Source organism: Stenotrophomonas sp. SORGH_AS_0321 (genome assembly GCF_031453215.1).
Classification (GTDB): domain Bacteria; phylum Pseudomonadota; class Gammaproteobacteria; order Xanthomonadales; family Xanthomonadaceae; genus Stenotrophomonas; species Stenotrophomonas chelatiphaga.
Genome location: NZ_JAVIZG010000001.1, coordinates 97672 through 213014, shown reverse-complemented (window position 1 = coordinate 213014; position 115343 = coordinate 97672). Strand labels below are relative to the sequence as shown.

Genomic DNA, 115343 nt, shown 5'->3' with positions numbered 1-115343 from the left:
CTGCGCAATGCCGAACTGGATGCGGCCATTACCCACTGGACCAGCGGGCTGCACATCGATGCGGTACTGGCCGCGCTGGATGCCGCCGACGTGCCCGCCGGGCGCATCTACTCGGCCGCCGACATCGTCGCCGATCCGCACTACCGGGCACGCGGCATGCTGCTGGAAACCACCCTGCCCGACGGCCAGCCGATCACCCTGCCGGGCATCGTGCCGAAGCTGTCGGCCACGCCGGGCCAGATGCACTGGACCGGTCCGGCCCTGGGCGAACACACCGACCAGGTGCTGGCCACGCTGGGCATGACCGCAGCGGCCATCGCCACCGCCAGCGGTCGCACCGGAGACGCCGCATGAACACCGTCCGTCCCTTGATCGTGCAGGAGGTCTGCCTGCGTGATGGCCTGCAGATCGAACCCGTCTTCGTTGCCACCGCCGACAAGATACGCCTGGCCGATGCGTTCAGCGCACTCGGCTTTGCGCGGATCGAAGTCAGCAGCTTCGTCTCACCCAAGGCAGTGCCGGCGCTGGCCGATGCCGCCGAGGTGTTCGCCGGCATGCAGCGCGCGCCGGGCACGGTGTACGTAGCGCTGGTGCCGAACCTGAAAGGCGCCGAGCGTGCGCTGGCCGCCGGTGCGGGGGAACTGAATCTGGTGATGTCGGCCGGGCAGACCCACAACCTGGCCAACATGCGCATGACCACCGACGAAAGCTTCGAGGGCTTTGCGCGGATCGCCGCGCTGCCGCGTGGCAACGTGCTGCTCAACGGCAGCGTGGCGACCGCGTTTGGATGCCCCTTCGAGGGGGCGCAGCCGGTCGCGAAGGTGCTCGACCTGGTCCGCCGTTACCTGGACCTGGGCTGCACCGGGATCACCCTGGCCGACACCACCGGCATGGCCAATCCGCGCCAGGTCGCCGCGCTGGTGGAGCAGGCGTTGCCGCTGGTCGGCGCCGATGCGCTGACCCTGCATTTCCACAACACGCGCGGGCTGGGCCTGGCCAACGTGGTGGCTGCCTATGATGCCGGGGCGCAGCGTTTCGATGCCGCGCTGGGCGGCCTCGGCGGGTGCCCGTTCGCTCCCGGTGCCTCCGGCAACATCTGCACCGAAGACCTGGTGGCGATGTGCGAAGAGATGGGCATCCCGACCGGGTTGGACCTGCCTGCGCTGATCGCCCTGTCGCGCGGACTGCCGGCGCTGGTCGGCCATGAGACCGCCGGCCAGGTCGCCAAGGCCGGCCGGGTCGCCGACCTGCATCCCGCACCGCCCAGGCTGCGCGCCGCGTAAGCCTTTCGTCCTTCATCGCGCAGGGCATCGCCCTGCGAAATCAACAACGCTTCATTCCTGGGAGGGAATCATGCACGAGTGGTTTGTGCTGGCGAACGCTCTGTTCGCCATTCTGTTGATCGTCCTGTTGATCATCTATTTCAAGGTCAACCCGATGATCGCGCTGATCGCCGGCCCGCTGTACCTGGGGCTGTCGTCCGGGCTCGGCTTCGGCCCCACCATCGAGGCCATCACCGATGGCTTCGGCGACCTGATGGGGAAGATCGGCCTGCTGATCGGCTTCGGCGTGATGATCGGTGCGTTCCTGCACCGCATGGGCGCCTTCCAGCAGGTGGTGCGCCTGCTGGTGCGCACGTTCAAGCCGACGCAGATGCCGTATGCGTTCGCCACCATCCTGACCTCGATCTTCCCGCCCATCTATACCGATGTGCTGCTGCTGATGTCCGCGCCGCTGGCCCGTGCCACGGCCAAGCGCATCGGTGGCGACGCACTCCCGAAGATGGCCGGTGCGGTGGGCGTGGGCATCTACCTGGCACTGACCATGGTGGTGCCGGGCGTGGCGGCGCTGGCGCTGTCGGCGGTGCTGGACGTGGAGCTGGGCACGATGCTGCTGGTCGGCCTGGCGATCGCGATCCCGACCGTGTTCCTGACCCTGTGGGGCTTCCATTTCCTGCTGCGTCGCGGCTTCTGGAATCCGGAAACCGACGAACTGCCTGATGACCAGGCACCGGCGGTGGTTGCCGCCGAGATCAAGGACGAGGACAACGCGGTGCCGCTGAAGCTGTCGCTGCTGCCGATCATCGTGCCGCTGCTCATGATCGCCACCGGCGCGCTGGATCGCGCACTGGGGCTGGACATCCCGGCGCTGGCCGCGGTGGGCAACTCGACCTTCGCGCTGTTCTGCGGCCTGGTGCTGGCCTTCGTGATCGCCCGCTTCACCGTGCCCGCGCACGACCGCAGTGGCGCGGTGACCGATGCGTTCAAGGAAAGCGGACAGATCCTGCTGCTGACCGGCGTGGCCGGTTCGCTGTCGGCGGTGGTCGCCACCACCGGGCTGGGCGACATCCTGTCCGGTTACTTCAGCGCCAACTCTGCTGCGCCGCTGCTGCTTGTGTGGGTCGTGGCCGCCATCCTGCACATCGCCATCGGCTCGGTGTCGGCCTCGGCGATCACCGCCGCCAGCATGCTGGCCCCGGCGCTGCATTCGCTGGATGTGCCGCCGGTGCTGGTGGCGTTGGCCGCAGGCTCCGGCTCGCTGTTCCTGGTGCATGTCACCAGCAACACGTTCTGGCTGATGCAGACCACCTTCGGCATGACCCTGCGCGGCACGCTGAAGACGCTGAGCCTGCCGGTGTCGCTGGCCTCGGTGGTGTCGCTGCTGCTGATCCTGGCAGCCAGCGCGATCTTCTGACCGATCCTTTGTCCTACTTGTGTACGGCGGAGGGGCCGGACTCATGAACATCACACGCAATGCGATCCTGATCGCCTTCGGACTGGCCAGTGCCCCTGCACTGGCCGCCGATGGCGAAGGTTTCCTGGCCGGTGCCAGCGCGGACCTGACCGCGACCAACTTCTACTACAACCGCGATTTCCGCAGCGGCAGCGGCCAGGGCAAGCGCGAAGAATGGGCGCAGGGCTTCGTGCTGGATGCGCGCAGCGGCTATACGCCGGGCGTGGTCGGCTTCGGCATCGATGTACTGGGATTGGCCGACTTCAAGCTGGATGGCCTGCAATCGGAAGTGGGCACCGGCATCCTGCCTTATGACGAGGACGGTGCGCGCTCGGCTTTCGGCCGTATCGCGCTGACCGGCAAGGCCAAGGCGGGTCCGGCTGAACTGCGCGTAGGCAGCCACATCGCCTCGGACCTGGTACTGAAATCCAATACCAGCCGGCTGCTGCCGCAGACCTTCGAAGGCGCGTCGCTGGGCGCGGCATGGGATAACGGCGTGGAGCTCGGCTATGCGCGCTACGACCGTTCCTGGTATCGCGACGGCACCGAGCGGGTGGACCTGACCATCACCAACAAGGACCGCCGCTTCAGTGGCACGCCCGATGCCGATGGCTTCGAGCTGGTCACCGCGTCATGGGCGCCGGATGACCGTTTCACGTTGCATTACGAGCACGGCGAACTGCGTGACCTGTATCGCCAGCAGGTGGCGTCGGTGGCGTTCAAGCAGCCGCTGGAACGCGGCAAGCTGAGTACGGAAGTGCGCTATTACGTGTCCGATGACGTGGGTCCCGCGCTGGCCGGGGTGGTCGACAACCGGGCGTTGAACGCCCTGGTGGCCTGGCAGGTCGGCGGGCAGGAATTCGCGGTGATGTGGCAGGACATGAACGGTGACACCGCGATGCCGTTCGTCGGTGGCACGGACGGGAATGTCTTCAACTGGACGTTCATCAACGACTTCATGGAACGCGATGAGCGCAGCTGGCAGCTGCGTTACCAGCTGGACGGCAAGCAGATCAACCTGCCGGGCCTGAAGTTCCTGGTGCGTTACGTGAAGGGTGACAACGCCCGCCCGGCCACGTTCAGCGGCGAGGGCCGGCAGTGGCAGCGGGATGTTGAAGTCGGCTACACGTTCCAGAGCGAAGCGTTGAAGCACTTGTCGGTGCGCTGGCGCAACGGCTTCTTCCGTTCCAACTACCAGCGCGATGCCGAAGAGAACCGCGTGATGGTGGTGTATGACGTACCGCTGTGGGCAGGCCAGGGCTGAAAGCGCGGAGCAACGTCAACGTCAACTTCAACTTCAACGTCAAGAGCGTGCAGGGCGGGTGGTTGGCGGGACGGGGTGGGTTGGCGGGGGACGGCAGGAGCCGCTCCTGCGGGCCTCGTTTCGCGCCCTCCATGGCGCGGGACCACGCCATCGCATTCGCGCTGTCGCTCCCACGCTTTGCTGCGCAAACCGCGGGCCCCCTCTCACCAGCACCCACACCCCGCCGCTTCGCGGCCGCCCCTGACTCAGGGGCTCCCTCCACCCGTCCCCCGGTGCTCTGGTAGCGCCGAAGGCAGCGGCAGGAGCCGCTGCCAACGTCGCTTGCGACGGCCCGCAGGGTGCCGGTCAGGACGACCGGCATACCCATGGTCGGCGGATGGTGGGGGAATGGGGTCCGATGGATTCCCCCGGCCATGGGTCGGCGCTACCGCTTTTTCATTCTTTTTCTACGCGGGGGGCGGCCACCGGAACCTGTCAGGGGCCGTGCGACAAGGCCACGGGGCCCCTTGGTAGCGCCGACCCATGGTCGGCGGATGGTGGGGGAATGGGGTCCGATGGATTCCGCCGACCATGGGTCGGCGCTACCGCCTTCCATTCTTTTTCCACGCGGGGGCGGCCACCGGAACCTGTCAGGGGCCGGGCGACAAGGCCACGGGGCCCCTTGGTAGCGCCGACCCATGGTCGGCGGATGGTGGGGGAATGGGGTCCGATGGATTCCGCCGACCATGGGTCGGCGCTACCGCCTTCCATTCTTTTTCCACGCGGGGGCGGCCACCGGAACCTGTCAGGGGCCGGGCGACAAGGCCACGGGGCCCCTTGGTAGCGCCGACCCATGGTCGGCGGATGGTGGGGCAATGGGGTCTGATGGATTCCGCCGACCATGGGTCGGCGCTACCGCTTTTTCATTCTTTTTCTACGCGGAGCGCAGCGCCGGAACCTTTCAGGGGCCGGGCGGGGAGGCTGTGCGGGGGCGTCGAGCGCCATGGATGGCGCGAAACGAGGCCCGCATGGATGCGGTTTTTGCCGTCCCCCGCACAGCCTCCCCGCCCGGCCCACCCCCAGATACAACAACGCCACCCGCGAGGGGGTCCCACCCGTTCGACCAGCCTACTTGCTGGAAACGTACTTCTCGCGGCGGATCTGCGGATTGCCGAGCCCTGCCAGCTTCAACGCATCCACGCAGGCATCCACCATGTCCGGGTTGCCGCACAGGTAGGCGATGTCCGTGGCGGCATCCGGCGCAAGATCGGCCAGCTGCTGCTGCACGTAACCATGGCGGACGTCCGGCCCGGGATCGGCGGGCAGCTCGCGCGACAGGCACGGGATATAGCGGAAGTTCGGCTGCGACGCGGCAAACGCCTCGAAATCCTCGCTGTACAGCAGCTCGGCCGGGCTCCGGGCGCCCTGCAGCAGGACCACCTGGACGCCGCGTTCGGCCATGGCGGCGGCCAGCAGGGGCAGCATCGAGCGGTACGGGGTAACCCCGGTGCCGGTAGCGATCAGCAGATAGCGGCCATTGTGGTCGCCCGGCTGCAGGCAGAACCGGCCATACGGGCCGCTGGCGCTGAGCTGGCCGCCGATGTCCAGGCCTTCGAACAGCGCCGTGGCGGCACCGCCGGGAACGAAACTGACTGCGATATCCACCGCCTCGCCCGGCCCCAGCGCATGGTCGTGGAGGGTCGCCAGCGAGTAGCTGCGCTTGGTTTCGGTGCCGTCGGCGTACTGGAAATGGACCTGGATGAACTGGCCAGGCTGGAAATCCAGCGGCTGGCCGTCGTCGCGGAGGAACTGGTAATGGCCTACGGTCGGCGCCAGCATGCGGCGGTCGACCAGCTTCATGGGAAATTGGACTGGCACGGCAGTGGGAACAGTGTGTAGCCGGGGCAAGCCCGTGGGGGGATCTATAATAGCCCTCCCTGCACTCCTCCATGCGCCACCCGCAGGCGCAAAGGCTTTCCGCTTGGCTTCCCTGAACAACAGCGCGCCCGCCCTGCGCGTGCGCGACCTGCGCAAGACCTATGACAACGGCACCGTCGCCCTGAAGGGCGTGTCGCTGGAAGTCGCTCCCGGCGATTTCTTCGCCCTGCTGGGCCCCAACGGCGCCGGCAAGTCGACCCTGATCGGCATCGTCAGCTCGCTGGTGAACCTCAGCGACGGCCAGGTGGAGGTGTTCGGCACCGATCTGGTGGGTGAACGCAGCGCCTCCATGCGGCTGATCGGCCTGGTGCCGCAGGAGATCAACTTCAACCTGTTCGAAAAGCCCTTCGACATCCTGGTCAACTACGCCGGTTTCTATGGCGTGGACCGCGCCGAGGCGGAAAAGCGCGCCGAGGAAGAGCTCAAGCGCGCCCACCTGTGGGAGAAGGCGCAGGTGATGAGCCGCACCCTGTCCGGCGGCATGAAGCGCCGGCTGATGATCGCCCGGGCGATGATGACCCGGCCGCGCCTGCTGATCCTGGATGAACCGACCGCCGGCGTGGACATCGAGATCCGCCGCGACATGTGGCGGGTGCTGAAGGAGATCAACACCGCCGGCACCACCATCATCCTCACCACGCATTACCTGGAAGAGGCCGAACACCTGTGCCGCAACCTGGCCATCATCAACCACGGCCAGATCGTCACCCAGGGCCCGATGCGTGAACTGCTGGCCAAGCTGGACGTGGAGGGCTTCCTGTTCGACATCGACGGCACCCTGCCCGCCGAGCTGCCGCAGATCGAGGGCGCCACGCTGATCGCCACCGACGGGCACACGCTGGACGTGGACATGCCGCGCGCGATGGACCTCAACCGTGTATTCGCCGCACTCAACGCCTCGGGTATCCGCGTGCGTTCGATGCGGACCAAGAGCAACCGCCTGGAGGAGCTGTTCGTGCGCCTCACCGGCACCCCGGAGAACGTGGCATGAGCAGCACCCCGACCCCCGTCCTGACCGATGGCCAGCGCAACCGCATCGCCCTGGCGACCGTGGTGCGCCGCGAAGTGGCGCGCATCCTGCGCATCTGGGGCCAGACCCTGGTGCCGCCGGCGATCACCATGACCCTGTACTTCCTGATCTTCGGCGGACTGATCGGTTCGCGCGTCGGTGAGATGGGCGGCTACAGCTACATGCAGTTCATCGTGCCGGGCCTGGTGATGATGAGCGTGATCCAGAACAGCTACGGCAACATCAGCTCCTCGTTCTTCGGCGCCAAGTTCGGGCGCCACGTGGAGGAACTGCTGGTCAGCCCGATGCCGAACTGGGTGATCCTGTGGGGCTACGTGGCCGGCGCGGTGCTGCGTGGCCTGATGGTGGGCGTGATCGTGCTGATCATCGCCATGTTCTTCACCCCGGTGCGCATCCCGCATCCGCTGGTGACGCTGACCACGGTGCTGCTGGGCGCGACGATCTTCTCGCTGGCCGGCTTCATCAACGCGGTCTACGCGAAGAAGTTCGATGACGTGGCGATCGTGCCGACCTTCATCCTGACCCCGCTGACCTACCTGGGCGGTGTGTTCTATTCGGTGAAGCTGCTGCCCGGCTGGGCTGAAGCCGCAACCCACGCCAACCCGATCTTCTACATGGTCAACGCCTTCCGCTACGGCCTGCTGGGCACCAGCGACGTACCGCTGTGGGTGGCCTATGCGCTGATGCTGGGCTTCGTGGTGGCGCTGACCTTCGTGGCACTGTGGCTGCTGCGCCGTGGCGTCGGCCTGCGCAGCTGAGGGAAGACGCCGGGCCTGCGGCCCGGCACCCTGCCTTGCAGGCAACTGCACTGCAACTGCAACGTCAAAGGCAACTGCGGCTGGGATGGTTGCCGGGTGGGGGGTGCGGGGCCTTGAGCGGCAGGAGCCGCGAAGAGCTACATGGACGTACCTGCGCGTGCCCCGCGCCCCCCACCCGCACGACCCAGCCCGATACCCCTACCGACCAGCAAGACCAGCACGACCGGCACGACGGCCCGGACACGCGCGAAACAGGCACAATCCCCACAGCGATTCCTGACAACGTGGTGAGACTGCAATGCGCATCCTGATCCTCGGCGCCGGCGGTACCGGTGGCTACTTCGGCGGACGCCTGGCCCAGGCCGGCGTGGACGTCACCTTCCTGGTACGCCCCGCCCGTGCGGCGCAGCTGCAGCGCGATGGCCTGGTCATCCGCAGCCCGCTCGGCGACGCCGCTTTCCCGGTGCAGCAGGTCACCGCCGATGCACTGCCGGCGCTGGTCGCCGGGCACCCGTTCGACCTGGTCCTGCTGAGCTGCAAGGCCTACGACCTGGACAGTTCCATCGAGGCGATCGCGCCGGCGGTGGGACCGCGTACCAGCGTGCTGCCGATCCTCAACGGACTGCGCCACTATGCCGCGCTGGATGCACGCTTCGGCCGCGACGCGGTGATGGGCGGACTGTGCTTCATCAGCGCGACCAAGGCCGAAGACGGTTCCGTGCAGCACCTGGCCAAGCCAGCCCGGCTGACCTTCGGCGAGCGCGATGACGTCGGCCTCAGCGCCCGTGTGCTGGCCTTCGCCGCTGCCTGCGTGCAGGGCGGCGTGGACCACACCGCCAGCGAAAAGATCGGACAGGAACAGTGGGTGAAGTACACCTTCCTGACCGCGCTTGCGGCCGCCACCTGCCTGCGGCGCGCGGATATCGGCAGCATCGTGGCCACGCCGGGGGGCGAGGATTTCCTGCGCGCGCTGTACGCCGAATGCGTGGCGGTGGCCGAAGCCACCGGTGAACCCATCCCCGAGCCGGCGCAGGAGACCGCGCTGGCCGCGCTGACCCAGCCGGGCTCGGCACTGAAGGCGTCGATGCTGCGCGACCTGGAAGCCGGGCAGCAGGTCGAAGCAGACCACATCGTCGGTGACATGCTGGCGCGTGCGCGCAGCTTCGGCCAGCAGGCTCCCTTGCTGGCACAGGCCTACGACGCCCTGCAGGCCTACCAGGCGCAGCGCGCGGGCTGAGCATCGTGGCAGACCTGCCGAAGCGGATCTTCATCCTGGGGCTTGGCTACAGCGGCCAGGCCATTGCCCGCCGCCTGCTGGCGCTGGGCGTGGCGGTGGACGGCACGGTGCGGGAGCCGGCGGCACACGCCATCGACGGCCTGGCGCGGCACCGACTTGCCAGCGACCAGCCCGTCGATGCCACGCTGCTGGAGGCCCTCGGCCGCGCCGATGCCGTGCTGTGCACGGTGCCGCCCGATGCCGATGGCGATCCGGCCATGCGCCTGGTGCGTGCCGCACTGGCCAGCAGCAGGGCGCTGCGCTGGGTCGGGTATCTGTCGTCCACGGCAGTCTACGCAGGCCGCGACGGTGGCTGGGTCGACGAGGCGTCGCTGGCCGATGGCAGCTCGCCGTCGGCGCTGCAGCGGCTGCATGCCGAACGGCAGTGGCAGGCGCTGGCCAGCGAACGGGGCATCGACTCGGCGGTGTTCCGGCTGCCGGGTCTGTACGGTCGCGGCCGCAACGCGCTGGTGCAGTTGGCTGCCGGACGTGCACGCCACGTGGTACGTCCCGGGCTGGTCTTCAACCGGCTGCATGTGCAGGACCTGGCCGATGTGGTGGTCGCGGCCCTGCAGCACCCCCGGCCTGCCGGACGGTATCTGCCGGCCGACGACGAACCGGCCCCGCCACAGCAGGTGCTGGCCTATGCCGCGCAGCTGGGCGGGTATGCGCTGCCGGCGCAGCAGCAGTGGGACGATCCGGCGGTCAGCCCGTCGCTGCGGCGGTTCTACGAGGGCAACAAACGTATCGACAGCCGCGGCACGCGCGCGATGCTGCAGTGGCAGCCGCGCTTTCCGAGCTACCGCGAGGGACTGCAGGATGCGTGGGAACACGGGGATGGGCAGCGCTTGCCCGCAGGGGCCTGACGACCAACGGTCGTCACTAACCAGAACCAGCGATCGTCACTGAACGGAACCAGCGGTCGTCACCCACCAGAACCGCCGGTGGTCGCCCACCAGCCTGCCGGGATCAGCCCGGCAGTCGGAAGAATGCGCGCGCAGCGGCGGTGGTGGTAGCCGCCGCGACGTCGGTCGCTTCACCGCGGTCGCGGGCCAGCTCTTCCACGATATGTGCCAGGTACATCGGCTCGTTGCGGCGGTCCTTGGGCATCGGCTTCAGCGAGCGCGGCAGCAGGTACGGCGCGTCGGTTTCGATCATCAGGCGGTTCGCCGGGATGTGCTTGACCAGCTCGCGCAGGTGCGCGCCGCGGCGCTCGTCGCACAGCCAGCCGGTGATGCCGATGTACCAGTCCTGGTCCAGGTAATCGAACATTTCCTGGCGTTCACCGGTGAAGCAATGCACCACCGCCGCGCCGATGCGGCCCTCGAAGTTCTTCATCTGCGCCATGAAATCGGCGTGCGCGTCGCGCTGGTGCAGGAACAGCGGCTTGCGCGCACCGTCGGCCGCGGTGACCTCGGACGCCAACTGCAGCTGGCGCTCGAACGCACGGTGCTGCGCAGGACGCGGCGAGAAATCGCGGAAATAATCCAGCCCGCACTCGCCCACCGCGACCACTTCCGGGTGCGCATGCAGCGCGCGCATTTCCGCGTCGCATTCGTCGGTGTAGTCCACCGCATGGTGCGGGTGGACGCCGGCGGTGGCATACAGGAAGCCGGGGTGCTGGCGCGCCAGCTGCAGCGCCAACGGTGAATGTTCGCGGCTGGCGCCGGTGATCACCATCTGCGCCACGCCGGCATCGCGCGCACGCGCCAGCACAGCATCGCGATCGCGGTCGAAGGAGTCGTGGGTGAGGTTGGCGCCGATATCGATCAGTTGCATGGTCATCGCAGTGGGGAACGCCGGCTCATTGTACCTGCCGGCCCCATGGCCCCTTATCCTTGTGCGATGAGCACCCCGCACTTCCCGATTTCCGCGCTGCTGCCGCAGGTCAAGGACAGCCTCGACCAGCACCGGCGACTGGTCCTTGAAGCCCCGCCGGGCGCCGGCAAGACCACCCAGGTACCGCTGGCGCTGCTGCACGCGCCGTGGCTCGCCGGGCAGAAGATCATCCTGCTGGAACCGCGCCGGGTCGCCGCGCGCAGTGCCGCCCAGTTCATGGCACGGCAGCTGGGCGAGGAGGTCGGCGACACCGTGGGCTACCGCATCCGCTTCGAGAACAAGGTCTCTGCGCGCACCCGCGTGGAGGTGGTCACCGAGGGCATCCTGACCCGCATGCTGCAGGACGATCCGATGCTGGAGGGCATCGGTGCGATCGTGTTCGATGAGTTCCACGAGCGCCACCTCAGCGGTGATCTCGGCCTGGCGCTGGCGCTGGACGTGCAGGCGCAGCTGCGCGACGACCTGCGCCTGGTGGTGATGTCGGCGACGCTGGACGGCGAGCGGCTGGCGCGCTTGCTTGATGCCCCGCGCCTGTCCAGCGAGGGCCGCAGTTTCCCGGTGGAGGTCTCGCACTTCCCCGCCCGCCGCGACGAAGCCCTCGACCTGCAGGTGCGCCGCGCGGTGCAGCAGGCGCTGGCCACCCATCCCGGTGACGTGCTGGTGTTCCTGCCCGGGCAACGCGAGATCCAGCGCGTGCTGGCGGGCCTGCAGGACACCGTGGATGCGGCCACCGAGGTGCTGCCGCTGCACGGCGAGCTGCCGGTGGAACAGCAGGGGCGCGTGCTGCAGCCTGCGGCCGATGGCCGCCGCCGCGTGGTGCTGGCCACCAACGTGGCCGAATCATCGGTCACCCTGCCCGGGGTACGCGTGGTGATCGACAGCGGGCTGGCGCGGGAGCCGCAGTACGACCCCAACAGCGGCTTCACCCGGCTGGACGTGGTGGCCGTGGCGCAGGCGTCGGCCGACCAGCGCGCCGGGCGTGCCGGCCGCGTGGCAGCCGGTTGGGCATGGCGCCTGTGGCCGCAATCACAGCGGCTAGAGCCGCAACGCCGGGCGGAAATCGAACAGGTCGAATTGACCGGGCTGGCCCTGGAACTGGCGGCGTGGGGCAGCAGTGACCTGCGCTTCGTGGACGCGCCACCGGCCGGGCCACTGGCCGCCGCGCGCGAGCTGCTGCAGCGCTTGGGCGCGTTGTCGCCCACCCATGCGATCACCGCACAGGGGCGGCGGATGCTGGCGATCGGCACCCATCCGCGGCTGGCGGCAATGCTGCTGGCCGCAACCGCCGGCACCGAGCAGGCATTGGCGGCCGATGTCGCCGCCCTGCTGGAAGCGCGTGATCCGCTGCGCCAGGGCGGCGACGCGCTGGCACCCCGCTGGCGCGCACTGGCGGCGTTCCGGAGTGGCCGCGCGCCACATGAGGCGAACCGCGGCGGATTGGCCGCCATCGATGCAGCAGCGCGACAGTGGCGGCGACGCCTGCGCTGTGACGCCGCGCCGCCGTCGAGCATCGAAGCGCACCAGCTGGGTGACCTGCTGGCGCATGCGTTCCCGGACCGCATCGCCTTCCGCCACCCGAACGATCCGCTGCGCTACCTGCTGGCCAACGGCCGCAGCGCGCGCCTGCACGAGCTGAGCGACCTGCGCGGCGAACCCTGGCTGGTGGCCAGCGAACTGCGTTTCGAGGCGCGCGATGGGCTGCTGCTGCGCGCCTCGCCAGTGGATGAGCAGTACCTGCGCCGCGTGTTCGCGTCGCGCTTCGTCAGCGAAGACATCGTGCGCTGGGACGCCGAGCGCCGGGCGCTGGTGGCGCTGCGCGAAAGCCGCTTCGAACGCATCGTGTTCGACAGCCGATCGGCCGGACGCGTCGATCCGGCGCATGCCGCCGCGGCGCTGACCGAGGCGGTGGCCGAACTCGGCCTGCAGGCCCTGCCGTGGACCGACGGCCTGCGGCAGTGGCAGGCCCGGGTGGAAGGACTGCGCCGCTGGATGCCCGAGCTCGGACTGCCCGATGTCAGCGACGCAGCCCTGCTGGCCAGCCGCGCGGCATGGCTGCAGCCGGCCTTCGCCGGCAGGACGCGCCTGGACGCGCTGGATGAAGCCAGCTTCGGCGAGGCGCTGAAGACGCCGCTGGACTGGTCGCAGCGACAGCTGGTGGACCGCCATGCGCCGACCCGGATCAGTGTGCCGTCCGGCCTGGAACGTGGCATCAGCTACAGCCTGGACAGCGAATCCGGCGAACCGCTGCCCCCGATCCTGGCGGTGAAGCTGCAGGAGTTGTTCGGGCTGGCCGACACGCCCCGCATCGCCGACAACCGTGTCGCGCTCACCCTGCATCTGCTCTCGCCGGGCGGTCGCCCGCTGCAGGTCACCCAGGACCTGCGCAATTTCTGGGCGAACACCTATGCCGAAGTAAAAAAGGAAATGAAGGGGCGCTACCCCCGCCATCCGTGGCCTGACGACCCGTGGACCGCGACGGCCACGCACCGTGCCAAGCCGCGGGGTACCTGACAGGCTGAACGGGGGCTGCGGCCTCACGCCCCATCCGAGCCTGACTGACATGCCGTTTACAGCAACCGCGCGACACTGGAGTTCGACCCGAGGCAAAGGACCCCACATGAGCAGACTGACCGTAATCACCGACCGTGCACTGGAACGCGCGCTGGACCTGGCCCATAGCGCCGGCGATGGCATCAAGCACGCAGGCGGCAACCTGGGCGGTAGCCTGCGCCATTTCGGCCCCACCGCCGCAGACTGGCTGAAGACCGGCGCAGCACTGGGCGCAGTGAAGACCGGCGGCCGGATCGCCACCAAGGCAGTGCGCCGCAACCCGGCGGTGACCATCGCCGCTGCTGCCGTCGGCGTCGGCCTGCTGGGCTACGCGCTGTACCGCAAGCAGCAGAAGAAGAAGCTGGCTGGTGGCCATGTCGTCAACGGACAGGCGCAGCGGGTTGCCGCACGTGACCGCCGCGTCAACACGGTGGTGGACGAACACAGCGATATCGGCAGCGACGCCTGAGCGTTTGCCGCGGGGTGAAGACCCGCCGCTGTGCTGGCCGGTTCGGCAGATACGAAGGGTGGGGCGGATGCCACGCCCTTCGTCGTTTTGGCGGTGGCGATGTCGCTGTTGCCAATTGCGTTGGCCGCTGCAGTGCCTGCATGTTCGGTGGACCATCCACCGTCGTGCGCAGGAGCCGCCCTTGTTTTCCGCCAGCAGCACCGCCGCCGCTGCCCCCCTTGCGCCGGCAAGGCACGCCCCGCCGGCCAGCACCCCGGACCCTGCCGCGCCTGCACTCCGCCCTTGCGCCGTGGGCAACTCACCGGTAGCCGAATTCGATCTGCGCCTGCTTGCCTCACCGTGCCCGCCGGTGCCGTTGCGGCCATTGGGCCCTGCGCTTACCGCTGCCGACATGGCCGTGGCGATGGTAAGAGACCGGCGCTACGCCAGCATGGTGGATGCCATCCACGCCCCGCTGATTGCGCAGATAGGGGCCACTTACGCCTTCGATGCACTGCGCCTGGAAGTGTTCGGCCGCTGGGTACTGGCCAATCGCGCTGCGCTGGCGATCAACATCGGACCGGATGACAACGCACTGCTTGCCGGGTGCCGGGTGCTCGCCTGGCTGCCGGGGGTGGGAGAAAGCGCACGCCAGTGCGCCCAGGCCTACGTTTTCATCCTGTACCACATGGCCGCGCAGCTGGGCGACGAACACATCGGCCTGCACGTGGAACCCATTGCGCAGGCACTCGCCGCCCGCACCCCCGCACCTGCCCTTAGTCCACTTGCCGCCACTGTCCCGGCTGCAGCTCACCCAACTGATACGGCCCCATCGATGCACGGACCAGCCGCAGCGTCGGCAGGCCGACGGCGGCGGTCATCCGTCGCACCTGCCGGTTACGCCCTTCGCGCAGTGTCACGGCCAGCCAGGCATCGGGCACCGTCTTGCGGAAACGCACCGGCGGGTCACGCACCCACAGCGCGGGTGCATCGATCTGCTCGATCCGGGCAGGCAGGGTGGGCCCGTCCTTGAGCAGCACGCCCCGGCGCAGCTGCGCCAGCCGTTCCGGCGTCGGTTCGCCTTCCACCTGCACCCAATAGGTTTTATCCGCTTTATGCCGCGGATCGGTCAGGCGGTGGGCCAGCCCACCGTCATCGGTCAACAGCAGCAGGCCTTCGCTGTCATGGTCCAGGCGGCCTGCGGCGTACACATCCGAGGGCAGGCCGAACCCCGCCAGGGTGGGCCGTGGCGGCACGCTGCGGTCGGTGAACTGGCACAGGACATTGAACGGCTTGTTGAACAGGATCAGGGACATGGGCAGATCAACAGGACGACGGGAAACGCAGCCGCCATTGTCGCCGGTGTCGCAGGCAACCGCGATGCCGCTGCGCCGAGTCGGTGATCACAGGCACAGCGGCATGCCGGTCATGCGCAGGGATGCCGCTGTCTCCGCCGCGGTCAACCGCGCGGTTTGACGAAGCGCAGGGTCATGCGATCGCTCTCGCCGATGGCACGGTACTTCGCCGCGTCGGCTGCATCATGGTTGTTTGACGGCGGCAGCGTCCACACGCCGTTGGGATGATCCTTGGTATCGCGCGGGTTGGCGTTGATCTCGCTGCTGCCATCCAGCTTGAAGCCGGCGGCTTCGGCCATCGCGATCACCTGCTGCTGTCCGACATAGCCGGTGCCGTCGTCGTCGCCGACATCGGCCTTGGCGCGATGTTCGACCACGCCCAGCACGCCGCCCGGCTTCAGCACGTCGTAAAAGCCCTTGAACATGCCCGGTGCCTGGCCGGACTTGCGCCAGTTGTGCACGTTGCGGAAGGTCAGCACCACATCGGCCGAAGCAGGCTTGCCGAACACCGGCGCGGCCGGGTCGTAGGCGACTTCGGTGGCCTTGTCGAACTGTGCGGGCGCGGTGCTGAATTTCTTCTGCAGGCCGTCGCGGCTGCGCTGCTGGTAGTCGCGTCCACGTCCTTCCGGCACCGCTGCCGGATCCACCACCGCGGCAATGTACTGGCCCTGCTGGCGCACCAGCGGCGCCAGGATTTCCGAATACCAGCCATTGCCGGGGGTGATCTCGATGACCGTGCTGGCCGGGGTCAGCTTGAAGAACGACAGCGTCTGCGCCGGATGGCGGAAGCCATCGCGGGTGACATTGGCAGGATCACGCGTGGTGGACTTCACCGCCGCCTCGATCGCCGGGCTGACCTGTCCCTGCGGCGCCGCGCCGGCGGCAGCGGGCGTGCGCGCGTACAGCGGCGATGCGGACAGCGCCACTGCCACGGCGAGGCAACAGGCAGACACGTTGATCAGGTTCTTCATGGCAGGGCTCCCTTGGATGGTGGGCGCAGACTAGCAGCCCGAGCTGCTCCGGTGTTCACAAAGCGTTATCGCCACGCGGCACGCCGGAACACAGTTTTGCGGCAGCTGCCGCAGCAGCGTCATCTCCCTGCCCGTATGCTGCTGTGGTCGCTACCCGAGGAGATTTCGAATGACGGCAACCCGCGAACTGGGCCGCTCCGGCCTGCAGGTGCATCCCATCGCCTTCGGCGGCAATGTATTTGGCTGGAGTGCGGACGAGAAAACGACCTTCGCCCTGCTTGATGCCTTTATCGATGCCGGCTTCAACCTGGTCGATACCGCCGATGCTTATTCGGCATGGGTACCGGGAAACCAGGGCGGTGAATCGGAAACATTGATCGGCAGGTGGTTCGCGCGTAGCGGCAAGCGCGACAAAGTGGTTCTGGCCACCAAGGTGGCGAAGTGGTCCGAACAGCCCGGCCTGTCGGCGGACAACATCACCGCGGCGGTGGAAGGTTCGCTGCGTCGCCTGCAGACCGATGTCATCGATCTCTACCAGGCGCACGAGGATGACGAATCCACGCCGCTGGAGACGACGCTGGGAGCCTTCGCGCGGCTGATCGAACAGGGCAAGGTCCGCGCCATCGGCGCCTCCAATTACAGTGCCGATCGGCTGGCCGATGCACTCAAGGTATCAGCCGACTACCAGCTGCCCCGTTATGAAACGCTGCAGCCGGAATACAACCTCTACGACCGCTCCGGTTATGAAGCCGGCCTGGAAGCGCTGGTGCAGCGTGAGCAGCTCGGCGTGATCAGTTACTACTCGCTGGCCAGCGGTTTCCTGAGCGGTAAGTACCGCCGCACTGAAGACGCGTCCAGGAGCCCTGCGCGCGGCCAGGCCGTGGTGGCGAAGTACCTCAACCCGCGCGGCAACCGCATCCTGGCGGCACTGGACGACATCGCCAGCCGGCACACGGCAACCGCTTCGCAGGTCGCCTTGGCCTGGCTGATCGCGCGTCCGTCCATCACCGCACCGATCGTCAGCGCGACCAGCGTGGAGCAGCTGCACGACGTGCTGGCGGCGGCCACCCTGGCGCTGTCTGCGCGGGATATCGCCGAGCTTGATGAGGCCAGCGCCGCCGGCTGACGATCAGAGTGGGAATCAGGATGCTTCCACGGAAGCGGAAGCATCGTCCTGCGCATCGGGCAGGTCGTCGTCGCGCCGGACCAGGCCCTGCCCCTTCAGCAGCCACAGGATCTCGTCCTCTGCGTAGCGGGCGTGGGGCAGCAGCTGGTTGCGCTGGGCGAAGGCGAGCGCCGCTGCCGTGTTGCCAGCAGCCATCCTGTAATTGCGGCCATGCGTGCCATGGCGTTCGAAACCCAGGCGACCTTCGCGGCCTTCATGATCCACGTACTGCAACACCCCCTGCCGCCACGAGAACCAGGAGCGGCGCGTCACTGCCGGCGCGGTTACCTGTCCCGACGGCTGCAGCCGCGTCAGCCCGCACGGATCAGCAGAGTCTGCAGCAGGCACATGCGGGTCGTCGCCAGGGGAGGTCCGGTCCGGGTCTGGAGGGATCCACGTGATGCCCTGCTGTTCCAGCAGTTCGACCAGGTCGGCGAGGCGGTAGGAAACATCGTCCTGCAGCTTGTGACGTTGCATGAAGCGCACCGCGTGCGCCTGCTGCGTCACAAGCTGCCACTGATCCGGCGCAGTGGGCGAGGCCACCATCCGCAGCCGTCCAAGGCTGCCTCGTTCGTCGAGGAACACCAGCGCGTCGGCGCCCAAGGCGAAGCTGTTGCGACGCAGGATCACGTTCCCGGCCCGGCCGGGCATACGGACCTCCCTGGCGATCAGGAACGGCAGGCGGTCGTTCACCGCCTGCGGGGTGAACGCTTCCTCGCCGCACCAGGTGGATCGTTCGCGGAGGAACAGGTGCCGTGTCTGCTGCGCGTGTACCCGGTCGCCATCGGCCTGCCCAACGTCGTCGCCCGGTTCAAAGCGACAACCCGACATGGCCTGCGTGCCGTTGATCAGGGTGGCCATCGATCGGGCGCCCAGGCTGAACCCCGCCTCCGCATCCTGCAGCGCGTAGCCCCCTTGGGGGGTGCTGGTCACCTCCAGGTAGCCAACGCGCAGCCCGCGGCACGCCTCCGACGACGGCCTGACGAAGTAGGCGACGAATGTCCTGCGCCGCTGGGCCGGATCTTCGTAGCTGATCAACCGGAAGGTATTGGGCGCCAGGATGTGCGATGACCGGATGCGCCGCCGATGCAGCAGGTGATCACTGAGCGGGGACACGCTCAGCACCGAGAACACGTCCTCATCGACCAGCGGGGTGGGATCGCGGGGCGCGGCGCGCTGCATCTGGCCCAGTCCCTCGTACTTGCGCGCGCCTCGTCCGCGCTGGGCTGCGGGGATGTGTTCGTGCACGACCTCGGTCTTTACCCAGGCAGCGCTGCGGTCGCGCAGCGCGCCGGCAAAGCCATCCATGAAATGGTCGTGCGCCCGTTGCGGTACGCAGAAGCTGGCCTGGACCGGGCCGAAGCGCATCTTCCGCACCTGCAGCCGCGCCTCACGCGTATCGTGGAAGCGCAGGCAGGCCAGGGCGGCATGGGCGCCAGCCGCACGTTCGACGCCATCACTGCTGCCATTGGCGTTTGCTCCCGGCGTGCAGTGGCCAGCGCATTCCACTGGCTTGTCGCGGTCACCGGCCACCAGAGGGTGCTGCGGTGCGGCTACCCGTCGGTCATCCTGACCCATGGCCGGATGCAGGCCGTCCTTGGCATGCGCGCTCGACTGCTTGCTGACTGCCGTGCTTTCCTTGCTCTGCTGGGCCATCTGGCCGAGCGCGGTCTGCTTCCTGAGAATGGATGCACTCTCTTTCCGCGGTCCCTGCGCGGCGGGGCCCGGGACACCCGCCGCGCCGTCCACGGACACTGATCGGGCGCCCGTCGGCCGGCGACCCGGAGCGGCGTGTCCGCGCCCTGCGTCCGCTCCTGTGGACGTTCGCGACCCAACGCGTGAAGAAGGCGGCGGCGGCTTCGGTCTGGCCTTGGGTTTGGCCCGGCGCGCGTCGGCTCCGGGCAACGGCCAGGCGCCAGCGCCCTGCGCATCATCGACGGACTGCCCAGCGACGCCGGATGCACAATGCCATGGCAACATGATCGGTCCTTCGGTGCCATTGGCCGGCAGCCCGTCGCGGGCGGTGCAGCGCGATGCCGCCCCTGCTGCCGGCACGCGTGCCACGTTCAGGCTGCCCGCCCCGGCGGCACCACGCAGCGACTGCAGCCCTGCATACGCGTTGGTCGCGACGTGCAGCAGGTGTGCCAGGCGGACCAGATGCTTGCCCGCCGTCGTGGACGGCGAACGGACCGGCCGCTGGTGCTGCAGCGCGTGCACCAGGGCACACGCGGCCAGACCAAGCACCAGCGGGGCAGGATCGGCACCGCCATCGGTAACCTCGGGCAGCCAGCGCAGGCGGTCTGCCACGGCCTGCAGGATCACGATGGGGGCGATGCGGGTGAGTGGGATCGACTGAAGCGCTCGCAGCACATTGCCCCTGCGCGCTTCGGACAGGCCGCAGTACGTTGCATAGGCGGTCCATGGAATGGTTATCCCGGGCAGCAGCTGGTCGGCCTGCTGCACCAGCTGCGAGAACGCCCGCGCCGTACCCCAGCGGACCAGCTCGTGGCCCAGGTTGTCGCCGATCAGATGGAGTTCGCTTCGCCAGGGCGGTGGTGCCGCAGGTTGCCGCGCGCGTTCCGGCAGGACACCGTTGAAGATCGCCGATGGCAGCCTTACCGGCTGCAGCATCCTGCACACCCACGCACCGACGTTGATCGGGGCCTGGGTTCCGCAGTGACCGTGAGAGGGCGCGACAGGGGACATGGCGTGCGGGTACCTAGTCCGGCAGGCCCGGCGCGGCCACCCTGGTCCGCAGCAGGCTGTTGTCGTTGAGCCGCCAGTTGATCTCCATCGGCGTCGGCGGTTGATCTGCCTCGATATCGTCATGCCGTGCAAACGCCAGCGAAGCATCGGACGTGCCGGCGGCAGGCCGCAGGTCGTGCCGGTTGATCGCACCGGTGGTGGCGCAGGGAACATGCGGAATGGAAGGCGTGAACGGCATGGCTTGATGATCCATCACCTGATCACCGGCGGACTTTCGAGTTGCGTGCATTGCCGGCACCTTGCGCCACCCGGATACCGGTCGATTGTTCCAACGGTGACCAATACCGGAAATCACATGGTTATCACGTCGTTGAATGGAACAGGAATCGTGACGTAATTCGCACTTCAGCATCCAAGCCGCCGTCCGATAACCGAATTCCCCTTCCCGGACCTGCGCTCATGCGGAACGTCTCTCCGTCTCCTCCTTCTTCCTCTCGCGGCATCCAGTTCAAGCTGATCGGCGCCAGCGTGCTGGGCGTACTGCTGCTGGTGGTCAGTGCGCTGGCCGGCCTGGCCTCGGCCTGGTTCGACCTGGGCGCGGCGATGCCGGCCTCCTATTCGGTGAGCCGCGACGCCGAGCAGCTGCAGCGGGAGTTCCGCCTGCAGGTGCAGGAGTGGAAGAACGTGCTGCTGCGGGGTGCGGACGATGCGCTGCGCGAAAAGCACGCGGCCGCCTTGGCCGAAGAAGGGCGCAAGGTAGCGGAACTGGCCGCCAAGGTCGGCCGTGCCGACGATGGCCGGACGCGGGAGCTGGTCGCCGCGTTCATGACCGACCAGGCCGCGCTGCAGCGTGACTACCAGGCCGCACTGCAGGCCTATATTGCAGCGGGTTACGACCCGGCCGCCGGTGATGCGCCGGTGCGCGGCCGCGACCGCCCGCTGGCGCAGGCGCTGGATGGCCTGGCCGCGCATACCGCGCAGGTCGCGGATGCGGCCATCGCACGCCGCTCAAGCCACGCACGCGAACTGCTGGTGACCAGTGCCGTGGTGACGGTCATCAGCGCCGTGCTGCTGTTGCTCGCGCTGTCCTGGTGGCTGCGCCGCGCCGTGGTGCGGCCGGTGGTGGCGGTGGAAGCCGCCGCGCGCGCCGTGGCTGCCGGCGACCTGGACTACCGCGTGCAGGTGCAGGGGCGCGATGAGATCGGCCGCTTGGCCACGGCCATGCAGGACGTGCAGGGCACGCTGCGCGGTGTGCTGGCAGCGCAGGCAGAAATGGCCCGCACCCACGAGGCGGGGCAGATCAGCCATCGCATGGACGCCGCCGCGTTCCCCGGCGCTTACGGCCGCATGGTGGCCGACTGCAATGCACTGGTCGCTGCGCACATCCAGGTGAAGATGCGTGCCATCGCCGTCATGGGTCGTTATGCCGTCGGCGATCTGTCCGAAGACATGGACCGCCTGCCGGGCGAGAAGCGCGTGATCACCGATGCACTGGATGCCGCCAAGGCGAACCTCGGCGCGATCAATGCCGAGATCAAGCGACTGGCAGGCGCCGCTGCCGCCGGTGACTTCAGCCAGCGCGGCAACGTGGCCGGCTTCGAGCATGATTTCGCCGACATGGTGGCCGGCCTCAACCAGCTGATGCAGACCACCGACGGCAACCTGGCCCACGTATCGCGCATGCTGCGCGCGATCGCCGATGGCGACCTGCGTGCGCGCATGGAGGGTGAGTTCCATGGCGTGTTCGCGCGGATCGCCGGCGACGCCAATACCACGGCGGCGCAACTGGCGACGATCGTCGCCGATATCCAGCAGGTGGCCGGTGGCGTCCGCGAAGCCGCGATGGAGATCGCAAGCGGCAACAGCGACCTGTCCCAGCGCACCGAACAGCAGGCCGCCAACCTGGAAGAAACCGCCGCCTCGATGGAGGAGCTCACCTCTACCGTGCGCCAGAACGCAGAACATGCGCGCACCGCCAACGACCTGGCCCGCAGCGCGGCGGGCGTGGCCTCGCAGGGTGGCGACGTGGTCGGCCAGGTCGTGGAAACGATGGGCGGTATCGAAACGTCTTCGCGGCGGATTGCCGAGATAATTTCGGTGATCGACGGCATCGCCTTCCAGACCAACATCCTGGCCTTGAACGCGGCCGTGGAAGCCGCGCGGGCGGGCGACCAGGGCCGCGGCTTCGCCGTGGTGGCCAGTGAAGTACGCACGCTCGCACAGCGTTCGGCGGCCGCTGCAAAGGAGATCAAGGGGCTGATCGATGAATCGGTGGAAAAGGTTGCCGATGGCTCCGCGCTGGTGCGCCAGGCCGGCAACACGATGGGCGAGATCGTTGCCTCGGTGCAGCGCGTGACCGACATCATGGCCGACATCTCCGCCGCTTCGCAGGAACAGAGCGCAGGCATCGAACAGGTCAACCAGACCGTGGTGCAGATGGACGGCGCCACCCAGCAGAATGCCGCGCTGGTGGAAGAAGCCTCCGCTGCCGCGCGCAGCATGGAACAGCAGGCGGCGCGCCTGGTCGAATCGGTGGGCGTGTTCACCCTGGCCTGACGCATGGCGCCGTGGGCCCGGCAGTGACGGCCGCTGGCCGTCAGCCGACGCGCTCCCGGTAGTGACGGCCGCTGGCCGTCAGCCGATGCGCTCCCGGTGGGTGACGACCGTTGGTCGTCACGCTTCGGGCTACACCACGAACGGCTCGCGCTGCATGCCATCTGCCAGCACATCCACGAACGACCGCACGCGCGCCGACACCGCGGTGTTGCGGTAGTACACCGCGTGGATGGGCTGGTAGACATCCAGCGTCTGCGCGATCAGCACCGGCACCAGCGCGCCGCTGGCGCGGTCGGCGTGGGTCAGGAAATCAGACAGGCAGGTGATGCCGGCGCCTTCCACCGCCAGCCGGCGCAGGGTCTCACCACTGGAAGCGGCGATGTCCGGGCGTACCCGCAACTGGCCCTCGTCGTCGCCGGGCAGCGGCCAGCGGTTCAGCGATTCGGGTTCGTTGAAGCCCAGCAGCGTATGCGCCGACAACGCGGCCACGCTGTCCGGCGTGCCGTGCTGGCGCAGGTAGCCCGGGCTGGCCACCAGCTGCAGGCGGCAGCGGCCGAGCAGGCGGGCATGCAGGGTGGAATCGGCCAGCGGACCGATGCGGATGGCCAGGTCGGTGCGCCGCTCCAGCAGGTCGATGTAGCGCTCGGAGCTGTTCACTTCCAGCGCCACCTCCGGAAACTGCTGGCGATAGCGGGCCACCAGCGGAGCGATCACATGCAGCACGAACGGCATCGCCGCATCCACGCGCAGGCGACCAGCCGGACGCTGGCGACGCAGCGCCATCTGTTCCTCCGCGGTCTCCACTGCCTCGACGATCTGCCGCGCCTGGCGTACGAAGGCCTCGCCTTCGGCGGTCAGGTGCAGGCGGCGCGTGGTGCGGGTCAGCAGGGTGGTGCCCAGCTTTTCTTCCAGCCGGCCCAGCGCGCGGCTGACCCCGGACGGGGTCTGGCCCAACTGCTCGGCCGCCGCGCTGATGGTGCCGCTGTCGATGACCGCCAACAGGGCCTGCATTTCATCCAGGGTGATCTTCATCGCCGCATTATTGACCATCAGGCAAGAGTGATTGGCGTGAAGACGTGTTTTTCGGCAAAGGTCAACGGCGCAGACTGCGCTCCTTTCTTTCCTGCCGGACCCTGTCATGACCCGTGGCATTCCCCTCGCCCTGCTGGCGCTCACCCTCGGTGCCTTTGCCATCGGCACCACCGAGTTCGTGATCGTCGGGCTGCTTCCCACCATCGCCGCCGACCTGCAAGTCAGCCTGCCCTCGGCCGGCCTGTTGGTGTCCCTGTACGCGCTCGGCGTAGCGATCGGCGCGCCGGTGCTGACCGCGCTGACCGGCCGCGTGCCGCGCAAGACCCTGCTGGTGGCGCTGATGCTGGTGTTCACCGTGGGCAACCTGGTCGCCTACCTGGCGCCGGGCTACAACTCGCTGATCGTCGCGCGCATCCTGACCGGCCTCGCCCATGGCGTGTTCTTCTCCATCGGCTCGATCATCGCCACGTCGGTGGTGCCGAAGGAAAAAGCCGCCAGCGCGATCGCCATCATGTTCACCGGCCTGACCGTCGCCCTGGTGACCGGCGTCCCGCTGGGCACCTTCATCGGGCAGCACCTGGGCTGGCGCGCGACCTTCCTGGCGGTCTCCGGGCTGGGCGTGGTGGCGCTGCTGGGCAGCCTGGCCTTCGTGCCGCGCAACCTGGCGCAGAGCGCGCCGGCGACCTTCCGCCAGCAGCTGGGCGTACTGGCGCAGCCGCGGCTGCTGATGGTGTATGCGATGACCGCGCTCGGCTACGGCGGTACGTTCCTGTCCTTCACCTACCTGGCGCCGATCCTGCAGGAGGTCACCGGTTTTTCCGCCAATGCGATCAGTGGCGTGCTGCTGGTGTACGGCATCTCGGTGGCGTTCGGCAACGTGTGGGGCGGCCGCCTGGCCGACCGGCTCGGCCCGATTCCGGCCCTCAAGCGCATCTTCGCGCTGCTGGCGCTGGTGCTGCTGGTGTTGACCTTCACCGCGTACAACACCTGGCTGGTGCTGCTGACCGTGCTGGCGCTGGGCGCGGTGGCATTCGGCAACGTGCCCGGCCTGCAGGTCTACGTGGTCAAGCAGGCGCAGCGCTATGCGCCGCAGGCAACGGATGTGGCATCGGGGCTGAACATCGCCGCGTTCAATATCGGCATCGCCCTCGGCGCCTCGCTGGGTGGGCTGGTGGTGGAACACATCGGCCTGATGCACACCCCGTGGCTGGGCGCGCTGGTGGTGGTGGGCGCCTACGCCCTGACCGCGCTCAGCGGCCGGCTGGACCGCCGCGATGGCATCGACGACCGCGCCGACGGCATCACCGTGGCGGCGCATTGAACAGCCCGCTGCCGGGTCGCCCGCTGCGGCCGGGCACCACAACGCAGCGTTGCCCGCATGCACACGGCAGCTGCCCTACCCTCTTCCTGTCCCCCGCTGGAGTATCCCCATGACCGTTCCTGCTTTTGGCCTCGGTACGTTCCGCCTGAAAGAACAGGCGGTGATCGATTCGGTGCGCAATGCGCTCGACGTCGGCTACCGCGCCATCGATACCGCACAGATCTACGGCAACGAAGCCGAAGTTGGCCAGGCGATCGCCGAATCCGGCGTGCCACGCGATGACATCTACCTGACCACCAAGATCTGGATCAGCGAATTCAAGCGTGACGCGCTGCTGGCCAGCCTGCACCGCAGTCTGGAGAAGCTGCGTACCGACCGCGTCGACCTGACCCTGATCCACTGGCCATCGCCGGCTGACGCGGTGCCGATGGAGGAATACCTGCCGGCGCTGGCCGAAGCCAAGGCACAGGGCCTGACGCGCGGGATCGGCATCTCCAACTTCACCATCGCCCAGACCCGCCGCGCGATCGGCATCCTGGGGGCAAGCGAGATCGCCACCAACCAGGTGGAGATCCATCCGTACCTGCAGAACCGCCTGCTGGTGCCGTTCCTGCAGGAACAGGGCATCCACGTCACCGCGTACATGAGCCTGGCCTACGGCGAGGTGATCAAGGATCCCGTGATCCAGGCGATCGCCGGCCGCCACCAAGCCACCCCGGCGCAGGTCGCGCTGGCCTGGGCGCTGCAGCAGGGCTTTGCGGTCATTCCGTCTTCGACCCGGCGCGAAAACCTGGCCAGCAACCTGGAAGCTGCCAGCCTGCGCCTGACCGACGAAGACCTCGCCCAGATCGCCGTACTGGACCGCGGCCATCGGCTGGCCAATCCGGACGGCATCGCCCCGGCCTGGGACTGACCTCTCCCCTGGTGGGTGACGACCGTTGCAGGCTGTGTAACAAGTCTGAAAGCGGCGCCGGGCAATCGCTGAGAGGATCCCCGCTACGGTCGTAGCGGGTAGTCCCATGCATCACGTACGTGGCAAAGACAGGAATCAGTCAGCGTTGTTCCCGGTTGCGGTGGCCGATCTGGTGCCCGAGGATCATCCGTGCCGGGTGATCGAGGCCTTCGTGGATACCCTCAAGCTGGCTGAGCTGGGGTTCGCCAATGCCCGGCTGGGGGACACAGGGCGGCCGCCCTACGATCCGGCCGATCTTCTGAAACTGTATCTGTATGGATACCTGAATCTGGTCCGCTCTTCGCGCTCACTGGAGCGCGAATGCCATCGCAACGTCGAAGTGATGTGGCTGTTGGGGCAGCTTGCCCCCGACCATAAAACGATCGCCAATTTCCGCCGATACAACGTCCAGGCACTCAAGGGCGCCTCTGCCGAGCTGGTCCGGTTCCTGCGGTCGGCCGGTCTGGTGAGAGGGGAATGGGTCGCCATCGACGGCTCCAAGTTCCAGGCCGTGGCCAGCCGCAAGTCGGTGGATAGTCCAGCCAGTCTGGAACGACGGATAGAGCGGGCCGAGCAGCGCATGGAGCACTATCTGGCCCAGCTGGATGAGGCCGATCAAAGCGATGATGTCATTGAGCTGGATCGGGAAGGCGTACAGAAGGCAGTTGAGGTTCTGCGGCAGCGTCAGGTCGATGCAAAAGCCAAGCTGGAGGAGCTTTCGCGCGAGAATCTCAGTCACCGGATCGAGTCAGAACCGGAGGCCTGCCTGATGCGTGGCAAGGGCCCCGGCTACAACCTGCAGATTGCCGTTGACGGTGGCAGCGGCCTGATCGTGGCTCATTGCCTGACCAACGAGGCTGCCGACAGCCGGCAGTTACAGCCGATGGCCGAAGCCGCCGCCGCGGCGGTGGGGAGCGAAAAACTGGATGTCCTTGCTGATGCGGGATACTCCAATGGCGCCCAGGCAGCGGCTTTGGAGGAGCAGGGCATCCTGGTGCACGCGCCGGCCCAGCGCGGCCGCAACAGCAGCGGCGAGGGCGAGATGTTTGACCGGAGCGCCTTCACCTACGACCAGGCCAGCGACACATTTACCTGCCCGGCAGGCAAGGAAATGCGGCATTACAAATTTCATCGCAAGGATCTGCTGCACTACTACCGGCCAGCGCTGAAAGACTGTCAACAGTGTCCCCCCGGCGGAGCGTGTCGCGGCACCAGCATGATGATGCGTTGAACCGGATGGACCAGCGGGCGACGCCGGAGGCGATGCGCCGACGGCGCTGCACGGTGGAGCATCCATTTGCGGCATTGAAATACCGGATATTTGGCCATCCGCGGCTGCTGATGCGTGGATTGCTGGGCGCGGCAGCCGAAATGGCCATCGCAACGACGGTTTGGAACCTCAAGCGGGCAATTTCGATGCTGGGAGCCAAGGGGCTAAGGGCCAAACTGGCCTGACTCTGCAAAAAAGCCCAACGGCGCCCAAGGAGCGCCGTTTGGACGAATGGGTCCGGGGCGCTTGTTGCACAGGCTGCGTTGGTCGTCACGCTGCTGCCCTGGTGGGTGACGACCGTTGGTCGTCACGCTCCTGCTTGCCGTTGCGCTCGCCGAGCATGCCCCGGCGCTGACCGGTTGATCTTCTACAATGGCGCGATGACAGAACGCATTCCCCTGCTGCTGCTTCCCGGCCTGCTCAACGACGCCGAACTGTGGCGTGACCAGCTGGCCGACCTGGCCGACATCGCCGAGGCGACCGTCGGTGACCTCACCCGCGGCGAAACGATGCAGGCGGTGGCCGACGCCGTGCTCACACAGGCACCGCCCCGCTTTGCCCTTGCCGGTTTCTCACTGGGTGGGTTCGTGGCCCAGCAGATCCTGCGCAGTGCGCCGCAGCGGGTGCTGCGGCTGGCCCTGATCGACACCTCGATCCATGCCGATTCGCCGCAACGTGCCGCACAGCGTGCCGCACAGATCGCCAGTGTCCGCCTGCCCGGCCGGTTCCATGGGTTCGGCGACACGCTGATGCGCAGCTACATCGATGCTTCGCGGCTGGATGACCAGGTGCTGGTGCAACGCGTCCGCGACATGACCGCGCGACTTGGCGCGGAGGTGTTTCTGCGGCAGAGCGGGCTGGACCGCGAAGACGGCCATGCGCTGCTGGCGTCCTACCGCGACCCGCTGCTGATCGTGTGCGGTGAGAATGATCGCATCACCCCGTTGCAGATCAGCCGGGAGATGCAGGCACTGGCACCGCAGGCCACGCTGGTGGTGGTGCCCGGGTGCGGGCATCTGGCCCCGATGGAGAAGCCGGGCGAGGTCAGTGCGGCCATGCGCGAATGGTTGCTGCGGGATTGAGGTCGCGGGAAAGCATGCGCCGCGCGCAGCGGCAGGCAGAAGGGCTGACGGCCAGCGGCCGTCACTACCGGACGCCGGATCGGTAGCGCCGAGCCATGCTCGGCGAGCGCAGCGGTAAAGCAGGAGCCTGGCGGCCAGCGGCCGTCACTACCGGAAGCGGGATCATTCCAGCAGCTGCGCGGCCACCTGCTGCACCGGCAGGCTCACCATCATCACCGTCGAATCATCCGGATCCAGCCGGGTGCTGAAGCCCAGGCTCTGGCACATCGCGATCATCGTGCTGTTCTCGCGCAGCACCTGGCCTTCCACCAGGTCCAGGCCAAGCCATTTCGCGTACTCGATCATGATCGTCATCAGGCGCCAGCCGATGCCGTGGCCCTTCAGGTCCGAGCGGATCAGGATGCCGTACTCGCCGCGATGGTAATCGGCGTCGGCATGCAGGCGCACGGCACCCAGCATGTCACCGCTGCGCGGATCGATCGCCACCAGCGCGATGGAGCGCGCGTAGTCCAGCTGGGTCAGCCGGGCGATGAACTCGTGGCTGAAATGCTTGACCGACTGGAAGAAGCGCAGGCGCAGGTCTTCATCACTGACGCGCGCGAAGAACGCGCGGAACAGCGCATCGTCTTCGGGTCGCACCGGCCGCACGAAGGCATGGCTGCCATCGGACAGCTGCAGCGTGCGCTCCCATTCCTTCGGATACGGGAACACCGCGAACCGCGGGTGGCCGCGGCCTTTGTGCAGGATGCGCGAAGGCGCGATCGCGACCCGCGCGTCCAGGGCCAGGATGCCTTCGCGATCAGCCAGCAGCGGATTGATGTCCAGCGTGCGCACTTCCGGGATATCCGCTGCCAGCTGCGCCAGCTTGACCAGCACCAGGGCGACGGCACGCTCGTCGGCGGCCGGGAAATCGCTGTACGGCTTGAGGATGCGCGAGACCCGGGTGCGGCCGATCAGTTCATGTGCCAGCCGCAGGTCGAGCGGTGGCAACGCCAGTGCCTTGTCATTGATCACTTCCACCGCCGTGCCGCCACGACCGAACACGATCACCGGGCCGAACGTCGCATCGTCGGCGATGCCGGCGATCAGCTCGCGCGACTTCGGACGCACGATGGTCGGCTGCACCAGCAGGCCGTCGATGCGCGCATCGGGGCGCAGTTCGCGCGCACGCGCCAGGATGCTGGTCGCCGCCGCCTGCACCGCTGCCAGCGTGGACAGGTTGAGGCGCACGCCGTCCACTTCGGATTTGTGCGGGATGTCCGGCGACAGTATCTTCAACGCCACGCTGGCGCCCTGTTCCAGCAGTGGTTGGGCCAGGTCCATGGCCTCATGCGCATCGCGCGCATGCAGCACCGGCGCCGAAGGAATGCCGTATGCCTTCAGCAACGCATGCGTGGCCAGAGGATCCAGCCAGCGCTGTCCAGCGGCCAGCGCCGCGTCGACGATCGCGCGCGCGGCCACTGCATCGACCACGAAATCCTGCGGCAGGCTGGGCGGCGTCTCCATCAGCGCGCTCTGCGCGTCGCGATAGCGCACCAGGTGCTGGAAGCCGCGCACGGCTTCTGCTTCGGTGGGATAGGTCGGCACGCGTGCAGCGTTCAGGGTCGCGGTGGCGCGCTCGTCGTTGCCCAGCCATACCGCGAACACCGGTTTGTCGCGCTGGTGGCGCGGCCGCAGGCCCAGGGTGCGGGTGAGCGCCTGCGCGGCATCGGCGGAGGAGGTGAAGGCGGTCGGCACGTTGACCACCAGCAGCGCATCGTTCTCATTGTCGGCCAGCAGCGCTTCGATGGCGGCGGCATAGCGGTCTCCATCGGCGTCGACCACGATGTCCACCGGATTGGAGCGTGACCAGCCCTGCGGCAGCACCGCATCGAGCTGCTGCACGGTGCTGTCCGACAGCGTGGCGAGGGTGCCGCGCAGCGCCGCCAGCTGGTCCACCGCCAGCCGCCCGACGCCACCGCCGTTGCTGAGGATGGCCAGCCTGCGTCCGGGGAACGAGCCCAGCCGCCCCAGCGTCTCGGCGGCGGTGAACAGTTCGTCCAGCGCGCTCACCCGCAGCAGGCCGGCGCGGTTGAAGGCCGCGCCGTAGACATCATCGGCGCGCGCCAGCGCCTGCACGTGGGTATCGTTGCCCGGCATGATGCGTTCGGCACGGCCGGACTTGACCACCATCACCGGCTTGGAGCGCGCGGCGGCACGCGCGGCCGACATGAACTTGCGCGCGTCCTTGATCTGTTCCACGTACAGCAGGATGGCGCGGGTGCGGTAGTCGGTGGCGAAGTAGTCCAGCAGGTCGCCGAAGTCCACGTCCATCGTATCGCCCAGTGACACCACCGCCGAAAAGCCCACCGAGCGCGCCACGCCCCACTCCACCAGCGCGGCGGCGATCGCGCTGGACTCGGAAATCAGCGCCAGGTCACCGGCCTGCGGAACATGCGCGGCGATGCTGGCATTCAAGCGCGCATGCGGTGCGATGACCCCCAGGCAATGCGGCCCGAGGATGCGCAGGCCTTTGGCGCGGGCGCTGGCTTCCACCTGTGCGGCGAGCGAGCCGGGCCCTTCGCCCAGGTGCGCGGTGAGGATGATCGCCGCGGCCACGCCCAGCGCGGCGGCGTCGGCGATCACCTGCGGCACGATGCTGGCCGGCGCGGTCACCACCACCAGCTCCGGTACCCAATCCAGGTCCTTCAATCGCCTGGTGGTACGGATGCCATCGATCTCCGCATGGCGCGGGTTGACCCAGGCGACCTTGCCGGCGAATCCCGCCCCGCGCAGGTTGCGCATCACCGCCCGGCCGGCCGAACGATCGCGCGGACTGCCCCCGATCACGGCGACCGACTGCGGACGGAACACGGACTGCAGGTTGTAAGTGCTCATGCCGCTAGTAGAGCAAAAAAGGGGACGGAGGGGATTAAGTCTTATTCGGACCTGCCCCACTGGCCGAACGCGACTTAATCCCCTCCGTCCCCTTTTTTACAGCAGCGTACCGTGGAGGATGGTGGCGGCGATGCTGAAGTAGATCACCAGGCCGGTGACATCGACCAGGGTGGCCACGAACGGCGCCGAAGCGCTGGCCGGGTCGAAGCCGAGGCGCTTGAGTGCGAACGGCAGCATCGATCCGGACAGCGAACCGAAGGTAACGATGCCGACCAGCGCGGCGGCCACGGTGAGCGCCAGCAGCAGCCAGTGCTCGCCATAGTCATGCAGGCCGCCCAGCTGCCAGACCACGATGCGGAGCATCGCCAGGCTGCCCAGGATGGTGCCCAGCACGACGCCGGTCGGCACCTCGCGCAGCGCCACCTTCCACCAGTCCCGCAGCCGCAGTTCGCGCAGCGCCAGGCTGCGGATCAGCAGCGAAGTGGCCTGCGAACCGGAGTTGCCACCGGAGCTCATGATCAGCGGAATGAACAGGGTGAGCACCACCGCGCGGGCCAGTTCGTCTTCGTAGTGCTGCATCGCGCTGGCGGTCAGCATCTCCCCGAGGAACAGCACGCTCAGCCAGCCGCCGCGCTTGCGCAGCATTTCCACGAAGCCGATCTGCATGTACGGCTTTTCCAGCGCCTCCATGCCGCCGAACTTGTGCGCGTCCTCGGTGGATTCCTCGATCAACGCATCCAGGATGTCATCCACGGTGACGATGCCCAGCATCTGCATGCCGGCATCCACCACCGGGATCGCCAGCAGGTCGTGGCGGCGGATCAGCTGCGCCACTTCCTCCTGGTCCATCGCCACGTCCACGGTCACCGGCGCGTTGACCTGCGCCACGTCCAGGATCGATTCATCGGGCAGGCCGGTGATCAGCCGGCGCATCGTCACCACCTGGCGCAGCTGGCGGCTGGCCGGGTCGAGCACGTAGATGGCATAGACGGTCTCGCGCGTGCGCTCCACTTCGCGGATGTGCTGCAGGGTCTGGCCCACCGTCCAGTTGGCCGGCACGCTGACGAACTCGGTGGTCATCAGTGCGCCGGCGGTATCCGGCGGGTAGCTGAGCAGGGTCTGGATGACCTGGCGCGCCTCGGCGCCGATCAGCGGCACCAGCCGCGCGCGCTCGTCCTGGTCCAGCTCGTGCACGATATCGGTGGCACGGTCGTCGGCCATCAATCCCAGCAGCGCGGCAGCACGCGCCGGCGGCAGCGCGGCCACCAGCTCGCCTGCGCGATGCAGTTCGGGGGCCTCCAGCAGCTTCACCGCGCGCGGCAGCGGCAGCGCGGCGAGCAGCTCGACCGCGCCTGCGAGCGGCAGGGTGTTGAGATGTTCCACCGCATCGGCGGTGTTGAAGTTGGCCAGGGGGGCGGCCGTGGTGGCGGCGTCGGTGGCAGGACGCAGCATCTGCTTCTGGTTCATCGTGGTTCGCCTTTCGTCGTTGCAGGTGCAACGCCAACGCAGGCGAACCGTCCCTGTCAGGCGGTGGCCGTCGCTGGCGTCGAACGAGGTCGACTTCTACTGTCGCTGGACATGGGGGTTGGACTCAGGAAGGGTGTGGCCAGCGGGCAGACCACTGGCGGGGGGCAGGATGGACCCGCGGGCATGATGGGTCAACCCCGCAGGGGCCGCCGGTTTGGCGCGGCTCAGCTGCACCGCCGTGCGCGCGGCAGCGGGCGGCGCATAATGTCGCGCAAGGGCCGGCTGCCACCCGGCGTGCCCTTCCCCCTGCGGCCATGACCTGGACTTCCCATGCATAGCGGCGTGCTCGAACTTGCCCTGGTCCTGCTGCTTGCGGCAGTCATCGCGGTGCCGGTGTTCCGCCGCCTGGGCTTCGGCGCGGTGCTCGGCTATCTCGCCGCGGGCGTGGTGCTGGGGCCGGACGGACTGGGCTTCGTGCAGGACACCGACCGCATCCTGGGCGCGGCCGAGATCGGCGTGGTGATGCTGCTGTTCGTGATCGGGCTGGAGCTGTCGCCGTCGCGCTTGAAGGTGATGCGGCGCTCGGTATTCGGTGCCGGCGCGCTGCAGGTGGTGACCTGCGCGTTGGTGCTGGGCGGCCTGCTGATGCTGGACCATTTCCACTGGAAGAGTGCGCTGGTGGTCGGCGTGGCGCTGGCGCTGTCCTCCACCGCGGTGGGCCTGCAGTTGTTGTCCGAACACAAAGCGCTCAACAGCGACCATGGCCGGTTGGCGTTTGCCATCCTGCTGTTCCAGGACCTGATCGCCATCCCGCTGCTGGCCGCCATTCCGCTGCTGGGCGGTGCGCGCAACCAGACCCTGCACTGGCAGGACGTGGCGGTGGCCATCGGCGCGCTGGCGGTGGTGATCCTGTGTGGCCGGCCGCTGCTGCGCCGCGTGTTCGGCATGGTCGCGCGCACGCGCAGCCCGGAAATGTTCACCGCCACCGCCCTGCTGGTGGTGCTGGGCACCGCCTGGTTCCTGCAGGAAGCCGGCCTGAGCCCGAGCCTGGGCGCGTTCCTGGCCGGCGTGCTGTTGTCCGATTCCGAGTTCCGGCACGAGCTGGAAGCGCAGATCGAACCGTTCAAGGGGCTGTTCCTGGGCCTGTTCTTCATTGCCGTGGGCATGGGGATCGACCTGGACCGCATCGTCGCCGAACCGGGCATGATCGCCGCAGGCGTCGGCGTGCTGCTGCTGGTGAAGTTCGGGCTGCTGTATGCAATTGGACGGCTTGCCCGGCTGCGCGCGCGCCAGGCACTGATGCTGGGCAGCGTGCTGTGGCTGGGTGGTGAGTTCGCCTTCGTGGTGTTCAACGAAGCCCAGCGCGCGTTGCTGCTGGGCAGCGCCAACCATGACCGGCTGGTGGCCATCGTCGGCCTGTCGATGGGCCTGACCCCGCTGCTGCTGATCGCCCTGCTGCGCCTGATCGGCCGCGAAACCGAGGCCAGGCCAGCGCCACCGCCGGCCGATGAAGTGAACCCGGACCAGCGACCGAAGGTGCTGATCGCCGGGATGGGACGCTTTGGCCAGGTGGTGGCGCGACTGCTGACCGCGCAGAAAGTGCCGTTCGTCGCGCTGGAGGTCAATCCGGATACCGTGGCCGACCTGCGCCGGTTCGGCAACCAGCTGTACTACGGCGATCCGACCCGGCCGGAGATGCTGCGCGCGGCGGGCGGTGCGGAGATCGCGGTGTTCGTGGTGACCATGGATGATCCGGAAACCAACCTGCGCGCGACGCGGATGATCCGGCGCTTGTATCCGGACGCGCGGGTGCTGGCGCGGGCGCGCAACCGGCAGCATGCGTGGCGGCTGATGGACATGGGCGCCGAACCGTTCCGCGAGGTGTTCGGCACCAGCCTGGAACTCAGCGAACAGGTGCTGAAGCTGCTGGGGGTGTCCGAAGAAACGGCGCGGCGGCATGTGCAGCGTTTCCGCGAACATGATGAGAAGCTGCTGCGCGACCAGTACCTGGTGTACGACGACGAGGCGGCGGTGATCCAGACCTCGCGCGATGCACGCAATGACCTGATGCATCTGTTCGAAGCCGATGCGGGAAGCGGGAAGGACGCGCCGCAGGACCGGTAGCGCTCGGCGAGCGCAGCGGAAAGCAGAGGCATGACGACCAGCGGTCGTCACTACCGGCGGTTCATTCGCGCAGGAACCGTGCCATCGAGGACACGCCGGGCACGCGCGGCTGGAACTCGGCGGCCACGTCGATGAAGCCGCGCATCACCGCGATCTCGCGCGGGCTTCGGTTGAGCGTGTCGCGCGCCTCCGGATCCGCGCCGGCGCGCAGCAGGCGCTGCACCAGCAGCGGCAAACCGTGCAGCGCCGCCAGGTGCAGCGGGCCGAAGCCGCGCGGATCGCGCACTTCCAGCGAAACGTCTTCATCCAGCAGGCGTTCCACGCCGGCCAGCACCACCTGTTCGTCGCAGGCGGTTCCCGGCTCGGCACGCGCGCCCAGCAGCAGCAGCAGCGGGGTCACTTCGCCGGCAGCCGCCTTGTCCGGCTCCGCGCCGGCCAGCAGCAACGTGTCCAGCAGGGCCAGCAGGCGCGAGCGGTCGCGGGCGGAGAATCCGTACAACGCAGCGCAATGCAGCGCCGCCAACTGCTGCGCATCGCTGGCATGCACGTCGGCGCTGGCGGTCAACAGCCGCGCCACGATATCCGGCAGGCCCAGCGCAGAGGCCAGCATCAGCACCGTGACGCCGCCGGGCAGGCGGTGTTCGAGTTGCGCGCCGGCATCCAGCAGCGCCGACACGATGTCCATCTGGCGCATGCTGACCGCTGCCGACAGCGGCGTGGCGCCGCTGGCCGACGCATGTTGCGGATCGGCACTGCGTGCCAGCAGCAGGTCCACCACCGGCAGATGGCCGCCACCGGCGGCGCGCAGCAGTGCCGTGCAGCCCTGCGCGTCGACGCTGTCCACGGCGAAGCCGAGGTCGATCAGCCGGCGTACCGCATCCACATCCCCGGCGGTGGCCGCAGCGGCCAGGTCGGATTCGCGCAGCGTGCGCCGCGGCAGCGACCAGACGCGCCAGTCCAGCCAGTCCGCCAGATCGCGACGGCCACTGGACAGCGCGACACCCAGCGGCGTCTGGCCATCGGCGGCGCGTGCTTCCGGCGAGGCGCCATGGCGCACCAGCAGCTTGAGCGCCGCTTCGCGGCCCAGCGCGGTGGCCAGGTGCAGTGCGGTCATGCCGTGGCTGTCGCGTGCTTCGCGATCCACGCCCAGGCCCAGCAGCGACTGCTGCAGGCGCAGCCATCCCAGGCGCACGGCCAGCGCCAGCGGCGGATCGCCGGCCGGCGATGCAGCGAACGGATCGGCGCCACGCTCCAGCAGCTCCAATGCCAGCTGTTCAAGCCCGCGACCGGCCTGGTCGTGCTGCGCGCAGGCCGCCAGGAAGCGTGCCAGCCCGCCACCGCCGGCAGGTGATACGCCCTGCTCCAGCATCACCTGCAGCGCCGGCACCGCATCCACGCCACGCGCCAGCAGCGCGAACATCGGCGTATCGGTGCAGGCATCGAGTACCTCGTGCGAGGCGCCCTGCTTCAGCAGCCAGGCCACGGCGCGCGGATCCAGCGCCAGTTCGGGTTCGTGCAGCAGGCTGCCCAGCTCTTCGGCACGGCACAGCCGCGCCATCGATTCCATTCCGTCCAGGTTGCCGAAGCGCAGTGATTCGCGCAGCAACTCGAGCGGCGGCCGGTCCGGCAACAACGACGTGGCCACTTCGCCGTCTTCGCTGGACGCCAACAAGCCATCACTGACCGCGGCCGGAAGCGCGTAGGACGCATCGAGCATCGCCACGATCGCCCAACGGCCCGCTTCGGCCGCGCTGTCCACCGCGCGTCGTGCCAACGGGTCGTCGAGGTCGGCGACCAGCCCCAGCTCCAGCAGACGCTTCACCATCAACGGCGGTACGTCGGTGGCCATGGCGGCCAGCAGCAGGGCATTGCGACCATCGGCATCGACGGCGGCAAGGTCGGGCTTGTGCCGCAGCAGGTGTTCGATCACCGCTGCACGCCCACCGGCGGCCGCTTCCAGCAACGGCGTGCGGCCCAGCGCATCGCGGGCTTCCAGGTTGGCACCGGCAGCGAGCAGCGCGTCCAGGATCGCGGTATGCCCGGCCAGTGCGGCTTCGTGCAGGGCGCTGCGGCGCTGGCGATCGCGCGCATCGGCGCGTGCCTTGTGCTTGAGCAGCAGCTGCACGCCAGCCGGATCATCGTCTTCGGTGGCCGCTGCGGCCAGCAGCACCGGAGTGCCTTCCGCCGGTTCGGTACGGGCGCCACGTTCCAGCAGGAAGCGCGCAAGCCGCCAGTTGCCGACCTGGCAGGCGACCGCCAGCGGCGACCAGCCCTCGTTGTTGAGCGCGTCGATTTCGGCGGCGGCATCGCGCAGCAGCGCGGCGACGCCGGGATCGGAACTGCGCGCGGCGTGGTGCAGCGGCGTGTTGCCGTCGGCATCGGTGGCGCGCGAATCCGCGCCGTTGGCCAGCAGGGTCATCACCGCTTCCGGGCGCCCATGCCAGCTGTCACGCGTGGCCGCCAGCAGCGGCGTCATGCCCTTGTGCGGTGCATTCACATCGACGCCGCGGGCAATCAGTTCGCGCAGCAGGCGCAGGTCCGGCAGCACCGCGGCCAGTACCGGCAGGTTGCGCTGGTCACGCCACTGCGGGTCCGGCGCGGCATGCGGATCAGCACCGGCCTGCAGCAGCTGCAGCGCGCGGTCGATGCGGCCATGGCGTGCCGCTTCATAAAGCGCCGGCGACAGCGCGTCGGCGGGCATGGCTTCCAATGCGACCGGTGCGGTATCAGTGTCCGGCTGCTCGTGTGCCTGCCAGGCACTGCGCAGTTCCTGCATGCCGTGGGACGGTGCGGAGGGTGCGGTACCGGCCGGTACCACCCGCTGCAGCAGCAGGTGCAGCAGGGGCGACAGCAGCACCGTGACCACCACCGCAGGCCAGCGCAGTGCCGGCGGCAGCAGTTCCGGCCAGGCGGGCATCACCACCAGCGTACACAGCGCGAGAACCAGCGCCGCCACCGCCAGCCCACGCCAGGCGCCCAGTTCGCGGCCGGCCAGGCCCGTGGCATGGCGCTGCAGTCCACCGGCCAGGCGTTCCACGTCACTCCACAGCGGCCACGTGCGCCACACCGCCAGCAAGCCGACGCCCAGCAATACCGCCAGTCCCAGCGCGGCGGCCAGGCTGCCGCTTTCGCGCAGCGCCGCCAACGGCCAGGCCATCAGCAAGGCAAGCACCGCCGGCCCGGCCAGCCACAGCACCAGCAGCGCGGGCAGTTCTTCGCGGATCACCTGCGGTAGCGCACGCGGTACCCGGCTGCGGCGCAGCCAGGACACGCCCAGCGCGAAGGCCGGCTGCGCAAGCGCGGCCAGCAGTACGCCGGGCAGGCCACCGACGGCCGATGCCGCGGCCAGCACTGCACCCAGCGCCAGCGCGGCAGGAACCAGTCGGGGATGCGGGTCAGTCATTGTGACGCGGCATCATGCTGGTGATGCTCGGCGGCACCTGCAGGTAGAACCCTCGGCTGGCCAGTTCGCTGCGCACGAGCGCGACATCCGCGCGTGCCAGGCGACGGCCTTCGACCAGTTCCACTTCCAGCACCAGGGTCAGCCGGCCCAGCGATGCGGCCAATGGCCCGGGCAGCACGCCGAAGCCATCCCGCTCGGCGAGATAGACGTAGGTATCGTCTTTGCGTTGGCTCTTGTAGACGTAGGCTTGCATGCTTTCAGGTTTACCCTTCAAGACATGATTGTGTCGGAAACCCGTCACCGGCGGAAGGCGTCAGGTCAGGCACGGACCCGCTGCGCGCCGTTTCCCGACACGGGATTCATCAATGTCGTGACGCGGTTCAGTCTTGGGTCGCCGGATGGCGGGCAAACACCAGCGAGGTGTTGATGCCGCCGAAGGCGAAATTGTTGCTCATCACGTGGTCGACCTGCAGCGTGCGGCCTTGCCCCTGCACGTGGTCCAGCGGGGCACAGCGCGGATCCACCACGTCCAGGTTCAAGGTGGGGGCGAACCAGCCCGCGCGCATCATCTCGATGCTCAGCCAGGCTTCGAACGCGCCACAGGCGCCCAGCATGTGGCCGACGTAGCCTTTCAGCGAACTGATCGGCACGCCGGCCCCGAACACTGCGGCCGTGGCCTGGCTTTCGGCGATGTCACCGTGGTCGGTGGCCGTGCCATGGGCGTTGATGTAGCCGATCTGCGACGGCGCGAGGCCGGCGTCGTCCAGCGCCAACTGCATGGCACGCGCCATGGTCGGGCTGCTGGGCTGGGTCACGTGCTGGCCGTCGCTGTTGCTGCCATAACCGCGGACTTCGGCCAGGATCGGCGCGCCGCGCTCCAGCGCATGCTGGCGCTCTTCCAGCACCAGGGTGCAGGCACCTTCGCCCAGCACCAGCCCATCGCGGCCCGCATCGAACGGGCGCGGCGTGGCCTGCGGCGCCTCATTGCGCACGCTGGTGGCGTACAGGGTGTCGAACACCGCGGCCGCGGTGGCGTCCAGCTGCTCGGCGCCGCCGGCCAGCATCACCGTCTGGCGGCCGGCGCGGATCGTTTCGTAGGCTTCGCCGATGCCCTGGCTGCCCGACGTGCACGCGCTGGACGTGGTGTGGATGCGTCCGCTCAGGCCGAAGAAAACCCCGATGTTCACCGGGGCGGTGTGGCTCATCATCTTCAAATAGGTGGTGGCGGTGATGCCGGCGGTGGTGAAGCTGTTGAGCATTCGGCCGAACTCGCTGATCGCCTCGTGGCTGCCGGCCGAGGACCCGTAAGAGACGCCGGTGCGCCCGCCGTGCAGCACCGGATGGTCGAGCAGGCCGGCCTGCTGCAGCGCCAGTTCGCTGGCGCGCACGGCCATCAGCGCCACGCGCCCCATCGAACGGGTGGTCTTGCGGTTGTAGTGCTCAGGCAGCTCGAACGCCTCGGCCGGCGCGGCCAGCCGTGTGTTCAGGCCGTCATAGACATCCCACTCCGGCATCGCGCGCACGGCATTGCGCAGCGAACGCAGGCGCGCGTGGATGCTCGTCCAGTCCTGGCCCAGCGGACTGATCGCCGCTGCGCCGGTGACCACCACGCGGCGTCCTTCGCGCTGCATCAGGCCAGGCCTCCGTTGACCGAGATCACCTGGCGGGTGATGTAGCCGGCATCGGCCGACAGCAGGAACGCCACCGCCGCGGCCACGTCGTCCGGCGTGCCGACCCGGCCGGCGGGCACCAGCTTGAGCGCGTGCTCGACCACTTCGGCGTCCAGCATCTCGGTATCGACCAGCCCGGGTGCCACGCAGTTGACAGTGATCCGGCGACTGGCCAGCTCCAGCGCCAGCGCCTTGGTGGCACCGATGATGCCGGCCTTGGCGGCGCTGTAGTTGACCTGGCCACGGTTGCCGATCAGACCGGAAACGGACGCCAGGGTTACGATGCGGCCCGGCTGACGGCGCCGCACCATCGGCATCACCAGCGGGTGCAGCACGTTGTAGAACCCATCCAGGTTGGTGTGCAGCACCTGGTCCCAGTCTGCTTCGCTGAGCGCGGGGAAGGCCCCGTCGCGGGCGATGCCGGCATTGCACACCACGCCGTAGTACGCGCCATGGGCGGCCACGTCGGCTTCCAGCGCGGTGCGCGCGGCGGCGCGGTCACTGATGTCGAAGGCCAGCACGCGGGCCTGCCGGCCCATCGCGGCGATCTCCGCGACCACGGCCTGGGCTTCGTCGATGCGACTGCGGCAGTGTACTGCCACGTCGAAGCCATCGCGGGCGGCGCGCAGGGCGATCGCACGGCCGATGCCGCGGCTTGCGCCGGTCACCAGCACGGCAAGGTTGGCGGTCATGCGTTTCCCCTCTCCAGGTAAGCCTGCGCATCGTCCGGTTCGTATACCGACACGTTGGCGTCCACCCATGTCTCGCTGCCCGCAGTGATGCGGCAGGCGAACAGGCCGAGCCCATTGTCACCCATCAGTTCGCGCCGCGCGTGTACCACCAGCGCGGTACCGGCAGGGAACAGCGGAACCTGGCTGCTGTAGCGGCGGCTGCCCAGCAGGAAACCGATCTGCGGCGGGCGCCCGTCACGCCGCGCGCGGCAGCCCGCCCACGCCGCGATGGCCTGTGCCATGTATTCGATGCCGATCCACGCCGGTACGCCGGCCGCCTCGTTGAACAGGCCCGCAGCCGGCACCACCAGCGCTGCGTCGATGCTGTCCTCGTCCCAGCGCAGCACCTGGTCCAGCAGCAGCGCGCTGCCACGGTGCGGCACCACGTCTTCGATCGGGTAGAGCGTCATGCGCCGGGCATCCGCTGCAGGGCCAGCACGGCATTGCTGCCGCCAAAGGCAAACGAACTGCTGAGGACGCGCTGCAGGGGGCCGGCCGCCACCGCGCCCGGCGCCACCAGCGCCAGCGCGGGCAGTTCCGGATCGGGCTGGCCATCCCACCAGTGCGGCGGCAGGCGGCCGGCCGGGTTGTCGGCCAGCGCGATCCAGCACAGCGCCGCTTCGATCGCACCGGACGCGCCCAGCGCGTGGCCGGTCAGCGGCTTGGTGGAACTGGCCGCGACCTGCCCGCCGAGCACTGCCTGCACCGCACGCGATTCCATCGCATCGTTGTGGCGGGTGGCCGTGCCGTGCAGGTTGATGTAGTCCACGTCCGTCGGTGCCCAGCCGGCGCGGTCCAACGCCTCGCGCATCGCAGCAATGGCGCCGGCACCACTCGGTTCGGGGGCGGACATGTGGTGCGCGTCCGAACTTTCTCCCCAGCCGGCGAGCTGTACCGGACCCGGTTCGCGGGTCAGCAGGAACAGCGCCGACCCTTCGCCGATGTTGATGCCCGCACGCGTTGCCGAGAACGGCAGGCAGCGGGTGTCGGAGATCGATTCCAGTGCGTTGAAACCGGCCACGGTGAAGCGGCACAGCGAATCGGCCCCGCCGGCGATCACCGCATCGACGATGCCGGCACGCAGCAGGCGCGCCGCCGATGCCAGCGCCTTGGCCCCGGACGAACACGCAGTGGACAGCGTCCACGCCGGTCCCGTTGCACCGCTGCGGTGGCGTACGAACGCCGCCGCGCTGCCCATTTCCTGCTGGGCATAGGCGAAGCTTTCCGGCCAGTGCCCGGTTTCGTGCCGCGCACGCAGGGCCGGCTCGGTTTCGCCGATGCCGGAGGTGCTGGTGCCGATCACCACCGCGACCCGACCGGCACCGTAACGTTCAACGGCGGCCTGCACGGCGGGCGCGATCTGCGCCAGCGCGAGGTCCAGCAAGGCGTTGTTGCGGCCCCGCAGCGCGGTGGGCAGCGCGGACAGGTCCGGCAGCGCGGCCTGCACGCGGCCCAGCGCCAGGGTGCGCCCGGGCAGCACGTCGTCGCAGTCGGTCAGGCCGCCGGGGTGGTCGGCGAACAGGCCGGCGGTGACCTGCGCGCGTCCGGCGCCGAGCGCGCAGACGACACCCATGTCGTTGAGGAAAATCGGCGCGTTCATGGCGCTTGGTCGCCGGTCGGCACTGAGCGGATGGTCAGCGAATAGCCTTCAACGCGGTTGTCCAGCTGCAGGCTGCCATCGTCGTTGCGCTGCAGCCGCAGGGCCTCGACCCCGCCGCGCTGCAGCCGGCGCACGCGGCCATCATCGACCACCTGCCAGCCGTCGGTCAGCATTGCGGCAATCGCCGCGGTCGGCCACAGCGCGAACTGCAGGTCGTCCAGCACGCGGGCGGCACGTACCTGCTTCGGCAACCACGCAGCGCGCTGTTCCTGCAGGTCCTGGCCGTCCCACTGCACGCGGAAGCCGGTCTGGCCCATTGCCTGCACCAGCAGCTGCACCTGCCCGGCATCGGCTTCCAGCAGGGCGTCCAGGTCGCGTTCGGCGCGACCGAAACGGAAGTGCAGCTGCTGCTGCAGGGCGAGCGTGCCCTGCAGGCTGGCCGGCGACAGGCGCAGCGGCGGCAGCGCACCTTCGGTACGCACCGGCCGGCCGGCACAGGCGGCGAGCAGCAGGGTGAGCAGGATCGCAGGCAGCAGGCGGCTCATGTCACGGGGTTCCTGTGGTTGGAGGGGGCGCGGGGCGGAACAGCGGCGACAGCAGCCACACCAGCCCGATGCCGAGCAGCAGGGTCATGCCGAAGGCCCGCAGCGCCGGCGTAGCGGACAGCCCGAGCAGACCGAACGAGAGCCAGGTACTGGCCGCACCCACGCACACCGCCACCCAGGCGCTGGGATCGCCGCGGTGTTCCAGCAGGAAGATGCCGTAGTCGATGCCCATGCCCAGCAGCAGCATCAATGCCAGCACGTTGAACAGCTGCAACGGATGGCCAAGCAGGGCCAGCACGGCAAGCGTCAGGCTGCCGGCGAGCAGGGTCGGCACGATCACCCGCCAGGCATCGCGGCGGTAGCGCCACCACAATGCGGCGAACACCAGCGCCACGCCGGCCAGCAGCATGCCGCTCATCAGCTTGCGGTAATGCCCCAGCAGGCGCGAAAAATCCGCGGTGCGGTCGACCCAGCGCACGCCGGGCAGGCCGGCGCCGGCCTGGTCGAGGTCGGCCAGTGCACTGGGTTGCGAGAGGTCATCGACCAGCACCACGCTGGCCACGCCCTCGCCAAGCGCACCTATCCACAGCGGCCGGAACGGCGCCGAGGCCGGCGAAGCAAGGAAGGCCTGCAGGTCGATCGGAGTGCTGGCGAACGTCGGTCGCTGCAGCGCCTCGCCACTGACCGCGCCGACCGCCTGCAGCACCGCTGACTCCGCCTGCGCAGCCAGCCGGGCGTCGGCGTCCTGTTGCAACGGAGACGGCAACCAGTCACTCAGCGCGCGATGGCTGCCGATGCGGCCCTGCCCTTCCAGCGCGCGAAGCCGTGCGGTCAAGGCTTCTTCGCGTTGCAGCAGCTGGCCGGCATCGGCGCCCTGCACCAGGAAGAACTGCGCCGGGCTGGGCATGCCGAGCAGGCGCGAGATGCGGATCTGCTGTTCCATCAGCGCCGGTGGCGAAGACTGCAGGCTGCGCAGGTCATCGTCCACGTGCAGGAACAGCATGCCACCGGCGCAGAACAGCAGCAGCGCGGTGACCACGCCACCCAGCGACCGGCCGCGCAGCCGGGGCCAGCGCTGCAGCGTGTTGCCCAGCCAGTGCGAGAAACGGGTCTGGCGCACCGTTCCACCATCCAGCCACGGGAACCACAGGATCACCGTGACGAACGCGGCCGCCAGCCCGACCACCGAAAACAGCGCCATCTGCCGCAGGCCGGGGAACGGCGTGATGGCCAGCGCCAGATAGGCCAACGCGCTGGTCAGCAGGGCCAGCCACAACCCGGGCAGCAGGTAGCGCAGCAGGGACCAGCGACTCTGCCGCGGCGCCGCCTGGCGCGAGGCGAACCAGTGGATGCCATAGTCTTCGGCCACGCCGACCAGGGAGGCGCCGAACACCAGCGTCAGCAGGTGCACCTTGCCGAACACCAGCACGGTCGCAGCCAGCGCCACCCCGCAGCCGACCAGCAGCGACATCGCCACCAGCAGGATCGGGCGCAGCGAACGGAACGCCAGCCACACCAGCAGCAGCACCGAGGCCAGCGAGCCCCAGCCGATCGTGTTGATCTCGCGGTTGGCCTGCACCGCCGCGGCTTCGGCATGCAGGGGCACGCCTGCGTGCAGGATCTCCAGTCCGGGCGTGGCGGCGCTCGCGGCCTGCCCCGCGCGTTCCAGCAGCGCACCGATATGCGGTTCGCCGTCCAGCTGGAACGCCGAATCGCGGGTGCCCAGGCGCAGCACCGCCCACTGCTTTCCTTCGGCCTGCAGCAGGCCGTCTTCACCCAGTCGCAGGCCGGCCGCCTTTGCCTGCTGCTGCCACCATGCCGGCCACAGGCCCAGCGGATCCTGCAGCCAGGCGGTCAGCCGTGGCCCACCCATTGGGTCCATACAACTGGGCCAACGCCTGTTGCGCCAGCGCATCGGGCGCGGCGTGCTGCAGGGTGTCGCGCTGTGCGGGGGTCAACAGGCGGTCACGGTACGGCGCGTAGAACGTGCGCGCCTCATCGAACCAGCCGTCGAGCGCACCGGCCGGCTGCAGCAGCGCGGCGTCGGCATCGCCGGCCAGCGCAGCGGCGAAGGCCGCCTGCGCGCGCAGCGTGGCGGCCGCGTCGGTACTGCCCAGCAGCACCACCACGTCGCGCGAGTTCGCATCGGCGATGCGCCGGGTTACGTCGGACAGCAGGCGGTCCTGTGCATCCTGTGGCAGCAGCGCGAGGATATCGGTGTCGATCGGCGCATGCTGCCGCCACTGCAGGGCCTGCTGCACGCCCAGCGCCAGCAGCACCAGCAGCCAGGCAAGGGCAAGCCAGCGCCAGCCGCGATGGGGGGTGTCGGCCACCGGTCCGCGATCAGTCAAGGCGTGCCGCCTCGTCCGCTGCCAGCGTGGCCGGCACCTCGGTGAGGGCGCTGAAGGTCAGCCGGGTACGGTCCCTGCTGGCCTCGACGATGTCGACCTGGCGGACGTAACGGTCACCCCGCAGCTGCAACGAACTGAAGGCCTTGGCCAACATCGGCGACTTCGGTGTCAGCGACAGCGTCCAGCCCTTCGCATCGCGTTGCGCCTCCACCGTGAACTGGCTGGACAGGGCCTGCACGTCGCCGCTCATCAGCGCGAACAGGATCGCGTTGACCGAGCGCATCGCCGGCTGTTCGCGTGCATCCAGCTCTACCCGGGTACTGCCATCGGGCTGCCGGCTGAGGATGCGCTCGGCGGTGATCACCATCTCCGAAGGGAACGGCTTCAGCGTGGTCCAGATCACCCCGCGCTCGCGCGCCACCACGAAGCGGCCCTGCGAACGCAGCGGGTTGCGGAAACCGGCGACCTGCTTTTCCTGGCTGAACTCGCCGCGCAGCACCGCCGGCCGTGCGACATCGCGGGCGATCGCCTGCACTGCGTCGTCGGCAGCGCCGGCGACGAACGAAACGACAAGCAGGCTGGACAGCGCCAGCAGGCGCAGGCAGTGACTCAATTTCATGGCGCGGGAACTCCGAGTTTCTGCCACAGGATCGGCGGGCACAGGTACTGCATTTCACCACTGGCGGCAGCGACGGCGACCTGCACGGTGTGCGCGCGGGTCAGCCGTTCGCCGCTGCCGGCGTCGAAGATTTCGTAGGTGATCTTCAAGCGGTTTTCCCATTCGACGATGCGTGCCCGCACCCGCAGCTGCTGCTGGAAGCGCAGGGGGCGCACGTACTTGACCCGCGCATCCACCACCGGCCACAGATAGCCCGATTCCTGCATCTGCGGATAGTCGTAGTCGTATCGTTGCAGCAGCGCGCAGCGTGCGATCTCGAAATACTTGAAGTAGTTTCCATGCCAGACCACCTGCATCGGGTCGCAGTCGTGGAAGGCGGGCGCCAGGGTGATCTCTTCGACCAGCTCATGCATCGCGGTACAGCTCCCACTGACGGCTGCGGATGTCCAGCAGCAGCTGGCGCAGCTCGCCATCCAGCGCGCGGTCTTCTTCGATCAGCGCGATGCGCTGGCCGAGGTCATCGTGCATCGCGGCCAGCTCCCCCTGCAGCTGCGCCTGCAGCCCCACCCGCTGGCGCAGGGCCACCGCCTGGCGTGCGGCGATCAGCATGCCGGCGACCACCTGTTCGGCAAGCTCGATCACCCGCAGGCAGTCGCGCGCGGCGATGGTGCCCATGCTGACCTTGTCCTGGTTGTGGCATTCGGTGGAACGCGAGAATACCGACGCCGGCAGGGTGTTCTTGAGCGCTTCGGCGGTCCACGCCGAGACGCTTATCTGCAGCGCCTTCAGGCCATGGTTGATGGCGGCGCGCGGGCCGGTCGCGGCGGACAGGTTGGCTGGCAGGCCGTGGCTGTACCGCGCATCCACCAGCAGCGCCAGCTGGCGGTCCAGCAGGTCGGCCAGGTTGGCCACCGCGTTCTTCAGCGTGTCCATCGCCAGCGCGATATGCCCGCCGTAGAAGTGCCCGCCGTGCAGCACGCGTTCTTCGTCCGGATCGATCAGCGGGTTGTCGTTGGCGCTGTTGAGCTCGGTCTCGATCAACTGGCGCAGGAACGGCAGGGTGTCTTCCAGTACGCCGATGACATGCGGCGCGCAGCGCAGCGAGTAACGATCCTGCAGGCGCTGTTCGTTGCGCGGTGGGCGATCGCTGTGCAGGTCGGCACGCAGTCGCGCGGCGATGCGCGCTTGGCCCGGGTGCGGCTTGGCGGCGAACAGGGTTTCGTCGAAATGGTGCGCGTTGCCATCGCTGGCCAGCACGTTGAAGGCGGTCAGGCGCGTGGCCAGGCGGCACAGGTAGTCGGCGCGATGCCAGGCCAGGCAGGCCAGTCCGGTCATCACCGCGGTGCCGTTCATCAGCGCCAGGCCTTCCTTGGGCCGCAGCCGCAGCGGCTGCAGGCCGATCCGCAGCAGCACTTCGGCGGCGGACTGCACGCTGCCTTCGAACAGCACCTCGCGCTCACCACACAGCACGGCCGCCACGTACGACAACGGGGTCAGGTCGCCGCTGGCACCGACCGAACCCTCGGCCGGGATGCGCGGCAGCACGTCATGCTGCAGCAGGGCGGCGAGGCCTTCGAGCAGGGCCACGCTGGTGCCGGACATGCCCTGCGACAGCGACGCCAACCGTGCCGCCAGCACCGCGCGCGTTTCCTGTGCATCGAGGAAACGACCCAGCCCACAGCCATGGTAGGTGTACAGATGGTGCGGCAGTTCGGCCACCAGCGACGGCGGGATCACCGTGGTGCAGGAGTCGCCGTAACCGGTGGTCACCCCGTAGACCACGCCGTCCTCGCGCAGCAGGCGGTCGAGGAAATCCGCGCCGCGCTGGATCCGGGCGCGGAACCCGGGCGCGTCGTCGAGCACGGCCTGCACGCGGCGGTCCGCCAGCGCAACGACGTCTTCGATGGTCAGCGGGCCGGCACCGAAGCGACAGGAGGGAAGCGGTTCAATCGGCATCGGCGGCCTGGTCCCAGAACGGAAAGAAGTTGAACCAGTCCAGCGGCGATTCGATCACCTGCTGTTCCAGCCATGCGGCATAACGCTGCGCGCAGTCCTGCAGCGCGGCGTCGCGGGATCCGCGCGGCAGCACGATGCGTTCGTCGAACAGATCGAAGCGGATCCGGTAACCACCGTCCTGGTGCAGGCAGGACAGCGTATACACCGGGCAGCCGAGCGCGGCGGCGAGCACGTAGCCGCCCACCGGGAACGGTGCGCGATGGCCGAGGAAGTCGGCGTGCACCACGCGTTCGCTGTGTACCGGCACGCGGTCACCGACGATCGCCACGAAGCCGCCCGCGGCGACCCGCTGGCCAAGGGTCATCGCCATCGCCGGGCCGACGTCGGTCACCTGCACCAGTTCCACCGATGCCAGCGGATCCAGCCGCGCCAGCAGGCTGTTGAAGCGCTGCGCGTGCTTGGTGTGGACCAGCACGGTGAGATGCAGGCCGGGGACTTTTTCGGCCAGCACCTGGCACAGCTCCAGGCAGCCGACGTGGGCGGTCAGGAACACCCCGCCCTGCGCGCGACCAATGCGCTGCAGGGCGGGGTTGTCGTGCAGCCGCAGGCGCTGCGCCGGATAACGCCGCCCCAGTGCCAGCAGTTTGTCCAGCATGGTGTCGCCGAACAGCGCGAAGTGGCGCAGGCTGTCCAGCCAGTTCGGCGCGCGGCCCAGCGCCCCGCTGTACGCCTGCAACCGCTGCAGGTACTGCAGCGAGGCGCGGCGTGCCAGGCCGTTGGCCAGCCAGTGGCAGGCCACCGCCGGCCAGGCGCACAGCCGGTACGGCCAACGCCCGAACCAGCGGTGGATCCAGCACAGCGCAAGCACGCCGCGTACCGACGTGCGCTCGCCGATGTCGGCCCAGTGCGGTGCGGCAGGACCGGGACGCGCCGCCATCAGGGCTGTCCCCGCAGGCGTCGCCGCAGCAGTTGCGGAGCGCGCCGCAGCATCCCCCCGAACAGCCGCGCGTGCATGCCGCTGATGCGCAGGTTGTCGCGCCACACATCGAAGTGCGAGACGCCATCCTTCGGATAGGTAACCGGCGTGGCCAGGTGATGCACCGGCACCTCGCGCCAGTACAGCCGCACCAGGATCTCAGTGTCGAAATCCATGCGCCGGCCGATCGTTTCCTCGGCCATCACCTGCAGCACCGGCGCCAGCGGATACACCCGGAAGCCGCACATCGAATCGCGCAGGTGCAGCGACAAGGTGTTGATCCAGACCCACACATGGGTGCCATAGCGCCCGTACAGGCGGATCTTCGGCACCGTTTCGTCGTAGGCCGGGATGCCGCAGATCACCGCCTCCGGGTGGGTCCGCGACAGCGCGGCGAAACGGCCCAGCTCGGTGGTGTCGTGCTGGCCATCGGCATCGATCTGCAGGACATGGGTATAGCCCAGCCGTGCCGCCTCGCTGAATCCGGCCAGCATCGCGCCGCCCTTGCCCTGGTTGTGTGGCAGCCGCAGCAGGCCGACGTGCGGCTGCCGTGCAAGCCCGGCCAGCACGGCCGCACAGTCCGCATGCGAACCATCGTCGACCAGCAGGCACGGCAGTCCCGCAGCGCGGATACCGGCCACCACGTCAGCGATGGCGTGCTCATGGTCGTAGACCGGTACCACGACCAGCAGGGCGTACTCGGCGGCGGGAACCAGGGAATCAATCGGCATCGGCGAACAGTACTTTGCCACTGGCGTGAATGCCGTGATCGGAGCTGAACCGGAATCCGAGCACGCACCGGACCGGGTCCCAGTCCAGGTGCAGTTGCAGCACGTCGTGCGGGCGCGCAACCTGCTGGAACTTCAGCGCATCCATGCGCAGGAACCGGGGCGGCAGGTCGAAGGCTTCGCGCGCCAGCTGGATCGCCCAGTCCACCTGAGCCACGCCCGGCAGCACGGCGACGCCGGGGAAGTGCCCTTCGAACGCCATCAGCTCCGGCGCCAGCAGCAACGCCAGCCGCGCCGTGGTGGCGTCGCGTGCCAGCCACTGCGGCGTTGGAAGCGCTTTCTGGAACAGCGCCTGCAGCAGCGCCTGGGTCGGCTTACCCTGCGCATTGACCGGCATCGCGGCAACCAGCCGCCAGCGCCGCGGCCGGGTCACGGCGTCATGGCCTTCGGCCAACCGCGCGGTGAGGCGGCCGATGAAGGCGCGTCGCTCGGCATCGCCGGCCTGTGCGAGTGCGCGGTCGTGCGGCACGATCACCGCGGCCAGCTGCGCGCGCGCGCCGGGCAGCACCAGCACCTGCGCTTCGGCCACGCCCGGGTCGCGGCACAGGGCCTGTTCCAGCGCACCCAGCGATACCCGGCGCTCTTCGATCTTGACGATGCGGTCGGCACGCCCGAGCAGGCGGAAACCGCCGTCAGCACTGGCTTCGGCACGGTCCTCGCTGCGCCACCAGCCCTCCTGCGCCAAGTGCGCCGATGCCACCGCCAACTGACCGTCATCGATGCGCCACTGCACGCCCGGCAACGGCTGCCACGCGGGTGCGGCATCCTCGCAACGGCGCCAGGCGATACCGCCGGTCTCGCTGCTGCCGAACACTTCGATCGGCGCGATGCCCAGCACCGCACGCACCTCCGCGGCAGCCTGTGCCGGCAGCGGCCCGCCGGAGGAAAACACCGCGCGCAGCTGGCCGCGCGCGCCGGCCCAGTCCAGCTGCGGCGGCAGTCGTTTCAGGTGCGCCGGGGTGGCCACCAGCACGCTGGGGGCGGCGGCCAGCGCGGCCACCAGGTCTTCATGGAAGAAACGCCGCCGCTCGATCGCCCGGCCCGCGGCCAGCGGCCACAGCACGCGGAACAGCAGCCCGTAGATGTGCTGGTGGGAGACGGTGCCGTGCACATGGGCACCGGCCAGCAGCGTGCCGAACGCCTGCTGCAGCGCCTCGACTTCGCTGCCCAGCTGGTCCAGGCGCTTTTCGATCGCCGCAGGTTCGCCGGTACTGCCGGAGGTGAACACCACCAGCCGGCAGGCCTGTGGATCCAGCACGACGCCAACGGGGGGCACTTCGGTAGGCGGCGCCGCGTGCAGCGGCTGCCAGCACGCATCGACATCGCCGGCGAAACCATCCACGTGCGGTCGCAGCGCCTGCAACGTCCCGGGCAGGTCATCGCCCGGCAGATGAACCCGCTTGCCGGCCGACCAGGCGCCCAGCAGCGCGGCGGCGAAAGCCAGGCTGTCAGTGAAGTACAGCGCCCAGTCGCGCCCTTCGGCGGCCGCGAACGCCGCCTGCCAGCCGCGCACCCGGGCCAGCAGCCCGGCGTGGTCCAGCACCGCGCCGTCGAGCGCGCCCACCGTGCGGCCAGGCCGTGCGGACTGCAGCAGAAGGTGCAGCGGAATCCACTCAGACATGGCCGTGGGCCGCCTTGACCCGTCGCCGCACGGTCCATTCGGCGGCATGCAGCAGGCCCATCAACAGATAGGCCAGCAGGCCGTTGTACAGCGCCCAGGTGGCATCGGACGCCCACAGGGCCGTGGCCAGCGCCAGTGCACCATTCACCACGAAGAAGCCACACCAGACCTGGGTGACGCGGCGCGTGTAAGCGATGGCGAACGGCGGCAACTGGGGATCCTGCAGGCGTGCGAAGCGCTCGGCCACGGTCGGGGGATGGCGCAGGCTGACCAGGAAGAACACCAGCAGCACCGCGTTGACCAGCGCCGGGTACAGCTTCAGCGGCAGCGCCTCATTGCCCAGCAGCGCCACCACCGCCAACAGCCCGGTGCCGGCGGCCGACCAGATCCACAGCCGTTCGCGGGTGCCCAGTGCGCGCAGCAGCGCCACCGCGAACAACAGCAATGACAGCCAACGCGGTTCGAACCGGCCCATCGCCAGGTACATCAGCGGCGGATAGGCCAGCGACAGCAGTACGAAAGCGACCCTGCGCGGATGGGACACGATGGCGGTCCGGTGCGCGCGGTCAGGCAGCAGCCGGGTCGGGCAACAGGCCATGCACCACATCGACCACGTCCTGCACGGTGCGCACGGTCTTGAAGGCGTCCGGCTGCAGGTTGCGGCCCAGCAGTGGCTTCAACTGCACGATCAGGTCGACGGCGTCGATGCTGTCGATATCCAGGTCGGCATGCAGGCGCGCGCCGGGCACGATCAGCGCCGGATCGATCTCGAAGCTGCTGGTCAGCAGCCGCGCAATATGCGCGAACAGGTCGGTCTTGGTCATGGCGGCACCCGCACTCACGCGCGGTGGCTGGCGACGAAGGCCGCCAGGGCCTGCACGCTGCCGAAATGACGGCGGGTTTCTTCCGAATCGGCGGACAGGCTCACGCCGTACTGCTTCTGCAGGGCCAGGCCCAGCTCCAGTGCATCGATGGAATCCAGGCCGAGGCCTTCGCCGAACAACGGCGCGGCCGCATCGATATCGGCGGCGGAGACGTCTTCCAGCGACAACGCCGAAATGATCAGCTCCTTGATCTCGTGCTCAAGTTCCTGCACGGGGCAGCTCTCCACAGGGTTGGAAGTAATGGGTGAGGTAATCGGTGACGCGCCGCGCGGCCAGGGCTTCCCCTCCTGCCACTGCGTCTTCGTCGAGAAACGTATCGATCGGAATGTCCTCACCGACCTCCAGCGAAACGTGGAAGCGTCGCGGGGGCACACGATACCATTTCCGTCCCTTTTCCAGCGTCGGCGGGTCGCAGCGTATCCGTACCGGGGTCATGTCCAGCCGGCCGCGCACGGCGATGTTGGCCGCGCCGCGGCGCAGTTTCAGCGGCTGGCCGGGCTCGCTGCGGGTGCCTTCGGGGAAGATCACCAGGCAGCCCCCGCCGCGCACCGCGGCAATGCCGGCGTCGACCAGCGTCGGCCCGTCATCATTGACGATATAGCCGGCGGCACCGACCGTGCCGCGCATGAACGGATTGCGGGCCACCGCGCGCTTGACCACGCAGTCCGCATTCGGCAGCAGCGCGACCAGCAGCACCACGTCGATCAGGGTGGGATGGTTGGCCAGCACCAGCAGGCCTTCACGCTGCAGCCGTGGCGCGCCACTGACCGACACCGTGAGCACGCCGAGGCGGCGCATGATCGCCACCTGCAGGGCGAATCCGTGTTGGACGCCGCGACGCGCGAGGCGACGGCGACGCGCGGGATCGCGCACCAGGACCAGCAGCAAGGGTCCCACGACCACGCCGGCGATCAACCCGCCCAGCCCGAACGCCGCGAAGCTGACGCCGGTGGCCAGCACCCGCCAGGCCCGGTCCAGGCCGCGAGCAAGGGCCTCAGCCGCCACGCGTCCAGGTCCAGCGCTGGCCGTCGATCACCCGTTCGCAGCGCGGCTGCGCGGACAACAGGAAACGCTGCAGGTCCAACGCATGCGGCAGCAGGCCGGGCGGATCATCGGGCGCATCGGTGGCCTGCCAGTGCAGCTGCAGGCGCACGCCAGCGGCATCGGGGCGCCTGACGCGCCAACACCAGGCATGGAACGGTGCCGGCTCATCGATGAATTCCGCATACAGTGCCGGCAACGGCGGGTCGTAGACCACGATGCGGACTTCCTCGGCGCCATCGGCCAGCAGTCCGGCCGCTTCCAGGCAGGCCGCTTCGGCGGTGGCCTTGCCCGCCGCCAGTGCCAGGTTGTTGCCACGGTGGCCGCGGGTGATGGAGTACAGCGCGCCGATCGCATTGTGTACCGACAGGCCGAAGGTGGTCGGTGACAGCGCTTCTTCGGCCACCAGCGCGGCCAGCAGTTCCATCGAGCGCGCGACGTCGCCGTGGCGGCTGGCGAACACCAGCGGCACGCGGCTGTCCGCGCCCTCGCCGGCTTCGCACCAGCAGGCGGCCTGGATCGCCATGCGACCCAGCCGTTCGATCCGGCGACGCTGCATCGCCGGTACCTCCGGCAGCGCGGGGGTGTCCTCGCCTTCGGGCAGCCACGGTGCCTGCGCCCAGTCCTGCCAGGCGCTGCGGGTGGCCAGCCCGGGCGCCCAGGCGGCCCAGTCGACAACGGAAAACTCGATCATTGCGGGAGAACAGGCTGCGGTTGCGCGGAGCGCCGCACGCTAGCACGGCCGGGGCGAAGAGCGTGACGACCAACGGTCGTCACCCACCGCAGCCAACGTTGGTCACCTGCCACGACCAACGGTCGTCACCCAGCGCAGCCAACGGTCGTCGCCGGCCGCGCCTAGTGGTAGCCCGCGCCGGCTTCCACCTTGCCGCGGAACACCCGGTACGACCACGCCGTATAGCCCAGGATCACCGGCAGCAGCACCACCAGGCCGACCAGGCTGAAGCCCAGCGAAGTCGCCGGTGCCGCTGCGTCCCACAGGGTCATGCTCGGTGGCAGCAGGTAGGGCCACATGCCCAGCACCAGCCCGGCGAACCCGAGCACGAACAGCGCCAGGGTCAGCAGGAACGGCGGCAGGTCGCGCTTGGGATGCACGGCACTGCGCCACAGCGCAGCGGCCGCCGCCAGGGTCAGGATCGGCACCGGCGACAGCCACCAGAAATTGCCATCGGCGAACCAGCGCTGCATCAGGTGCGACTGCAGGAACGGCAGCCAGCTGCTGACCAGCCCCATCGCCACGATCACCGCCGCCACCAGCGGCCGGGTCAGCTGCCGCGCCAGCACCTGCACCGGGCCGGTGGTCTTGAGGATCAGCCAGGTGCTGCCCAGCAATGCATAGCCGGCCACCAGCGAGGCGCCGGTCAGCATCGCGAACGGGCTGAACCAGCCGAACGCGCCGCCCTGGTAGACCCCGTCGACGATCGGCAGGCCCTGCACCAGCGCCCCCAGGATCACCCCCTGGGCGAAGCTGGCCAGCAGCGAACCCAGCCCGAACGCCACGCTCCACAGCCGCTTGGAGCGGTGCGCCTTGAAGCGGAACTCGAACGCCACGCCGCGGAACACCAACGCCATCACCAGCAGCAGCACCGGCAGGTACAGCGCCGAAAGCAGCGCCGAATAGGCCTTCGGGAAGGCCGCCAGCAGGCCCGCACCGCCGAGTACCAGCCAGGTCTCGTTGCCGTCCCAGATCGGTGCGGCGGTGTTCATCATCTGGTCCAGTTCTTCTTCGCTGTGCGCGAAAGGCGCCAGGATGCCGATGCCCAGCACGAAGCCGTCCAGCACCACGTACATCAGCACCCCGAAGCCGATCACCGCAAACCATGCCACCGGCAGCCAGGTCATCAGGTCCATGTCAGCGCTCCTCCAGCGGTTCATCGGCAGCGGACAGCGGACGCGCCGGGGTGTGATGGCCGCCGTCCAGCGACGGTCCTTCTTCATGCGGATGCGGGCCCTGGCGCAGGATCTTCATCAGGTACCAGATGCCCCAGCCGAACACGAAGGCATAGCCGACCACGTACACCCCCAGCGACAGTGCGGTCATCCAGGCACTTTGCGGCCCTACTGCATCGGCGGTGCGCAGCAGGCCGTACACCACCCACGGCTGGCGCCCCATTTCGGTCACGAACCAACCCGACACCAGCGCGATGAAGCCGCTGGGCAGCATCCAGTTCCAGCCACGCAGCAGCCATCGCGACTGCAGCAATCTGCCGCGCCACAGCGCGAGGGCCGACACCAACGCCAGCAGCAGCATCAACGTGCCCAGCCCCACCATGATGCGGAAGGCGAAGAACACCGGGGTCACCGGCGGCCGTTCGCTGGCCGGTACCGAGGTCAGCGGGGCGAAGGTTCCGTCGCGCGAGTGGGTCAGGATGAGGCTGCCGAGCCTGGGGATGGCGACCTCGAAATCGTTGCGTTCCTGCTGTTCGTCGGGCACGGCGAACACCACCAGGGGCACGCCCTCGCCGGGCTGGGTCTGGTGCCAGTGGGCTTCCATCGCGGCGATCTTCATCGGCTGGTGCTTGAGGGTGTTCAGGCCATGCATGTCGCCGACGAAGATCTGCGCCGGTACGGTGATTGCCGCGAAGATCACCGCGGCGGTGAGCATGCGGCGACCGGCTTCCACGTGCACGCCACGGCGCAGGTAGAACGCGCCGATGCCGCCGATCACGAAGCAGGTGGTGATGAACGAACCCAGCGCCATGTGGGTGAGCCGGTACGGGAAGGACGGGTTGAACACCACCTTCCACCAGTCGACCGGTTGCACGATGCCATTGACCATTTCATAGCCGGCGGGGGTATGCAGCCAGCTGTTGGAGGCCAGGATCCAGAACGTGGAAAACAGCGTACCCAGGGCCACCATGCAGGTGGACAGGAAGTGCAGCCGTGGCGACACCCGGCCCCAGCCGAACATCATCACGCCGAGGAAACTGGCCTCCAGGAAGAAGGCGGTCAGTACTTCGTAGGTCAGCAAGGGGCCGATCACCGAGCCGGCCACCTGGGTCAGGCGCGGCCAGTTGGTGCCGAACTGGAAGGCCATGACGATGCCGCTGACCACGCCCATCCCGAAGGACACGGCGAAGATCTTCTGCCAGAAGAAGTACAGCTCGCGCCAGATCGGGTTGCGGGTGCGCAGCCAGCGCCACTCGACAAAGGCAAGCCAGCTGGCGGTGCCGATGGTGAAGGCGGGGAACAGCACGTGGAAACTGACCACGAATCCAAACTGGAAACGGGACAACAACAATGCGTCCAAGGGACGCCTCCTGCCGGGCGCGGGTGGGGATACCGGACCAGTCTGGGTGGATTTGCGTTAACAGGGGATGCGACCGGATGCCGCCCTGCTTCACTTTGTCGCAGCGGTGCTGGCAACGGCAGCAGCAGGTGCTGCAGGGCCGCGTGTAGGTGGGGCGGGATGGGTTGGCGGGGGACGGCAAAGACTGCCCCTCTGGGGTCCGGCCCAGCCGCTGGGCGGCTGTGCGTTCGGGCGCTTGCGAAGCGGTGCTTCGCAAGCAAAGCGCCCTCACCCATGCGGGCCTCGTTTCGCGCCATCCATGGCGCTCAACGCCCCCGCCAACCCACCCCGCCCCACCTTCGACAGGTTCATGGCGGCCTTGGAAACTTCGGTAGCGCCGACCCATGGTCGGCGGATCGGGGGGGAATGGGGTCGGATGGTTTCCGCCGACCATGGGTCGGCGCTACCGATTTGCTCTTTTTCTTTGGCTGGCGGCCATCGCCATCTGTCCGGGGGCCGGTCGGGGTGGCTGTGCGGGGCCTTGAGCGGCAGGAGCCGCGAAGAGCTACATGGACGTATTCACGCGTGCCCCGCATAGGTACCCCGACCGGCCCAGCCACTGCTGGAAAATCACCAAGCCGCCAGCAGCCGCACACCCTTCCATGACCTGTGGGCCAGCCCCTGCCGGGGAGGGGCTGCTACCCTTGGCCGGTTTTCTCCTTCACGGTGCGTCCCGTCCATGTCCCGAGTGCTGCCGCTGTCCCTGTTGTTGTCCGCCCTGCTGGCCGCTCCGGCCGTACAGGCCGCGCCGACCCCGATCACCATCGAACAGGCCATGGCCGACCCGGACTGGATCGGGCCGCCGGTGGAACGCGCCTGGTGGTCCTGGAACAGCCAGCAGGTCGAGTACCAGCTCAAGCGCAAGGGCAGCCCGGTGCGCGACACGTTCCGCCAGCCGCTCAGCGGGGGCGCCGCCGCCCAGGTGGCCGACGACCAGCGCGGCAGCCTGGACGTGGCCAATCCGGTGTATGACAGCAGCCGCAGCCGCATGGCCTTCGCCCGCAACGGCGATGTGTTCGTGCGCGACCTGCGCAGCGGCGCACTGACCCAGCTCACCCGTGGCAATGAACGCTCCAGCGGCATCAACTTCGCCACCGACGGCGGCGTGATCTGGCGCAACGGACACAACTGGTTCCACTGGACCGCCGCCAGCGGCGTCGCCCAGGTGGCCAGCCTGAAGGCCGAGAAGAATCCGTCCGACGCGCCCAAGGCCGATACCCTGCGCGAGCAGCAGCTGCGCACGCTGGAAACCCTGCGCCGCGACCGCGAACAGCGCGAGGCGCTGAAGGAGCAGGACCAGCGCTGGCGCGAGACCGACCCGACCCGCGCGCCGGGTCCGGTGTTCCTCGGCGCCGATGTGGAGATCGTCGACAGCGTGCTGTCACCCGATGGCGTGCACCTGGTGGTGGTGACCAAGCCGAAGGGCTTCGAAGAAGGTCGCACCAGCAAGATGCCGCTGTACGTGACCGAATCCGGTTACGAAGAAACCGAAGACACCCGCACCCGCGTCGGCCGCAATGATCCGGAACCGCACACCTTCTGGCTGGTCGATGCACGCACCGGCAAGGCCGACAAGGTGTCGCTGGACGCGCTGCCGGGCATCGGCACCGATCCGCTGGCCAGCCTGCGCAGACAGGCCGGCAAGGACGCGCTGAAGGGCAACCGCCCGCTGGAACTGATGAGCGACTTCATGGGCGGCGGCATCCGCTGGAGCGCCGATGGCCAGCAGGCCGCGATCATGCTGCGCGCCAACGACAACAAGGACCGCTGGATCGTCAGCGTGGCCGCGGCCGATGGCCGCCTGCAGAACCGCCACCGCCTTACCGACCAGGCCTGGATCAACTGGGGCTTCAATGATTACGGCTGGATGGCCGACGGCCGCACGCTGTGGCTGCTGTCCGAGGAATCTGGCTTCTCGCACCTGTACACCCAGGCCGGTGCCGGCAAGCCGCAGGCGCTGACCAGCGGCAAGTGGGAGACCTCCGCGCCGGCGCTGTCGGCCGATGGCAAGGGCTTCTATTTCCTGTGCAACCAGCAGGCCCCGCACGACTATGAAGTGTGCAGCGTCGACGTGGCCAGCCGCCAGGTGCGCGAGCTGACCGCCCTCAACGGCGTTGAGGATTTCAGCGTGTCTCCGGATGGCCAGCAGCTGCTGGTGCGCTACTCCGGCGCCTACCTGCCGGCCCAGCTGGCCGTGGTGCCGGCGACCGGCGGCCAGGCGCGCGTGCTGACCGATACCCGCAGCGCCGAATTCAAGGCGCGCGAGTGGATCCAGCCGAAGCTGGTGGCGGTGCCGTCCAAGCACGGTGCCGGCGTGGTCTGGGCCAAGTACTACGAGCCGGAGAACAAGGATCCCGGCAAAAAGTATCCGATCGTGATGTTCGTGCACGGTGCCGGCTACCTGCAGAACGTGCACCAGCGCTACCCGGCCTATTTCCGCGAACAGATGTTCCACAACCTGCTGGTGCAGCAGGGCTACATCGTGCTGGACATGGACTACCGCGGCAGCGAGGGCTACGGCCGCGACTGGCGTACCGCGATCTACCGCAACATGGGCCACCCGGAGCTGGAAGACTACAAGGACGGCCTGGACTGGCTGGCGCAAACCCAGCAGGGCGACCGTGACCGCGCCGGCATCTACGGCGGCTCCTACGGCGGCTTCATGACCTTCATGGCGCTGTTCCGTTCGCCGGGCACGTTCAAGGCCGGCGCCGCACTGCGTCCGGTGGTGGACTGGCACAACTACAACCACGCCTACACCGCCAACATCCTCAACACGCCGGACATCGACCCGGAGGCCTACCGCGTTTCCTCGCCCATCGAGTACGCGCAGAACCTGCAGGACCACCTGATGATCGGCCACGGCATGATGGACGACAACGTGTTCTTCCAGGATTCGGTCAACCTGACCCAGCGCCTGATCGAACTGCACAAGGACAACTGGACCATCGCGCCCTACCCGCTGGAGCGCCATGGCTACACCCGTGCCGATTCCTGGCTGGACCAGTACAAGCGCATCCTCAAGCTGTTCAACGAAAACGTGAAGTAACCAACGGGGTCGTGCCGGTTGCGATCGGCACGACCCGGCTGGCGTCGTTTCCCCCTGCAAGGACACCGGATGTCACAGCTGCCCCCCACCCTGGCCACGCCGCGCCATGGCACACCAGCGCGCACGGATTTCGTGCGCCCGATCGCGTTGACCACCCTGCTGGTCTGCGTGGCCATGATCGTGTGGTTCCTGCTGCAGGCGCTGGTGGCCTGGCCGATCGGCGCCAGCCAACCGTGGCAGATGCTGGTCGCGCTGGCCGAGGAAAGCGAGTGGCCGGCCAGCCTGCGCTGGATGCTGGCCCACCCGGTGGCCACCAGCCTGCTGCTGGCCGCGGTCTGCGTGCCGTCACTGGTCTCCAGCTGGGGCCTGTACAAGGGCACCCGCTGGGGGCTGCTGAGCTTTGTCTGGCTGCTGGTGATCACCGGCATCGCCAACATCGGCGTGGCGTGGTGGATGGATCGCGTTGCCGCGGTGTTGATCGACAAACTCGGCGAGGCCGATGTGGTCGAGGCACTGAATGCCCAGCGCATCCTGTTCACCGCCACCGTGCTCGGCAGTTGCGTGCTGTTCGCGGTGCTGCAGGGCTGGCTGGCGTGGCGCCTGATGCGCCCGGACATCCGTTCGCGTTACTGACCCCCCTCTTTCTTCCTTTTTTCCCCCGGAGTCTGCATGTCAGTGATGACGCTGCCGCTGCGCGCGATCGCCGCGCTTTTCCTCCTGTCCGCTGCTGCCGTGGCCAACGCGCAGGACTGCGCCGTCTACGATGAAGCCACCTGTGGCAACCAGCTGTACAGCGCCGATGCAACGCGCCTGCAGCAGTGGTGCGAACAGGGCACCGGCGTGGCCTGCAGCGGTCTGCTGCGCGAATGGGTCAGCGAGGCGCGCCAGGCCGACACCCGCGCCCCCAATGACGACCCGGACCTGCAGGAACCGGCGGTGTGCAAGGAAGCCGACCCTGCTTATGACGAGCAGGCCTGCGAGGTAGCGGCCAAGGCGGCGCTGTCCAAGGCGATGGGCATGGCGCTGACCGGCGTGTTCGACCAGCGTGAGATCGTGCTGCCGGCAGGCCGGCTGGCGTCCCTGCAGTCGCTGTGCGTGGCCTATCCGGACGGCGATTTCTGCCGCGAGGTTGCCGAGGAACAGTGGAAGGCCGGCGCCTTCGTGCAGGCCGTGGCGGCGTTGCAGCTCAGCTGCCGCAGCGGCGACGAGCGCGCCTGCGAGCTGCATGCGCCGTTGCAGGCGCTCGGCAGCGCGGCGCGGCCGCAGCCGGCCACCGCCCTGCCCTGCGGCGAGTACCGCAGTGACGGCGGGCTGCTGGACACGCTGGACTTCGCTGACGGCGGCCTGGTGGGAATGGGCATGGGCGCGCAGGCGCGCGCGCGGCTGGAAGACGGTGAGATCCGGCTGCGCCACGACAAGGGCGGGGACTTCGTGTTCCAGGCCCTGCCCGGCGGCAAGCTGGTCGGCATGGACGAGTGGACCCGGATGCGCGTCTTCCAGCGCAGCGGGGGTCCGGCGCAGTGCACCGCGCCGGTGGTCTTCAACGTCGTGCCGCTGCCGCGGGACTGCCCGCAGGCCGGCAGCACGGAGGGAGCCGCCGCCTGCTGCAAGGCCGGCAGCCTGCAGGGCTGCAACACGCTGGGCAACCAGCAGGCGCTCTCCGGTGAGTGGGTACAGGCCGCCGGCAGCTACCTGCAGGTGTGCCGCGCCGGCGTGCGCGAAGGCTGCGAGAACCTGGCCAGTGCGCAGGAAAACAACGCCGACGTGGACGCGCGGGCGCAGCTGCAGCAGCTGTGCGAGGCCGACCGCAGCGGCCGCCACGTGGCCTGCGACGTGGTGGCCACCCGTAACTGGACGCTGATGGAGCTGGGGCGGGCGCTGCAGGACGCCGCCGACCAGAGCAGCAAGGACGACGCACCGGCCGCCCCGCGCACCGGCAACCACAAGCGCTGAGGTCCCTCTGCCAGCCGCTGGCGCCGCGCCGTGCCCGGCGAACGCGCGGCGCGACCTGCCGTGGGCCGCGGGCACCGGCTAAACTGCACGCATGAACGAGTTCGACCGCGTCCGCGCTTACCTCACCGACCTGCAGGACCGCATCTGCGCCGCCATCGAAGGCGTCGACGGCCAGGCCCGCTTCCAGGAAGACCTGTGGCAGCGTGCCGAAGGCGGCGGCGGCCGCACCCGCATCCTGCGCGACGGCGCCGTGTTCGAGCAGGCAGGCATCGGCTTTTCCGACGTGGCCGGCAGCCGCCTGCCCCCTTCGGCCTCGGCCAACCGGCCGGAGCTGGCGGGCGCCTCGTGGCGCGCCACCGGCGTATCACTGGTGTTCCACCCGCTCAATCCGCGGGTACCCACCACCCACGCCAACGTGCGCTTTTTCCAGGCCGAACGGGAGGGACAGGTGGTGGCCCGCTGGTTCGGCGGTGGCTTCGACCTGACCCCGTTCTATCCGTTCGACGAAGACGTGCAGCACTGGCACCAGACCGCGCATGACCTGTGCGCGCCGTTCGGCCCCGAGCGCTACCCGGCGCACAAGCGCTGGTGCGACGAGTACTTCTTCCTGCGCCACCGCAACGAGACGCGCGGCGTGGGCGGGTTGTTCTTCGATGACCTGCATGGCGATTTCGAGCGTGACTTCGACTACCTGCGCGCGGTCGGCGATGGCTTCCTGGACGCCTACCTGCCGATCGTGGCGCGGCGCAAGGACGACCCGTACGGCGATGCCGAGCGCGAGTTCCAGCTGTACCGGCGCGGCCGCTACGTGGAGTTCAACCTGGTCTACGACCGCGGCACCCTGTTCGGCCTGCAGAGCGGGGGCCGCAGCGAAAGCATCCTGATGAGCCTGCCGCCTCGCGTGCGCTGGGAATACGGCTTCCAACCCGAACCCGGCAGCGCCGAAGCGCGGCTGGCCGACTACCTGGTACCGCGCGACTGGCTGTAACGGCGACGCCTTGCCGACGCCGCAAATAAAAAGCCCCGCTGACCAGGGGGAGGTCAACGGGGCCGGGGAACGGGCGCTTGGGGAGGAGCCCCCGTTCCGAGATCTTCTCCAGGGGATGGGAGAGATCCACAACAGGCGTTGCGCCTGTTGGAGCCTATGGAAGCACTTCGAACATTGATGAATCGTGAAGGCGGCCCATTTAGCCAACCACCCTCACCAGAATATTCATCATTTAGTCAGCTAAATCGGTCCCATTAACCCATTCAGTGTCATAAAGCGCTGGATACGACTCAATGGGCTTCGTCCCAGTTCTGGCCGTGCCCGGTATCGACCACCAGCGGCACCTTCAACTGTGCCGCTTGCGACATATGAAGGACCACTGCGGTACGCAGTTCGTCGATGAAGCCGGCCTCGCACTCGAACACCAGTTCATCGTGCACCTGCAGGATCATCCGGGCCGGCGCCGCGGACGCCTGCAGCCAGCGATCCACGTCCACCATCGCCCGCTTGATGATGTCGGCCGCGGTGCCCTGCATCGGCGCATTGATGGCCGCCCGCTCGGCACCGGCACGCAGGCCCTGGTTGCGCGCGTTGATGTCGTTCAGATACAGGCGCCGGCCGAACAGGGTTTCCACGTAGCCCTGTTCGCGCGCCTGCTGGCGCATGCGGTCCATGAAATCACGCACCCCCGGATACCGGCTGAAATACAGCGCGACGTAATCCTGCGCCTGGCCACGGTCTATGCCCAGGTTGCGTGCCAGGCCGAACGCACTCATGCCGTACATCAGGCCGAAGTTGATCGCCTTGGCGGCGCGGCGTTCGTTGCTGGTCACCTCGTCCAGGCGGCGCCCGAACACTTCGGCGGCGGTGGCGCGGTGCACGTCCGCCCCCTGTTCGAAGGCGCGTACCAGGCCCGGGTCTTCGGACAGGTGGGCCATGATCCGCAGTTCGATCTGCGAGTAATCGGCGGCCAGCAGCAGCTTGCCCTCCGGTGCCACGAAGGCACGACGGATGCGGCGGCCGTCCTCGGTGCGGATCGGGATGTTCTGCAGGTTCGGATCGGACGATGACAGCCGCCCGGTGGCCGCGCCGGACTGGTGGTAGCTGGTGTGCACCCGGCCGGTATCGGCGTTGACCATCTCCGGCAGCTTGTCGGTGTAGGTACTGCGCAGCTTGGCCAGCCCACGGTAGTCAAGGATCACCCGCGGCAGCTCGTGCTGTTCGGCAATGGCCTCCAGCGCTTCTTCGTTGGTGCTCGGCTGGCCCTTCGGCGTCTTCACCAGGGCGGGCAGCTTGAGTTCGTCGAACAACACCGCCTGCAGCTGCTTGGGCGAATCCAGGTTGAAGCTGCGCCCGGCCAGTTCAGTGGCCTTCTGCTGCGCGGCCAGCATGCGCGTGGACAGGTCCTGGCTCTGGCGGCGCAGTTCGGCCACGTCCACCTGCACGCCGTTGGCTTCGATGCTGGCCAGCACCGGCACCAGCGGCATTTCGATTTCCCGGTACACCTGGTCCAGCGACGGCAGCGCCAGCAACTGCGGCGCCAGCGCACGGTGCAGCCGCAGGGTCACATCGGCATCTTCGGCGGCGTAGCGGCTGGCCTCGTCGATGCCCACCTGGGAGAACGAGATCTGCTTGGCGCCCTTGCCGGCGACGTCCTCGAACTTGATCGTGGTGTAGCCGAGGTAGCGCTGCGCCAGCGAATCCATGTCATGCCGTGTGGCGGTGGAATTGAGCACGAAGCTTTCCAGCATGGTGTCGTCGTGGTAACCGCGCACGTCGATGCCGTGCCGGCGCAGCACGTGCAGGTCGTACTTGCCGTGCTGGCCGAGCTTCTTCTTCGCCGGGTCTTCCAGCACCGGGCGCAGCGCATCCAGCACCTGCTGCATCGGCAGCTGGGCCGGCGCGCCGGGGTAGTCGTGATTGATCGGGATGTAGGCGGCCTTGCCCGGCTCCACCGCCAGGCTGATGCCCACCAGCCGCGCCCGCATGGCATCCAGCGCATCGGTTTCGGTATCGAAACTGACCAGGTCCGCGTGTTGCAGCCGCTCGACCCAGGCCTGCAGCTGGGCCGGCTCGAGGACCGTCTCGTACTCGCCCGGCAGCGACAGCGACGGGTCCAGGTCAGCCACCGGCGCCGCGTCGCTGCCACCGCGGGCGAAGCCGGCGGCGGTGCCGCGCAGGCTCGGCGCTGCCTCGCTGGCCACGCTCGGCGCCAGCCCGGCGCTGCCTTCCAGCTCCTTCAACGCCTGGGTGAAGCCATACCGCGCGTACAGTTCGCGCAGTTCCTCGACGTTGCGCTCGCGCAGCGGCAGGTCCTGCGGTCCGGACTCCAGGGCCACGTCGGTACGGATGGTCACCAGCTCGCGGTTCAGCGGCAACCGCTCCAGCGCCGCGCGCAGGTTCTCGCCGATCTTGCCTTTCATGCCCGGCGCGGCGGCGATCACCCCGTCAAGGTGCTGGTACTCGCCCAGCCACTTGGCGGCGGTCTTGGGGCCGCATTTCTCGACACCCGGCACGTTGTCCACGGCATCGCCCATCAACGCCAGCAGGTCGACGATCTGGTCGGCGCGCACGCCGAATTTTTCCATCACCGCAGCGTCGGAATCCATCCGGCTGCCGGTCATGGTGTTGACCAGTTCGATCCCCGGCCGCACCAGCTGGGCGAAGTCCTTGTCCCCGGTGGAGATGGTCACGCTGAGGTCGCGCGCCACGCCCTGCAGGGCCAGCGTACCGATCACATCGTCGGCCTCCACGCCGGAGATGCGCAGGATGCTGATGCCGAGCGCTTCGACGATGCGGCACATCGGTTCGACCTGGCTGCGCAGCTCGTCCGGCATCGGCGGGCGGTTGGCCTTGTACTGGTCGTACAGGTCGTCGCGGAAGGTCTTGCCCGGCGCATCGACCACGAATGCCACGTAGGCCGGGCGCTCCTTCAGCGTTGCGCGCAGCATGTTGACCACGCCGAACAACGCACCGGTCGGTTCACCCTGCGGATTGGACAGCGGCGGCAGCGCGTGGAACGCGCGATACAGGTAACTGGACCCGTCGATAAGGACTAATCTGCTCATGCGACGATTCTACGCGCCCGGCGCCTGCGCGTCGGTCACGCCGGCTGGGGCATAATCCCCTGCACACCCGGCCAAGGACTCCTGACCATGAAACCCATGATGCTCGCCGCGCCGCTGCTGCTGGCCCTGCTGCTGGCCGGCTGCGCGACCTCCGGTGGCGCCGGTGCACCGCCGGTCGATGTGGCCGGTGCCGACATCGCCAAGCGCACGCTGGACAACGGCGACGTGCTGGAGGAATACCGGGTGGCGGGCCAGCTGCGCATGGTCAAGGTGACCCCGCTGCGCGGTGCCCCCTATTTCATCTACGACCAGAACGGCGATGGCCGCATGGACAATTCCAAGGATGGCGTGTCACCGGTGTACTGGAAGCTCTACAGCTGGTGATGCACGTTCTTTCGAAATGAGCAACGTAGAACGCCGCAACCTGCCGATCGACCAGGCCGCCCTTCGCCACGGGCTGACCGCCGAACAACTGTCCGCCGTGCAGACCCTGGAACATTTCGGCTGGCAGCTGCGCTTCGTGCGGCGGCCGCTGTTCCGCGATCCGATCCCGGTGCTGTTCGACCGCAGCGGCGAACGCTACGTGGTGCTGCAGGCCGATGGCAGCCTGGACGAATCGCAGACCCTGAAGCTGCGCGACTGAACGTGGCGCGGGCGCCGGGCCCGGAAGAAAAACGGCGCCGGCCGCTTCCTGCGACCGACGCCGGGTCCCCTCCCCAGGGAACGCTGTGCCCGCTGGCGCCGACCCCGGTCGGCCGGCGTCAGCGGATGACCAGCACCGGGATGCTGCTGCGTGCCAGGACTTCGGCGGTCTGGCTGCCGAGCAGCACGCGGGTCATCCCGCGCCGGCCATGCGAGGTCATCACGATCAGGTCCGAGCTGCGCTCGCCGGCCACGTCGATCACGCCGTCGGCCGCATAGCGGTCCAGCACGTGCACGCCATTGGCCCGCACGCCCTGCGCCTGCGCGGTGGCCAGTGCGGGCTGCAGGATCTTCTGCGCCGTCTGTTCGCGGTCGGCCTTGTATTCCGGGCTGTTCATGTAGCCCACGCTCCAGCCCATGGCGTCGTACATGCCGACGGCCCAAGGCTCGGATACGGTCACGATATCGACCTCCGCGTCCAGGTCCTTGGCCAGCTCCAGGCCCTTCATCAGGCCTTTTTCCGCCAGTTCCGATCCGTCGGTGGCAATCAGGATGCGCTTGTACATGGCCGGGCTCCTCGGTGGTCTGCCGTATTGGAACGCGAGCATTACACACCCGCCGTGCAGGCCATGCCTTGAGCAGGATCAATGCAGTGCAGCATCGCCCGACACGCGGTGCGTGGCAGAATCCGCCGCATGCGTACCCTCCTCTGCTGTTGCATGGCCCTGTTCCTGCTGCCCTGGCCGGCCGTTGCCGACGACGCGATCCTGGTCTTCACCCGCACTGCAAAATTCCGCCACGACTCCATTCCGGTGGCCGTGGATACGCTGCGGTCCCTGGCGTCCGAACAGGGCCTGCGGGTGGTGCATGGCGAAGACAGCGCGGTCTTCACCGGCGAGGGACTGTCGGCGTACCGCGCCGTGGTGTTCGCCAATACCACCGGTGATGTGCTGGATGAGGCCCAGCAGGCGGCCTTCAAGGATTACATCGAAGGCGGCGGCGGGTTCCTCGGCCTGCATTCGGCGGCCGATACCGAATACGACTGGCCGTTCTACGGCGAGCTGGTCGGTGCTTGGTTCCACAAGCATCCACCGGGCCTGCAGACCGCCAAGGTAACCCTGCACGGCGGCGGCCACGAAGGCCGCCAATGGTCGATCACCGACGAGATCTACAACTACCGGCGCAACCCGCGACCCTGGGTGCAGGTGCTGGCGACGGTGGATGAGGCCAGCTACCCGGGCGGCACCATGGGCGCTGACCATCCCATTACCTGGTGCCGGCCGATGGGCCGCGGACGCAGCTGGTACACCGGTTTCGGCCACGATGCGGCGGCCTACGCCGATCCCCAGGTGCGCGCGCTGCTGCGGCGCGGGTTGGCCTATGCAGTGGGCACAAGCCCGCACTGCTGACGGAGCACCGGCGGATCATCGGGTCGTGCTGCCGGACGCGCCGCTGCTCGGATCCACGTACTGCCGGGTGCGTTGACGACCGGGACTGGAGCGAGCGGCTGCCGCTGCGCCTGGAGCGTCCGCCCTGAGCGCATCCAGGCGCGCCTGCAGCGGTGCATTCAGGCGGTCATTCCTGAGCGCGGCGGCACGCTGCTCTATCTGCCGCTGCGTCTGCCGGGAGGACGAGGGCGCCGCACCGGGTGGGGTTGGCGCGCGCAGCATGGCCAGGCGCGTCTGCACCTCATTGTTGAACTGGGTGCTGTGGACGATCGCATCGCGCACGGCACGTGCCGATGCGTCCTTGGCTGCTTTTTCCTCTGCACGGCGCTTTGACTCGCTACGCGCGGCGGCCTGGGCCTGCGCACGGGCCTGGGAGGAGGCGGCGAGAGCCGCGGCGTGGCTGGCTTTGGCAGCAGCGCGGGAGGATGCGCGCTGGGCCGATTCACCGGCCTTGCTGCGTGCCTGCTGTTCGGCCCTGGCCCGCGCCTGTGCCTGCGCATCCTGCTGCGCCTGGGCCGTCGCATGCGCGGCCAGCTCGGCGGCCGTGCTGGCGCCCTGCTGCTGTGCACGCTGCCCGATGGCCGTTGCATCAACCGCCGGTTCGTCACTGTCGCCGGCAGCGCGGACCATGCTGCTGATGGCAGAGGTGATCTCCTCGGCGCGTTGCTTGAGCAACTGGCGCCTTTCCGCCAGCGCCATGTCCGGCTGCGCCAGCACCGCGTCCGTGTAGTGCTGCTCACCGGCCCGGATAAGCGCCTCGGCTTCCGGCATGCGTGATTTCTTCATCTGGTCACGATAGGTGCCCAGCGCGCTGCGTTCGAGCTCTTCGAGCATTCTGGGCGGCACCGGCGTGTCACGCGGAAGCCGATGTTTGACGATGGCTTCTTTCCAGGCGCCTTCCACGCTGCGCTGGACAAGTTCCGTCAGCGCCTCTTCCTCGACCTGGCTGGTCAACTTCATGCGCAGGCTCGCACGTATCTCAGACAGCTCCAGTTCGATCACGCGGCGGGTACCATACGCAGCATCCACGTGCTGGATTAGGTCGCGCAGCGGCAGCGCCGCCAGCCGTTGTGCGTGTCCATCGACGTGGAGCGGCTCGTCACCGCGCCGCAGCTCGTAGGACACCTTCTTCACTGCCCAGCTGCGCAGCGACCTAAGGCGGATGTACTCTGCGTCACTTGGCAGCAGCTCGGCCTGTTGCAGGCGCTGGTCCCAGGCGATCGATGCACCGGATGCCGCCAACGCGGCGTAATAGTTCGGGAAACCCTTTACCTTTGCCGTCAACAGGCCCTCGCGCAGCAGGGCCGGGGTAATGTCCACCGACCTGGCCATCAGGGTCTCCATCAGCTCGATGAACGCCATCCCGAGCGCGGGGTCTCGATGTGCGTGCGCGCCGATGTTGGGCGGATAGGTGGCCCCTTCGAACGTTTGCAACAGACAGTGCGTGACCTGTGCGGCAGCCAGGTAACCGTCGTCCACCAGGCGTTTCACCAGCAACAGCCAATCGCGGTTCGCTTCGAAGCTGGTGCGTCTGCGCTCATCCGCGCCCGCACCCAGTTCCAGGTCGGTCAGCAGCTCTCCGAACACCGATGGGGACAGCAGCTCTCCAGCGATCGCGCGGATATCCGCCTCGGCATGGGTGTCCAGCGCGGCGGCCAGTCTGCGATTGCAGTCATGCAGCCGTTGCAGTGCCCTGATCCGTGCCGTGACGGCATTGGGCTCGCGTGCATTGGGATCGCCCACGATGGCGGCGAAATCGCCGTCCAGCAGCATCTGATGCCTGGCCTGCAGTGCAGCGGCATGTTCCTGCTGGACCGTGGAGTCGCCAGCACCGTCCAGTGCAGCACCGATACCATCCAGCATCTGCTGCCGCACCTGGGCGGCGCGCTCGGGGTCGGCACTGATCCAGTCACGGATCTGTGCCGGTGCGTACTGGGCGAGCAATGCCTGCCGGCGCTGTACCAGGACGCCGGCCATCGTTGCGGCGTCCGGCCAGCGACCCTCCGGCGCGTCGGCCGGAACCTGCCACCCGGCGCCGATCACCGCATGCACGGTCGCTGCAGGAACCAGGGCCAGACGGTACCCCATTTCCGCCATCGCATCGGCAATGGCCGGATCGGGGACGGCAGGCGTGCGCATCAGGTCGGCAACGCTATCCGACTGGAACCCGTACGGCCAGCCCAGCGTGTCGTGCAGCCGCCCCGGATCTGCGCCCATCGCGTCGAATTCCGCGGCATTTTCAACAAACGCATCCGGGATGGGAAACAGCGAAGCGGGGCGTTGCAGCAGGGCGATGTCCGCACTGGCCTGTTTGGGCAGCATCAGCCTGCGCGCGTCCAGCGTGGCGAATCCAAGTGGCCCGCACGAGCCGAAATCGACGGTCATCGCCAACGGTTGTCCGTCGCGCTCGGCGTAGCCGAAATTCTCCATCCGGAAGTTGAGGTGGTCCCAGTTGCCGAGCCATCGCGAGGCGATGAAATGCCGGACCTGGTCGCTGCGTTGTGCGGTTGGCAGCAGGCGATTCATCGCCTCCAGCGCATTGAATCGCCGCCGGTCGGCGGCTGCGTGCGCGGCCTGCAGTCCCGCATCCTGCAGCTGCCAGAAATGATCGACCCCAGCGCACTGCAGAATCGCATCGCAGTCGGAAACCGCCGCTGCATGGTCGCCGCGCAGCTGGGCATAGCCCATCCTCGCGGCTTCATCGCCTGCGGCGGCCAGTGCTTCGGCGGCCGGCGTATCAAGATAGCGGCCCAGGTCCTTGAAGGTGGGTTCAAGGCGCGAAGCAAAGCGCTGGCTGCCGCCCGGCAGCGAAGCGTCGGCTGCCACCACGCGGGTGTCCGGCGCAGCCAGCCCGGTGAGCTGGAACACACGGGAGAGGCTGACCTCCATAGCGCTCAGCCCGCTGTCGCCGGTTTCCTTCACCCTCCAGTCTGCGCCGTCGAGGGTGACCAGCGCTGCGGGACGGCTGCCGGCGCCGATCCATCGGCGCACGGGTGCCGCGCATTCCTCTTCGGCTGCTGCATCGGGATTGAACATGCGGACGATCTGGTCGATGCCCTGCACCGCCTCGCCGGAAAGCTGACGCAGCAGGGCGGTGCGCTGCAGGTTGGACAACGCAGGATCCTGCGCGAGCACGGCCGCTTCATATTCGTGCTGGATGTTGGCCACCAGTTCGTCGCCCTGACGTCCTCGCAGGCCGCCGATCTCCCGTGCATAGGTGGCGCGGGCATCGTGCCTCTGCGCTTCCAGCGTTCGTGCCCGTGCTGGCGTCGCCTGGTAGAAGGGGTTGTCGAGCAGGCCATCGGGCCCACCGCGCTGGAACTCCATCTCAACCATGCGGTGCACGGCTTCGGCTTCGGCAGCGGTGATCAGGTCCGGCATGTTGGCGTCTACGCTTCGTCGCAGCAGCGATGATTCCAGCCTGGCCAAGCGCACCGGATGCGTCGCCTCGCAGGCTTGCTGGACCACGCTTTCCAACGTTCGCGGGGGCGGGGGCGCCGATCCCGCTGCGATCAGGTTGCTCCGCGCCCGTTCGCGCATGGCGGTGAGTGCGGCGTTGCTGCTGTCATTGTCATGCAGGGTGTCGAGCAGGGTGACGAAGGCCTGGCCAAGCGCCGGATCGCGCAGATATCGAGTGGTGGACGGGGCATTGCGTCCGTCCGATCCCGGCACGAGGAGGTAGTCGATCACTTCGGCGGCCGCCAGTGTCTGCTGCCGCACCAGACCAGTCACCGCCTCCAGCCAGTGCAGGTTTGCCTCGACCCCGGCCTGCCTCAGCTCAGGCGTGGCTGAGGCCAACTGCAGGTCAAGCACCAGCCGGCGCTGGACACCGCTGCCAAGCAACGCCGTGGCAGCGCGTCCGCCAGCGGCCGCATCTCCGCTCTGCAGTGCCCGCCGCACTCCATCCATCGTGTGGTGCAGCGCGCGCAGCGTGGTCGTCTGCCGCATCGCATCAGGTGACCCGGCAACAGGCGGGCAGTTTTCTGCCGATACCCGCCGCGGGCTTGAGGGTGCAGACGGAGGGCGCATCCGCGAAGGCGCGGTGTTGCTGACCAGCAGGCTGCCGATGGCCGACCCCGCAGCGCGGTCCTGCAGCGGATCGGAGTGATGCCGCCCGCGAATCCCCGCGGGCGTTGTCTGCGACGAGGGGCCAACAGCGGGCATGCACTTTCCTTCATTGAACAAGAAGGAAATACTGCCTCCAGCGATAGGCGTTGGCTTTCATAAATACGGCGCTGGTCGGGATGGCTCCTCGCCAGGGCGCAGCCTGCCGACCCTACAGCGCGGTCAGGTTGGCGTAGGCCATCACCAGCCATTTGCTGCCGGCATCGGCGAACTCCACCTGCACGCGCGCATGCGCGCCGCTGCCTTCGTAGTCGGTGACCATGCCTTCGCCGAACTTGGGATGGGTGACCATCGTGCCGAGCTTCAGCGGCGGCGCTTCGAGCGCGGCATGCCCGCCACGGCTGGCCCCCAACGATGCCGGCCGCGAGACCTGCACTTTCGGCCGTACTTCATGCAGCAGCTCGCGCGGGATCTCGCGCAGGAAGCGCGACGGCACGCCGTAGTTGTCCTGGCCATGGATGCGCCGTGATTCGGCGTAGCACAGCACCAGCTTCTGCCGCGCGCGGGTGATGCCGACGTAGGCCAGCCGGCGCTCTTCCTCCAACCGCCCGCTTTCTTCCAGCGAACGCGCGCTCGGGAACAGGCCGTCTTCCATGCCGGCCAGGAACACCAGCGGAAACTCCAGGCCCTTGGCCGAATGCAGGGTCATCAACTGCACGCCGTCTTCGTTGGCCTGGGCCTGGCCTTCGCCCGCTTCCAGCGCGGCATAGGCGAGGAAGGCGACCAGCTCGTCCATGTCCTCCACTTCTTCGACATCGTCGGCCCGGCGCACGAAGCGCGAGGCCACCGACACCAGTTCGTCGAGGTTGTCGGTGCGCGATTCGGAGTCCAGCGCGTTGCGGCTTTCCTTGCTCCAGTGTTCGCGCAGCAGCGAACGTGCCAGCACGTGGTCGATGCGTTCGGCGAGGGTCATGTGCAGGGTCTGCCCCTGCAGCTCATTGACCAGCACCAGGAAGCCCGCCAGCGCATTGCGCGCGCGCGCCGCCAACGCATTGCCCTGGGTGACCAGCATGGTGGCTTCCCACAGCGAAATGCCCTGCGCGCGCGCCTCGCGGCGCACCTCGTCCAGGGTGCGGTCGCCGATGCCACGGGTCGGGGTGTTGACCGCGCGTTCGAAGGCCGCGTCGTCGTTGCGGTTGGACAGCAGCCGCAGGTAGGCCAGTGCGTCCTTGATTTCGGCGCGCTCGAAGAAGCGCATGCCGCCATACACGCGATACGGGACCTGCTCGCTCAGCAGCACTTCTTCCAGCGCGCGCGACTGCGCGTTGCTGCGGTAGAGCACCGCCACTTCGCCGTGGCTGCCGCCATCGCGCACCCACTGGCGGGCGCGCTCGACGATGTAACGTGCCTCGTCCATTTCGTTGTAGGCCGCGTACAGGTCGATCGGATCGCCGTCGCCGCTGTCGGTCCACAGTTCCTTGCCGATGCGGTCCGGATTGTGCGAAATGACCGCGTTGGCCGCGCCCAGGATGTTGGCGGTGGAGCGGTAGTTCTGTTCCAGCCGGATGGTCTGCGCGCCGGGGAAATCGCGCAGGAAGCCCTGCACGTTCTCCACCTTCGCACCGCGCCAGCCATAGATGGCCTGGTCATCGTCGCCGACCACGAACACATGCCCGCTGTCGCCGGCCAACACCCGCACGAAGGCGTACTGGATGGAGTTGGTGTCCTGGAATTCGTCGACCAGGATCTCGCGGAAGCGCGCGCGGTAGTGCGCCAGCAAGGCCGGGTTGTCGCGCAGCAGCTCATGCGCGCGCAGCAGCAGCTCGGCGAAGTCGACCAGCCCGGCGCGGTCGCAGCGCGCCTGGTATTCGGTGTAGGCCTGGCGCATGGTGTCCAGCCAGGCGTCGTTCGGTTCAGGCTGGATATGCTGCGGGCGGCGGCCCTCGTCCTTCTGTTCGTTGATCCACCAGGCGATCTGCTTGGGCGGGTACTTGCCGTCGTCCAGCTCCAGTGCCTGCACCACGCGCTTGACCAGCCGCAGCTGGTCATCGGAGTCCATCACCTGGAACGAGTCAGGCAGCTTGGCTTCGGCCCAGTGCAGGCGCAGCAGGCGGTTGGCCAGCCCATGGAAGGTGCCGATCCAGGCGCCGCGGCTGCCATTGGGCAGCTGCGCGTCGATGCGATGGCGCATCTCGCCGGCAGCCTTGTTGGTGAAGGTCACCGCGAAAATGCCATGGGTCGGCACGCCGAACACTTCGTGCAGCCAGGCGATGCGGTGGGTCAGTACGCGGGTCTTGCCGGAGCCCGCACCAGCCAGCACCAGGTGGTGGCCAGGGGGGGCGGACACGGCATCGCGCTGGGCCGGGTTCAGGCCATCAAGCAGGTGGGAGACATCCATGCCCCCATTTTACGGCATCGCTGCTTCGAGCTCCCGCACCGCGTGGCGTGCCGCATCTTCCGCCTGCTGACGCAGTTCAGGCACGGCCAGGCTTTCCCACAACGTGCCGATGCGCAGGCTGCCCAGCACGCCGATGGCGTCATCTGCGTTGCCGTCGGCATCGATCAGCCGGTCGCCTGCGGCCTGGCTGTCCAGGCCCAGGCCATGCGGCCCGGGGCGGTGCGATGCCTTCGGCCAGCAGCTGCCTCAGCAATGGATTGCGCAGACCCTCGGCACGCGTCTCCACGCCGGTGGCGTTGACCAGTGCGCCCAGATCCCACTGCACCGCTGCGCCGTGGGACAAGGCGGACAGGCGCAGGCCCGACGCGGTTTCCAACACGCCCTGCAGGCGCACGCGGTGCAGCTGCAGGCGGCCGTCGGCCAGTGCATCGCGCAGCTGTACGTGGACTTCTTCGGCAATCCGGTGCCGGTGCACGTCCCAGTGCCGCACCCCATGGCGCAGGAAGCGGCGCTGGTCGGCGTCATCGAGGGTCTGCCACAGCGCCTTGCCCAGCGGACGGATGCGCTCCATCACGCTCTGCCACGGAATGCCCTGCGCTGCGGCCTCGCGGGCATGCCGGCGCAGCGTGCGCAGCCGGGCGCGCAGCGGCATCGCCAGCAAGGGCTGCGGGTCATAGGTCGCCGGCGCCCCGTGGGCATGCGGCAACGGCATCAGCGCGTGCCTGGAAAACACGTGCAGCACGCCGCTCTGGCCTGCCGCGAACAACGCCACCACGCTGTCCACCATGCTCAACCCGGAGCCGATGATGCCGATGGCCTGCTCGCCCGCAAGCAGGCGGACGCCGTCGTAATCCCAGGCTTCGGCGATGCAGTGGTGTGGCAGGGCGTCGGCGCCGGCCAGCGGGATCGGGCGCACGCTGTTGCCGCAGGCCAGCACGACGTGGCCGGCATCGACAACGGTGCCATCGGTCAGTTCCAGCCGTGCTGCGCCCGCGTGCCGGCGCAGCGACAGCACCGCCTGCGGAACCACCTGCAGCTGCACCGGGCTGCCCTCGCCCGCCTCGGCCAGGCGCTGGCGCAGATACGCCGCGTAATGCCGACGCGGCACGAAGCGGCCTGCCAGCGACGCATCATCATCCTGCGGGAAGGCGTCGACCTGGCGCAGGTAATCGGTGAAATCCGTGGGCTGGTCCGGCAGCGCGCTCATCCGGCCGGCCGGCACGTTAAGCAGGTGCTGCGGTGCCGGCGTGGCATAGGCGATGCCCTCGGCCAGGGTCGAGGCCGGCTCGAACAACTGGACCTGCAGCGGGGCCTTGGCGTGGCGCAGCAGGTGCAGGGCGGTCAGCGCACCGGCGGCGCCACCGCCGATGATGGCCAGGTCGATGCGGTGCGGAGTCGCTGTATCGTTCATGCGGTGATTGTAGGCGATGGATCGGCCAGCGCCTTTACATCAGCGCATCGGCCAGCCGCGCGATGCCTTCTCGGCTGCGTCGCCAGGTGGCCCGCTTGCGCCACTGTGAAAGCTCCAGCGGTCGCGATTGGCGCAGGTAGTCTTCTTCGATATCCAGCAGCTGGCGCACGATCGTGCGGTCATAGCAGAGCAGGCCGATTTCGGCATTCAGCGCGAAGGAACGGATGTCCAGGTTGATCGATCCCAGCAGCGCGATGTCCTCGTCCACGCTGAGGTGCTTGGCGTGCAGGAAATGCGGCTCGTACAGCGCGATGCGCACGCCGCTGCGCAGCAGCTCATCGTAGTACGCCTCCTGCGCCCATGCGGTCAGCCGTGCATTGCTGGTGGCCGATACGATCAGCTGCACGTCCACCCCGGACAACGCGGCGATGCGCAGCGCACTCAGCGTGGCCTCGTCAGGCACGAAGTACGGGGTGACCAGCACGATGCGGCGGCGTGCCAGGTGGATCATCGCATTCACTGCATCGCGCGCGTTGCTGAAGGGGTAGGCCGGGCCGCTGGGCAGCAGCTGGGTGGCCACGTCTTCGCTGCACACCGGCACGTCGGCCATCACGTCCAGCCGCTGGCCGGTTTCCATGTACCAGTCGCTGGCGAACACCGCCTCCAGGTGGGCGACGGCCGGACCGCGCAGGCGCGCGACCAGTTCGCGGTTGGGACGGCCGCGCACGAACGTGGCATCGGCCAGGTTCTGCGAGCCGATGTAGCCGACCTTGTTGTCGATCACCGCGATCTTGCGGTGGTTGCGCAGGTCCATGCGCCCGCTGCGCCGCCAGCGCAGGCCGCCCGGCAGCATCGCACGCACCTCCACGTCGCGCGCCAGCAGGCGCTTGCGGTAGGCACGCAGGCCGCGCTTGGCGCCCACCGCATCCAGCAGCAGGCGGCACTGCACGCCACGCGCGGCGGCACGCTGCAGCGCCTCCACGATGGCATCGCCCACCGCATCGTCGAACATCAGGTAATACAGCAGGTGGACGCGCTCTTCGGCCTGGTCGATATCGGCGATCAGGTGGGCCAGCGAATCGTCATAGCCGGTCAGCAGGTCCAGCGCGTTGCCGTGCACGGGCATGAAATCGCCCTGCCGTTCCACCAGCGGCACCATTTCGGCGACGGTGGTATCGGCGTCCGGTTGCCAGCGCAGGGCGGACTGCAGCGCCTGTTCTTCGCGGATCACCTGCGAGGCCTCGGCCTGGCGGCGCAGGCGCTCGCCGGACAGCCAAGGGTGGCCGAACAGCAGGTACAGCGGCAGGCCCAGCAGGGGCACGAAGCCGACCAGCAGCAGCCAGCTGCGTGCGGCGCCGGGGGTGGTGCGGGCAGGAATCCACAACAGCGCGGCCAGCCGGATCAGCCAGTCCAGCAGCAGCAGCCATGAGCCCAGCGTCCATTCCAAGAGCATCGCCCCACCTGCGCAAAGGGAGCGCCATTCTGGCACGGGGTGGGTCACGGCCATAAAAAAACCCGCCTCGCGGCGGGTTTCTTCACTCGGGAAGCTCAAGCATCCTGGCGGATTACTTGATCTTGCCTTCCTTGTACGGTACATGCTTGCGCACGACCGGATCGTACTTCAGGAATTCCATCTTCCCGGGGGTGTTCTTCTTGTTCTTGTCCGTCGTGTAGAAGTGGCCGGTACCGGCCGTCGAAATCAGACGGATCTTGTCGCGCTTGCCTGCCATGATCGTTTACTCCTCAGACCTTTTCGCCGCGCGAACGCAGCTCAGCCAGAACGGAGTCGATGCCGTTCTTGTCGATGGTGCGCAGTGCATGCGCGGAAACACGAAGCTTGACCCAGCGGTTTTCGCTGGCGACCCAGAAGCGGCGCTCGTGCAGGTTGGGCAGGAAACGACGACGGGTCTTGTTGTTGGCGTGCGAGACGTTGTTACCCGTCTGCACTCGCTTGCCGGAAACTTGGCATACGCGGGACATTGCGCACCTCGATAAGTTTGTATTGAAAGTCCGGCCAGGGAAGGCCGAGCTTCTGCGGAAGGATCCGCACATGTTGTCAGCCCGTAGCCCGGGCGACGGCGGCCTCGATGGTTTCCCATCACACGTCAAGAGAATCAAAGGGTTACGCTGACCTGGGCATACCGGAGGACGTGTTGCCGGTACCGCCACCCGGGGTTGACCGGACACAGCGAGCCGCGAAGTATGCCCGGGTCAGGCCGAACCTGCAAGCCAGGGCCGCTCCACGGTACCCTCGCCCGCGGCCTGCTACACAGGCGGGATGAAAATACTCGCACTCACCTACGGCACCGAAGGCGACACCCGCCCCCTTACCCTGCTCTGCCGCGGGCTGATCGACGCCGGCCACGAGGTGATGCTGCTCGCCGACGCCGGCACGCTGGGCAGCGCGCAGGCACTGGAGGTGCCGCATGCCGCCCTGCAGGGCGACATCCACGAAGAAGTGGTGGCGCTGCTGTCGCACGGCAACAGCCCACGGGCCGCCAGCAGCGGACTGGCCCGGATGGCGCGGCGGCATGTGGCCGACTGGATGGGCCAGGCCGACCGGGCCGCTGCAGGCTGTGACGCGGTGCTGGCCGGGGGGCTGGCCGCCTTCGTCGGCCTGAGCGTGGCCGAACGCCACCGCATCCCGGTGATCGGCACCGGCATGATCCCGATCACCCCGACCCGCGCCTTCCCCTCCCCCTTCCTGCCGCCGGGCTGGACACCGGCCGCGCTGAACCGGATCAGCCACCGGCTGGTCACCCGGCTGATCTGGCAGCAGTTCCGCGCACCGGTCAACCAGGCCCGGCACGCGGTGCTGGGCCTGCCCCCGGCGACCACCCCGTGGATCGATGCGCCGATGCTGTACGGCGTGTCGCCCAGCCTGGTGGCCGCGCCCGCGGACTGGCCGGCCGACCATCTGGTATGCGGCCAGTGGCGCCTGCCCGACAGCGCCGGATGGTCGCCCCCGCCCGCCCTGCAGGCGTTCCTGGATGCCGGCGCGCCGCCGGTCTACGTGGGCTTCGGCAGCATGACCGGGTTCGACCGCGACGCCGTGCTGACGGCCCTGCTGCGCATGCTTGAAGGGCGCCGCGTGCTGCTGTCACCGGGCTGGTCGGGCACGCCGGCGCTGGCCCTGCCGCACGACGTGCACGTGGTGGGGCCGGTGCCGCATGAAGCCCTGTTCCCGCTGACCTCGCTGGTGATCCACCATGGCGGCAGCGGCACCACGCATTCGGCCTGCCGTGCCGGTGTACCGTCGATGGTGATGCCGTTCGCGGCCGATCAGTTCTTCTGGGCCGACCGCCTGCATCGACTCGGCGTGTCGCCGGCGGCGCTCTCGCCCCGGCGGCTGGCCCCCCGGCGATTGTCCGCGGCACTCGCCTTTGCCGAACGCCCGGACGTGCGCGGGCGCGCGGCGGCACTCGGCCGGCAGATGGCGGCCGAAGACGGCGTGGCGACCGGTGTGGCGGCCGTGGCGCGGCTGCTCGGTCAGCCCGCGGCCAACTGCAGCGCCAAGCTGCCAAGCGCGTCCGCGCGTTCCCTGTCAGCACCATGAAGCGCGACGAAGTCGCGTGCACAGGCGGCGAACTCGGCGCGGTCGGACTGTGCGTAGGCGATCGACTGCTGCTGCAGCTGGCGCAGGTCATCCGGCAAGCCCGGCAGCTGCACGGCGCGCAACGACAGCCATAACGCCCCCAGCAGCCGTGCCCTCCGGCTGGTCAGGTCCTGGTGGTTGAGCTGGAAGAATTCGATGGTCACCCGCGCGCGCTCATGGTCGCCACCGCGCGTGCGACGTGGCACGGCCAGTACGCCATCGAAGCGCAGGATGCGCGCGGGATCGGTGTCCAGGGTACCGAGGGGATACACCAGCAGCGGGTCTTCAGCGCGCGCCGAGCGTGGCGTGGATGCGCGCGTGCTGCGTTTGCCGCGTACCGGGAAGAAGTCGGCCTTCAACGTCGAATTGCAGCGCGTGCAGGCAATCACATAGTTCAGTGGATGGTAGGCCAGCAGGTAGTAACCGCGCGTGCTGGCCCGGCCCACCGCACATGGCGGCAGGAAGCCCACCGCGCCCTTGCCGGTGGCGGGTGGCCACGCGCTGACCCTCGATTTGGGCCGAAAGTGCTCCACCTCGTGCACCTTGCTGGCCAGCGCGTGGCCGGCCAGGCGGCTTTCGCAGTAGGCGCATTTCTCATGCTGGAGCTCGATGTAGACCTGCTTGATGTCGCCCCAGAATTCGCTGCCTTCGACGTAACGGCCCTGTCGCCGGTACTCGGCGGTACGCAGCCGCGCCTTGTCCAGCCAGCGGCGGTCGTGCGCGGTGACCAGTGCACGCAGTTGCGCTTCGCCCACGCGGATGCGGATCACGCCAGGCCCTCCCCCGAGGCGAGCAGCTGCAGATAGGCCACCGCCGCGGCGGCATCGCCGTGCTGGCTGGCCAGCCGCAGGCGCTCCAGCCTGCCGCCCACCGCCGCCGGCCGGGTGGTGGCCAGCCCGAAATACGGACTAAGCAGCATCTCGTCGGCACTGCGACCATGCACCCGCTCAGGCAACCGACGGCAACGCGTGCCCAGCGTGTCCGTGCGATCAAGCACGATCAGGTTGTGCGGCTGCAGCGCACCGACCACCAGCGGGCTGTGGGTGGTCACGATGAACTGCAGCTTCGGCAGCGCCTGGGACAGGGTGGACAGCAGCGAGCGCTGCCATGCGGGGTGCAGGTGCAGGTCGATCTCATCGACCAGCACCACACCCTGGTTGTCGGCCAGCCGACGGCCCGACGGTGCGCCCAGGCACAACTGGTGGAGCAGGTCGCCAATCCAGCCGACATAGGCCTGATAACCATCGGACAGGCCGGAGAAGGGAAGCTGCGCGCCGTCGATCTCGAACAGCGGCGGGTCCTGGGACGCCGTGGTCGCCATCCGGCAGCCGTCCGGCAGCAGCCGGTTCATCAGGGTGACCACCTGTCGATGGCGGCCGGGATTCTGCGCCGCATACGCAGGCAGCCAGGCGGCAAGCGGCAGCAGTCCGCGGTTGTCGAACAGGCTGGCCACGCGCTGGCGTCGCTGACGTCCCACCGGCACCGGTGCCGCATCCGCGGCCACCTGCGCGTGGTCGACCCAGCGCGAGGCGCCGTAGGCCACCAGGAAGAACGCACTGGGCTCACGCACCTGCTGGATCAGCCGCAGCTCGCGGCCCAGCTCGGCCTGCTCCGGGCGCAGCCAGTCAAGCAGCTCCATGTCGCCGACACGCTCGATCCGGGCCTGGATCGGCAGTGCCTGCAGCGGCCGTCCGGCGCACGCCAGCAGGTCCTGGCCATGCAAGCACAGGTCGATGTCGATGCGCGCGGTATCGTCGGCCACGCAGGCGCTGCCGGCACCGGTGCCTGGCGGCCTGCGTACCCAGCCGGTGCGCTCCAGCGTGGGATCGCGTTCGAATACCGGTGCCAGCACGCCGAGCGCGATGGCCCGCAGCACGCTGGATTTGCCCGCGCCGTTGCCGCCGAGCAGCACATGCACGTTGGCAAGCGGAGCGCCCACGGCGTCGCCGTCGCGGCGGAAATCGATGCTGGCGTCGCTGAAAGCGCGCAGGTTCTGGATGCGGATGGCTTCTACGTGCACGCTGGCAGCCCTGTGGACGCCCGGCCGGGCGATCTGCGCGGCGCGCATGACTGGCATGCGCGCCGTGCCTGCAGCCTAGGCGGCACCGGCATGCACCCACCAGAGGCAGCGCGGTCGGTTCATGCCTGCATCAGCGCGGTCACCCAGTCGATGAACACCCGCAGGCGCTGGCTCACATGCCGGGTGGGCGGGAACATCACGTGCATCGGCATGGATTCGATCCGCCAGTCGTCGAACAGCTGCACCAGTTCGCCGCGCGCGGCCGGCGCGGCCGCCATGTACTCCGGCACGCAGATGATGCCCAGGCCGGCCAGGCCGGCGGCGAGATAGGCATCGCCGTCGTCGATGGCGATGACGTGGCGCCCGCGTACGTCGATCTGTTCCTCGCCGCGCTGCATCACGAAGCGGCGCGTGCGTCCGGTTCGGGGTCGCAGGAAGCCGACGGTCAGGTGGTCCGGCCCTTCCAGTTCGCGGGGATGGGCCGGCACGCCATGGCGTTCCAGGTAACCGGCGCTGGCATGGATGCCGAAGCGGAGATCACCGATATGCCGCGCCACCAGCGACTGCTCGATCGGCTCACCGCCGCGGATGACGCAGTCGACGTTGTCACCGATCACGTCGACCTCGCGGTCGCTGACCCCGATCTGCAGTTCGATGTCCGGATAGCGCGCGTGGAAGTCCGGCAGCGCCGGCACCAGCAGCAGGCGGGCGAACGGGCTGGGCACGTCGATACGCAGGCGCCCGCGCGGGGCGTCGGTGGCGGTGGAGAGACTGGCTTCGGCCGCTTCCAGTTCGGCCAGCAGGTACACCGCCCGGGGGTAGTAGAGCTCGCCTTCTGCGGTCAGGTTGACCTGCCGGGTCGTGCGGTTGAGCAGGCGCACGCGCAGGTGGGCCTCCAGCTGCTGGACCAGCTCGGTCACCCGCGTGCGCCCCAGCTGCAGGGTCTGCGCCGCCTTGGTGAAGCTGCCGGTTTCCACTACCCGGACGAAGGCGCGCATTGCGTCGAAACGGTCCATGCAGGGCCTGATCTGTCGGATTTGCCGAACAATCTAGGCGGCTTCTGTCGGTTTATCCAGCAGAGCAGGCGGTCCAGCATGTAACCCCGCGCTGCGGCAGCCTGCCGCGGCCCTGACGGAGCAATCCCATGACCCGTGATGTCGTGTTTCCCGCTGGCCGCCAGGCCCTGTACGAACGTAATCGCTATTCGCCGGCGGTGCGTGCCAACGGCTTCCTGTTCGTGTCCGGGCAGGTCGGCAGCCGCGAAGACGGCTCGCCCGAGCCCGAGCTGGAAGCCCAGGTCCGCCGCGCTTTCGACAACCTCAACGCGGTGCTGGCGGCGGCCGGCTGCAGCTTCGACGACGTGGTCGACGTGACGGTGTTCATCGTCGACCCGGAGAAGAATTTCGAAAAGGCCTGGGCGATCGTGCCGGAGTACTGGGGTGAAGCGCCGCATCCCACCCTGACCGGGATCGGCGTGACCTGGCTGTACGGATTCCAGTTCGAGATCAAGGTGATCGCGAAGCTGCCGGCGTAGTTGCGTTGACGGCCAGCGGCCGTCACTACCGGGTGGTGGTTGACCCTCTCCGGTGGGTGACGACCGTTGGTCGTCACGCTGTCCGGTGTCAGAAGCAGTTACGACCAACGGTCGTCACCCACCAGAGGAGGTCGTCATCCACCGGAGCGGGGCGTCACCCACCTGGCCTTCCTTCAGTGTTCGCGGCGGTGCAGCCAGCGGTACAGCACCGGCAGCAGCAGCAGGGTCAGCAGCGTGGAAGACACGATGCCGCCGATCACCACCGTCGCCAGCGGCCGCTGCACTTCCGAACCTGCACCGACGTTGAAGGCCATCGGTACGAAGCCCAGCGATGCGACCAAGGCCGTCATCAGCACCGGTCGCAGGCGGCCCAGCGCTCCTTCGCGCACCGCGTCGGGCAGCGCAAGTCCCTGCCCGCGCAACTGGCGGATAAAGCTGATCATCACCAGCCCGTTGAGCACGGCGACGCCGGACAAGGCGATGAAGCCGACCCCGGCGGAGATCGACAGCGGCATGCCGCGCAGTGCCAGCGCCAGCACGCCGCCGGTCAACGCCAGCGGCACCCCGCTGAACACCACCAGCGCATCGCGACCGGAACCAAAGGCCCAGAACAGCAGCGCGAAGATCAGCACCAGGGTGACCGGCACCACCACCGCCAGGCGCTGGCTGGCCGAAATCAGCTGTTCGAAGCTGCCGCCATAGTCGATCCAGTACCCATTGGGAACCACCACCTGCGTACCCACGGTGGACTGCAGTTCGGCGACGAAACCGCCAAGATCACGGTCACGCACGTTGGCGGTGACCACGATGCGTCGCTTGCCGTTTTCGCGGTTGACCTGGTTCGGCCCTTCGCTGGTTTCAATCCGCGCCAGTTCACGCAGCGGTACCGTGCGCGGTCCGCCACTGGCGGCGCTACCGCCGCGGCTCAGCTCGTCGGCGTTGCCGTTGGCCAGCGCAGGCTCCAGTGACACCGGCAGGTCCGCCAGCGCCGCCGGATCCTGGCGCAGGGCTTCGGGCAGGCGCACCACGATGTCGAAACGGCGATCGCCTTCGAACAACTGCCCCGCCACGGTGCCGCCCACCGCCGTGGCCACGGTGGATTGCACCTGGCCCGGATTGAGCCCGTAGCCGGCCAATGCCTGGCGGTCCGGGCGCACGGTCAGCAGCGGCAGTCCACTGGTTTCCTCCAGCCGCACGTCGGCGGCGCCGGGCACGCCGGAAACCACCTGCTGCACGCGCCGGCCCACCTGCGCCAGCATGTCCAGGTCATCGCCGTAGACCACCACGGCCACGTCCGCGCGCACGCCGGAAATCAGCTCGTTCATGCGCATCTGGATCGGCTGGGTGAACTCGTAGTTGTTGCCGGGCAGCTGTTCCACCGCCGATTCCAGTTCACCCAGCAGCACGTCGCGGCGCTTGCGCGGATCGGGCCAGTCGCGGCGGTCCTTCATCATCACGAAGGTGTCGGCCACCGACGGCGGCATCGGGTCCGACGCCACTTCCGGCGTGCCGATCTTGGAGAACACCTTGGCCACTTCGGGCACCTGCAGCAGGCGCGTCTCGATCTGCACCTGCATCCGTACCGACTGGCCCAGGCTGGTGCCGGGGATGCGCATGGCATGCATTGCCACGTCACCCTCGTCCAGGCTCGGAACGAACTCGCTGCCGAGGCGGCTGGCCAGCACGCCGCAGCCCACCACCAGCACCAGCGCGGCGGCCACCGCCCAGCGCCCACGCTGCAGCACGATGCCCAGCAGCGGCTGGTAGCGCCGGCGCAGCCACGCCATCACCCGGTTTTCCTTTTCCTGCACGCGCCCACCGAGGAACAGCGCGATGGCGGCCGGCACGAAGGTCAGGCACAGCAGCATCGCGCCACTCAGCGCCAGCACCACGGTGATCGCCATCGGGTGGAACATCTTTCCTTCCACGCCGGTCAACGCGAAGATCGGCAGGTAAACCGCGGTGATGATGCCGAGGCCGAACAGGCTCGGGCGGATCACTTCGGCGGTCGCGCTGGCCGTTTCGGCAAAGCGCTCGGCGGCGCTCATGTCGCGTCCCAGCGCATGCTGGCGCTCACCGAAGCGGCGCAGGCAGTTTTCGATGATGATCACCACGCCATCGACGATCAGGCCGAAGTCCAGCGCACCCAGGCTCATCAGGTTGGCCGATACCCCGCCGCGGGCCATGCCAGTCAGGGTGAACAGCATCGCCAACGGGATCACCGCTGCGGTGATCAGCGCCGCGCGCACGTTGCCGAGCAGCAGGAACAACACCACCACCACCAGCAGCGCGCCCTCCAGCAGGTTCCTGGCGACGGTGGTGATGGTGCGGTCCACCAGCGCGGTGCGGTCGTAACTGGCGGTGGCGGTGATCCCTTCGGGCAGGCTGCGCTGTGCCTGCGCCAGTTTCGCGGCGGCGGCCTGGGCCACCTCGCGGCTGTTCGCTCCGACCAGCATCACCACCGTGCCCATCACCACTTCATGGCCGTCCTGGGTGGCCGCGCCACTGCGCAGCTCCGCGCCTTCGGCGACCTCGGCCACGTCATGCACATGGATCGGCACGCCTTCGCGGCGGTCCAGCACGATATTGCCGATCTCTTCCAGGTTGGCCACCTGGCCGGGTATCCGCACCAGGAACTGCTGTCCGTTGCGCTCGATGTAGCCGGCGCCCACGTTCTGGTTGTTGGCTTCCACCGCAGCGGCCACCGCTTCCAGGGTGAAGCCGAGTGCGCGCAGACGTGCCGGGTCCGGAGTGATGTGGACCTGGCGCTGGAAGCCGCCGATGGTGTTGACCTCGGTGACCCCGGGCACGGTGCGCAGCTGCGGCCGGATCACCCAGTCCTGCAGGGTGCGCAGGTCGGTGGCGGTGTACGCGGTGCCATCGGGCTTGCGCGCGCCGGGCGCGGCGTCGACGGTGTACATGAAGATTTCGCCGAGCCCGGTGGCGATCGGCCCGAGCTGCGGATCCAGTCCGGCGGGCAGCTGCGAGCGGACCTGCTGCAGGCGTTCGGCCACCTGCTGGCGGGCGAAGTACAGGTCGGTGCCGTCGTCGAACACCACCGTTACCTGGGACAGCCCATAGCGCGACAGCGAACGCACCTGCTCCAGCGCCGGCAGGCCGGCCATCGCGGTTTCCACCGCGTAGGTGATGCGTTGTTCGCTCTCCAGCGGCGAATAGCCGGGCGCTGCGGTGTTGATCTGCACCTGCACGTTGGTGATGTCCGGCGTGGCATCGATGGGCAGCCGGCCAAAGCTCCAGATGCCCACCAGCACCAGCACCGCGGTCATCGCCATCATCAGCCAGCGATGGGTGATGGCGCCGCCGATCATGCGTTCCAGCAGGCCCGGACGGGCGCGATCGTCGCGCGGCTCAGTGCTCATGCGCTGCCCCCGCCTTGCCGATGTCGGCCTTCACCGTGTAGCTCTGCTCCACCACCACCTGTTCGCCGGCCTGCAGGCCAGCGGTGACCGCGACCTGGCGCGCATCGCGTGCGCCCAACTGGACCACGCGTGCCTGGTAGGTGTCGCCTTCGCGGACGAACACCACGTCCTTGCCTTCCAGTGACTGCAGTGCGGTCAGCGGTACCGCGAGCGGCGCCGGTGTGCTGGCCACCACGATGCGCGCGCGCACCGCAGCACCCGGCCGCCACAGGCCATCAGCGTTGTCGATGGTGGCCCGGGCCACCGTGCTCTGGCTGGCGGTAGCGGTACCGGGCAGCACGCGTTCAAGGGTCGCGGTCTGGGTGATGCCGTCGGTCATGCGGGTGATGGTGACCGGCACGCCCGCAGTGATGTGCTGGGTGTCAGCGCCGAAGATGTGCAGGTCGACCCACAGTTGGGACAGGTCGCCGATGTCGAACAGCACCTGGCCTTCGGCCGCCACCGCACCCAGCTGCACCTGCCGCGACAGCACCACGCCGGAGATCGGAGCGGCGATGCTGTAGGTGGTCAGGCTCAGGTTGCTTTCAATGCTGGCCAAGGGCTGGCCGGCACGCACGCGGTCACCGACATTGGCGCGCAGCGCGCGCACCGGTCCGGGAAAACGCGCGGTGACCTGTGCGCTGCGCCCATCGACCGGCGCCAGCAGGCCCTGTACTTCGTGCTCATCGGCGATGGTGCCGGGGCCCACCGCGGCGCTGACGATGCCGGCGGCGCGTGCCTGCGCGTCGGTGATGCGGGTACTTTCCGTAGGGGCTTCATCCTCGTGCGCTTCGCCTTCGGCGTGCGCGTGGGTGTCTTCGGCGGAGCCGGGGTCAGCCGGCTTGCCGCTGCAGCCTGCCAGCAGGGCGCACGGCAGCAGGATCGCGAGCATGCGGCGCATGGCCACGGGGGTGCGGGTCATGGTGCGGTTCCTTCGGTGGCGGTGGCGGTGGCGGTGGCGACCAGTGGCTGACCGGTCAGCCGCTGGAGTTCAATCAGGGCGAGCTGCGCAGACAGCGCAGCATCCAGCTGTCGCTGCCGGGCCTCGATCCGCATTGCCTGCAGCTGGGCCCATTCCAGGTAACTGATGGCGCCGGCACGCCACGCGGTTTCGGCGGCCTTTTCGGCACGACGCAGCTGCGGCAGCACGTCGCGGTCCATGCGGGTGACCTCCAGCCGGGCGGTGCTGTAACGCCCGTGTGCTTCGGCCAGGGTGGCATGCAGCTGCAGCGCGCGGCCCTGCCGCTCCACGCCACTCATTTCCAGTTCGCTGCGTGCGGCACGGAGCTCCGGATCCGCGCGCCGGGCGTTGCCCAACGGCACGCTGAAGCTGCCCACCAGCGACGAATCGCGACTGGCGCGGTCGTTGCGCACGCCGAACTGCCAGGACACATCACCGCGCTGCTGGCTGCTGGCCAGCTGCAGCTGGGCTTGGCGCACGCGCTGTTCGCCAGCGATCAGCGCCAGCTCCGGCGTCTGCTCGAGCAGGTCGGCCAGCTGGCTGAAGTCCTGCAGGGCAGGCAGCTGCAGCGGATCCCCAGTGGCCACGTCGAAGTCGACCTCGCGTGCGTTCCACAGCGCAGCCAACGACAGCCGCGCCGCGCTGCCCTCCTGCAGGGCACGGTCCCTGTCCAGCTCGGCCTGGGCCAGCGCCGCCTGCGCGGTCATCAGCGTGGACGCCGGCGAGGCGCCGGCGGTGAGCCGCAGCTGCGCCGCCTGCGCCGCGCGGCGACGCTGTTCGATGTCATCCAGTGCGATGCGCTGGCGAGCGGCAGCGAGGGTGATCGCCAGGTAGCGACGCGCTACCTCGGCCATCATGTCCAGGCGGATGATCTCGCGCTGCGGCGCCAGCGCATCAAGGTTGGCCTGGGCCACGGCGCGGCGGGCATCCAGCTTGCCGCCCCGTTCCAGTACACCGGCCAGCGACACGGTGGTCTCCAGCGCGTCGACGCCGCGGCTGTCGCCACTGCCGAGTGCGTTTTCAAGGTCCACGCCGAACACCAGCGGCGGTGCCAGGCCGGCAGCGTCGAAGCGGGCGCGGGCGGCCTGCTGCTGCAACGGCAGCAGGCGCAGGTCGGGATGGGTGCGTGCAACACGGTCGACCGCCGCATCGAGCGTCAAAGGGGCAGCGGGCAACGTCACCTGCGCGTTGGCGCATGGCGACAGCACCAGGACCGCAAGCGCGGCCAGGCGTTTGAACATGGGGTTTCTCCAGCAATCTCAGGACAGGATCGGTTGCTCCGCCAGCGGCGGATCGCGGATCAGGCCTGGATCGGGGGACGCAGCGGGCTGTCCTGCGGGGCGGGACGCCAGCTGGCATCCAGTGAGCCGTGGGTCACCCGGGCCGGCGCGGCGATCAGTTCCCAGCCTGCATGGGCGAAGGGCAGCACGCCGCCCTGGCCATGGCAATGACCGCAGTGCACCAGCGCATGCAGCAGGCGCGCGCTGGTGTCGTCGTCGTCATGGCCGGTTTCGGCTTCTGCGTCCCCATGGGGCAGCGCGGGATGATCGGCATGCGACAGTTCGTGCAGGTCACCCAGCGCCGACGCCAACGCGCCCCCGGCCGTGCCAAGCGCCACCACCACCAGCATCAGCAGGCGGAGCAGAAACAACCGGCGGTGGCGCAGCGAGCGGATCATCACCGGCAGGGTAGCGAGCGCACCGCGCGTTACACAATCGCAGTGCGAAGCCGTGCCGATGCTAGAGATGGGTGGTCTCCAGATCATGCAGGGAGGCGCCGGCGACCTCGTGCATGCCGGGCGGCAAGGCGCCCTTCAGGGCGTCCAGCGTCTCGAAGTGCCTGCCGCGCACGCCGTTCCAGCCGCTGTTCGCGGTGTCGGCGACGTGCAGATGCCAACCCCTGTCAGAGTGCTCCAGCGCGGTACGCACCAGCTGCGGCGTCCGCTGCGAGCGATGCACCAGCATGAAGGCACCCTGCTCCGCCTGCCGTATGGCGAAGCTGCCTGGCCGTTGGAACTGCGTGCACAGCACCCGATAGGCGGCGTGGGCCGGCACCTTGCCGGCATCGAGATTGAACAGATACTCCGGGTTGTTGAGGTAACCACGGTGCCGGCGATAATCGGCTTCGATGACGAAGCGTTCCGGGGCGCTCAGTACGTTGCCGATGCCCGGCGGAGCGTGCTCGCCGTAACACGGCATGCCGCACATCAGGATCACGCTGGCATCAGCGGCCGCATTTGTTACCGCATGGGGTCGCAACGCGCTGTGCGCATTGGAGCGGACAGCAACGCCGCGGCTTGTCGACGCGGCCGGAACGGCCGGACTGTGATGTACCGGTTGCAACATGCGGGAGGCCTGTCTGTGCATTCAGACAAGCCTGCCGCAACGCAGGATCCGCGCTACCAGTAATCAGCCTTTGCGCCGTTCGACGATAAAGGCCTGGATCTGCTTTTCCAGCACCGGCAAGGGCACCGAGCCCTGCTGCAGCACGGCGTCGTGGAAGGCCTTGATGTCGAACTGGTCACCCAGTTCTCTTTCCGCCTGCGCGCGCAGCCGCACGATCGCGATCTCGCCGAGCTTGTAGCTCAGCGCCTGGCCCGGCCAGGAGATGTAGCGATCCACTTCGGTGGTCACTTCGTGCTCGCTCAGCGCGGTGTGGTCGCGCAGGTAGGCCAGCGCCTGGTCGCGGCTCCAGCCCTTGCTGTGCACGCCGGTATCGATCACCAGCCGCGCCGCACGCCACATTTCGTAGGTCAGCCGGCCGAAGTCTTCGTAGGGGGTTTCGTAGATGCCCATCTCCACGCCCAGCTTTTCGCAGTAAAGGCCCCAGCCTTCACCGTAGGCGGAGATGTAACTGTTGCGACGGAACTCCGGCAGCTCGCCCTGTTCGGCCGCCAGCGCACCCTGCAGCGCATGGCCCGGATCGGATTCGTGCAGGGTCAGTGCCGGCAGGTTGTACAGCGGGCGCGCCGGCAGGTTGTAGGTGTTGAGCCAGTAGGTACCCATGCCGCCGCGGCCGGCGGTCCAGAACGGGGCGATGTCCGGCGGCACCGGCACGATGGTGAAGCGCGCGCGCGGCAGCGTCATGTACCTGCCGATCACCCCGTCCACGCGCTTGGAGATCCAAGCCGCGCGATGCAGCAGCTCGTCGGGGGTCTTGGCATAGAACTGCGGATCGGTACGCAGGAAGGTCAGGAACTCGCCGAAGCTGCCCTTGAAGCCCACCTGCTTGATGATGGCGTTCATCTCCGACTGGATGCGTGCCACCTCGGCCAGGCCGATCGCGTGGATCTCATCCGGGGTCAGGTCCAGCGTGGTGTATTCGTGGATCTGCTGCCTGTAGAACGCCTTGCCGTCGGGCATGGCCTCGGCGGCCAGCGTGGTGCGTGCCATGGGCACGTACTCCTGCAGGAAGAAGCTGCGCAGCTGCTGGAAGGCCGGGATGACCTTGCCGACGATCGCTTCGCGGGCCTGCGCCTGCAGCTGCGCCTGCTCGGCGGCGGGAATGCTGGAAGGCAGCTTCTTGAACGGTGCGTACAGCGGCGACTGGGTCGGATCGGTGAGGTCGGCGACGTTGGAGATCGCTACTTCGCGGCCATCCAGCACCGCGCGCGGCACGCTGAAGCCACGGGCCAGGCCGGCCCGCATGTTGTCGGTCTGCTGGGTGAAATAGCGCGGCACGTCGTTGAGGCGCGCGATGTAGTTGCGATGGTCCTGCGCGGTCTTCATCTCGCGACGGGCCATGAAAGAGAGGTTGGACCAGAACGAGGAATCCGAATTGAACGGCATCTCGTAGCTGCGCAGGCGCACTTCCTCGGCCAGGTTGAACACCTGGTCGCGGTAGATCGCCAGGTTGACCTGGTTGACCGCCGACAGGGCCTTGGCGTCCAGCTCATCCAGCTGCTTCAGCACGCCGTCCCAGACCGCAAGCCGTGCCTGGTGTGCGGCCGGGCCGACATCGGGCATGCGCGCGGCGCTTTCCGGGGCGTCACCGTCCTCGCTGGCTTCGCCTCCACCGGCCTGGCGCCACGCCCATTCCTTTTCGTAGATCGCGCGGAAGGCAGCGTCGGCTGCGCTTTCATTGGCAACGCTGGCCGGCGCCGCCGTGGCGACCGGCGGGGCCGCATGGACAAGCGCGGGAGCAGACAGGGCAAGCAGCAGGGCAACGGCAAGGCGGGTTTTCACGAGCGACAGATTCCCGGGGAGGCAGGCCTTCGATGATGGCACCGATGCAGCCCTGCTACATGGGTCGAACGTCCTGCCCGCTGCCTAGTGAACGGCCTTGTCGCGCTTCCAGCCACGGTGGGCGATATCCAGCTTCAGGCTGTACAGCGCGGTGAAGGCCGGAAACAGGTTCTGCAGCACGCCGACCGAATCCTGTTTCGCGGAAAACAGGAAGTAGCTCAGCGTCATCAGGCTGCCGACCACGCTCATGTACCAGAACAGCCGCGGGATCACCGGTTTGCCGGCCCGCCGCGAGGCGACGAACTGCACCAGCCAGCGGCCGCCGAACATCAGCGCGCCGGTGTAGCCGATCAGCTTCCAGCCGGTGACGTGCAGCCCGGTCCAGTACAACCAGGTCAGCGGCTGGTCGAGCAGGGACAGCTCCATCAGCGCTCTTCCACGGCGGTACGGCGGCTGCGCGTGATCAGCCACGCCACCCCGCGCAGATCGCGCAGTCCGACCAGCCCACGCTGCAGGTTGTTGTACTTGGATACCCCCGCGGTGCGCGGGCGGTGGTTGACCGGCACGCTCTGCGTGCTCCAGCCGGAACGCTGCATCAGTGCCGGCAGGTAACGGTGCATGTGGTCGAAGTAGGGCAGGTCCAGGAACGCCTCGCGTTCGAACAGCTTGATGCCGCAGCCGGTATCGGGGGTGGCGTCCTGCAGCACGCGCGCGCGGATCGCATTGGCCCAGCGGCTGGCCCAGCGTTTGCTGCCGCTGTCCTTGCGGTTGACCCGCCAGCCGGCGAACAGCTTGACCCGGGCATCGGCCGCTGCGCGGGCCTGGAGCAGTCTCGGAATGTCGGCAGGATCATTCTGGCCATCGCCGTCCAGCGTGGCGATCCAGGCACCGCGCGCCTGCTTGACCCCGGTGCGGACCGCCGTGCTCTGGCCGCTCTGGCTGACATGGTGCAGCACGCGCAGCTCTGGCGTGGTGGCCTTCAGGCCCTGCAGCACGGCCAGGGTGTCGTCGCGGGAGTGGTCGTCGACGTAGACGATCTCGAAGGCGGTACGTCCGCGCAGTGCCGCGGTGATTTCCGCCACCAGCGCGGCGACGTTGTCACGCTCGTTGAACACCGGGACGACGACGGAAAGCTCAGGATGACTCATCGGGAACTCGGCGAAGGGAGGGAAAAACAGCGCGCATTCTCCGCTGCCGAGGTTATCCGAAGATGAACCCGGTTGCCCAGATGCGCCGTTTCAGGCGCGCTCGCCGAAATACGCCCGGCACCACGCCACCACCGGCGGCAGGCCCTGTTCGATCGACAGCGACGGCGAGTAGCCGAAAGCGTCATGGGCGCGACGGGTATCTGCCATCGTGCGCACCATGTCGCCGGCCTGCATCGGCTTGTAGACCTTGCAGGCAGCACGCCCGGCAGCACGCTCGATGACGTCGATGAACCGCTCCAGCTCCACCGGGGTATGGTTGCCCAGGTTGAACACATGGTGCGGCACCGGTTCGGTACTGGGATGGGAGAGCGCGCCAAGGATGCCGGCCACGATGTCGGAAACATGTGTGAAATCCCGCTGCATCCGCCCATCGTTGAACACCTCGATCGGCCGCCCGGCCAGCACCGCGCGCGCGAACAGCAGCGGCGCCATGTCCGGTCGCCCCCAGGGGCCGTACACGGTGAAGAAGCGCAGCCCGGTCGCCCGCAGGCCGTACAGCTGGGCGTAGCTGTAGGCCATCAGTTCGTTGGCGGCCTTGGTGGCGGCATACAGCGAGCGCGGCTGGTCCACGCGCTGGTCTTCGGAAAACGGCGGGATCGCCGAATCGCCATACACCGAACTGCTGCTGGCGTAGACCAGGTGCTGCACGCCATGACGGCGGCAGCCCTCCAGCATGTTGACGAAGCCGCTGAGGTTGCTGTCAACGTAGGCCTGCGGATTTTCCAGCGAATAACGCACGCCGGCCTGCGCCGCCAGGTGGATCACCGCGCGCGGCTGCACCTGGTCGAACAGCGCGGCCAGGCCGTCGCGGTCGGTCAGCTCCAGCGTGCGCAGATCCAGCTGTGGGCACAGCGCGGCCACGCGGTCACGCTTGAGCTGCGGATCGTAATAGGCGTTGAAGTTGTCCAGGCCGACCACCGCCTGGCCGGCCTGCAGCAGCGCCTGCGCCGTGTAGGCCCCGATGAATCCCGCAGCACCGGTGAGCAGGATCGTCATGCCGTGGCTCAGCCGCGCTGGGCCCGCAGCCTTTCCAGCACGCCATCGAGCGTGTCCAGATCGGTGTAGTGGATGACCAGCTTGCCCTTGCCGCCGCGGCCGTGGTTGATCGCCACCTTGGCACCGAGCGATTCGCTCAGCTCGGTTTCCAGCGACGCGATATCGGCCTGCGGCGCGGTGCGCGGTGTCGGCTGCGGGCGGTTGCCCGGCACCTTGCCGGCGGCGAACGCCTGCGCGCGGCGCTCCACTTCGCGTACCGACCAGCCTTCGTCGGCCGCTTCCTGGGCCAGCTTGCCGGCCAGTTCCGGGGCCAGCGTCAGCAGTGCGCGGGCGTGGCCCATTTCCAGCCGGCGTGATTCCAGCAGCACGCGGATCGCGATCGGCAGTTCCAGCAGGCGCAGCAGGTTGGATACCGACGCACGCGAACGGCCGACCGCTTCGGCCGCTTCGGCATGGGTCAGGGTGAACTCACTGATCAGCCGGTGCAGCGCTTCGGCCTCTTCCAACGGGTTGAGGTCTTCGCGCTGGATGTTCTCGATCAGCGCCATCGCGATGACGGTGCGGTCTTCCAGTTCGCGCACCACCACCGGTACTTCGTCCAGCCCGGCCAGCTGCGATGCACGCCAGCGGCGTTCACCGGCGACGATTTCGTAATTGCCGCCCGGCAGCTGGCGCGCCAGGATCGGCTGGATCACGCCCTGCGAACGGATGGAATCGGCCAGCTCGGCGAGCTTGGCCTGGTCCATCTCGCGCCGCGGCTGGTACTTGCCCGGCTGCAGCTGGCCGATCGGCAGCCGGCGCAGCACTTCACCGGGCAGCGGCTCGATCACCGCAGTGGCCTGCACCTGGCTCACCGAAGCCTTCGGTCCCAGCAGGGCGTCCAGGCCGCGGCCGAGGCCACGCTTCTTCCCTGCGGCGGGCTTGGTGGTCATCAGGCAGTCTCCACGGCCTTGGCGGCCTTGTTGCGATCGTTGTTGCGACGGATGATCTCGCCGGCCAGGCCGAGGTAGGCCACGCCGCCGCGCGATGCACGGTCGTAGCCGACGATGCTCTGGCCATGGCTGGGCGCTTCGGCCAGGCGCACGTTGCGCGGCACGATGGTGCGGAACACCAGGTCACCGAAGTGTTCGGTGAGCTCGCCGGACACCGCGTTGGCCAGGTTGTTGCGCACGTCGAACATGGTGCGCAGCACGCCTTCGATTTCCAGTGCCGGATTGAGGTTGCCGCGCAGCGCTTCGATGGTTTCCACCAGCGCGCTCAGGCCCTCCAGCGCGTAGTACTCGCACTGCATCGGCACCAGCACCGAATCGGCGGCAGCCAAGGCGTTCAGGGTCAGCAGCGAAAGCGCCGGCGGGCAGTCGATCAGGATGTAATCGTACTCATCGCGGATGGGTGCCAGCGCGCGCTTGAGGCGCTGTTCGCGCTCGCCCTGCCCCATCAGCTGGATCTCGGCGGCGGTCAGGTCGATGTTGCCCGGCAGCAGGTCATAGCCTTCGGCCGACTTCACCCGCACTTCCGCCGCGGTGCTTTCGCCCAGCAGCAGGTCGTAGGTGGACGAGACCAGCTCGCGTTTTTCCACGCCGCTGCCCATCGTCGCGTTGCCCTGCGAATCCAGGTCCACCAGCAGGACGCGCTTGGGGGCGTGGGCCAGGGCGGCGGACAGGTTGACGGCGGTCGTGGTCTTGCCGACGCCACCCTTCTGGTTGGCGATGGCGATGATGCGGGCCATGCGGGTGAGCCTCGTCGACGGTTGCTGGGGCTGGTCATTATGCGTACAACCGGCCCTGGGCGGAAATCGGGGTGTGCCGGGACCTTGCTGGACAAGGACCGGCGCAACCCTTCAAGGACCGGTGATGGTCACCAGGTGGCGCTCGCCGGACAGCCCGGGAACCTGCAGCGGCACCACCTCGCGCGCGCGCCAGCCGGCCGGCAGCGCGGCGATTTCTTCGTGCGGATGGATGCCCTTCATCGCCAGCAGCACCCCACCCGGACGCAGCAGGTGGCCGCCGACGCGCACGATGCCTTCCAGCGTATCCATCGCACGCGCGGTGATCTGGTCGTACTGGCCGGGTTCGTCCAGGGCTTCGGCGCGCGATTCGGCGACCCGCGCGTTGCCCAGCTGCAGTTGGCGCACGGCTTCGCGCATGAAGCGCGCTTTCTTGCCGTTGCTTTCCACCAGGGTCACCTGCAGGCCCGGGCAGGCAATGGCCAGCGGAATGCCGGGCAGTCCGGGACCGGTGCCCAGATCGGCCAGCGTGCCATCGGCCACGTGCGGCTGCATCGCCAGCGAATCCAGCAGGTGGCGGGTCACCATCTCCTGCGGATCGCGCACGGCGGTGAGGTTGTAGGTCTGGTTCCAGCGGTGCAGCAGGGCCAGGTAACGCAGCAGCGCGCGGCGCCAGCTCGGCGGCCAGCCCCATGTCGGCCAGGCCACGCTGCAGCGTGTCGGCGACGGCAGGCGGAAGATTGTGTTCGCTCATGGCGTGATTATCGCCGGTTTATTGCCATTGCGTTGATCGGGCCGGCCTTGGTAGCGCCGAGCCATGCTCGGCGGACACTGTCCGACGCCGCGCTTCGCGCTCGCCGAGCGTGGCTCGGCGCTGCCTTCAGACGGCGTGCCAGGCCAGCGCGGCGCGGAAATCGGCGTGCGCCTGCCACTCGTGCAGGTGCCAACGCGCGGCCGGTCCGAGCGCCGGGTCGCACCAGTGCAGTTGCAGGCTGCCGTCGCCGGCGGGGGCGAACTGCAGGCGGTGCAGGCCGAAGGAGATGCCCTGCCCGTCCGCCTTCAGCATGGCCTCCTTGGCGCACCAGACGCGGAAGAACCAGTGTTCGCGATCGGCCTCGGACAGGCGCTCCAGCCATTCGATTTCCGCCGGGTGGAAGAAGCGGCGGACGATCTCCAGCAGGCGCGGCCGTGGCCGCAGCAGTTCCAGGTCCACGCCCAGCCGCACGCCTTCGCCCAACGCCACCAGCAGCAACTGGCCGCTGTGGCTCCAGCCGGTGCCATAGCCGGACAACGCAGCGGACAGCTCCGGGCGGCCACGCGGGTCACGGACCAGCGGCAGCGCCAGTGGATCGCCGCCCAGCGCTTCGGCCAGCACCTGTCGCGCCTGCGGTTCGCCGCGCTGCCCCGGCACGTGCGGGCGGCGCCAGACCGTCACCGGACCGAAGCGCCACGGGCCTTCGAGGGACGCCGGCAGGCTCACTGCGCGGACCTGCCGGCGCGGCTGCACAAGCGGTTCACGGCAGTACGCGTCAACTGAAGTCCCTTGTGAAACGGAGGTGCGGCGATGGGCATCATCATCTGGTTGATCGTAGGCGGCATCGTAGGCTGGCTGGCCAGCATCATCATGAGGCGCGATGGCCAGCAGGGCATCATCCTCAACGTGGTGGTCGGCATCGTCGGTGCGCTGATTTCAGGCTGGCTGTTCGGCGGCGGCATCAACGAAGCGATTACGATACGTACCTTCCTGTTCTCGCTGATCGGCGCGGTGATCCTGTTGGCGATCGTCAACCTGTTCACCCGCAAGAGCATACGCTGACGCTGCGGTAATCCCGGCCGCTGGCCGGATGCCACATCACGACGGGGCCCGGCAACTGCCGGGCCTCGTTGTTTCAGCCCAGCTGCACCCAGGCGGGGGCGTGGTCGCTGGGGCGCTCCCAGGTCCTCGGTTCGCGATCGATGCCCGATGCCACGGCCGACGCCTTCAGCGCATCCGATACCAGGGTCAGGTCGATGCGCAGCCCCAGGTTGCGGCGGAAGCCGGCGGCGCGGTAATCCCACCAGCTGAACACCCCGGCCTCGTCACTGTGCAGGCGGAACGCATCGTGCAGGCCCAGCTGCAGCAGCTTGTTCAACGCGCCACGTTCGGCGGTGGACGTCAGGATGTGGTTCTCGTTCCAGACCAACGGGTCGTTGACGTCACGCTCGTCCGGGGCGATGTTGAAATCACCCATCACGATCAGCTTCGGGTAGCGCTGCAGTTCACTGGCGATCCAAGCGTGCACCGCCTCCAGCCAGCGCAGTTTGTAGGCATATTTGTCCGTGCCCACGTCCTGGCCGTTGACCACGTACAGGTTGATCACCCGCAGGTCGCCGAAGGTGCCGGCGATGACGCGCTTCTGCTCATCTTCGAAGCCGGGGATGCCGATCTGCACGTCCTGCGCCGGCTCGCGCGACAGCAACGCCACGCCGTTGTAGGTCTTCTGGCCGGCGAACACACTGCGGTAGCCGGCGGCGATCAGCGCCGAATCCGGGAACTTGTGGTCTTCCAGCTTGGTTTCCTGGATGCCGACGATGTCCGGGCCGAAGTCCTTGAGCCACTGCTCCAGGTGCGGCAGGCGGACATTGAGCGAATTGACGTTCCACGAGGCGATTTTCATGGCGGGGATTGTAGCCCGCCCGGCGTGTCGGCCCGGTAGCGCCGAGCCATGCTCGGCGGCTTCTTGCCGAAGACTGCGGATATATTGCGCCGAGCATGCCTCGGCGCTACCAGGCGTCAGGCCGGCGGGACGTCCCAGCCGAACAGGTCCAGCGCTTTCTGGAAGGCCGCATCCACCGGCGCGCGTACGTCCAGCGTGCCGCCATCCGGATGCGGGAAGCGCAGGCGCTCGGCATGCAGCAGCATGCGGTGCACGCCCTGCATGCGGAAGATGCGGTTGTGCCGCCCATCGCCATGGCTGGTGTCGCCGATCATGTGGTGCGAGAGGTGCTTGAGATGGCGGCGGATCTGGCGGAAGCGCCCGGTCTGCGGCTGGCAGCGCAGCAGCGCATAACGCGAGGTGCTGAACTCCCCACTCGGCACCGCCAGCTCGCCGGTCGCCAGGCGTTGGAAATCCGTCACCGCCGGCTTCTTCACCGGCTTGCCGGGACCGCCATCCAGGTCGTGGTCGACCTGCCAGCTTTCCTCTGCCGGCCACCCACGGCACACGGTCAAATAGTCCTTCTGCACCTCACCGCCCATCAGCGACTTGCCCAGCGCACTGGCGGTTTCGCGGTCGAAGGCCAGCAGCAGGCAGCCGCTGGTGGCGCGGTCCAGCCGATGTACCAGGAAGATCTGCCGGCCCAGCTGCTCACGCAGCCGATCGGCCAGGAAGTCATCTTCGCCGCGCGCCAGCTTGCTGTCGTGGACCATCAGCCCGGACGGTTTGTTGACCACCGCCAGGCGCTCGTCCTGGTGCAGCAGCTGCAGCGGCGGCAGCGGCGCCACGGCGGCGGTGTCGTCGTCCGGACTCACTTCATCGATCACCGTTGCGCGCCCCGTCATCGCCACCACGCCCGCGCCAGCGCCAGCGCACCCAGCGCGCCGGACACCCCGCTCCAGATCGGCATGTCGCCGAAGTACAGGCCCGGCGGCTGCAGCACGTACATCAGCGCGGCGATCGCCAGCAGGCCGACACCGGTGATCGCGCCGACGGCGCGTTTCTGCAGGCGCTGCAGGCTGGCGTCCAGCGCCGCCAGGTCGCGCGAGCGCATCGACAGCTCGTGCCGACCTTCCACCTGCTGGCTCAGCCAGGCGTGCACCAACCGCGGCATGTCCGGCGCATGGGTCATGATTTCCGGCACCCGCTTGCCGATCTCGCGCAGCACCCGGCGCGGGCTGTAGCGCGCGCGCAGGATCTTCGCCAGCACCGGCTTGGCCACCGCCCAGATATCGATCTGCGGATCCAGCTGGCGGCCCACGCCTTCGATGTTGAGCAGGGTCTTCTGCAGCAGGATCAGCTGCGGCTGCAGGGTCAGCTGGTAGCGCTGCGCCACGCGGAACAGCTTCATCAGCACTTCCGCCAGCGAAATCTGCGACAGCGGGCGGGTGAAGTACGGCTCGCAGACCGAACGCACCGCCGATTCCAGCTCGTCGATGCGCACATGGTCGGGCATCCAGCCCGCCTGCACATGCAGTTCGGCGATGCGCCGGTAATCGCGGTTGAAGATGGCCATGAAGTTCTCGGCGAGGTAGTACTGGTCCTCCTGCGAGAGCTGTCCCATGATGCCGAAATCCAGTGCGATGAAGCGCGGATTGGCGCGGCGCTGCGGATCCAGGTCGACCCAGATGTTGCCGGCGTGCGCATCGGCGTGGAAGAAGTTGTCACGGAACACCTGGGTGTAGAAGACCCGAACGCCCTTGGCCGCCAGCGCGACACGGTCGATGCCGGCGCGGTCAAGCGCTTCGATGTCGTCCGACGGAATGCCCCACACGCGCTCCAGGGTCAGCGCGCGTTCGGCGGTGTGGCTCCAGATCACCTCGGGCACGTACAGGTCGTCCGAGTTCTCCCAGAACCGGCGCAGCACGCTGGCGTTGGCCCCTTCGCGCTGCAGGTCCAGTTCGGCCGACAGCGTGTTTTCGATCTCCGCCACCACTTCGCGCGGGCGGATCTTGTCGGCGCGCGGATGGGTGCGCTCGACCAGCGTCGCCAGCGAGTTGAGCAGGGCGATGTCGGCGACGATCTGCTTTTCGATATCCGGGCGCAGCACCTTGACCACCACCTGGCGACCATCGCCGAGCGTGGCGGCGTGCACCTGGGCGATCGACGCCGACGCCAGCGGTTCGGTGTCGAAGCTGGCGAAGGCCGCGCTGACCGGCATGCCCAGCGCCTGTTCGACGATGCGGCGCGCGGTATCGCCATCGAACGGCTTGACCCGGTCCTGCAGCAGGGTCAATTCAACGGCGACGTCCGGCGGCACCAGGTCGCGGCGGGTGGACAGGATCTGCCCGAACTTGACGAAGATCGGGCCGAGGTCCTGCAGCGCCAGGCGCAGCCGCGCACCGCGGGTCTGCGCGGCGATGTCGGCCGATGCCCGCGGCACGAACGGCTTGGCCAGCCGCAGCCAGCGCTCGGCCGGGGTGCCCTGCAGCAGGTCGTCCAGGCGGTAGCGCAGGATGATGCGGCCGATCCGGCTGGCCCGCAGCAGCGCCTTCATGCAGCACCCCGCAGCCGCTGCACGCGCGCGGCGATGCGCTCGACGTCGTCGCGCAGCACGTCCACGTCGTCATGGAAGGCGTCCAGTTCGCCGCGCGGCACCACGTCACGCGATTCCTCGGTGACGAACTCGGCGGCGGTATGCGCGAGGTCGGACGCGCCGCGGCGCGCGTGCTGCAGGGCGCTGCGCAGGGTATTGGCCACCTGCACGCCCAGCACTTCACCGAACACGCGCACGAACGGCAACTGCCAGTCCGGGTCGAATCCTTTCGCCAGCTGCTGCAGGCGGCGCGCCAGTTCGGCATCACCGGCGACCCGCACCCGGCCGGCCGGGTTGGCCTGCGCGCCGCGCGATTTCGCCAGCAGCGGCAACTGGGCCAGCACACCGGACAGGCTGCTGCGCACGGCCAGGTCGGCTTCGCGATGGTCCACCGGGCCCACTTCGAGTGCCTCGCCGTGCACGCTGATGCGCATCGCCAGCGCGGGCGCTTCCAGGGTCAGGTCGATATGGCGGCCGTCCAGCGCGGTCAGCGCCTGGCGGGTATCAGGATCCAGCGCGAGCGCGCGGTTGAGCGCGGCTTGCAGGGCACGGCCGGCAACCGGCTTGAGCGACTTGAGCAGGGAAAGAGGCATGGCGGGCATTCTACCTGCCTGATGCGGTACTGACCGCAGCCGAACCCGGTAGTGACGGCCGCTGGCCGTCATGCTGTGCCTGTGGTGGGTGACGACCGCTGGTCGTCATGCCGTTGCCCCGCCGCCATTCCGGTAGTAACGGCCGCTGGCCGTCACGCTGCGGCAGCATCCCGCAGAAACAACAAAGCCGGGCAAGGCCCGGCTTCGTCTTCAAGCAACGTGACCGAAGGTCAGGTTCGCTTGCGGAACATCGAGATCACGGCCAGCACCAGGAAGACCACGAACAGGATCCAGGCGATGTTGCTGGCGGCACCGGCGATACCGGAAAAACCGAGCACGGCGGCAATCAGGGCGATGACGAAAAAGATGACGGCGTAGTGCAGCATGGCGATCCTCGCGGTTAACGTGCCGGGGTGGCGTTGGGGACCATACTCACGTGCCGGCGGTGTTCATCGGGTGACGGAAATCTCGCCGATTGATGAATCTTTCAGCCGCGTGAGTCCTTCGTCAATGCTCACCGCCGGTACGTAACCGAAGTCGCGGCGCGCCGGTTCCATGCTGTACCAGTGGGCCGTGCACAGCTGTTCGGCAAGGAAGCGGGTAAGCGGCGGTTCGCCCGGCAGGCGCAGCAGCGGCCACAGTTTTTCGGCTATCGCACCGATGCGGTACGCCGTCTTGAAGCTCACCGATTTCGTCACCGCCGGTGCACCCGCCGCGGCCAGCAGCTTGTTGAGCAGCTCGCGCATCGGCAACGGTTCGCCGTTGGAAATGAAGTAGGCCTTGCCCGCACACGCTGCGCCGGGCGCCAGTGCATCCAATACGAGGAAGTGCGCCAGCGCGGCGTTGTCGATGTAGGTGGTGTCCACCAGGTTGCTGCCATCGCCGACCAGGCGCAGGCGTCCGGCGCGCGAGCGCTGCGCCAGCCGGGGTACCAGCTGCAGGTCACCCGGGCCCCAGATCAGCCGCGGGCGCAGCGCCACGGTGGCCAGCGCGGCATCGTTGGCCGCCAGCACGCGCTGTTCGGCGATCGCCTTGGTTGCGGCGTACGGCGCCTGGAAGTCTTCCCCATACGGCACGTCGTCCGCGCCCAGCCCTTCCACCGGATGCGTGGCGCGATGGGTCACGCTGGGGGTGGAGGTGTAGACCAGCTTCGGCACCTGCTGCGCACGGCAGGCGGCGATCACGTTGTCGGTGCCGACCACGTTGGCCTGGTAGTAGCTGTCATAGCTGCCCCAGGCACCGGCCTTGGCCGCGTTGTGCAGCACTGCGTCCATGCCGGCCACGGCATGCAGCACCGCCTGCGCATCGGCCAGGTCGCCCTGGATCTGGCCCACGCCCATGGCCTGCAGCGCCGGGTACTGGCCGCGGTTGAAGCTGAGCACCTGGTGGCCGCGTTCGGCGAGGCCGGCGCACAGGGCCTGTCCCAGGAATCCACCGCCGCCGGTGACAAGGATCTTCATGCCTGTTTTTCCCGTTGTTTCGTGGCCCAGATCGCCAGCTTCTCGCGGCCGATCTTGGCGTTGTGCCGGATATCCACCGGGAAGCCCGGATGCACCAGGAAGTCCTGCAGGCGGGCCTCGGGCAGGCGCACGGCCGCCTTGGTCCGCAGCGCTTCATGCAGAGCGGCGGAATCGGAATGCCCGGGCAGCAGCTCCACGCACAGCACCGGCACCTGCGCACCCGGCACGCCGACGCCGACCAGCGCGGTGCGCGCCACGCCGGCCACGGTGTTGAACACCGGCTCGACCTGTTCGGTGTAGAGCGGCCCCTGCGCGGTTTCCACGCGCTGGGTCTTGCGCCCGCAGAACCACAGCTGGCCCTGCGCATCGAAGTAGCCGACATCGCCCATGCGGTGCACCACGCGGGTGCTGCCGTCGGCCAGCGTCTCGTTGATCTTCGCCGCCGCGGTCGCCTGCGGACGGTTGAAATAGCTGTCCGTCGCGGTGGGTCCGGCCACGGTGATCTCGCCTACCTCGCCCACCGGCAGCTCATGCACCTGCGTCCAGTCCGGCAGCGCCGCGTCATCGATGGCGATGATGCGCACCTGGTTCGGCGCCACCACCCCGCCCACGCAGGTGCCTGCACCGCCTTCGGTGGCGGCCCGGGTGTTTTCCAGCGCGCGCCCTTCGATCACCGCGACCGGCAGGCATTCGGTGGCGCCATACGGCGTCCAGAACTGGGCGTCGGGCGGCAACAGCCGACGGATCCTGGCGACCACGTCCGGCGGCACCGGCGCCCCCGCCGAGGTCACCCGCTTGACCCCCGGCAGCGGCTGGCCGTGCTCGGCCAGCACCCGCATCAATGCCGGCGAGCCGAACAACTGGGTGACGCCGTGGCGCTTGATCGCATCGTGCAGGCGGCGCGGATCGGCCTTGGCCGGCCGCGTCGGGTCCATGTCCGGAATCACCGAGGTCAGGCCCAGTGCCGGGTCGAACAGGGCGAACGGCGGGAAGGTCGGCAGGTCCACCCCGCCCGCTTCCATGCCGAATGCCGAACGCAGCAGCTCGACCTGGCCGACGAAATGGCGGTGGCGGTAGACCACGCCCTTGGGCACGCCGGTGGAGCCGCTGGTGAACAGGATCGCAGCGGTATCTTCGCCATCGGTGGCGGCCAGCATCGGCGGCGTACCCGTGCCGGCACGCTCCAGCGCAGCCAGCGTGGTACCGCCCCAGCCCAGCCGGCGGCCCACGGTCACCAGCAGCGTGGCCGACGGCGCCCAGCGCAGCGCCAGCCGGGCCACGTGGGCCAGCGGGATGCCGATGAAGGCCTGCGGCTGCGCCTCGTCCAGGCACTGCTTCAGCGCGCGCTTGTCGATGCCCGGATCCACCAGCACCGGCACCGCGCCCAGCTTGAACAGCGCGAACATCAGCAGGAAGAACTCCGGCGAAGGCCGCACCATCGCCACCGCGCGCACCCCGCGGCCAATGCCGTGCAAGGCCAGTCCGGCGGCCATCGCATCGCTGCGGGCGTCCAGTTGACGGTAGTCCAGGGTGACGTCATAGGCGGCCATGCCATTGCCCGGGCCGCGGCGTCCCGGGCAGCGGATGGCGATCTGGTCGGGCCGCTCACGCGCCAGTTCAGGCAGCCGCGCGGCGATATTGCTGTATCGATTCATCCGTTCATTGTCGCCGGATACGGAATTTCTTGCGCGCGGGCCCGCATCGTGGAAAATCCGCGTCTTCGTCCCTGTCCTATGCCTGCCCCGAGGCGGCCTTGCCCATGCAACACCCCTGCATGACCTGCGGCGCCTGCTGCACCCAGTACCGTGTCGCCTTCCATTGGATGGAATCGGACGAAGTGACGCCCGGCGGCGTACCGCACCAGCTGACCGAAGCGCTCGACCCGCATCGCCTGTGCATGCGCGGCACCCATTCGGCACCGGTGCGCTGCGTGGCGCTGGATGCGCAGATCGGGGTGTATTCACGCTGCACCATCCATCCCAACCGGCCCAGCGTGTGCCGCGAGGTGGACGCTTCATGGGAATACGGCAAGCCCAGCGCGCAGTGCGAGAAAGCCCGCATCGCCTACGGCCTGGACCCGCTGACCCCGGCCGACTGGCGCTGGCGCGACGCCGCCGGCAATGACGACGACCACCCGGACGACAACGGCAACAGCCCCTCGCCGCAGGCACCGATCGCGGCCTGAGGGGGGTCGGAGTCCGGGGTCAGAGTCGGGGGTCAGAGTCGGGGGTCAGAGTCGGGGGTCAGAGTCGGGGGTCAGAGTCGGGGGTCAGAGTCGGGGGTCAGAGTCCTTTCGCTGCGCGAAAGGACTCTGACCCCGTCACCAGACCCCGTCTGCATGGCTCGCCGCAGGACACCACGCGCCATGTCACAGGGCTGGGCACCTGCCGCCGTCCTGCTTACAACGGATTGCGGTCCAGGAAGGCGCGGATTTCGGGCACCAGCACTTCGTGCTTGTCTTCCAGCACGTAATGACCGGCATCCTCGAACGCGTGCACTTCCGCTTGCGGCAGCGCCGCCTGGAAGCCCTTCAGGAAGTGATGGTCGAAGACGAAATCGCGCAGGCCCCAGCCGATGAAGGCGGGACGATCGGCGAACGACGGCAGCACCTGGCCGGAGCGCTCAAGCAGGGACCAGGCCTTGTCGGCCGGCGACAGCGGGATGTCCTGCATGAAGCGGATCGTGCTGATGCGGTTGTCCCAGCTGTCATACGGCGCCACGTAGGCGCGGCGCACGGCGGCCGGCATCCTGCGCTCGACGCCCAGCCACGAGGCCCCGGCGGAAAACGCGTTGAAGCGGCGGATGATCCACTCGCCGACCTTCCAGTGCCGGCCCAGCGCGATCTGCCACGGCATTTTCTTCGCCGCCGGCATCGGGAACGCCGCGGTGTTCAACACCACCAGGCGCTTGACCTGGGCGTGGTGGGACAAGGCCCAGCCAAACCCGATCATCCCGCCCCAATCGTGCACGGCCAGGGTCACCGGACCGGTGATGCCCAGATGCGCCAGCAGCGCGTCCAGGTCATCCACGCGCGACTGCAGGGTGTAGTCGTAACGATCGTCGGACGGCTTGTCCGACAGGCCCATGCCGATGTGGTCCGGCACGATGCAGCGGTAGCGGTCGGACAGGCCGGCCACCAGCGTGCGCCAGTAATAGCTCCACGACGGATTGCCGTGGACCATCACCACCACCTCGCCGTCGCGCGGACCTTCGTCGAGGTAGTTCATCGCCAGGCCCGGACGGACCTCGAACCGATGGGGGGTGGACGGGTAGCCGGGAAGATCGCGCATGCGGTGCACCTGTAAAAAGGGCCGGTAGTACCGGCCCTTGGGAAGACATGTCCGGGCCTGGCTTACCAGACCACTTCGGCCATCGAGCAGTTCAGTCCCGAGCCGATGCCGAGCAGCGCGATACGGTCGCCCTTCTTCAGCTTGCCCAGCTGCTTGAGCTTGCTCAGCACGATCGGCACCGAAGCCGGACCGATGTTGCCGTGCTCGCCAAAGATGGTCATGACCTTCTTCGGATCGATGCCGAAGTTCTTGATGAACGCGGCGGTGTGCGGCTGGCTGACCTGGTGGATGACGAACTGGTCCAGTTCCTCCACCGCCCAGCCCAGCGCGATCTTGGCCGCAGCGAAGGTCTTCTGGGCCAGCTTGATGCCTTCGATCAGCAGCAGGCGGGTATCGGTGACCATGCGGTCCAGGTTGCCCAGGCACAGCTGGTTCCATTCCGTGGCCGAACGGGTGACGCCGCCCTTGTAGCGCGGGGCATCGGGCACCAGTTCCGAACGCGCCATGACCATCGCCGCCGCGCCCGAACCGGTGGTCAGCGCCGCCAGCTCGTTGCGGAAGTCTTCGGCGGTGACGCCCGGGGCGGTCATCCGCTCCAGGGTCTTCTCGTACACCAGGTTCGCGGTTTCACCATCGACGACCAGCGCGTAGTTCAGTTCGCCGCGTTCGATCATCCGCGCGGCGATGTCCATGCCGTTGATGAACGCCAGGCAGGCATTGGCCACGTCGAAGGTCACGCATTCCTCGCCCACGCCCAGGTTGCCGGACACGATGCTGGCGGTGGACGGCTCCAGATAGTCGCGGCTGACCGAGGTGTTGATCACCAGGCCGACGTCGGCCGGGCCGATGTTGGCGTCTTCCAGTGCCTTGCGGGCGGCCATGGTGGCCGCGTCCGAGGCCAGCGTGCCCTCATCCCACAGGCGGCGCGCATGGATCCCGGCAACGTCACCCAGCACGTCGGTACGGATACCGAGGCGGTCCAGGGTGGGCTGCAGGCGTTCGTTGATTTCCTTGGTCGTTAGCGTGTGGGGCGCGTCGACATGCGCCAGGCCGGCGATCGAGACATTCTTGAAGAGCATCGAGTTAGCGCCAAGGCTCAGGCAAAGGGGGCGTCATTCTATAACCCTCTTGGCCTGACCGCACCTTTACCGATTCAGCCTTGGCCGTATGGTGCCCTTCAGCGCGGCGGGCACTGGAAGGCGGCGAAGCGCTGGCTGCCGTCGGCCGGCGGCGCGGCGGCCTGCACGGCATTGGCCCCGGCGCTGGGCGCCTCGTTGCGGGCCAGGGTTTCCAGCTCTTCCTGCACGCGCAGCGGGTTGCGGTTGTAGAAGCCGACCTTGCTCTTCACCGTCACAACGACTTCGCCCTTGGTCAGGCAGCCGGCCGGGACGGCGCCCGGAGCCAGCACCCGCACGGTCTTGCCGGACGACTCGATCGGCACCCACGTGCAGGCGGTGGTGGCGAGCAGCAGGGTGGAGATCAGCAGGAAGCGCATGGCGGAGTACCGGATGAGGTTTCCGCGATTGTGCCTGAACAGGCTGAACAGGAGGTAGCGCCGAGCCACGCTCGGCGAGCGCAGCGGCGCAGGCAGCGGCACACTCGTGACGGCCAGCGGCCGTCACTACCGCGGCAGAACGGTAGCGCCGAGCCACGCTCGGCGAGCGCAGCGGCGCAGGCAGCGGCACGTGCATGACGGCCAGCGGCCGTCACTACCGCGGCAGAACGGTAGCGCCGAGCCACGCTCGGCGAGCGCAGCGGCGTGGGCAGCGGCACACTCGTGACGGCCAGCGGACGTCACTACCGGGCCAGCGTCCGTCACTACCGGACTTGAACGTGAAAGGGCCGCGGATTTCGCCGCGGCCCTTCGTTCACTACGTGTCCGCCACCGTTACTTGGTGATGTCCACGTTCCTGGTGTCGTGCAGGAACAGGCCGCCGATGACCACCGTCATCAACGCGATGGCGATCGGGTACCACAGGCCGTAGTACAGATTGCCGGTGCCGGCCACCAGCGCGAACGAGATCGCCGGCAGGAAGCCACCGAACCAGCCGTTGCCGATGTGGTACGGCAGGGACATGGAGGTGTAGCGGATGCGGGTCGGGAACAGTTCGACCAGGTAGGCGGCGATCGGGCCGTACACCATGGTCACGTACAGCACCAGGATCCACAGCATGAAGATCGTGCCGGGGATGTTGATGCGCGCGTTGTCCGCCTTGGCCGGATAACCTGCCTCGACCAGCGCGGCCTTCAGCTCGGTGCCGAAGGCATCAGCCTTGGCCTTGCCGTCTTCCTTGGCCAGCCCGGCCGCTTCATACGAGTTCACCTTGGACGTACCGACGTTGACCACCGCCAGCGAACCGGCCGGTGCCGGCTGTACGTCGTACGGCACGCCGGCCTTGGTCAGCGCGGCGGTTGCCACGTCGCAGGAGCTGGTGAACTTGCGCAGGCCGACCGGATCGAACTGGAACGAGCAGGTGTTCGGATCGGCGATGACCAGGGCCGGCGAGCTGCTGCGGGCTTCTTCGATGGCCGGGTTGGCGAAATGGGTCAGGCCCTTGAACACCGGGATGTAGGTCACCGCAGCCAGCAGGCAGCCGGCCAGGATGATCCACTTGCGGCCGATGCGATCGGACAGCCAGCCGAAGAAGATGAAGAACGGCACGCCCAGCGCCAGCGCCGCGGCGATCAGCAGGTAGGAGGTGGTGGCATCGACCTTCAGCATGCTGCTGAGGAAGAACAGCGCGTAGAACTGGCCGCCGTACCACACCACCGCCTGGCCGGCCGCTGCACCCAGCAGGACCAGCAACATGAGCTTCAGGTTGCCGTCTTTGAGGCTGTCACGGAACGGGGTCTTGGAGCCCTTGCCTTCGGCCTTCATCTGCTGGAACAGCGGGGACTCGCTCAGCTGCAGGCGGATCCACACCGAAATGCCCAGCAGCACGATCGATACCAGGAACGGGATGCGCCAGCCCCAGGCTTCGAAGGCTTCGTTGCCCAGGAAGTAGCGGCAGGCCAGGATGATCAGCAGCGACATGAACAGGCCGAGCGTGGCGGTGCACTGGATGAAGCTGGTGTACAGGCCGCGCTTGTTGGCCGGGGCATGTTCGGCGACGTAGGTCGCCGCGCCACCGTACTCGCCCCCCATCGCCAGGCCCTGGGCCAGGCGCAGGATGATCAGGATCACCGGTGCGGCGAAGCCGATCGAGGCGTAGTTGGGCAGTACGCCGACCAGGAAGGTCGAGATGCCCATGATCAGGATCGTGACCAGGAAGGTGTATTTGCGGCCGATGCGGTCGCCGAGGCTGCCGAAGAAGGCTGCGCCGAACGGGCGCACGAAGAAGCCCGCCGCGAAGGCCAGCAGGGCGAAGATCATGCCCGTGGTTTCATTGACACCGCTGAAGAACTGCTTGGCGATGATCGCGGCGAGTGAGCCGTACAGGAAGAAGTCGTACCACTCGAAGACGGTGCCAAGGCTCGACGCGAAGATGACCTTCTTGTGACCCTTGGTGAGTTGTGCGGGTGCAGGTGTTGTTGACATGGGACGCTTCCCCTCCGAAGCAATCGTTGACGGTGGGTGCAGACCGGGGTCGGCACTCAATTAAAAGCTGTATTTGGTGGTGAACTGCACGCGGTTGATATCGCCCTTGCGACCGTCTTCGATTTCGCGCACGCCGTACATGTATTCCGCACCGATATCGACCTTCGGCATCGGCGTATAGAACACGTTGCCGCGGATGCTCTGCACGCTCTTGGTGACCAGCGGGCCCAGCGTTCCGTCGTTGTCGTAGTCACTGCGCGCGTAGATCAGGTTGGTGCGCAGCTTCGGGGTGAAGGCATGGCGCCAGCCCACGTAACCAGCCAGCACGCCGGTGGTCGCCAATTCGTCGCGGGCGATGTCATAGGCGGTGTCGGCGGTGATACCCAGGCCGATGTAGCGCGAAATGCCCTCGCCGCCGGTGAGCTGGTAATGCAGCGTATCGGAGTCGGCCATCACCCACTTGCCGCCCAGGGTCAGGCCGCCGGCGATCTTGTCGGCGTCCGCGCCGGTGGTCTGGTTGTCCACTTTCAGCTGGCGCACCAGGCCGGCCACGCCGAAGGTGCCCCAGTCGCCCTTCCAGCCGTAACGCACGGTCAGGTCCGGCAGGCCGCCACGATCGGAGTTGGCGCTGGCGTTGGTCCAGGCACCGGTGACCGGATTACGCACGCCGGTCAGCGTGGTGGTTTCCGGGTTCTCCAGCGCCACGCTCAGGCCGCCGGTGGTGTAGCGGATCTGTGCCTGGCGGATGAACACCACGCCATCGGTGGGACCCACGAAATCGGCAGCTTCGGGAATCGAAGCGGCATCCATGAAGTTGGTCCAGGTCTGGCCGGCGGTCCACTTGTTCCAGTACATGTAGGCATGCCGCAGGGTCACGCCGTAGGTGTTGGTGGCGGTCTGGTTGCCGAGCGAATTGCCGAAGAAATCCATCTCGAAGAACGCACCGGCCTTGTTGCCGCTTTCGCTGACGTTGTCCACGCCGATGTTGAAGCGCGAGAATTTGGCGTGGGCATTGAAGTCCACGTCCGAACGCTCACCGGTACCGCCTGCGCCGGCCACCGGGGTCTGGCCCGGCAGGTACAGCGCGCGACCGGTCGCATCATCGGCCAGCTGGCCATCGCCGGTCTGGGTGGCCAGGAAGTCGGCCTTGATGAAGCCGCCGATCTTGACCGTGGTGCCCGGCGCAGCGCCCGGGGTGATGGTGGTGACCTGGATCGGCTGCTTGCCCGCCGGCACCGCCGGCTTCTGTTCGGCCTGCACCGTCCTGACTTCGGTGACCGCCTGCTGGGTCTGGCTGATCTGGCTCTGCTGCTGTTGCTGCGATGACAGCAGCAGCTGCACCTGGCGTTCCAGCTCGCCCACGCGTGCTTCCAGCGCCTTTTCCCTCGCGGTTTCGGCGAACGCCATGCCCGGTGCAGCCAGTGCGACCAGCATGCAGGCAGCCAACGGCGTGCGCAGCGTCTTCAACGTACGGTGATTCATGTTGCCCTCTCTCCCAAGTGGCAAATCGAAAGACGCGCGTGGGGCACGGTCGAAGCCGAGGGTGCGACCGGTTGACGCACACCCGCTATTGGCCATTAGTCGTACCTGGGGGGCCACGCGGGAGCCATCGCCACCGGGCGCGGCCGCTGCGCCTCGCGATTGCGACCATGGTCTAAGCGCCGCGGTGTGGCGGGGGCGGACGGATCGGGCAAACTGGGTGGCAACGGTTGCGCCGTATGCTGCAACCGCACATCAAAGTCCACGTGCAAGTGAGGGTGCCATGGCTGATCTCTATCCCGTCGACCCGCAGTTCGCCAAGAACGCGCGGATCGACAAAACCACCTACCAGCGGCAGTACCAGGCGTCGATCGACGACCCGGATGCGTTCTGGGGCGAAGCGGCGCAGCGGCTGCAGTGGTTCAAGCAACCGAGCATCATCAAGAACGTCAGCTATGACCTGGCCGACTTCCGCATCAAGTGGTTCGAAGACGGCGAGCTCAACGCCAGCGTGAACTGCCTGGACCGCCAGCTGGAAAAGCGCGGCGACAAGACCGCCCTGTTGTTCGAACCGGACAGCCCGGACGCGCCGGCCCAGCATGTGACCTATCGCGAGCTGTACGAGCGCACCTGCCGGCTCGGCAACGCGCTGCGCAACCTCGGGATCAAGAAAGGCGACCGGGTCACCATCTACCTGCCGATGATCGTCGACGCCGCCGTGGCCATGCTGGCCTGCGCGCGCATTGGTGCCATCCATTCGGTGGTGTTTGGCGGATTTGCCCCGAACTCGATCGCCGATCGCGTCAGCGACTGCGCCAGCAAGCTGATCATCACCGCCGATGAAGGCCTGCGTGGCGGCAAGAAGATTCCGCTGAAGGCCAACGTCGATGCGGCGCTGAAGCTGCCCGGCGCCAACACGGTGGAAACCGTGCTGGTGGTGCGCCATACCGGCGGCGCGGTGGACATGCAGGCCCCACGCGACCGCTGGTTCCACGACGTGGTGGACAGCCAGCCGGCCGAGTGCGAACCGGAGCGCATGAACGCCGAAGATCCGCTGTTCATCCTCTACACCTCCGGTTCCACCGGCAAGCCGAAGGGCGTGCTGCACACCACGGGGGGCTACCTGCTGTACGCGGCGTACACCCATGAGGCGGTGTTCGACCTGCGCGAAGACGACATCTACTGGTGTACCGCCGATGTCGGCTGGGTCACCGGCCACAGCTACATCGTCTACGGCCCGCTGGCCAATGGCGCCACCTCGCTGATGTTCGAAGGCGTGCCGAACTACCCGGATACCTCGCGCTTCTGGAACGTGATCGACAAGCACAAGGTCAGCCTGTTCTACACCGCGCCGACCGCCATCCGCGCCCTGATGCGCGAAGGCGAGGAGCCGGTCAAGCGCACCTCCCGCGCGTCGCTGCGGCTGCTCGGCAGCGTCGGCGAGCCGATCAATCCCGAAGCCTGGCGCTGGTACTACGAGGTAGTCGGCGACAGCCGCTGCCCGATCGTCGATACCTGGTGGCAGACTGAAACCGGCGGCATCCTGATCTCGCCGCTGCCGGGCGCGGTAGACCTCAAGCCGGGCTCGGCCAGCCTGCCGTTCTTCGGCGTGCAGCCGGCGCTGGTCAATGCCGATGGCGAAATCAAGGACGGTGCCACCGAAGGCAACCTGATCATCCGCGATTCGTGGCCGGGCCAGATGCGCACCGTGTACGGCGACGACCAGCGCTTCATCGATACCTATTTCCGCACCTACCCAGGGGCCTACTTCACCGGCGACGGCTGCCGCCGTGACGAAGACGGCTACTACTGGATCACCGGGCGCGTCGACGATGTGATCAACGTGTCGGGCCACCGCATCGGCACGGCCGAAGTGGAAAGCGCGCTGGTCTCGCACCCGAAGGTGGCTGAAGCCGCCGTGGTCGGCTTCCCGCATGAGGTGAAGGGCCAGGGCATCTATGCCTATGTCACGCTGATCGCCGACGAGGCACCCAGCGAGGAACTGCACAAGGAACTGGTGGCGTGGGTGCGCAAGGAGATCGGCCCGATCGCCACGCCCGACCACCTGCAGTGGGCCCCCGGCCTGCCGAAGACGCGTTCGGGCAAGATCATGCGCCGCATCCTGCGCAAGATCGCCGAGAACGCGCCGGACCAGCTGGGCGACACCTCGACCCTGGCCGATCCGTCGGTGGTGGCATCGCTGGTGGACGAACGCAAGGTCAAGTAACACGCCACGCCGTGGACCGGGAGGAGGGCCCGGTCCGCGCGTCGGGAGCCGCCTGTTGCGCATGGCGAAGCGAGCGGCGCCCGCCCCCTGCCCTCCTGTTTTCCGTAAGCTGATCCCATGCCCACCCTCCTGATTGCCGACGACCATCCGCTGTTCCGCGAAGCCCTCCGGGGCGCAGTGCAGCGCGTCATCCCCGGCGTGCAGCTGTTCGAAGCCGACAGCGTGGAAGCGCTGTATGCGCTGGCCGACCAGCACAACGACGCCGACCTGGTCCTGATGGACCTCAACATGCCCGGTGCCCAGGGCTTCAACGCCCTGGTGCACATGCGTTCGCTGCACCCGCACCTGCCGGTGGTGGTGGTGTCCGCCCGCGAAGAACCAACGGTGATGCGCCGCGCGCTCGACCACGGTGCGTTCGGCTTCATCCCCAAATCGGCCGATTCGGACACCATCGGCCATGCGCTGGGAATGATCCTGGATGGCGAAACCTGGGCACCGCCGGAAGCGCACAACGTGCCGCCGACCGGCCGCGAAGAGCGCGAGGTCGGCCAACGCCTGCGCGAACTCACCCCGCAGCAGTTCCGCGTGCTGCAGATGCTCGGCGCGGGACGCTTGAACAAGCAGATCGCCTACGACCTGAACGTGTCCGAGGCCACCATCAAGGCGCACGTCACCGCCATCCTGCGCAAGCTGGGCGTGACCAACCGCACCCAGGCGGTGCTGATGGCCGGCAAGCTGGCCATCGACGACGAACAGATCGTGTTGCCACCCGAAGAAGATTGAGCCGTTGCGGGGACCGCGGCCGCTGCGCTCGCCGAGCGTGGCTCGGCGCTGCCAGGTCGCGATATAGCCTCAGCTATGAAAACCAGCTTCACCTGCGCAATCGCGCGGTGACGCCGCAGGCCGCAAGCCCGGTGCTAAGCTTCGCGTCCCCTTGGGGAGTAGCCTGTTTCCTGTCACCGGGAAACGCCCGTATCAACATGCTCGGCCAGTGCGCCGTGGTGCGGGCAGCCATCTTGGTTGGCGAGACCAGCGGTCCGCGTGCGCAACGACAGGTTGGGCGCGAACGCGGGCCGTCGTGTCCGTCCTCGCCCGACCTGCCGTGAACCTGATGTCCCCTGTTTCGATTCTGTTGATCGGCTTTGCCATGTCCACCGATGCCTTCGCCGCGGCGATCGGCAAGGGCGCCGCCATGCGCAAGCCGGTGTTCCGCGATGCGCTGCGCGCCGGTCTCATCTTTGGTGCCATCGAAGCCATCACCCCGGTGATCGGCTGGCTGCTCGGGCGCGCCGCGCTGGACTACGTGGAGGCCTTCGATCACTGGATCGCGTTCGGCCTGCTGGTGGCGCTGGGCCTGCACATGATCGTCAACGGCCTGCGCCCGCACGACGATGAAACCGACGAGGATCCGTCGCGCCATCATGGCTTCTGGCGCCTGGCAGTCACCGGCTTCGCCACCAGCATCGATGCGATGGCGGTCGGCATCGGCCTGGCCTTCATGGACGTGCACATCGGCGTGATGGCGCTGGTCATCGGCCTGTGCACGCTGACCATGGTCACTGCCGGCATCATGCTGGGCCGGGTACTCGGCAACATGGTCGGCAAGCGGGCGGAGATCATCGGCGGGATCATCCTGATGATCATCGGTTCCACCATCCTGTACGAACACCTCAGCGGCGCGGCGTGATGGGGTGACGCCGACCGATCAACCGTTCCACCACTGCACGGTGGACAGACCGTGGTAGTTGCCGATTCCCTCCAACGTGTAGGCATCACCCGTTCTACAGTACAGGACGCGCCATAGGTTGCGCCCCTTCAGGCCTTCGATGCGCGCATCGCTCGCCAGCCAGGCCTGCCCGCTCAGCGTAATACGATGCCCCGGCTGCCGCCCCTGGCGAAGGTCCTGCTGCAGATCAGCCAGGGCTCGCCGGGTCACGCTGTCCGGCGGAAGATGCATGAGCTGGTCCCGCAAGCGCACTCCCCACCGGACCTCGACCGCGCGCGTAAACGGGGGATCAACAGGCCCTGGCCGTGCCGCGGGTGCGTCTGGCGTGGCCCGCCGGCGCACCGACACCCTGTGCTGCTGCACCTGCACCACTGCCGTGGTGGTGGGCCTGTAGCAATCCAGCAGAGGCTCCGCATCCGGGACGAGGGTCGGACTGACCTGCCACTCCTGCTGGCGTCGGGCAATGCGGAACCCCGCTGCGCCGCGCAGCTGCTGTCCCAGGACGTCCACCCTCATGAAGGGGCATCCGCTGTGGCGTAATGCCTGGTCAGGACGAAGCCCACGCACGTTGATGTCGTGCTTGATCGCAGGAAGCGCCGCGCGATCAACCGCGGCGAAGTAGCGCCACCCCTTCTGGGGGCACATGATGATGCACGGTGGCGCGTCTACGCAGAAGCTGAGGTAGAACGCCTTGAGGACATTGTCCACGACATCGCTGCGCGGCAGCCCGTGGGCAATGCAGTGCGTGCGGTAGGTTTCCACCATGGACTGCATCTGCTGCTGCAGTCCCTCGTAAACACGACGGACACGGTCCCGGTCGGTAAGGTCCACTCCCGACCGGCTTGCCACCTCCCGCAAGCCCGGATAGGCCTGCAGCAGGCGAACCCACCGGGGATACTGTTGTTGCTCCCAATGGTCCGCGCGTGAGAGCAGCAACGAGGTTTCTCC

The 115343-nt window shown here is 68.3% G+C and carries 96 protein-coding genes and 3 pseudogenes (2 of these 99 only partly in view); 32 read left to right on the top strand and 67 right to left on the bottom strand.

The window, feature by feature from the left end; genetic code table 11:
• The 4 genes from QE373_RS00890 to QE373_RS00875 form a co-directional block, all read left to right on the top strand.
• On the top strand, positions 1-354 hold the final stretch of the coding sequence (locus QE373_RS00890; RefSeq protein ID WP_309682508.1) for a CaiB/BaiF CoA-transferase family protein. The gene continues 843 nt to the left of window position 1, outside the view; only the last 354 of its 1197 coding nucleotides appear in the window; its start codon lies off the left edge, out of view; it ends in the stop codon at positions 352-354.
• Complete coding sequence (locus QE373_RS00885) at positions 351-1283, top strand: hydroxymethylglutaryl-CoA lyase (RefSeq protein WP_309682504.1); 933 nt, start codon at positions 351-353, stop codon at positions 1281-1283. The genes QE373_RS00890 and QE373_RS00885 overlap by 4 nt, the downstream gene beginning before the upstream one ends.
• A gap of 70 nt (positions 1284-1353) precedes the next feature.
• Positions 1354-2694 carry an SLC13 family permease gene (locus QE373_RS00880; protein ID WP_309682501.1) on the top strand — a complete coding sequence of 447 codons (1341 nt, stop codon included), beginning with the start codon at positions 1354-1356 and terminating at the stop codon, positions 2692-2694.
• Positions 2695-2737: 43 nt separating this feature from the next.
• Entirely contained in the window at positions 2738-3997 is a 1260-nt protein-coding gene (locus QE373_RS00875) for an OprD family outer membrane porin (RefSeq protein WP_309682498.1), read from the top strand.
• Positions 3998-5104: 1107 nt separating this feature from the next.
• Here QE373_RS00875 and QE373_RS00870 read toward each other — a convergent pair.
• Positions 5105-5854 (bottom strand): FAD-binding oxidoreductase, encoded by a 750-nt coding sequence (locus tag QE373_RS00870; protein ID WP_309682495.1) that lies wholly within the window; start codon positions 5852-5854, stop codon positions 5105-5107.
• Between the two features lie 103 nt (positions 5855-5957).
• Here QE373_RS00870 and QE373_RS00865 point away from each other — a divergent pair, with 103 nt between their 5' ends.
• From QE373_RS00865 to QE373_RS00850, 4 genes are all read left to right on the top strand, one after another.
• Complete coding sequence (locus QE373_RS00865; protein WP_057687599.1) at positions 5958-6905, top strand: ABC transporter ATP-binding protein; 948 nt, start codon at positions 5958-5960, stop codon at positions 6903-6905.
• Complete coding sequence (locus tag QE373_RS00860) at positions 6902-7702, top strand: ABC transporter permease (RefSeq protein WP_042612435.1); 801 nt, start codon at positions 6902-6904, stop codon at positions 7700-7702. Before QE373_RS00865 ends, QE373_RS00860 begins: the two co-directional genes overlap by 4 nt.
• A gap of 298 nt (positions 7703-8000) precedes the next feature.
• Positions 8001-8939 (top strand): 2-dehydropantoate 2-reductase, encoded by a 939-nt coding sequence (panE, locus tag QE373_RS00855; RefSeq protein ID WP_309682487.1) that lies wholly within the window; start codon positions 8001-8003, stop codon positions 8937-8939.
• A gap of 2 nt (positions 8940-8941) precedes the next feature.
• Positions 8942-9844, top strand: coding sequence for an NAD-dependent epimerase/dehydratase family protein (locus tag QE373_RS00850; RefSeq protein WP_309689493.1), 903 nt, complete (start codon positions 8942-8944; stop codon positions 9842-9844).
• 103 nt (positions 9845-9947) lie between these two features.
• Here the strand turns inward: QE373_RS00850 and QE373_RS00845 are convergent, their stop codons facing one another.
• The gene (locus QE373_RS00845; protein ID WP_057507169.1) at positions 9948-10757 is read right to left on the bottom strand and encodes a TatD family hydrolase; all 810 of its coding nucleotides are present in this window, start codon (positions 10755-10757) and stop codon (positions 9948-9950) included.
• 66 nt (positions 10758-10823) lie between these two features.
• On the opposite strand from QE373_RS00845, the gene hrpB reads away from it, so the two are divergent.
• Together hrpB and QE373_RS00835 are read left to right on the top strand one after the other, a co-directional pair.
• Positions 10824-13328, top strand: coding sequence for an ATP-dependent helicase HrpB (gene hrpB / locus QE373_RS00840; protein ID WP_309682484.1), 2505 nt, complete (start codon positions 10824-10826; stop codon positions 13326-13328).
• Between the two features lie 106 nt (positions 13329-13434).
• Positions 13435-13836 carry a hypothetical protein gene (locus QE373_RS00835; protein WP_309682481.1) on the top strand — a complete coding sequence of 134 codons (402 nt, stop codon included), beginning with the start codon at positions 13435-13437 and terminating at the stop codon, positions 13834-13836.
• Positions 13837-14591: 755 nt separating this feature from the next.
• Here QE373_RS00835 and QE373_RS00830 read toward each other — a convergent pair.
• Together QE373_RS00830 and QE373_RS00825 are read right to left on the bottom strand one after the other, a co-directional pair.
• A complete protein-coding gene (locus tag QE373_RS00830; protein WP_309682476.1) occupies positions 14592-15131 on the bottom strand; it encodes a pseudouridine synthase in 540 nt (179 codons plus the stop codon).
• A 143-nt stretch (positions 15132-15274) separates the two neighbouring features.
• On the bottom strand, positions 15275-16141 hold the full coding sequence (locus QE373_RS00825) for a methyltransferase (protein WP_309682474.1): 867 nt from the start codon (positions 16139-16141) through the stop codon (positions 15275-15277).
• A 169-nt stretch (positions 16142-16310) separates the two neighbouring features.
• On the opposite strand from QE373_RS00825, the gene QE373_RS00820 reads away from it, so the two are divergent.
• Positions 16311-17267 carry an aldo/keto reductase gene (locus QE373_RS00820; protein WP_309682471.1) on the top strand — a complete coding sequence of 319 codons (957 nt, stop codon included), beginning with the start codon at positions 16311-16313 and terminating at the stop codon, positions 17265-17267.
• Positions 17268-17282: 15 nt separating this feature from the next.
• Here QE373_RS00820 and QE373_RS00815 read toward each other — a convergent pair whose 3' ends face one another.
• Positions 17283-19937 carry a hypothetical protein gene (locus tag QE373_RS00815; RefSeq protein WP_309682468.1) on the bottom strand — a complete coding sequence of 885 codons (2655 nt, stop codon included), beginning with the start codon at positions 19935-19937 and terminating at the stop codon, positions 17283-17285.
• Between the two features lie 88 nt (positions 19938-20025).
• Positions 20026-20424 carry a hypothetical protein gene (locus QE373_RS00810; protein ID WP_309682466.1) on the bottom strand — a complete coding sequence of 133 codons (399 nt, stop codon included), beginning with the start codon at positions 20422-20424 and terminating at the stop codon, positions 20026-20028.
• Between the two features lie 47 nt (positions 20425-20471).
• Here QE373_RS00810 and QE373_RS00805 point away from each other — a divergent pair, with 47 nt between their 5' ends.
• Complete coding sequence (locus QE373_RS00805) at positions 20472-22568, top strand: methyl-accepting chemotaxis protein (RefSeq protein WP_309682463.1); 2097 nt, start codon at positions 20472-20474, stop codon at positions 22566-22568.
• Positions 22569-22697: 129 nt separating this feature from the next.
• On the opposite strand, the gene QE373_RS00800 is transcribed toward QE373_RS00805, so the two are convergent.
• Positions 22698-23600: a LysR substrate-binding domain-containing protein gene (locus tag QE373_RS00800; RefSeq protein WP_309682460.1), complete on the bottom strand. Its 903-nt coding sequence runs from the start codon at positions 23598-23600 to the stop codon at positions 22698-22700.
• Between the two features lie 106 nt (positions 23601-23706).
• Here QE373_RS00800 and QE373_RS00795 point away from each other — a divergent pair, with 106 nt between their 5' ends.
• From QE373_RS00795 to QE373_RS00775, 5 genes are all read left to right on the top strand, one after another.
• On the top strand, positions 23707-24921 hold the full coding sequence (locus tag QE373_RS00795) for an MFS transporter (protein ID WP_309682457.1): 1215 nt from the start codon (positions 23707-23709) through the stop codon (positions 24919-24921).
• Between the two features lie 109 nt (positions 24922-25030).
• Entirely contained in the window at positions 25031-25834 is an 804-nt protein-coding gene (gene dkgB / locus QE373_RS00790) for a 2,5-didehydrogluconate reductase DkgB (protein ID WP_309682453.1), read from the top strand.
• A gap of 106 nt (positions 25835-25940) precedes the next feature.
• On the top strand, positions 25941-27104 hold the full coding sequence (locus QE373_RS00785; protein WP_309682448.1) for an IS1182 family transposase: 1164 nt from the start codon (positions 25941-25943) through the stop codon (positions 27102-27104).
• Positions 26999-27328 carry a transposase gene (locus tag QE373_RS00780; protein ID WP_345784383.1) on the top strand — a complete coding sequence of 110 codons (330 nt, stop codon included), beginning with the start codon at positions 26999-27001 and terminating at the stop codon, positions 27326-27328. The genes QE373_RS00785 and QE373_RS00780 overlap by 106 nt, the downstream gene beginning before the upstream one ends.
• Positions 27329-27523: 195 nt before the next feature.
• The gene (locus tag QE373_RS00775; protein ID WP_309682445.1) at positions 27524-28225 is read left to right on the top strand and encodes an alpha/beta hydrolase; all 702 of its coding nucleotides are present in this window, start codon (positions 27524-27526) and stop codon (positions 28223-28225) included.
• 162 nt (positions 28226-28387) lie between these two features.
• On the opposite strand, the gene QE373_RS00770 is transcribed toward QE373_RS00775, so the two are convergent.
• Both QE373_RS00770 and mgtE read right to left on the bottom strand, forming a co-directional pair.
• The gene (locus QE373_RS00770) at positions 28388-31102 is read right to left on the bottom strand and encodes a bifunctional acetate--CoA ligase family protein/GNAT family N-acetyltransferase (RefSeq protein ID WP_309682442.1); all 2715 of its coding nucleotides are present in this window, start codon (positions 31100-31102) and stop codon (positions 28388-28390) included.
• Between the two features lie 96 nt (positions 31103-31198).
• Positions 31199-32569 carry a magnesium transporter gene (gene mgtE, locus QE373_RS00765; RefSeq protein WP_309682439.1) on the bottom strand — a complete coding sequence of 457 codons (1371 nt, stop codon included), beginning with the start codon at positions 32567-32569 and terminating at the stop codon, positions 31199-31201.
• A 330-nt stretch (positions 32570-32899) separates the two neighbouring features.
• Between mgtE and QE373_RS00760 the strand changes: the two genes are divergently transcribed.
• On the top strand, positions 32900-34693 hold the full coding sequence (locus QE373_RS00760; protein ID WP_309682436.1) for a monovalent cation:proton antiporter-2 (CPA2) family protein: 1794 nt from the start codon (positions 32900-32902) through the stop codon (positions 34691-34693).
• 61 nt (positions 34694-34754) lie between these two features.
• Here QE373_RS00760 and QE373_RS00755 read toward each other — a convergent pair whose 3' ends face one another.
• The 21 genes and pseudogenes from QE373_RS00755 to QE373_RS00655 all read right to left on the bottom strand — a co-directional run bounded on the left by QE373_RS00755 (position 34755) and on the right by QE373_RS00655 (position 56146).
• Positions 34755-38096: an ankyrin repeat domain-containing protein gene (locus QE373_RS00755; RefSeq protein WP_309682431.1), complete on the bottom strand. Its 3342-nt coding sequence runs from the start codon at positions 38094-38096 to the stop codon at positions 34755-34757.
• The gene (locus QE373_RS00750; RefSeq protein WP_057507143.1) at positions 38089-38349 is read right to left on the bottom strand and encodes a YcgL domain-containing protein; all 261 of its coding nucleotides are present in this window, start codon (positions 38347-38349) and stop codon (positions 38089-38091) included. Before QE373_RS00750 ends, QE373_RS00755 begins: the two co-directional genes overlap by 8 nt.
• Positions 38350-38476: 127 nt before the next feature.
• A complete protein-coding gene (locus QE373_RS00745; RefSeq protein ID WP_309682428.1) occupies positions 38477-39727 on the bottom strand; it encodes a beta-ketoacyl-ACP synthase in 1251 nt (416 codons plus the stop codon).
• Complete coding sequence (locus QE373_RS00740; RefSeq protein ID WP_057507141.1) at positions 39727-40458, bottom strand: 3-ketoacyl-ACP reductase FabG2; 732 nt, start codon at positions 40456-40458, stop codon at positions 39727-39729. The genes QE373_RS00745 and QE373_RS00740 overlap by 1 nt, the downstream gene beginning before the upstream one ends.
• On the bottom strand, positions 40455-40907 hold the full coding sequence (locus QE373_RS00735) for a hotdog family protein (RefSeq protein ID WP_309682423.1): 453 nt from the start codon (positions 40905-40907) through the stop codon (positions 40455-40457). The genes QE373_RS00740 and QE373_RS00735 overlap by 4 nt, the downstream gene beginning before the upstream one ends.
• Positions 40904-42097 (bottom strand): beta-ketoacyl-[acyl-carrier-protein] synthase family protein, encoded by a 1194-nt coding sequence (locus QE373_RS00730; protein ID WP_309682420.1) that lies wholly within the window; start codon positions 42095-42097, stop codon positions 40904-40906. Before QE373_RS00730 ends, QE373_RS00735 begins: the two co-directional genes overlap by 4 nt.
• Positions 42094-42642, bottom strand: coding sequence for a DUF3261 domain-containing protein (locus QE373_RS00725; protein ID WP_309682417.1), 549 nt, complete (start codon positions 42640-42642; stop codon positions 42094-42096). Before QE373_RS00725 ends, QE373_RS00730 begins: the two co-directional genes overlap by 4 nt.
• Position 42643: 1 nt before the next feature.
• Positions 42644-44993: pseudogene (locus tag QE373_RS00720) on the bottom strand (MMPL family transporter).
• Positions 44986-45612: an outer membrane lipoprotein carrier protein LolA gene (locus QE373_RS00715; protein ID WP_309682414.1), complete on the bottom strand. Its 627-nt coding sequence runs from the start codon at positions 45610-45612 to the stop codon at positions 44986-44988. Before QE373_RS00715 ends, QE373_RS00720 begins: the two are co-directional and overlap by 8 nt.
• The gene (locus QE373_RS00710) at positions 45609-46025 is read right to left on the bottom strand and encodes an acyl-CoA thioesterase (RefSeq protein ID WP_057507135.1); all 417 of its coding nucleotides are present in this window, start codon (positions 46023-46025) and stop codon (positions 45609-45611) included. Before QE373_RS00710 ends, QE373_RS00715 begins: the two co-directional genes overlap by 4 nt.
• Positions 46018-47568, bottom strand: a complete 1551-nt coding sequence (locus QE373_RS00705) for an aromatic amino acid ammonia-lyase (protein ID WP_309682411.1) — start codon at positions 47566-47568, stop codon at positions 46018-46020. Before QE373_RS00705 ends, QE373_RS00710 begins: the two co-directional genes overlap by 8 nt.
• A complete protein-coding gene (locus QE373_RS00700) occupies positions 47558-48505 on the bottom strand; it encodes an acyltransferase (protein ID WP_309682408.1) in 948 nt (315 codons plus the stop codon). Before QE373_RS00700 ends, QE373_RS00705 begins: the two co-directional genes overlap by 11 nt.
• Positions 48505-49275 carry a glycosyltransferase family 2 protein gene (locus QE373_RS00695; RefSeq protein ID WP_123700089.1) on the bottom strand — a complete coding sequence of 257 codons (771 nt, stop codon included), beginning with the start codon at positions 49273-49275 and terminating at the stop codon, positions 48505-48507. The genes QE373_RS00700 and QE373_RS00695 overlap by 1 nt, the downstream gene beginning before the upstream one ends.
• Positions 49265-50953 carry an AMP-binding protein gene (locus tag QE373_RS00690; protein ID WP_309682404.1) on the bottom strand — a complete coding sequence of 563 codons (1689 nt, stop codon included), beginning with the start codon at positions 50951-50953 and terminating at the stop codon, positions 49265-49267. Before QE373_RS00690 ends, QE373_RS00695 begins: the two co-directional genes overlap by 11 nt.
• Complete coding sequence (locus QE373_RS00685; RefSeq protein WP_245625250.1) at positions 50946-51497, bottom strand: hypothetical protein; 552 nt, start codon at positions 51495-51497, stop codon at positions 50946-50948. The genes QE373_RS00690 and QE373_RS00685 overlap by 8 nt, the downstream gene beginning before the upstream one ends.
• A 22-nt stretch (positions 51498-51519) precedes the next feature.
• Positions 51520-51777: an acyl carrier protein gene (locus tag QE373_RS00680; RefSeq protein ID WP_057507167.1), complete on the bottom strand. Its 258-nt coding sequence runs from the start codon at positions 51775-51777 to the stop codon at positions 51520-51522.
• Positions 51778-51791: 14 nt separating this feature from the next.
• Positions 51792-52049 carry a phosphopantetheine-binding protein gene (locus QE373_RS00675; RefSeq protein ID WP_057507129.1) on the bottom strand — a complete coding sequence of 86 codons (258 nt, stop codon included), beginning with the start codon at positions 52047-52049 and terminating at the stop codon, positions 51792-51794.
• Positions 52036-52842 (bottom strand): lysophospholipid acyltransferase family protein, encoded by an 807-nt coding sequence (locus tag QE373_RS00670; protein ID WP_309682395.1) that lies wholly within the window; start codon positions 52840-52842, stop codon positions 52036-52038. The genes QE373_RS00675 and QE373_RS00670 overlap by 14 nt, the downstream gene beginning before the upstream one ends.
• Positions 52832-53572, bottom strand: a complete 741-nt coding sequence (locus QE373_RS00665; protein ID WP_309682392.1) for a beta-ketoacyl synthase chain length factor — start codon at positions 53570-53572, stop codon at positions 52832-52834. Before QE373_RS00665 ends, QE373_RS00670 begins: the two co-directional genes overlap by 11 nt.
• A 161-nt stretch (positions 53573-53733) precedes the next feature.
• On the bottom strand, positions 53734-54747 hold the full coding sequence (gene cydB / locus QE373_RS00660) for a cytochrome d ubiquinol oxidase subunit II (RefSeq protein ID WP_309682389.1): 1014 nt from the start codon (positions 54745-54747) through the stop codon (positions 53734-53736).
• A 1-nt stretch (position 54748) separates the two neighbouring features.
• Positions 54749-56146 carry a cytochrome ubiquinol oxidase subunit I gene (locus tag QE373_RS00655; RefSeq protein WP_309682386.1) on the bottom strand — a complete coding sequence of 466 codons (1398 nt, stop codon included), beginning with the start codon at positions 56144-56146 and terminating at the stop codon, positions 54749-54751.
• 718 nt (positions 56147-56864) lie between these two features.
• Between QE373_RS00655 and QE373_RS00650 the strand changes: the two genes are divergently transcribed.
• The 4 genes from QE373_RS00650 to hemF all read left to right on the top strand — a co-directional run bounded on the left by QE373_RS00650 (position 56865) and on the right by hemF (position 62175).
• Positions 56865-59234 carry a S9 family peptidase gene (locus QE373_RS00650; RefSeq protein WP_309682383.1) on the top strand — a complete coding sequence of 790 codons (2370 nt, stop codon included), beginning with the start codon at positions 56865-56867 and terminating at the stop codon, positions 59232-59234.
• Positions 59235-59303: 69 nt separating this feature from the next.
• The gene (locus QE373_RS00645; protein WP_309682380.1) at positions 59304-59867 is read left to right on the top strand and encodes a hypothetical protein; all 564 of its coding nucleotides are present in this window, start codon (positions 59304-59306) and stop codon (positions 59865-59867) included.
• 36 nt (positions 59868-59903) lie between these two features.
• On the top strand, positions 59904-61187 hold the full coding sequence (locus QE373_RS00640; protein WP_309682377.1) for a hypothetical protein: 1284 nt from the start codon (positions 59904-59906) through the stop codon (positions 61185-61187).
• Between the two features lie 91 nt (positions 61188-61278).
• Entirely contained in the window at positions 61279-62175 is an 897-nt protein-coding gene (gene hemF / locus QE373_RS00635) for an oxygen-dependent coproporphyrinogen oxidase (protein ID WP_309682374.1), read from the top strand.
• 290 nt (positions 62176-62465) lie between these two features.
• Here hemF and polA read toward each other — a convergent pair whose 3' ends face one another.
• Positions 62466-65243 carry a DNA polymerase I gene (polA, locus tag QE373_RS00630; protein ID WP_309682371.1) on the bottom strand — a complete coding sequence of 926 codons (2778 nt, stop codon included), beginning with the start codon at positions 65241-65243 and terminating at the stop codon, positions 62466-62468.
• Between the two features lie 99 nt (positions 65244-65342).
• On the opposite strand from polA, the gene QE373_RS00625 reads away from it, so the two are divergent.
• Positions 65343-65627, top strand: a complete 285-nt coding sequence (locus QE373_RS00625; RefSeq protein ID WP_309689485.1) for a DUF2782 domain-containing protein — start codon at positions 65343-65345, stop codon at positions 65625-65627.
• 16 nt (positions 65628-65643) lie between these two features.
• Positions 65644-65886 carry a hypothetical protein gene (locus tag QE373_RS00620; protein ID WP_309682368.1) on the top strand — a complete coding sequence of 81 codons (243 nt, stop codon included), beginning with the start codon at positions 65644-65646 and terminating at the stop codon, positions 65884-65886.
• A gap of 118 nt (positions 65887-66004) precedes the next feature.
• Here QE373_RS00620 and QE373_RS00615 read toward each other — a convergent pair whose 3' ends face one another.
• Positions 66005-66451, bottom strand: a complete 447-nt coding sequence (locus tag QE373_RS00615; protein ID WP_309682365.1) for a universal stress protein — start codon at positions 66449-66451, stop codon at positions 66005-66007.
• A gap of 129 nt (positions 66452-66580) precedes the next feature.
• Here QE373_RS00615 and QE373_RS00610 point away from each other — a divergent pair, with 129 nt between their 5' ends.
• Positions 66581-67294 (top strand): ThuA domain-containing protein, encoded by a 714-nt coding sequence (locus QE373_RS00610; protein ID WP_309682362.1) that lies wholly within the window; start codon positions 66581-66583, stop codon positions 67292-67294.
• Between the two features lie 15 nt (positions 67295-67309).
• On the opposite strand, the gene QE373_RS00605 is transcribed toward QE373_RS00610, so the two are convergent.
• The 6 genes and pseudogenes from QE373_RS00605 to rpmB form a co-directional block, all read right to left on the bottom strand.
• Positions 67310-71281 (bottom strand): hypothetical protein, encoded by a 3972-nt coding sequence (locus tag QE373_RS00605; protein WP_309682359.1) that lies wholly within the window; start codon positions 71279-71281, stop codon positions 67310-67312.
• A 328-nt stretch (positions 71282-71609) separates the two neighbouring features.
• Positions 71610-73796, bottom strand: a complete 2187-nt coding sequence (gene uvrD, locus QE373_RS00600; protein WP_057507114.1) for a DNA helicase II — start codon at positions 73794-73796, stop codon at positions 71610-71612.
• 9 nt (positions 73797-73805) lie between these two features.
• Positions 73806-75207: pseudogene (locus QE373_RS00595) on the bottom strand (FAD/NAD(P)-binding protein).
• 34 nt (positions 75208-75241) lie between these two features.
• Positions 75242-76660 (bottom strand): cardiolipin synthase, encoded by a 1419-nt coding sequence (gene cls, locus QE373_RS00590; protein ID WP_309682356.1) that lies wholly within the window; start codon positions 76658-76660, stop codon positions 75242-75244.
• A 112-nt stretch (positions 76661-76772) separates the two neighbouring features.
• A complete protein-coding gene (gene rpmG / locus QE373_RS00585) occupies positions 76773-76937 on the bottom strand; it encodes a 50S ribosomal protein L33 (RefSeq protein WP_042613882.1) in 165 nt (54 codons plus the stop codon).
• A 13-nt stretch (positions 76938-76950) separates the two neighbouring features.
• Positions 76951-77187: a 50S ribosomal protein L28 gene (rpmB, locus tag QE373_RS00580; RefSeq protein WP_019185625.1), complete on the bottom strand. Its 237-nt coding sequence runs from the start codon at positions 77185-77187 to the stop codon at positions 76951-76953.
• A 298-nt stretch (positions 77188-77485) separates the two neighbouring features.
• Between rpmB and QE373_RS00575 the strand changes: the two genes are divergently transcribed.
• Positions 77486-78763: a glycosyltransferase gene (locus tag QE373_RS00575; protein WP_309682342.1), complete on the top strand. Its 1278-nt coding sequence runs from the start codon at positions 77486-77488 to the stop codon at positions 78761-78763.
• Here the strand turns inward: QE373_RS00575 and QE373_RS00570 are convergent.
• The 3 genes from QE373_RS00570 to QE373_RS00560 all read right to left on the bottom strand — a co-directional run bounded on the left by QE373_RS00570 (position 78697) and on the right by QE373_RS00560 (position 81838).
• Positions 78697-79572, bottom strand: a complete 876-nt coding sequence (locus tag QE373_RS00570; RefSeq protein WP_309682339.1) for a hypothetical protein — start codon at positions 79570-79572, stop codon at positions 78697-78699. The two genes, QE373_RS00575 and QE373_RS00570, sit on opposite strands and share 67 nt — an antisense overlap.
• On the bottom strand, positions 79569-80879 hold the full coding sequence (locus QE373_RS00565; protein ID WP_309682336.1) for an AAA family ATPase: 1311 nt from the start codon (positions 80877-80879) through the stop codon (positions 79569-79571). Before QE373_RS00565 ends, QE373_RS00570 begins: the two co-directional genes overlap by 4 nt.
• A 62-nt stretch (positions 80880-80941) precedes the next feature.
• Complete coding sequence (locus tag QE373_RS00560; protein WP_309682333.1) at positions 80942-81838, bottom strand: LysR family transcriptional regulator; 897 nt, start codon at positions 81836-81838, stop codon at positions 80942-80944.
• 128 nt (positions 81839-81966) lie between these two features.
• On the opposite strand from QE373_RS00560, the gene QE373_RS00555 reads away from it, so the two are divergent.
• The gene (locus tag QE373_RS00555) at positions 81967-82356 is read left to right on the top strand and encodes a RidA family protein (RefSeq protein WP_057507107.1); all 390 of its coding nucleotides are present in this window, start codon (positions 81967-81969) and stop codon (positions 82354-82356) included.
• Between the two features lie 173 nt (positions 82357-82529).
• On the opposite strand, the gene QE373_RS00550 is transcribed toward QE373_RS00555, so the two are convergent.
• The 13 genes and pseudogenes from QE373_RS00550 to QE373_RS00490 all read right to left on the bottom strand — a co-directional run bounded on the left by QE373_RS00550 (position 82530) and on the right by QE373_RS00490 (position 96330).
• Positions 82530-85697 carry a CusA/CzcA family heavy metal efflux RND transporter gene (locus QE373_RS00550; RefSeq protein WP_309689480.1) on the bottom strand — a complete coding sequence of 1056 codons (3168 nt, stop codon included), beginning with the start codon at positions 85695-85697 and terminating at the stop codon, positions 82530-82532.
• 28 nt (positions 85698-85725) lie between these two features.
• Positions 85726-86697 carry an efflux RND transporter periplasmic adaptor subunit gene (locus QE373_RS00545; RefSeq protein WP_309682326.1) on the bottom strand — a complete coding sequence of 324 codons (972 nt, stop codon included), beginning with the start codon at positions 86695-86697 and terminating at the stop codon, positions 85726-85728.
• A complete protein-coding gene (locus QE373_RS00540) occupies positions 86694-87977 on the bottom strand; it encodes a TolC family protein (RefSeq protein ID WP_309682323.1) in 1284 nt (427 codons plus the stop codon). The genes QE373_RS00545 and QE373_RS00540 overlap by 4 nt, the downstream gene beginning before the upstream one ends.
• Before the next feature lie 59 nt (positions 87978-88036).
• Positions 88037-88414 carry a hypothetical protein gene (locus QE373_RS00535; protein ID WP_309682320.1) on the bottom strand — a complete coding sequence of 126 codons (378 nt, stop codon included), beginning with the start codon at positions 88412-88414 and terminating at the stop codon, positions 88037-88039.
• Between the two features lie 61 nt (positions 88415-88475).
• A complete protein-coding gene (locus QE373_RS00530; protein WP_309682317.1) occupies positions 88476-88934 on the bottom strand; it encodes a hypothetical protein in 459 nt (152 codons plus the stop codon).
• A gap of 210 nt (positions 88935-89144) precedes the next feature.
• Positions 89145-90896 carry a DUF885 family protein gene (locus QE373_RS00525; protein WP_309689476.1) on the bottom strand — a complete coding sequence of 584 codons (1752 nt, stop codon included), beginning with the start codon at positions 90894-90896 and terminating at the stop codon, positions 89145-89147.
• Between the two features lie 108 nt (positions 90897-91004).
• Entirely contained in the window at positions 91005-91346 is a 342-nt protein-coding gene (locus QE373_RS00520; protein WP_057507101.1) for a lipid-A-disaccharide synthase N-terminal domain-containing protein, read from the bottom strand.
• Positions 91346-92068 carry a glycosyltransferase family 2 protein gene (locus tag QE373_RS00515; protein ID WP_309682310.1) on the bottom strand — a complete coding sequence of 241 codons (723 nt, stop codon included), beginning with the start codon at positions 92066-92068 and terminating at the stop codon, positions 91346-91348. Before QE373_RS00515 ends, QE373_RS00520 begins: the two co-directional genes overlap by 1 nt.
• Positions 92069-92158: 90 nt before the next feature.
• Positions 92159-93124 carry an NAD-dependent epimerase/dehydratase family protein gene (locus QE373_RS00510; RefSeq protein WP_309682307.1) on the bottom strand — a complete coding sequence of 322 codons (966 nt, stop codon included), beginning with the start codon at positions 93122-93124 and terminating at the stop codon, positions 92159-92161.
• 8 nt (positions 93125-93132) lie between these two features.
• Positions 93133-94056, bottom strand: coding sequence for a ParB/RepB/Spo0J family partition protein (locus QE373_RS00505; protein ID WP_309682303.1), 924 nt, complete (start codon positions 94054-94056; stop codon positions 93133-93135).
• Positions 94056-94853: a ParA family protein gene (locus QE373_RS00500; protein WP_309682301.1), complete on the bottom strand. Its 798-nt coding sequence runs from the start codon at positions 94851-94853 to the stop codon at positions 94056-94058. The genes QE373_RS00505 and QE373_RS00500 overlap by 1 nt, the downstream gene beginning before the upstream one ends.
• Before the next feature lie 111 nt (positions 94854-94964).
• A pseudogene (rsmG, locus tag QE373_RS00495) lies at positions 94965-95604 on the bottom strand (16S rRNA (guanine(527)-N(7))-methyltransferase RsmG).
• A gap of 126 nt (positions 95605-95730) precedes the next feature.
• Positions 95731-96330 (bottom strand): 4'-phosphopantetheinyl transferase superfamily protein, encoded by a 600-nt coding sequence (locus tag QE373_RS00490; RefSeq protein WP_309682298.1) that lies wholly within the window; start codon positions 96328-96330, stop codon positions 95731-95733.
• An 84-nt stretch (positions 96331-96414) separates the two neighbouring features.
• On the opposite strand from QE373_RS00490, the gene QE373_RS00485 reads away from it, so the two are divergent.
• A complete protein-coding gene (locus QE373_RS00485) occupies positions 96415-96666 on the top strand; it encodes a GlsB/YeaQ/YmgE family stress response membrane protein (RefSeq protein ID WP_309682295.1) in 252 nt (83 codons plus the stop codon).
• A gap of 73 nt (positions 96667-96739) precedes the next feature.
• On the opposite strand, the gene xth is transcribed toward QE373_RS00485, so the two are convergent.
• The 7 genes from xth to oleC form a co-directional block, all read right to left on the bottom strand.
• Positions 96740-97507: an exodeoxyribonuclease III gene (gene xth, locus QE373_RS00480; protein ID WP_057507094.1), complete on the bottom strand. Its 768-nt coding sequence runs from the start codon at positions 97505-97507 to the stop codon at positions 96740-96742.
• Positions 97508-97623: 116 nt separating this feature from the next.
• Positions 97624-98391 carry a pseudouridine synthase gene (locus QE373_RS00475; RefSeq protein WP_309682290.1) on the bottom strand — a complete coding sequence of 256 codons (768 nt, stop codon included), beginning with the start codon at positions 98389-98391 and terminating at the stop codon, positions 97624-97626.
• Positions 98388-100043 carry a ubiquinone biosynthesis regulatory protein kinase UbiB gene (gene ubiB, locus QE373_RS00470; protein WP_057507093.1) on the bottom strand — a complete coding sequence of 552 codons (1656 nt, stop codon included), beginning with the start codon at positions 100041-100043 and terminating at the stop codon, positions 98388-98390. The genes QE373_RS00475 and ubiB overlap by 4 nt, the downstream gene beginning before the upstream one ends.
• Positions 100040-100675, bottom strand: coding sequence for an SCP2 sterol-binding domain-containing protein (locus QE373_RS00465; protein ID WP_057507092.1), 636 nt, complete (start codon positions 100673-100675; stop codon positions 100040-100042). The genes ubiB and QE373_RS00465 overlap by 4 nt, the downstream gene beginning before the upstream one ends.
• Before the next feature lie 230 nt (positions 100676-100905).
• Positions 100906-101061, bottom strand: a complete 156-nt coding sequence (locus QE373_RS00460; protein WP_083491872.1) for a DUF1328 domain-containing protein — start codon at positions 101059-101061, stop codon at positions 100906-100908.
• A gap of 63 nt (positions 101062-101124) precedes the next feature.
• A complete protein-coding gene (gene oleD / locus QE373_RS00455; RefSeq protein WP_309682276.1) occupies positions 101125-102135 on the bottom strand; it encodes a 2-alkyl-3-oxoalkanoate reductase in 1011 nt (336 codons plus the stop codon).
• Positions 102132-103790, bottom strand: coding sequence for an olefin beta-lactone synthetase (oleC, locus tag QE373_RS00450; RefSeq protein WP_309682272.1), 1659 nt, complete (start codon positions 103788-103790; stop codon positions 102132-102134). The genes oleD and oleC overlap by 4 nt, the downstream gene beginning before the upstream one ends.
• 104 nt (positions 103791-103894) lie before the next feature.
• On the opposite strand from oleC, the gene QE373_RS00445 reads away from it, so the two are divergent.
• Positions 103895-104320, top strand: coding sequence for a YkgJ family cysteine cluster protein (locus tag QE373_RS00445; RefSeq protein ID WP_057507089.1), 426 nt, complete (start codon positions 103895-103897; stop codon positions 104318-104320).
• 214 nt (positions 104321-104534) lie between these two features.
• Here the strand turns inward: QE373_RS00445 and QE373_RS00440 are convergent, their stop codons facing one another.
• The 5 genes from QE373_RS00440 to QE373_RS00420 form a co-directional block, all read right to left on the bottom strand.
• The gene (locus tag QE373_RS00440) at positions 104535-105425 is read right to left on the bottom strand and encodes an alpha/beta fold hydrolase (protein ID WP_309682268.1); all 891 of its coding nucleotides are present in this window, start codon (positions 105423-105425) and stop codon (positions 104535-104537) included.
• Positions 105426-105487: 62 nt separating this feature from the next.
• A complete protein-coding gene (locus QE373_RS00435) occupies positions 105488-106504 on the bottom strand; it encodes a 3-oxoacyl-ACP synthase III (protein WP_057507087.1) in 1017 nt (338 codons plus the stop codon).
• A gap of 98 nt (positions 106505-106602) precedes the next feature.
• Positions 106603-106920, bottom strand: a complete 318-nt coding sequence (locus tag QE373_RS00430; protein WP_057507086.1) for a DUF4156 domain-containing protein — start codon at positions 106918-106920, stop codon at positions 106603-106605.
• 393 nt (positions 106921-107313) lie between these two features.
• Entirely contained in the window at positions 107314-108963 is a 1650-nt protein-coding gene (locus QE373_RS00425) for an MFS transporter (protein ID WP_309682258.1), read from the bottom strand.
• A gap of 60 nt (positions 108964-109023) precedes the next feature.
• Positions 109024-110445, bottom strand: coding sequence for a DcaP family trimeric outer membrane transporter (locus QE373_RS00420; RefSeq protein WP_057507084.1), 1422 nt, complete (start codon positions 110443-110445; stop codon positions 109024-109026).
• Between the two features lie 280 nt (positions 110446-110725).
• Here QE373_RS00420 and acs point away from each other — a divergent pair, with 280 nt between their 5' ends.
• The 3 genes from acs to mntP all read left to right on the top strand — a co-directional run bounded on the left by acs (position 110726) and on the right by mntP (position 114356).
• On the top strand, positions 110726-112669 hold the full coding sequence (gene acs, locus QE373_RS00415; RefSeq protein WP_309682253.1) for an acetate--CoA ligase: 1944 nt from the start codon (positions 110726-110728) through the stop codon (positions 112667-112669).
• 117 nt (positions 112670-112786) lie between these two features.
• On the top strand, positions 112787-113452 hold the full coding sequence (locus tag QE373_RS00410; RefSeq protein WP_309682249.1) for a response regulator transcription factor: 666 nt from the start codon (positions 112787-112789) through the stop codon (positions 113450-113452).
• Between the two features lie 328 nt (positions 113453-113780).
• Complete coding sequence (mntP, locus tag QE373_RS00405; RefSeq protein ID WP_057507081.1) at positions 113781-114356, top strand: manganese efflux pump MntP; 576 nt, start codon at positions 113781-113783, stop codon at positions 114354-114356.
• Between the two features lie 18 nt (positions 114357-114374).
• On the opposite strand, the gene QE373_RS00400 is transcribed toward mntP, so the two are convergent.
• Positions 114375-115343, bottom strand: partial view of a hypothetical protein gene (locus tag QE373_RS00400; RefSeq protein WP_309682245.1) — the 3' portion only. The gene runs 234 nt beyond the window's last position; 969 of the gene's 1203 nt are visible here — the last part of the coding sequence; its start codon lies beyond the right edge, outside the window; it ends in the stop codon at positions 114375-114377.

Excerpts from the sequence above, each read along its gene's own strand:
- cls (WP_309682356.1), bottom strand. The coding sequence starts at position 76,660 with ATGCTCTTGGAATGGACGCTGGGCTCATGGCTGCTGCTGCTGGACTGG.
- QE373_RS00740 (WP_057507141.1), bottom strand. The coding sequence starts at position 40,458 with ATGACCGCCAACCTTGCCGTGCTGGTGACCGGCGCAAGCCGCGGCATC.
- QE373_RS00540 (WP_309682323.1), bottom strand. The coding sequence starts at position 87,977 with ATGTTCAAACGCCTGGCCGCGCTTGCGGTCCTGGTGCTGTCGCCATGC.
- QE373_RS00620 (WP_309682368.1), top strand. The coding sequence starts at position 65,644 with ATGAGCAACGTAGAACGCCGCAACCTGCCGATCGACCAGGCCGCCCTT.
- QE373_RS00880 (WP_309682501.1), top strand. The coding sequence starts at position 1,354 with ATGCACGAGTGGTTTGTGCTGGCGAACGCTCTGTTCGCCATTCTGTTG.
- mntP (WP_057507081.1), top strand. The coding sequence starts at position 113,781 with ATGTCCCCTGTTTCGATTCTGTTGATCGGCTTTGCCATGTCCACCGAT.
- polA (WP_309682371.1), bottom strand. The coding sequence starts at position 65,243 with ATGAGCAGATTAGTCCTTATCGACGGGTCCAGTTACCTGTATCGCGCG.
- rpmG (WP_042613882.1), bottom strand. The coding sequence starts at position 76,937 with ATGGCAGGCAAGCGCGACAAGATCCGTCTGATTTCGACGGCCGGTACC.
- QE373_RS00465 (WP_057507092.1), bottom strand. The coding sequence starts at position 100,675 with ATGCCTCTTTCCCTGCTCAAGTCGCTCAAGCCGGTTGCCGGCCGTGCC.
- oleD (WP_309682276.1), bottom strand. The coding sequence starts at position 102,135 with ATGAAGATCCTTGTCACCGGCGGCGGTGGATTCCTGGGACAGGCCCTG.
- QE373_RS00555 (WP_057507107.1), top strand. The coding sequence starts at position 81,967 with ATGACCCGTGATGTCGTGTTTCCCGCTGGCCGCCAGGCCCTGTACGAA.
- QE373_RS00460 (WP_083491872.1), bottom strand. The coding sequence starts at position 101,061 with ATGCTGCACTACGCCGTCATCTTTTTCGTCATCGCCCTGATTGCCGCC.
- QE373_RS00795 (WP_309682457.1), top strand. The coding sequence starts at position 23,707 with ATGACCCGTGGCATTCCCCTCGCCCTGCTGGCGCTCACCCTCGGTGCC.
- QE373_RS00510 (WP_309682307.1), bottom strand. The coding sequence starts at position 93,124 with ATGACGATCCTGCTCACCGGTGCTGCGGGATTCATCGGGGCCTACACG.
- xth (WP_057507094.1), bottom strand. The coding sequence starts at position 97,507 with ATGAAAATCGCCTCGTGGAACGTCAATTCGCTCAATGTCCGCCTGCCG.
- QE373_RS00830 (WP_309682476.1), bottom strand. The coding sequence starts at position 15,131 with ATGTCCCTGATCCTGTTCAACAAGCCGTTCAATGTCCTGTGCCAGTTC.
- QE373_RS00680 (WP_057507167.1), bottom strand. The coding sequence starts at position 51,777 with ATGACCAAGACCGACCTGTTCGCGCATATTGCGCGGCTGCTGACCAGC.
- ubiB (WP_057507093.1), bottom strand. The coding sequence starts at position 100,043 with ATGAAGGCGCTGCTGCGGGCCAGCCGGATCGGCCGCATCATCCTGCGC.
- QE373_RS00565 (WP_309682336.1), bottom strand. The coding sequence starts at position 80,879 with ATGCCAGTCATGCGCGCCGCGCAGATCGCCCGGCCGGGCGTCCACAGG.
- QE373_RS00885 (WP_309682504.1), top strand. The coding sequence starts at position 351 with ATGAACACCGTCCGTCCCTTGATCGTGCAGGAGGTCTGCCTGCGTGAT.
- QE373_RS00700 (WP_309682408.1), bottom strand. The coding sequence starts at position 48,505 with ATGGCGGCGCGTCCCGGTCCTGCCGCACCGCACTGGGCCGACATCGGC.
- QE373_RS00695 (WP_123700089.1), bottom strand. The coding sequence starts at position 49,275 with ATGCCGATTGATTCCCTGGTTCCCGCCGCCGAGTACGCCCTGCTGGTC.
- QE373_RS00410 (WP_309682249.1), top strand. The coding sequence starts at position 112,787 with ATGCCCACCCTCCTGATTGCCGACGACCATCCGCTGTTCCGCGAAGCC.
- QE373_RS00610 (WP_309682362.1), top strand. The coding sequence starts at position 66,581 with ATGCGTACCCTCCTCTGCTGTTGCATGGCCCTGTTCCTGCTGCCCTGG.
- QE373_RS00650 (WP_309682383.1), top strand. The coding sequence starts at position 56,865 with ATGTCCCGAGTGCTGCCGCTGTCCCTGTTGTTGTCCGCCCTGCTGGCC.
- uvrD (WP_057507114.1), bottom strand. The coding sequence starts at position 73,796 with ATGGATGTCTCCCACCTGCTTGATGGCCTGAACCCGGCCCAGCGCGAT.
- QE373_RS00825 (WP_309682474.1), bottom strand. The coding sequence starts at position 16,141 with ATGAAGAACCTGATCAACGTGTCTGCCTGTTGCCTCGCCGTGGCAGTG.
- QE373_RS00575 (WP_309682342.1), top strand. The coding sequence starts at position 77,486 with ATGAAAATACTCGCACTCACCTACGGCACCGAAGGCGACACCCGCCCC.
- QE373_RS00645 (WP_309682380.1), top strand. The coding sequence starts at position 59,304 with ATGTCACAGCTGCCCCCCACCCTGGCCACGCCGCGCCATGGCACACCA.
- QE373_RS00435 (WP_057507087.1), bottom strand. The coding sequence starts at position 106,504 with ATGCTCTTCAAGAATGTCTCGATCGCCGGCCTGGCGCATGTCGACGCG.
- QE373_RS00500 (WP_309682301.1), bottom strand. The coding sequence starts at position 94,853 with ATGGCCCGCATCATCGCCATCGCCAACCAGAAGGGTGGCGTCGGCAAG.
- QE373_RS00725 (WP_309682417.1), bottom strand. The coding sequence starts at position 42,642 with ATGAGCCGCCTGCTGCCTGCGATCCTGCTCACCCTGCTGCTCGCCGCC.
- QE373_RS00800 (WP_309682460.1), bottom strand. The coding sequence starts at position 23,600 with ATGAAGATCACCCTGGATGAAATGCAGGCCCTGTTGGCGGTCATCGAC.
- QE373_RS00625 (WP_309689485.1), top strand. The coding sequence starts at position 65,343 with ATGCTCGCCGCGCCGCTGCTGCTGGCCCTGCTGCTGGCCGGCTGCGCG.
- hrpB (WP_309682484.1), top strand. The coding sequence starts at position 10,824 with ATGAGCACCCCGCACTTCCCGATTTCCGCGCTGCTGCCGCAGGTCAAG.
- QE373_RS00520 (WP_057507101.1), bottom strand. The coding sequence starts at position 91,346 with ATGGAGCTGTCCCTGCTCGACCAGCCGCTGACCTGGTTGTACTGGACC.
- QE373_RS00735 (WP_309682423.1), bottom strand. The coding sequence starts at position 40,907 with ATGACGCTCTACCCGATCGAAGACGTGGTGCCGCACCGTGGCAGCGCG.
- panE (WP_309682487.1), top strand. The coding sequence starts at position 8,001 with ATGCGCATCCTGATCCTCGGCGCCGGCGGTACCGGTGGCTACTTCGGC.
- QE373_RS00425 (WP_309682258.1), bottom strand. The coding sequence starts at position 108,963 with ATGTCAACAACACCTGCACCCGCACAACTCACCAAGGGTCACAAGAAG.
- rpmB (WP_019185625.1), bottom strand. The coding sequence starts at position 77,187 with ATGTCCCGCGTATGCCAAGTTTCCGGCAAGCGAGTGCAGACGGGTAAC.
- QE373_RS00805 (WP_309682463.1), top strand. The coding sequence starts at position 20,472 with ATGCGGAACGTCTCTCCGTCTCCTCCTTCTTCCTCTCGCGGCATCCAG.
- QE373_RS00750 (WP_057507143.1), bottom strand. The coding sequence starts at position 38,349 with ATGCAAGCCTACGTCTACAAGAGCCAACGCAAAGACGATACCTACGTC.
- QE373_RS00505 (WP_309682303.1), bottom strand. The coding sequence starts at position 94,056 with ATGACCACCAAGCCCGCCGCAGGGAAGAAGCGTGGCCTCGGCCGCGGC.
- QE373_RS00845 (WP_057507169.1), bottom strand. The coding sequence starts at position 10,757 with ATGCAACTGATCGATATCGGCGCCAACCTCACCCACGACTCCTTCGAC.
- QE373_RS00755 (WP_309682431.1), bottom strand. The coding sequence starts at position 38,096 with ATGACTGACCCGCATCCCCGACTGGTTCCTGCCGCGCTGGCGCTGGGT.
- QE373_RS00535 (WP_309682320.1), bottom strand. The coding sequence starts at position 88,414 with ATGATCCGCTCGCTGCGCCACCGCCGGTTGTTTCTGCTCCGCCTGCTG.
- oleC (WP_309682272.1), bottom strand. The coding sequence starts at position 103,790 with ATGAATCGATACAGCAATATCGCCGCGCGGCTGCCTGAACTGGCGCGT.
- QE373_RS00760 (WP_309682436.1), top strand. The coding sequence starts at position 32,900 with ATGCATAGCGGCGTGCTCGAACTTGCCCTGGTCCTGCTGCTTGCGGCA.
- mgtE (WP_309682439.1), bottom strand. The coding sequence starts at position 32,569 with ATGAACCAGAAGCAGATGCTGCGTCCTGCCACCGACGCCGCCACCACG.
- QE373_RS00730 (WP_309682420.1), bottom strand. The coding sequence starts at position 42,097 with ATGAACGCGCCGATTTTCCTCAACGACATGGGTGTCGTCTGCGCGCTC.
- cydB (WP_309682389.1), bottom strand. The coding sequence starts at position 54,747 with ATGGACCTGATGACCTGGCTGCCGGTGGCATGGTTTGCGGTGATCGGC.
- QE373_RS00640 (WP_309682377.1), top strand. The coding sequence starts at position 59,904 with ATGTCAGTGATGACGCTGCCGCTGCGCGCGATCGCCGCGCTTTTCCTC.
- QE373_RS00445 (WP_057507089.1), top strand. The coding sequence starts at position 103,895 with ATGCAACACCCCTGCATGACCTGCGGCGCCTGCTGCACCCAGTACCGT.
- QE373_RS00745 (WP_309682428.1), bottom strand. The coding sequence starts at position 39,727 with ATGCAGCGCGAAGGACGCCGCGTGGTGGTCACCGGCGCAGCGGCGATC.
- QE373_RS00785 (WP_309682448.1), top strand. The coding sequence starts at position 25,941 with ATGCATCACGTACGTGGCAAAGACAGGAATCAGTCAGCGTTGTTCCCG.
- QE373_RS00605 (WP_309682359.1), bottom strand. The coding sequence starts at position 71,281 with ATGCGGCAGACGACCACGCTGCGCGCGCTGCACCACACGATGGATGGA.
- QE373_RS00710 (WP_057507135.1), bottom strand. The coding sequence starts at position 46,025 with ATGCATGAGCTGGTCGAAGAGATCACCCTGGCGCCCGCCTTCCACGAC.
- QE373_RS00515 (WP_309682310.1), bottom strand. The coding sequence starts at position 92,068 with ATGAGTCATCCTGAGCTTTCCGTCGTCGTCCCGGTGTTCAACGAGCGT.
- QE373_RS00820 (WP_309682471.1), top strand. The coding sequence starts at position 16,311 with ATGACGGCAACCCGCGAACTGGGCCGCTCCGGCCTGCAGGTGCATCCC.
- QE373_RS00475 (WP_309682290.1), bottom strand. The coding sequence starts at position 98,391 with ATGACGGGGCGCGCAACGGTGATCGATGAAGTGAGTCCGGACGACGAC.
- hemF (WP_309682374.1), top strand. The coding sequence starts at position 61,279 with ATGAACGAGTTCGACCGCGTCCGCGCTTACCTCACCGACCTGCAGGAC.
- QE373_RS00715 (WP_309682414.1), bottom strand. The coding sequence starts at position 45,612 with ATGAAATTGAGTCACTGCCTGCGCCTGCTGGCGCTGTCCAGCCTGCTT.
- QE373_RS00875 (WP_309682498.1), top strand. The coding sequence starts at position 2,738 with ATGAACATCACACGCAATGCGATCCTGATCGCCTTCGGACTGGCCAGT.
- QE373_RS00810 (WP_309682466.1), bottom strand. The coding sequence starts at position 20,424 with ATGCTGAAGTGCGAATTACGTCACGATTCCTGTTCCATTCAACGACGT.
- dkgB (WP_309682453.1), top strand. The coding sequence starts at position 25,031 with ATGACCGTTCCTGCTTTTGGCCTCGGTACGTTCCGCCTGAAAGAACAG.
- acs (WP_309682253.1), top strand. The coding sequence starts at position 110,726 with ATGGCTGATCTCTATCCCGTCGACCCGCAGTTCGCCAAGAACGCGCGG.
- QE373_RS00615 (WP_309682365.1), bottom strand. The coding sequence starts at position 66,451 with ATGTACAAGCGCATCCTGATTGCCACCGACGGATCGGAACTGGCGGAA.
- QE373_RS00485 (WP_309682295.1), top strand. The coding sequence starts at position 96,415 with ATGGGCATCATCATCTGGTTGATCGTAGGCGGCATCGTAGGCTGGCTG.
- QE373_RS00690 (WP_309682404.1), bottom strand. The coding sequence starts at position 50,953 with ATGTCTGAGTGGATTCCGCTGCACCTTCTGCTGCAGTCCGCACGGCCT.
- QE373_RS00775 (WP_309682445.1), top strand. The coding sequence starts at position 27,524 with ATGACAGAACGCATTCCCCTGCTGCTGCTTCCCGGCCTGCTCAACGAC.
- QE373_RS00440 (WP_309682268.1), bottom strand. The coding sequence starts at position 105,425 with ATGCGCGATCTTCCCGGCTACCCGTCCACCCCCCATCGGTTCGAGGTC.
- QE373_RS00835 (WP_309682481.1), top strand. The coding sequence starts at position 13,435 with ATGAGCAGACTGACCGTAATCACCGACCGTGCACTGGAACGCGCGCTG.
- QE373_RS00430 (WP_057507086.1), bottom strand. The coding sequence starts at position 106,920 with ATGCGCTTCCTGCTGATCTCCACCCTGCTGCTCGCCACCACCGCCTGC.
- QE373_RS00545 (WP_309682326.1), bottom strand. The coding sequence starts at position 86,697 with ATGACCCGCACCCCCGTGGCCATGCGCCGCATGCTCGCGATCCTGCTG.
- QE373_RS00665 (WP_309682392.1), bottom strand. The coding sequence starts at position 53,572 with ATGATCGAGTTTTCCGTTGTCGACTGGGCCGCCTGGGCGCCCGGGCTG.
- QE373_RS00770 (WP_309682442.1), bottom strand. The coding sequence starts at position 31,102 with ATGAGCACTTACAACCTGCAGTCCGTGTTCCGTCCGCAGTCGGTCGCC.
- QE373_RS00530 (WP_309682317.1), bottom strand. The coding sequence starts at position 88,934 with ATGCCGTGTTACGGCGAGCACGCTCCGCCGGGCATCGGCAACGTACTG.
- QE373_RS00815 (WP_309682468.1), bottom strand. The coding sequence starts at position 19,937 with ATGCTGCAGCCGGTAAGGCTGCCATCGGCGATCTTCAACGGTGTCCTG.
- QE373_RS00860 (WP_042612435.1), top strand. The coding sequence starts at position 6,902 with ATGAGCAGCACCCCGACCCCCGTCCTGACCGATGGCCAGCGCAACCGC.
- QE373_RS00420 (WP_057507084.1), bottom strand. The coding sequence starts at position 110,445 with ATGAATCACCGTACGTTGAAGACGCTGCGCACGCCGTTGGCTGCCTGC.
- QE373_RS00705 (WP_309682411.1), bottom strand. The coding sequence starts at position 47,568 with ATGCCGATTGAACCGCTTCCCTCCTGTCGCTTCGGTGCCGGCCCGCTG.
- QE373_RS00560 (WP_309682333.1), bottom strand. The coding sequence starts at position 81,838 with ATGGACCGTTTCGACGCAATGCGCGCCTTCGTCCGGGTAGTGGAAACC.